The sequence below is a fragment of the Ningiella ruwaisensis genome (assembly GCF_004798935.1).
GTDB classification, from domain to species: domain Bacteria; phylum Pseudomonadota; class Gammaproteobacteria; order Enterobacterales; family Alteromonadaceae; genus Glaciecola; species Glaciecola ruwaisensis.
Window position 1 is genome coordinate 57672 of sequence record NZ_RAHT01000008.1, and the last position, 113301, is coordinate 170972.

Annotated in this window: 89 protein-coding genes, 1 tRNA gene and 3 pseudogenes (1 of these 93 cut by a window edge); 43 read left to right on the plus strand and 50 right to left on the minus strand. The window is 43.7% G+C overall.

The genetic code is table 11. The features are described from left to right. The 4 genes in view from D6V41_RS15385 to D6V41_RS15395 are tightly spaced (at most 48 nt apart) and all read right to left on the minus strand, a layout consistent with a single transcriptional unit that may run on beyond the window. Positions 1-938, minus strand: the beginning of a protein-coding gene (locus D6V41_RS15385) for an alpha-amylase family protein (protein WP_136252434.1). Its footprint begins 1129 nt before the window's first position; the window shows 938 of its 2067 coding nt (coding positions 1-938); its start codon is at positions 936-938; its stop codon lies beyond the left edge, outside the window. Positions 939-986: 48 nt separating this feature from the next. After that, positions 987-1139 (minus strand): DUF5989 family protein, encoded by a 153-nt coding sequence (locus D6V41_RS18205; protein ID WP_168711058.1) that lies wholly within the window; start codon positions 1137-1139, stop codon positions 987-989. 1 nt (position 1140) lies between these two features. After that, positions 1141-1587, minus strand: a complete 447-nt coding sequence (locus tag D6V41_RS15390; protein WP_136252435.1) for an SxtJ family membrane protein — start codon at positions 1585-1587, stop codon at positions 1141-1143. Positions 1588-1593: 6 nt separating this feature from the next. Beyond that, positions 1594-3558 carry a carbamoyltransferase family protein gene (locus tag D6V41_RS15395; RefSeq protein ID WP_136252436.1) on the minus strand — a complete coding sequence of 655 codons (1965 nt, stop codon included), beginning with the start codon at positions 3556-3558 and terminating at the stop codon, positions 1594-1596. Between the two features lie 415 nt (positions 3559-3973). On the opposite strand from D6V41_RS15395, the gene D6V41_RS15400 reads away from it, so the two are divergent. Beyond that, positions 3974-5908, plus strand: coding sequence for a tetratricopeptide repeat protein (locus D6V41_RS15400; protein WP_136252437.1), 1935 nt, complete (start codon positions 3974-3976; stop codon positions 5906-5908). Positions 5909-5981: 73 nt separating this feature from the next. Further along, positions 5982-7826 (plus strand): SGNH/GDSL hydrolase family protein, encoded by a 1845-nt coding sequence (locus D6V41_RS15405; protein ID WP_136252438.1) that lies wholly within the window; start codon positions 5982-5984, stop codon positions 7824-7826. Positions 7827-7890: 64 nt separating this feature from the next. On the opposite strand, the gene D6V41_RS15410 is transcribed toward D6V41_RS15405, so the two are convergent. From D6V41_RS15410 to sdhC, 15 genes are all read right to left on the minus strand, one after another. Then, positions 7891-9102: an RICIN domain-containing protein gene (locus D6V41_RS15410; RefSeq protein WP_136252439.1), complete on the minus strand. Its 1212-nt coding sequence runs from the start codon at positions 9100-9102 to the stop codon at positions 7891-7893. Between the two features lie 252 nt (positions 9103-9354). Beyond that, positions 9355-10875 (minus strand): M20/M25/M40 family metallo-hydrolase, encoded by a 1521-nt coding sequence (locus tag D6V41_RS15415; protein ID WP_241664566.1) that lies wholly within the window; start codon positions 10873-10875, stop codon positions 9355-9357. A 165-nt stretch (positions 10876-11040) separates the two neighbouring features. Next, entirely contained in the window at positions 11041-15393 is a 4353-nt protein-coding gene (locus D6V41_RS15420; protein WP_168711062.1) for an alpha-1,6-glucosidase domain-containing protein, read from the minus strand. A 71-nt stretch (positions 15394-15464) separates the two neighbouring features. After that, positions 15465-18488 carry a TonB-dependent receptor gene (locus tag D6V41_RS15425; protein WP_136252440.1) on the minus strand — a complete coding sequence of 1008 codons (3024 nt, stop codon included), beginning with the start codon at positions 18486-18488 and terminating at the stop codon, positions 15465-15467. A gap of 268 nt (positions 18489-18756) precedes the next feature. Then, positions 18757-20220, minus strand: a complete 1464-nt coding sequence (locus D6V41_RS15430; RefSeq protein WP_136252518.1) for a tryptophan halogenase family protein — start codon at positions 20218-20220, stop codon at positions 18757-18759. Positions 20221-20319: 99 nt separating this feature from the next. After that, complete coding sequence (locus D6V41_RS15435; RefSeq protein WP_136252441.1) at positions 20320-21810, minus strand: tryptophan halogenase family protein; 1491 nt, start codon at positions 21808-21810, stop codon at positions 20320-20322. Between the two features lie 131 nt (positions 21811-21941). Continuing rightward, positions 21942-24869 (minus strand): TonB-dependent receptor, encoded by a 2928-nt coding sequence (locus D6V41_RS15440; RefSeq protein ID WP_136252442.1) that lies wholly within the window; start codon positions 24867-24869, stop codon positions 21942-21944. Positions 24870-25398: 529 nt separating this feature from the next. Then, entirely contained in the window at positions 25399-26271 is an 873-nt protein-coding gene (gene sucD, locus D6V41_RS15445) for a succinate--CoA ligase subunit alpha (RefSeq protein ID WP_136252443.1), read from the minus strand. Continuing rightward, complete coding sequence (gene sucC, locus D6V41_RS15450) at positions 26271-27437, minus strand: ADP-forming succinate--CoA ligase subunit beta (RefSeq protein WP_136252444.1); 1167 nt, start codon at positions 27435-27437, stop codon at positions 26271-26273. Before sucC ends, sucD begins: the two co-directional genes overlap by 1 nt. 174 nt (positions 27438-27611) lie before the next feature. Further along, positions 27612-29177 carry a 2-oxoglutarate dehydrogenase complex dihydrolipoyllysine-residue succinyltransferase gene (gene odhB, locus D6V41_RS15455; protein WP_136252445.1) on the minus strand — a complete coding sequence of 522 codons (1566 nt, stop codon included), beginning with the start codon at positions 29175-29177 and terminating at the stop codon, positions 27612-27614. A 9-nt stretch (positions 29178-29186) separates the two neighbouring features. Beyond that, on the minus strand, positions 29187-32012 hold the full coding sequence (locus D6V41_RS15460; RefSeq protein WP_136252446.1) for a 2-oxoglutarate dehydrogenase E1 component: 2826 nt from the start codon (positions 32010-32012) through the stop codon (positions 29187-29189). 218 nt (positions 32013-32230) lie between these two features. Continuing rightward, positions 32231-32941: a succinate dehydrogenase iron-sulfur subunit gene (locus D6V41_RS15465; RefSeq protein WP_136252447.1), complete on the minus strand. Its 711-nt coding sequence runs from the start codon at positions 32939-32941 to the stop codon at positions 32231-32233. A 13-nt stretch (positions 32942-32954) separates the two neighbouring features. Continuing rightward, the gene (sdhA, locus tag D6V41_RS15470; protein WP_136252448.1) at positions 32955-34727 is read right to left on the minus strand and encodes a succinate dehydrogenase flavoprotein subunit; all 1773 of its coding nucleotides are present in this window, start codon (positions 34725-34727) and stop codon (positions 32955-32957) included. A 1-nt stretch (position 34728) separates the two neighbouring features. Then, complete coding sequence (gene sdhD, locus D6V41_RS15475; RefSeq protein WP_136252449.1) at positions 34729-35076, minus strand: succinate dehydrogenase, hydrophobic membrane anchor protein; 348 nt, start codon at positions 35074-35076, stop codon at positions 34729-34731. Continuing rightward, positions 35070-35444 (minus strand): succinate dehydrogenase, cytochrome b556 subunit, encoded by a 375-nt coding sequence (sdhC, locus tag D6V41_RS15480; protein WP_136252450.1) that lies wholly within the window; start codon positions 35442-35444, stop codon positions 35070-35072. Before sdhC ends, sdhD begins: the two co-directional genes overlap by 7 nt. 428 nt (positions 35445-35872) lie before the next feature. On the opposite strand from sdhC, the gene D6V41_RS15485 reads away from it, so the two are divergent. Then, complete coding sequence (locus tag D6V41_RS15485) at positions 35873-37153, plus strand: citrate synthase (RefSeq protein ID WP_136252451.1); 1281 nt, start codon at positions 35873-35875, stop codon at positions 37151-37153. Between the two features lie 126 nt (positions 37154-37279). Next, positions 37280-37696: a DUF3429 domain-containing protein gene (locus D6V41_RS15490; RefSeq protein WP_136252452.1), complete on the plus strand. Its 417-nt coding sequence runs from the start codon at positions 37280-37282 to the stop codon at positions 37694-37696. Between the two features lie 12 nt (positions 37697-37708). Here the strand turns inward: D6V41_RS15490 and D6V41_RS15495 are convergent, their stop codons facing one another. The 3 genes from D6V41_RS15495 to D6V41_RS15505 form a co-directional block, all read right to left on the minus strand. Next, positions 37709-39157, minus strand: a complete 1449-nt coding sequence (locus D6V41_RS15495; protein ID WP_136252453.1) for a phosphohexomutase domain-containing protein — start codon at positions 39155-39157, stop codon at positions 37709-37711. 103 nt (positions 39158-39260) lie between these two features. After that, complete coding sequence (locus tag D6V41_RS15500; protein WP_136252454.1) at positions 39261-40082, minus strand: pirin family protein; 822 nt, start codon at positions 40080-40082, stop codon at positions 39261-39263. A 20-nt stretch (positions 40083-40102) separates the two neighbouring features. Next, positions 40103-41062, minus strand: a complete 960-nt coding sequence (locus D6V41_RS15505; protein ID WP_136252455.1) for a glutathione S-transferase family protein — start codon at positions 41060-41062, stop codon at positions 40103-40105. A 202-nt stretch (positions 41063-41264) separates the two neighbouring features. Here D6V41_RS15505 and tcdA point away from each other — a divergent pair, with 202 nt between their 5' ends. Then, a complete protein-coding gene (gene tcdA, locus D6V41_RS15510) occupies positions 41265-42047 on the plus strand; it encodes a tRNA cyclic N6-threonylcarbamoyladenosine(37) synthase TcdA (protein WP_136252456.1) in 783 nt (260 codons plus the stop codon). Here tcdA and D6V41_RS15515 read toward each other — a convergent pair. Then, the gene (locus tag D6V41_RS15515) at positions 42040-42684 is read right to left on the minus strand and encodes a DedA family protein (protein WP_136252457.1); all 645 of its coding nucleotides are present in this window, start codon (positions 42682-42684) and stop codon (positions 42040-42042) included. The two genes, tcdA and D6V41_RS15515, sit on opposite strands and share 8 nt — an antisense overlap. Before the next feature lie 150 nt (positions 42685-42834). Here D6V41_RS15515 and D6V41_RS15520 point away from each other — a divergent pair, with 150 nt between their 5' ends. Continuing rightward, the gene (locus D6V41_RS15520; RefSeq protein ID WP_136252458.1) at positions 42835-43740 is read left to right on the plus strand and encodes a LysR family transcriptional regulator; all 906 of its coding nucleotides are present in this window, start codon (positions 42835-42837) and stop codon (positions 43738-43740) included. Between the two features lie 28 nt (positions 43741-43768). Then, complete coding sequence (locus D6V41_RS15525; RefSeq protein ID WP_136252459.1) at positions 43769-44176, plus strand: hypothetical protein; 408 nt, start codon at positions 43769-43771, stop codon at positions 44174-44176. Here the strand turns inward: D6V41_RS15525 and D6V41_RS15530 are convergent. Both D6V41_RS15530 and D6V41_RS15535 read right to left on the minus strand, forming a co-directional pair. Beyond that, a complete protein-coding gene (locus tag D6V41_RS15530; RefSeq protein WP_136252460.1) occupies positions 44169-44639 on the minus strand; it encodes a DUF2919 family protein in 471 nt (156 codons plus the stop codon). The two genes, D6V41_RS15525 and D6V41_RS15530, sit on opposite strands and share 8 nt — an antisense overlap. Before the next feature lie 63 nt (positions 44640-44702). Next, on the minus strand, positions 44703-45635 hold the full coding sequence (locus tag D6V41_RS15535) for a class I SAM-dependent methyltransferase (RefSeq protein WP_241664568.1): 933 nt from the start codon (positions 45633-45635) through the stop codon (positions 44703-44705). Between the two features lie 210 nt (positions 45636-45845). Between D6V41_RS15535 and rimO the strand changes: the two genes are divergently transcribed. Continuing rightward, a complete protein-coding gene (gene rimO, locus D6V41_RS15540) occupies positions 45846-47276 on the plus strand; it encodes a 30S ribosomal protein S12 methylthiotransferase RimO (RefSeq protein WP_136252461.1) in 1431 nt (476 codons plus the stop codon). Positions 47277-47505: 229 nt separating this feature from the next. On the opposite strand, the gene kdsB is transcribed toward rimO, so the two are convergent. The 5 genes from kdsB to D6V41_RS15565 form a co-directional block, all read right to left on the minus strand. Continuing rightward, positions 47506-48303, minus strand: coding sequence for a 3-deoxy-manno-octulosonate cytidylyltransferase (gene kdsB, locus D6V41_RS15545; protein ID WP_136252462.1), 798 nt, complete (start codon positions 48301-48303; stop codon positions 47506-47508). After that, positions 48296-48505, minus strand: a complete 210-nt coding sequence (locus tag D6V41_RS15550) for a Trm112 family protein (protein WP_136252463.1) — start codon at positions 48503-48505, stop codon at positions 48296-48298. Before D6V41_RS15550 ends, kdsB begins: the two co-directional genes overlap by 8 nt. 29 nt (positions 48506-48534) lie before the next feature. Continuing rightward, positions 48535-49608, minus strand: a complete 1074-nt coding sequence (gene lpxK / locus D6V41_RS15555) for a tetraacyldisaccharide 4'-kinase (RefSeq protein ID WP_136252464.1) — start codon at positions 49606-49608, stop codon at positions 48535-48537. 3 nt (positions 49609-49611) lie between these two features. Then, the gene (gene msbA, locus D6V41_RS15560) at positions 49612-51366 is read right to left on the minus strand and encodes a lipid A export permease/ATP-binding protein MsbA (protein WP_136252465.1); all 1755 of its coding nucleotides are present in this window, start codon (positions 51364-51366) and stop codon (positions 49612-49614) included. A 75-nt stretch (positions 51367-51441) separates the two neighbouring features. Beyond that, a complete protein-coding gene (locus D6V41_RS15565; protein WP_136252466.1) occupies positions 51442-53958 on the minus strand; it encodes a ComEC/Rec2 family competence protein in 2517 nt (838 codons plus the stop codon). Positions 53959-54142: 184 nt separating this feature from the next. Here D6V41_RS15565 and D6V41_RS15570 point away from each other — a divergent pair, with 184 nt between their 5' ends. Further along, a complete protein-coding gene (locus D6V41_RS15570) occupies positions 54143-54655 on the plus strand; it encodes a DUF2062 domain-containing protein (RefSeq protein WP_136252467.1) in 513 nt (170 codons plus the stop codon). A 25-nt stretch (positions 54656-54680) separates the two neighbouring features. On the opposite strand, the gene ligA is transcribed toward D6V41_RS15570, so the two are convergent. The 3 genes from ligA to smc all read right to left on the minus strand — a co-directional run bounded on the left by ligA (position 54681) and on the right by smc (position 61902). Then, positions 54681-56705 carry an NAD-dependent DNA ligase LigA gene (gene ligA / locus D6V41_RS15575; RefSeq protein WP_136252468.1) on the minus strand — a complete coding sequence of 675 codons (2025 nt, stop codon included), beginning with the start codon at positions 56703-56705 and terminating at the stop codon, positions 54681-54683. A gap of 47 nt (positions 56706-56752) precedes the next feature. Further along, entirely contained in the window at positions 56753-58318 is a 1566-nt protein-coding gene (zipA, locus tag D6V41_RS15580) for a cell division protein ZipA (protein ID WP_241664569.1), read from the minus strand. Between the two features lie 71 nt (positions 58319-58389). After that, on the minus strand, positions 58390-61902 hold the full coding sequence (smc, locus tag D6V41_RS15585; RefSeq protein ID WP_136252469.1) for a chromosome segregation protein SMC: 3513 nt from the start codon (positions 61900-61902) through the stop codon (positions 58390-58392). A gap of 197 nt (positions 61903-62099) precedes the next feature. Between smc and cysZ the strand changes: the two genes are divergently transcribed. Continuing rightward, complete coding sequence (gene cysZ, locus D6V41_RS15590; protein ID WP_136252470.1) at positions 62100-62909, plus strand: sulfate transporter CysZ; 810 nt, start codon at positions 62100-62102, stop codon at positions 62907-62909. Here the strand turns inward: cysZ and D6V41_RS15595 are convergent. The 3 genes from D6V41_RS15595 to pnp form a co-directional block, all read right to left on the minus strand. Next, positions 62824-64482 carry an SEL1-like repeat protein gene (locus tag D6V41_RS15595; protein WP_136252471.1) on the minus strand — a complete coding sequence of 553 codons (1659 nt, stop codon included), beginning with the start codon at positions 64480-64482 and terminating at the stop codon, positions 62824-62826. The two genes, cysZ and D6V41_RS15595, sit on opposite strands and share 86 nt — an antisense overlap. A gap of 6 nt (positions 64483-64488) precedes the next feature. Then, positions 64489-65403, minus strand: a complete 915-nt coding sequence (gene nlpI, locus D6V41_RS15600; RefSeq protein ID WP_277750982.1) for a lipoprotein NlpI — start codon at positions 65401-65403, stop codon at positions 64489-64491. A 219-nt stretch (positions 65404-65622) separates the two neighbouring features. Continuing rightward, positions 65623-67746: a polyribonucleotide nucleotidyltransferase gene (pnp, locus tag D6V41_RS15605; protein WP_136252472.1), complete on the minus strand. Its 2124-nt coding sequence runs from the start codon at positions 67744-67746 to the stop codon at positions 65623-65625. A 315-nt stretch (positions 67747-68061) separates the two neighbouring features. Here pnp and D6V41_RS15610 point away from each other — a divergent pair, with 315 nt between their 5' ends. Beyond that, positions 68062-68448, plus strand: a complete 387-nt coding sequence (locus tag D6V41_RS15610) for a hypothetical protein (RefSeq protein ID WP_136252473.1) — start codon at positions 68062-68064, stop codon at positions 68446-68448. Between the two features lie 65 nt (positions 68449-68513). Here D6V41_RS15610 and nhaR read toward each other — a convergent pair whose 3' ends face one another. Further along, positions 68514-69416 (minus strand): transcriptional activator NhaR, encoded by a 903-nt coding sequence (nhaR, locus tag D6V41_RS15615; protein WP_136252474.1) that lies wholly within the window; start codon positions 69414-69416, stop codon positions 68514-68516. 267 nt (positions 69417-69683) lie between these two features. On the opposite strand from nhaR, the gene D6V41_RS15620 reads away from it, so the two are divergent. Then, positions 69684-70022, plus strand: a complete 339-nt coding sequence (locus D6V41_RS15620) for a hypothetical protein (protein WP_136252475.1) — start codon at positions 69684-69686, stop codon at positions 70020-70022. A gap of 49 nt (positions 70023-70071) precedes the next feature. Here D6V41_RS15620 and D6V41_RS15625 read toward each other — a convergent pair. The 7 genes and pseudogenes from D6V41_RS15625 to D6V41_RS18550 all read right to left on the minus strand — a co-directional run. Then, positions 70072-70157 (minus strand) — tRNA-Leu (locus D6V41_RS15625). A gap of 21 nt (positions 70158-70178) precedes the next feature. Then, complete coding sequence (secG, locus tag D6V41_RS15630) at positions 70179-70568, minus strand: preprotein translocase subunit SecG (RefSeq protein ID WP_136252476.1); 390 nt, start codon at positions 70566-70568, stop codon at positions 70179-70181. A gap of 12 nt (positions 70569-70580) precedes the next feature. Next, entirely contained in the window at positions 70581-71318 is a 738-nt protein-coding gene (gene tpiA / locus D6V41_RS15635; RefSeq protein WP_421907856.1) for a triose-phosphate isomerase, read from the minus strand. Between the two features lie 124 nt (positions 71319-71442). After that, positions 71443-72783, minus strand: coding sequence for a phosphoglucosamine mutase (glmM, locus tag D6V41_RS15640; RefSeq protein ID WP_136252478.1), 1341 nt, complete (start codon positions 72781-72783; stop codon positions 71443-71445). A gap of 9 nt (positions 72784-72792) precedes the next feature. Then, entirely contained in the window at positions 72793-73635 is an 843-nt protein-coding gene (folP, locus tag D6V41_RS15645) for a dihydropteroate synthase (protein ID WP_338324273.1), read from the minus strand. Between the two features lie 169 nt (positions 73636-73804). Continuing rightward, the gene (gene ftsH, locus D6V41_RS15650) at positions 73805-75745 is read right to left on the minus strand and encodes an ATP-dependent zinc metalloprotease FtsH (RefSeq protein WP_136252479.1); all 1941 of its coding nucleotides are present in this window, start codon (positions 75743-75745) and stop codon (positions 73805-73807) included. 82 nt (positions 75746-75827) lie between these two features. Beyond that, positions 75828-75902, minus strand: a pseudogene (locus D6V41_RS18550) (23S rRNA (uridine(2552)-2'-O)-methyltransferase); the annotation flags it as partial. A gap of 334 nt (positions 75903-76236) precedes the next feature. Here D6V41_RS18550 and yhbY point away from each other — a divergent pair. Both yhbY and D6V41_RS15665 read left to right on the plus strand, forming a co-directional pair. Next, on the plus strand, positions 76237-76533 hold the full coding sequence (yhbY, locus tag D6V41_RS15660; RefSeq protein WP_136252480.1) for a ribosome assembly RNA-binding protein YhbY: 297 nt from the start codon (positions 76237-76239) through the stop codon (positions 76531-76533). 37 nt (positions 76534-76570) lie between these two features. Further along, positions 76571-77350: an SDR family NAD(P)-dependent oxidoreductase gene (locus D6V41_RS15665; RefSeq protein WP_136252481.1), complete on the plus strand. Its 780-nt coding sequence runs from the start codon at positions 76571-76573 to the stop codon at positions 77348-77350. 42 nt (positions 77351-77392) lie between these two features. Here the strand turns inward: D6V41_RS15665 and D6V41_RS15670 are convergent, their stop codons facing one another. Then, positions 77393-79756, minus strand: a complete 2364-nt coding sequence (locus D6V41_RS15670) for a Lon protease family protein (RefSeq protein ID WP_241664574.1) — start codon at positions 79754-79756, stop codon at positions 77393-77395. Positions 79757-80111: 355 nt separating this feature from the next. Between D6V41_RS15670 and leuS the strand changes: the two genes are divergently transcribed. The 19 genes from leuS to pckA all read left to right on the plus strand — a co-directional run bounded on the left by leuS (position 80112) and on the right by pckA (position 100857). Continuing rightward, positions 80112-82760 (plus strand): leucine--tRNA ligase, encoded by a 2649-nt coding sequence (gene leuS, locus D6V41_RS15675; protein ID WP_136252483.1) that lies wholly within the window; start codon positions 80112-80114, stop codon positions 82758-82760. A 25-nt stretch (positions 82761-82785) separates the two neighbouring features. Beyond that, entirely contained in the window at positions 82786-83364 is a 579-nt protein-coding gene (locus D6V41_RS15680; protein WP_136252484.1) for an LPS-assembly lipoprotein LptE, read from the plus strand. Continuing rightward, complete coding sequence (gene holA / locus D6V41_RS15685; RefSeq protein WP_136252485.1) at positions 83364-84395, plus strand: DNA polymerase III subunit delta; 1032 nt, start codon at positions 83364-83366, stop codon at positions 84393-84395. The genes D6V41_RS15680 and holA overlap by 1 nt, the downstream gene beginning before the upstream one ends. A 14-nt stretch (positions 84396-84409) precedes the next feature. Then, positions 84410-85372, plus strand: coding sequence for a nicotinate-nicotinamide nucleotide adenylyltransferase (locus tag D6V41_RS15690; RefSeq protein ID WP_168711059.1), 963 nt, complete (start codon positions 84410-84412; stop codon positions 85370-85372). Between the two features lie 44 nt (positions 85373-85416). Next, positions 85417-85734, plus strand: a complete 318-nt coding sequence (gene rsfS, locus D6V41_RS15695; RefSeq protein WP_136252487.1) for a ribosome silencing factor — start codon at positions 85417-85419, stop codon at positions 85732-85734. 10 nt (positions 85735-85744) lie between these two features. After that, entirely contained in the window at positions 85745-86215 is a 471-nt protein-coding gene (gene rlmH, locus D6V41_RS15700) for a 23S rRNA (pseudouridine(1915)-N(3))-methyltransferase RlmH (protein WP_136252488.1), read from the plus strand. Between the two features lie 33 nt (positions 86216-86248). Then, positions 86249-88147 (plus strand): penicillin-binding protein 2, encoded by a 1899-nt coding sequence (gene mrdA, locus D6V41_RS15705; protein ID WP_136252489.1) that lies wholly within the window; start codon positions 86249-86251, stop codon positions 88145-88147. Next, a complete protein-coding gene (rodA, locus tag D6V41_RS15710) occupies positions 88140-89252 on the plus strand; it encodes a rod shape-determining protein RodA (RefSeq protein ID WP_136252490.1) in 1113 nt (370 codons plus the stop codon). Before mrdA ends, rodA begins: the two co-directional genes overlap by 8 nt. Positions 89253-89361: 109 nt before the next feature. Next, positions 89362-90102 carry a cupredoxin domain-containing protein gene (locus D6V41_RS15715; RefSeq protein ID WP_136252491.1) on the plus strand — a complete coding sequence of 247 codons (741 nt, stop codon included), beginning with the start codon at positions 89362-89364 and terminating at the stop codon, positions 90100-90102. Continuing rightward, positions 90099-92417 carry a bifunctional diguanylate cyclase/phosphodiesterase gene (locus D6V41_RS15720; protein ID WP_136252492.1) on the plus strand — a complete coding sequence of 773 codons (2319 nt, stop codon included), beginning with the start codon at positions 90099-90101 and terminating at the stop codon, positions 92415-92417. Before D6V41_RS15715 ends, D6V41_RS15720 begins: the two co-directional genes overlap by 4 nt. Positions 92418-92493: 76 nt before the next feature. Next, positions 92494-93324 carry a DUF3034 family protein gene (locus D6V41_RS15725; RefSeq protein ID WP_241664570.1) on the plus strand — a complete coding sequence of 277 codons (831 nt, stop codon included), beginning with the start codon at positions 92494-92496 and terminating at the stop codon, positions 93322-93324. Continuing rightward, the gene (locus D6V41_RS15730) at positions 93321-93767 is read left to right on the plus strand and encodes a group I truncated hemoglobin (RefSeq protein ID WP_241664571.1); all 447 of its coding nucleotides are present in this window, start codon (positions 93321-93323) and stop codon (positions 93765-93767) included. The genes D6V41_RS15725 and D6V41_RS15730 overlap by 4 nt, the downstream gene beginning before the upstream one ends. Before the next feature lie 136 nt (positions 93768-93903). After that, positions 93904-94308 (plus strand): PEP-CTERM sorting domain-containing protein, encoded by a 405-nt coding sequence (locus D6V41_RS15735; protein ID WP_136252494.1) that lies wholly within the window; start codon positions 93904-93906, stop codon positions 94306-94308. 303 nt (positions 94309-94611) lie between these two features. Beyond that, a complete protein-coding gene (locus D6V41_RS15740; RefSeq protein WP_136252495.1) occupies positions 94612-95604 on the plus strand; it encodes a septal ring lytic transglycosylase RlpA family protein in 993 nt (330 codons plus the stop codon). Positions 95605-95806: 202 nt separating this feature from the next. Next, on the plus strand, positions 95807-96973 hold the full coding sequence (locus tag D6V41_RS15745) for a D-alanyl-D-alanine carboxypeptidase family protein (protein WP_136252496.1): 1167 nt from the start codon (positions 95807-95809) through the stop codon (positions 96971-96973). A gap of 5 nt (positions 96974-96978) precedes the next feature. Then, positions 96979-97242 carry a DUF493 family protein YbeD gene (ybeD, locus tag D6V41_RS15750; RefSeq protein ID WP_136252497.1) on the plus strand — a complete coding sequence of 88 codons (264 nt, stop codon included), beginning with the start codon at positions 96979-96981 and terminating at the stop codon, positions 97240-97242. A gap of 104 nt (positions 97243-97346) precedes the next feature. Continuing rightward, a complete protein-coding gene (lipB, locus tag D6V41_RS15755) occupies positions 97347-97931 on the plus strand; it encodes a lipoyl(octanoyl) transferase LipB (RefSeq protein WP_241664576.1) in 585 nt (194 codons plus the stop codon). After that, positions 97924-98886 (plus strand): lipoyl synthase, encoded by a 963-nt coding sequence (gene lipA / locus D6V41_RS15760; protein ID WP_136252499.1) that lies wholly within the window; start codon positions 97924-97926, stop codon positions 98884-98886. The genes lipB and lipA overlap by 8 nt, the downstream gene beginning before the upstream one ends. Positions 98887-99243: 357 nt before the next feature. Beyond that, positions 99244-100857, plus strand: coding sequence for a phosphoenolpyruvate carboxykinase (ATP) (gene pckA, locus D6V41_RS15765; RefSeq protein ID WP_136252500.1), 1614 nt, complete (start codon positions 99244-99246; stop codon positions 100855-100857). A 62-nt stretch (positions 100858-100919) separates the two neighbouring features. Here pckA and D6V41_RS15770 read toward each other — a convergent pair whose 3' ends face one another. From D6V41_RS15770 to rimK, 3 genes are read right to left on the minus strand one after another with little or no spacing between them, the layout of a single operon-like run. Then, entirely contained in the window at positions 100920-101396 is a 477-nt protein-coding gene (locus D6V41_RS15770) for an ATP-dependent zinc protease family protein (protein ID WP_136252501.1), read from the minus strand. A 38-nt stretch (positions 101397-101434) separates the two neighbouring features. Beyond that, positions 101435-102472, minus strand: a complete 1038-nt coding sequence (locus tag D6V41_RS15775) for a succinylglutamate desuccinylase/aspartoacylase family protein (protein ID WP_136252502.1) — start codon at positions 102470-102472, stop codon at positions 101435-101437. A 1-nt stretch (position 102473) separates the two neighbouring features. Further along, positions 102474-103379: a 30S ribosomal protein S6--L-glutamate ligase gene (gene rimK, locus D6V41_RS15780; RefSeq protein WP_136252503.1), complete on the minus strand. Its 906-nt coding sequence runs from the start codon at positions 103377-103379 to the stop codon at positions 102474-102476. Positions 103380-103651: 272 nt separating this feature from the next. On the opposite strand from rimK, the gene D6V41_RS15785 reads away from it, so the two are divergent. From D6V41_RS15785 to trhA, 4 genes and pseudogenes are all read left to right on the plus strand, one after another. Then, a complete protein-coding gene (locus D6V41_RS15785; RefSeq protein WP_136252504.1) occupies positions 103652-104620 on the plus strand; it encodes a mechanosensitive ion channel family protein in 969 nt (322 codons plus the stop codon). Then, complete coding sequence (locus D6V41_RS15790) at positions 104613-105587, plus strand: zinc transporter ZntB (RefSeq protein ID WP_136252505.1); 975 nt, start codon at positions 104613-104615, stop codon at positions 105585-105587. Before D6V41_RS15785 ends, D6V41_RS15790 begins: the two co-directional genes overlap by 8 nt. A gap of 21 nt (positions 105588-105608) precedes the next feature. After that, positions 105609-106945: pseudogene (locus D6V41_RS15795) on the plus strand (magnesium transporter). A gap of 12 nt (positions 106946-106957) precedes the next feature. After that, positions 106958-107608, plus strand: coding sequence for a PAQR family membrane homeostasis protein TrhA (gene trhA, locus D6V41_RS15800; protein ID WP_136252506.1), 651 nt, complete (start codon positions 106958-106960; stop codon positions 107606-107608). On the opposite strand, the gene D6V41_RS15805 is transcribed toward trhA, so the two are convergent. Further along, positions 107602-108198, minus strand: coding sequence for a DUF4136 domain-containing protein (locus D6V41_RS15805; protein ID WP_168711060.1), 597 nt, complete (start codon positions 108196-108198; stop codon positions 107602-107604). The genes trhA and D6V41_RS15805 overlap by 7 nt on opposite strands. 288 nt (positions 108199-108486) lie before the next feature. On the opposite strand from D6V41_RS15805, the gene D6V41_RS15810 reads away from it, so the two are divergent. Next, positions 108487-108909 (plus strand): hypothetical protein, encoded by a 423-nt coding sequence (locus D6V41_RS15810; RefSeq protein WP_136252508.1) that lies wholly within the window; start codon positions 108487-108489, stop codon positions 108907-108909. Between the two features lie 14 nt (positions 108910-108923). Next, the gene (locus tag D6V41_RS15815) at positions 108924-109139 is read left to right on the plus strand and encodes a helix-turn-helix transcriptional regulator (protein WP_136252509.1); all 216 of its coding nucleotides are present in this window, start codon (positions 108924-108926) and stop codon (positions 109137-109139) included. A gap of 46 nt (positions 109140-109185) precedes the next feature. Here the strand turns inward: D6V41_RS15815 and D6V41_RS15820 are convergent, their stop codons facing one another. Further along, positions 109186-110262, minus strand: coding sequence for an AraC family transcriptional regulator (locus D6V41_RS15820; protein ID WP_168711061.1), 1077 nt, complete (start codon positions 110260-110262; stop codon positions 109186-109188). 211 nt (positions 110263-110473) lie between these two features. On the opposite strand from D6V41_RS15820, the gene D6V41_RS15825 reads away from it, so the two are divergent. The 4 genes and pseudogenes from D6V41_RS15825 to D6V41_RS15840 form a co-directional block, all read left to right on the plus strand. After that, positions 110474-111292: a DUF2306 domain-containing protein gene (locus tag D6V41_RS15825; RefSeq protein WP_136252511.1), complete on the plus strand. Its 819-nt coding sequence runs from the start codon at positions 110474-110476 to the stop codon at positions 111290-111292. Between the two features lie 109 nt (positions 111293-111401). Beyond that, positions 111402-112127 (plus strand): DUF6088 family protein, encoded by a 726-nt coding sequence (locus D6V41_RS15830; RefSeq protein ID WP_136252512.1) that lies wholly within the window; start codon positions 111402-111404, stop codon positions 112125-112127. Then, a complete protein-coding gene (locus D6V41_RS15835; protein ID WP_136252513.1) occupies positions 112127-113089 on the plus strand; it encodes a nucleotidyl transferase AbiEii/AbiGii toxin family protein in 963 nt (320 codons plus the stop codon). The genes D6V41_RS15830 and D6V41_RS15835 overlap by 1 nt, the downstream gene beginning before the upstream one ends. Before the next feature lie 24 nt (positions 113090-113113). Next, positions 113114-113254 (plus strand): annotated as a pseudogene (locus D6V41_RS15840) (transposase); the annotation flags it as partial. Between the last annotated feature and the right edge of the window lie 47 nt (positions 113255-113301).

Sequence of the window (113301 nt, forward strand, 5' to 3'; positions counted from 1 at the left end):
ACACCGTAATTTACCTTAACCGTCTCATACCAGTCATTAATATCAGGTTGCGCCAGTCGAGAGCCATTCCCCGTCCACTTTGCAGGGTCTTCATCAAACTTCCCATCAGATAAAGGATGTGGCTCGCCGCCAAGTGGCTGGTAGCCTTGTGATTGCGGTACTTTAAAAGTTTTGTCCACTATGTAGTAAAAATTATTGTCACGCGCATATTCGACGCTGGTGTCATCATTTGCACCAAAATCTTCGACTCCCTCAGGCGCGCTTAATGATTGATAATCCCGTGCGACATGATTTGGCACAATATCGATAATCACTTTCATACCGTGTTTGTGGGTGCGCTTAATTAGTGCTTCAAATTCTTGAAGTCGATTATTTACATCGATAGCAAGGTCAGGGTTGACGTTGTAATAATCTTTAACCGCATAAGGCGAACCCGCACGGCCTTTCACTACATCAGGGTCGTCCAGTGAAATTCCATACTGCTGATAATCGCGAATCACGGCATGATGCGGCACGCCGGTATACCAAATATAAGAGGTCCCCAGTTCTTTAATACCTAAGAGCGCTTCATCGGTAAAATCATCAAATTTGCCAACGCCATTTTCCTCTATTGTGCCCCACGGTTTATTTGTCGTATTGGTATTACCAAACAATCGAGTGAAAACCTGGTAGATAACGGGCTTACCCTCTCCTTGTGCTAAATGACCGAGTGCATTGCTGTGCTGCATTTTGTTATCCATGCTTTGCTCTTGTGTTGATTCACTGACACCTTTACTTACCGCATTTTCGCTCCTTAATTCAGCTTGAGAAGCCGTTTGAGCTTCGGCTACAGATTCAGCTTGATTTGAGGGAGTGCACCCAAATAAGGCAATACTTGCAATTAAAGCAATACTTAAGCTTTTGCTATAGCGAGTAAACAAACAGGAAGGAATACGCATCCTTAAAGTCCCTTGTGGTTAGTGTAAGTAGAGCGTGTAACTACTGGCCTAAAACAACGTGTAAATAAAGGTGGCTAATGCGCTTTGTTGCGTCGCAACTACGATGGCACCTAACAGTGCAAGCACTACCACAATAGGTAGTAGCCATATTTTTTTCCGTACCCGCAAAAAAGACCACAAGTCTTCTAAAAATTCGAACATATTAAAACGGTTCCTTTAGGTTTTTTGCAGTCGGTGGCGTTTCTCGCTTCACCCATGTTGATTTTTTGTTAACACGTTTTTGATATTGGAGCTTACCTAATAACTGCATCACAATACCAGTCGGAACAATTAAGAATACGTATGCAATACCCAAAATCACTTTTGTATTTAGCCATCCAAGCACTGAGGCAATAAACATCCAAAGCACATAAATAGGATAAAGCGCGCCAGGACGCACAATATGCAAGAGCATCAGCACCAGCGTAAGCAATGCTGGCCACAATGGCACGCTTAAGGAAAACAACCAGGGGATGAGTCCCATGAATACAAATGGAAATGCGATTGCCATGGTTAGTGCAAATGATTGTAGCGCGTCCGTATCACTTTTATTCACCATAGGTAGCATGATTGAAGAGAATATCTTAGCTATTGATTTTGTTATTTGCATGGGCACTTAGTCCTTTTCAAAGCTCACTAATTTGGCTCGCCTGATTGCGTCGAGGGGCTGATCCTTTTTGCGAAGCAAGATATTACCCATCACGAGAATATCCATGTCACAAGCTAAAAAACAGCGAATAGCGTCATTTGGGTTGCGTACAGGCGGCTCGCCTCTTACGTTAAATGAGGTATTAATTAACATGCCAATGCCAGTTTTTGCCTTAAAGGCCTCAATAAGTGCATAAAATCGCGGATTCGTTTGTTTATGAACACTTTGCACACGTGCCGAATAATCAACATGGGTAATAGCCGGTACACTGCTTCGTATCTCGTTCACTCGCTTAAGTTCAGAGCCTGTATTTGCCCTATGCCCCTTAGTTGGCGACTCGGGAGGTAAACAATGTTCTTGTTTAAGGGAGGCTACCATTAACATATAAGGACTTGCGCTGTGCATATCGAACCAAAGCGTAACATCCTCTGTTAAAACCGCTGGCGCAAAGGGGCGAAACGATTCCCTTTGTTTGATTTTTAGATTCATTTGCGACTGCATACTTGGACTACGAGGATCGCCGAGTATCGAACGATTTCCTAATGCTCTCGGTCCAAACTCCATGCGCCCCTGGAACCAGCCAACCACCATTTCTTGTGTCAGTAACTCAGCTACTGTGTTGAATAAGGTTTCATCATCCAGTGATTCAGTAACGAGCGCCTGTTCACTGCATGCCTGCAATATTTCTTCGTCACTAAAAGCGTCTCCTAAATAGGCACCGCACATGGCATCATTTTTAAAATCGTGTTGCTCAGCACTTGCCAGACTTTCTGTTTGCTTTGCCCCTTTGTAGGCTTGACGCGGACCCTTAAGGGCCTGATGATACACCTGCAAAACGGCACCAACGGCACTTCCTGCATCACCTGCCGCGGGCTGTATCCAGATATCTTTAAACAAGCCGCTTAAGCGCAGTTTTCCGTTGGCAACGCAATTAAGTGCAACGCCGCCTGCCATACAAAGATGTTCACAGCCTGTGAGCAATTTTGCGCGTTTCGCAATATTGAGTACAATTTCTTCTGTCACCACTTGAATACTGCGAGCAATGTCCATTTGTTGTTGGGTGATCTCAGCATCGAAAGGATGCGCTTTAGCACCAAATAGTTTTTCAAATTTGCGATTGATCATGCGCTTGCCAACCGGATAAGCAAAATATTCCATGTTAAGTGCAAAGCTACCGTCTTCAAAAATCTCGACAATATGTTTTTTAATCGTATCTACATAAACGGGATGACCATAAGGAGCCAGTCCCATTAGTTTGTACTCGCCAGAATTCACTTTGAATCCGCAGTAGTAAGTAAATGCGGAATACAGTAAGCCTAATGAATGGGGAAACTGTATTTCTTCCAGGGGAGTGATTTGATTACCATCACCCAACCATATTGACGAGCTCGCCCACTCTCCCACACCATCCAGGCAAACTATCGCCGCTTTTTGATAGGGACTCGGATAAAAAGCGGCCGCAGCATGAGATTGATGGTGCTCAGTAAAATACAAAGGCGCGATGCGCAACTTGGTTTTTTTAATTATTTTTCGCGCTTGAGCCAATTCAATACCATCGATTTTTGCTTTTTGGATACTGGCTATCTCGCGCATTTCGCGACGGATCAAACTTTTCAAATACAGCTTTTCTTTTAACCAAATAGGCATGGCCCGTGAAAATGCTAAAAAGCCTCGCGGCGCATGCGCCAAAAAGGTTTCCAAGAGGCGCTCAAATTTTAATAGCGGTTTGTCATAAAAAACAATCGCGTCTAAAGCCTCAAGATCAATCTGCGCTTCTTTGAGGCAATATTGGATGGCATCTTTCGGAAATCGTGGATAATGCTTTAATCGAGAGTAACGCTCTTGCTGAGCAGCAGCGACAATTTTTCCATTCACGATAATGGCAGCAGCGCTATCGTGATAAAAAGCTGAAATTCCTAATATTGCGCTCATCTTGTTTTTAGGTGTGCTCTGAGGTTTTCAGGCAAGTGTACTGAAACAATAAATTAAATGTTACTGCTTTTTACGTATACATCTCCTAGAACACGGTGGGATTACACAATGATACGCTTTTTGCATCAATCTAATTCGTAGCGCTGTGCATCAAAATAAAGTGTCGAAAAACATGGATGTTTTTCGTCAAGCACCTCATGGACGAGCTCGCAGCGTCTTTATTTTGATGCACAGCGCTACGAATTATCTCTTTCAAAAAGCGTATCATCGTCCAATTCCGCCGTCGCAAAATGTACTTAGGCAAAAGGGTCAAGACCAAACGAAATTGGTTGAATCGCGTACATAAGCAAAGCTATGATGTTCTCTCTTAACACATAGTTTACATAATTTCAGATTAACAAAAGAGTCATTCTTATTGAAACCCTCAAGTAACGAACGCCCAAACAGTACGAAAATACGCAAAACTTCGAAAGTATCGGGCGGCTTTCGAAAGCCTATATTTTATATTATCGCCTTTTTTCTTCCCGTTCTCATTTTAGTTTGCGCCGAATTCTTATTAAGAGCTTTTGGATTTGGGCAGTCTTATCCCCTATTCGTTGAGTCAAAACAGTTTGAGGGATATTTGCAGCCTAATCCCGATATTATCCAACGCTTTTTTTATCCCGCCTCTAAGGCACCTCAAGTTGCACCAGACACCTATTTGTTCAAAAAAGAAAAAGCATCAGATAGCTTACGTATCGTCGCAATGGGCGGCTCGACCATGGCAGGTTTTCCGTATGGAAGGGTTGGCTCACCCATCGACATGCTCAAACAACGCGTTAACGCAACTCACCCTCAGATGGATCTTGAAATTATTTCTGTGGCAATGTCGAGTATCAATAGCTTTAGCTTGCTGGATTTTGTAGACGAAGTCATTGAAATTGATCCCGATGCCATTTTGATTTATGCCGGACACAATGAATATTTAGGCGTTATGGGCGTCGGCTCCAGTTTTGCTGGGAAAGGCAGCTACTCGGCCAATTTGGCGTTTTTAAAATTAAAAGAGTTACGTCTTTATCAGTTAATGCAAATGGCATATTCCGTTATTTTTCAGGATGAAATAGTTACGCATAACCATGAAGCGCTTAGTAAGACAGAAAATCAGCCTGATTCATTATCAGGCCGCACGCTCATGGCGCAGGTGGCAAAAGAAAAAGAAATTATATATAAAAGTCCTTTGTATGACGCAGGACTGACTCAATTTCGAGACAACTTATCATTAATCTTAAATGCTATAGCCAAGCACAATATTCCGCTTTTTGTTTCAAGTATTGCGGCGAATGAACAAGACCTCGCTCCTTTTGCTTCTTTGTCACATCCTCGCTTAAATGAAGCAAGCAATGATCTTATTCATGCTACAAACTATGATAAAAACTTTATTCCTTATGAGCTGTTAGACGCTGAATTTGAATCGACTTATCACGCGGATTTTCAATTTGCGCTAGGGCATGCACTTTTACATGAAGGCGATATTCAAAAAGCAAAATCCCATTTTGTGCTCGCTCAAGACTATGACTTACTTCGCTTTAGAGCGCCTAGTGCATTTAATGCAATCATAAAAGAACTCGCCTCAACGCCGAACGACAGTGTATATTTTGTCGACGCTTACAAACAAATTGAGCAGGATACGCCAAATGGCATTATTGGCAATGCGTATATGTTGGAACACTTACATCCTAATGCGCGGGGATATTTTCTGATAGCCGAAAGTTTTTACCAGGCTCTGTTGTCGTCAAAGCTTTTACCGCCGCCACAAAATCCGGTTTCACAAAAACAAGCCTATGCCTGGCAACCTTTAAGTAAGGTAGATTTGGGTTACGGCCAATTTAAAGTAAACCAGTTAATGTCGGACTATCCCTTTACCGACAAGCCTGACCCACGCGGTGTAAAGCTTTCAAGTTTAAATTTGGACGTATCGGATACGGAGCTTGCCTTAATTGAGCAGCGAATAAACAATGCAAGTTTTATCGAAGTACAGCAAAATCTGATAGAGCAATTACAAATACAAAGAAGGCGCTTGGAGGCAGGTATAGCTGCGGGTAAGTTGTTTGATGCCATCCCACAACAGCCACAGCTTGCCAGGGTGGCCTCACTTTTATTGTTGCAGGAAAATGCCCTGCCGCTTGCAGAATATTATGCACAACAGGCCGTGAAGCTCGCACCAGACGAAAGCAATTTTAAACTTAGTTTGGCAGAGATAATTTATAAACAAGGGCGCAAAGCGGAAGCTGTCCGTTTGCTTGACAAGGTAATCGCTAAGGCGCCTGATAATATGAAAGCAAAACAAATTCGTGAGGCAGTCTCAAGATAAGCTGCGCCCTGAAGATATGCAGGCATGAACCGCTAAAAGTAACCAGCAGAACAAATGGAAAAAGACCAGTTGTATGAATAAACCCCATTTAAAATCAGGCAAGCTATCAAAACAGCTTCTTTTTTATATCATTGCGCTGTTCATTCCTGTTTTGTTTTTTGTCTTACTGGAATTTACGCTGAGATTATTCGATTATGGCAAATCTACACCGCTTTTTATCGACAATCCTGCAAACTCTCACTACATCCTTCCCCGACCAGACATCATGTCTCGCTATTTTCCCGATCCAGCCAGTCAACCACAGGTCACCCTCGAGGCTAATTTTTTATTAAAGGACAAACCTGAAAACGGACTGCGTATTTTTGTGCAAGGTGGAAGCACCGCCGCCGGCTTTCCCTATGGATTGGGTGCATCTCTCGCTTCAACTTTAGATCACCGCTTGAAACAGGCGCTTCCCGGCAGGCATGTAGAGGTGGTTAGCACCGCGCTTTCGGCGGTTAACAGCTACACTATGCTCGATTTAGCCGATGAAATCATTGCTCAAAGTCCAGATGCGGTTTTAATTTACGCAGGTCATAATGAGTTTTTGGGTATTTTAGGAGTTGGCAGTCATTACAGTATTGCAGAGGCGGCTAACACTACGCTTTGGTTTATCCGCTTAAAACACTTACGCACCTTTCAACTCATTCAGAACCTTTTTTTGAATATACAAACACCGCCTGGTACGCAAGATACTGTCATAGAGGTCGCGCCCGGTAGTGAGATTAAAAAACGAACCTTTATGGCGAAAGTGGCCAAACAAACTAACATTCCAAAATCGGGCACTACTTTCAATGCAGGCATATCTCAATTTAAGCGCAACATGACTTTATTGCTCGAAAAGTATAAAGAAGCAGGAATACCGGTATTTATTGGCACCGTGGCAAGCAACCAGTCTGACCAAGCGCCATTTGCCAGCAAGAGCGCCTCGAAGGCTCACGCTTCGCTTTTACAAAGCGTGCTTCCTTCGCTTTCACTACCAGCAAACAAGCTCACTGCCGCTCAACGCAATGAGGCGCGACGTGAATTAGTAAAAGTAAGTGAAAGCGTAATGGATTCAGATTCAGCAGATTTGCACTTTAAACTGGCGACATACTTAAATGCCTATGACTTGCATACACATGCAAAGGCACACTACCTGAATGCGATTGAACATGATCTACTGCGATTTCGAGCTCCTCAGGCAATTAACGATGCAATTGAAGCATTTGCAAAAGAAGAACATGTGTATCTGGTAGAAACGCTAAAGGCCTTTGAAGCTCGAAGCCCGCAAAGGATTATTGGGAATAATCTCATGCTTGAACATCTGCATCCCAATCTGCAAGGTTACTTCGTATTGTCTGAAAGTTTTTATCAGGCAATAAAGTCCTCCGGGCTTTTCGCACCCTTTGTCGATGTTCCAATTGATCAAGCCTGGAATGAACGATTAATATTACCTGCTGAGGAGTATTTTGGCTTTGCCACTATTTTGCATTTAAAATCAGACTATCCGTTTGTAGCACTCAAGGAGCATGACAACTCGCCTTTAAAGCTCCCTGCTCCACAAGACTGGCAGCAAGAACTCGGATTACGCTGGTATGAAAAAAAGCTCAGCTGGATGCAGGTGATGGAGCGAAGCCTTGTGCAATATCGCGCTCAGAATAACCAGCAAATGAGTCTTAAAACCTTGCAAATACTGGCAGATGCTCTGCCCCATAATGGCCTGTATAATCTGCAGCTTGCCGAGCACAAGTTTGCGCAAAACAGACTCAACGAAGCTTTGCATTATTATCGGCGTGCACAACTTGCCGGAGCAGTGAATGATGAAGTAGACACAACTGTCCGTATAATCACCGAGCGACTTCGTCAAGAGTATGGCTTGGAGACAAAAGAGGAATAAAAGCAAATGCCGCTAAACAGCGGCATGTGAGTTAAATACGATCTTAATTCCTATTTTTACATGATTAATACGCCTGAAGTGACCATTTTTGAGAACTCCAAGCTGTATTTAAAGGCGCCTGCACCAGGTTATCTCCATTGTTGCCATTCTCATGAAGATACAAATTTGACCATTGATTTTTAATACGGTATTGATTCCCTACCTTCTCAAACTTCCACTTTTGTGAGCTCCAGGACGTATTAAGATCAGCGAGTTTAACAATATCCCATTGGTCGGTAGAGCCTGCACTTAAGTAACGACCTGTCCACTGGTTTTTAATGCGATATATCCCCTCAGATACCTTTTCCAGCTTCCATTTTTGCGAACTCCAATCGGTATTCAGGTTCAACACCTGAGTATCGGCCCAGTTGAAATTGCCGCCTGCATGAATGTAGCGGCCTTTCCATCCCCCTTTGATACGTTTGTTACCGACGATTGCATCGGTATTACTGTTTTTACAGGCGTCATCAGTAAAGCTGGAAGGAAGGCATTTACGGGTGATTGTAAAATCGCGATAGTTTTGTCCGTGTGTTTCGACATTAAATTTAATGCCATCTACCTTTTTGTTAGGTAATCCATGATTGCGCCATTTGTTTAAGATAGGTTTGATAGACGTTGTACCACTGTTTCGATATGTCTGTCTTACCGCCCAAAACTGTACCCATGAGTTAAAATAAAACTTATAGTGTTTATAGCTTGCACCGTCATGATTTGTCTCGCCAAGATACTCATTTTGCGGATTATTGGGGTCCCAGTCATTGAGCAACCAGTCATGCATCTGCTGCGGGTTTCTTTTCGCTGTGTCAACGATATAGTTTTCATACCATCCGGCATTCCCATTCGGATTGCCAGAGATCCAGTTTACGGATATCTTGGGTCCATACCACCACTGCCCACTGCCGCTGCCAGTTTGAGAAAAAGACGCATTAACCGCAAAATCGTTTGATACATTATCGACTTTGTCGATGCTGAATGTGCCCGCAAAACTAGCGTCAAAGCCACCATTTTCATGATCAACGCTTATTGTGACGCGATCCGTATTGAGATCTCTGAACTTGCTTCCATCGAATTTATCGCTTTGCCAGGCAGTTGATGCATAATTACCTGCATAAATTCGCTCCAATCCAGATGAGGACGCTGCGTGAACTACGAGGGAAATGCTGACGCAACTTGCAAAGGCTAAAAGTCCCACGACTGACTTTTTCGATAGAGCACTACTTTTTGTATCAGTAAACATAGTAGAAATTCCTAATTGATTGTAAGAATGGTTGTGTGCGTGTGTCTTGCGAGTGTCTGTTCAGCAAATGAACAAACATAGATTAGGTAGGAAAGCCAAGAGAGTAAACCCCTGGCAGAGGTAAATGTTATGAAAATTAATTGTTAATTTTTGTTTAAATGTTATGTTTTTTAGTGTTATGTTTTTTATTTATTATTTTTATTAACTAAATATCATAACTAGATTTATGAACCTGGTAGAAATTTAAGCCGCTTATTCAAGCGGCTCAGCAGGTCGAGGATCAAAATTTGTATTTGCCATATAAGCCGTTACCATTGCCCAAACACTCTGATTTTGTTGAATATCCTCTATTTTGATTTTATCGAGCGTGTCGTTGGCAGTATGATGATAATCAAAATAATAAGTCCCGTCCTGCCTTAAGGATATTACTGGTACGCCTTGCGCGGGCAACATGGAAACATCCGGTCCGCCTCGTGCATCGTTCGAACCAAGTGTTATCCCCATTTCGGCAAGTGCTGCATATAAATCCTCAGCGTTATTTCGCACTGCGGAATTAAAGCGAGTATCTAATTGATAAATTTGCCCTGCGCCAAAATCGGACTCTGCGGCCATAATAATATTTGGTAAGTCATCCTTATTTGCTCGCGTATACTGATAAGCGCCCACAAGACCAATTTCTTCAGCGGCATACAGAACGACTCGAATCGTGCGTTTAGGTTGACCAAGCGTTTCTTTAACCAGCTTGGCCGCGGCAGTGACAATGCCTACCCCTGCGCCATCATCAAGGGCACCGGTTCCCTCATCCCAAGAATCTAAATGTGCAGAAATAAGAACCACCTCTTCGGGGCGCTCGCTTCCTGTGAATTCACCAATCACGTTATAAGACGTTTGCCATCCTGCGTCTTTCGCTTGCATGTTAAGACTTAACACTATTTCCTGGTCACTCCCCTGGAGCGTTTCAAACATGGCTTCTAAGATATCTGCATCGGCTGTAGAAATGGCGCCGGCTGGTATCTTCTTGACTTCATCGTTGTAGCGCATGATACCGGTGTGGGCAAAGCGCGAATTATCGGTACCCACCGAACGAATAATCACTGCTTTAGCACCGAGTTTTGCCGCCTCCACTGCGCCGTTTACGCGATTAGGCACAACTTGACCGTAAAATTTCCCTGCTCTATCTCGCTGCATTTTTGTATTGAGAAAAACGATATTGCCTTCTACCTCACCGTTGCTTGCCAATTGTAAATCGTTGAGAGAATCGAACATCAACACCTTGGCCTGCAAGCCCTCTTCAGGGGTAGCAATACTTCCGCCAAGCGCAGTAATCACTAAGTTTTGTTCAAAAGGCGCAAGCACGCGAGCATCAGCAAAACCCCTTTCCCAGTTTCGTACCCTCACAGGCTGTTTATATACTTTGTCAAAACCAAGTGATTGTAGTTTATCTTCTGCCCAGGCGACTGCGGCCTTATCTCCCTTTGAGCCGGGAATACGCGGGCCAACTTCTACGGTAAGCGACTTCACAATGTCATACGACAATAGTGAGTTTTCGCTGGCACGCCTAACCGCAAGCATATCTTTTCCGATATCGCTATTTGACCACTGAGGGGTAAAGCTTCTATCCATCAAATGATTCGACGTACTGAAATCTGAGGTCTCGGTAAAGTTGTTGTCAGTGGTTTGTGAGCAGGCCTGTATTAATAAAAACGTGCAAGCCACTAGACTTAACTTTAATGTAGAACGAATTTGGATAGGAGTTTGACTAGCGTTTATCATAGCTTATTGTTAATTGTTTTTAGGATTTAAAACTAAGAATAAACAAAGCCAGTGGAAGAATAAAGATAATTAACCTCACATATGAGGTTAGAGTAAAAAGCCGCTGGCAATTTCTGCTCAGCGGCTTAAGGGCACAAAATCTTATTTTGTCAGTTTATTTAGGTTTTAGTCGTTTTTTATCACCTTCACATCACGACCAATGACCTCGAAGCGATAGTTGCCTGCCTCTGGAGGCGTTAATGTCAAGTTGCCGCTGTTGCCATCTTGGTTAAGGTGTTTAAGCTCACCCACTGACACCGCAGCTTCTGCTTCATTAAAGGCGCCTAAGTTAACTGTCGACCAGTCACTCGTTGCTACTTTAAAGGCTTCATCAGCGCCGCTAAGGTCAATATCAACAGAGTAAACGCCATCGCCCTCATACACGAGTGGATCTGTTTCACCCCAGCCGTTCATGGAGCCACGCACATAAACTGTGTTACCTCCAAAGAATTCTTCAGCGAATACGCGAACCTTAGGTGCATCTAAATCAACGGTGTCAAATACGAAGATGTATCTTCCAGCATCGCTAATAGTAAGCTTGAGGTTTTCACCACCCTCAAATACCGGCATGTTTTCAGCTAAAGTCAGCACCACATCTTCATCGGCAGCGGTCGCGCCACCTAAATTAGGCATACTCCAACCATCATTTGCCACTTTAAATTGATGCTCTTCAGCAGCGAGTTCGATTGTTGTGCGATAAATACGACCACCGTCATACTCTAACTCATTACCTGTTCCCCAACCGTTCATGCTGCCGCGGATAAAGATAGGATTACCCACATATGGCTCTTCATTGGTTACGGTAAGTACTGGTGACTCTGCTTCAAACGCATCGAGACTGAAGATATAGGTTGCCGTGACACTTGGTGTGATGCTCAAGTTCCCCTGACCGCGCACGAGTGTTTTTTCCATATCTTCTTCTACAACTGCATCATCATTTCCAAAGTCAACTGTACTCCAATTAGCAGAGGCAACTTTGAACGCGTACGTTGTGCCACCTGTTAGCTCAACAGTTGCTTCATACACGCCTTCACCTCTGTAGGTCATAGGATTGGTCTCACCCCAGCCATTCATTTCACCGCGAATGAAAATAGTGGTATCGCCATATGGCACGATATCAGGTGCGCCAGCAGTAGCAAAAGCAGATAGTCCATAACCACGTTCCGTTCCCTGATTTTTCACGAAGACCGCCATTGTAAGCGCTGGAACAGTAAAGGTGCCTTTTATCTCTTCGCCTTCACTGGTATCGCTAAAGCTAGCACCACGTACCGTTGGGTCAACTGAGTTTGCATGAATGGTATGGAGTTCGAAACCCGCAGCGGTTGCGACCTCAATTGACTTTTCTTCATACCCAGAGTTCATCACAACGACAACAGCATCGTACTGCGGATCTAAATCAGCAGGTTGCTCCTCAGCTCCTTCGACAATACCGTCATCAAGGCTCATCACAATTAAGCCCTGTTGCTGTCTGTCACCTAAGTTATGGAAACCAACTCGCGCTTTAATAGCGTCTGCCGTAGTTAATCTAAACAATGGACTGTCTGAACGAATGCTCAAAAACTCCTGAAAGACTTCAGCGGCAAATTCAATGTCAGTCATCGTAGCAGCGCGTTCAGGTGAATACATAAACTGCGCTATTTCTTCCCACCGCCCTTGATTATCTTCGGCCAATGGAAGCCCGACATTCCAGTTATTCGTTGCCAGCGTAAAGTCAGTATAAGTAAACCAGTCGCCTGCATCGTAGGTGTTTCTGTCCATCGACTTGGAGCGAAGGAAATCACCGCCGATTTGCAAAAACGGAATACCTTGCGACATAAGCGGTAAGGTAATACCGATATTTTGCGCACGCACTCTCTCCTGAAGCGTGATATCGCTTGGCAGCGTATAATTGAATTGATCCCACAAGGTTTCATTATCATGTTTTGACACATAGTTGATAATGTCCGCGGGGTCTTTCGCATAGCCGCCTAGCGCTGAGGTATTGGCATCAGAGCCACCCGATGTTTTTAAGACAAAGTCTGTCAATGTACCTGCCATGCTCATTTTTACACGGTCCTGAGCGGATAAGGCAGCGTCGCTGGCTTCAGCAGCAAAAATATGTCCCTGGCGAATGGCTTCTCGAATGCGGTCGTTAAAAGTACCTATTTCTGTCCCTGCCATGTTTTGCTGATTGGCCGTTTCAAAATCGCCATATGGCCCGGTATTTTTACCCCAGCCCTCACCATAAAAGTAGGTGTCAGGATCAACGGCTTTAACAGCTTCAAAGAGATTGACCATGGTCGTTTTAGACGCTTGAGACATGATATCGAATCTAAAGCTGTCAAACTTATATTGCTGAGCCCAAAGCAGAAGTGAATCTTCCATGAACTTTTCCATCATGCGATTGCGTGGCTCGGTATCGTCACAGCATGTCTCACGTACGATATCACCCGTTTCAATAGTGTAGCGGTGATAGTATCCCGGAACCACTTTGTCAAACACAGAGTTCTGGAACAAGCCTGACGCATTGGTATGGTTGTAAACCACATCGAGCGCAACTCTCAGGCCCACTTCGTGCAGACCTTGCACCATAGCTCGCATTTCCTTAATGCGAACTTCACTGTCGGCATCTGAAGCATAGCTTCCTTCTGGTGCATTGAAGTGCTTAGGATCGTAACCCCAATTAAATTGATCAAAGCCTCTAAGCTGTTGCGCTAGCGCCTGGGCAGCACCCGGCTCTGTTAACACATCATACGACTCATAGACTTCAGCAATGCTTAGATTACGGTTGGTTCCGTCGTTACATACATCTGAAGCAGGCGCAAGTGCGCAAAATTGCTGAATGGTGCTCGTCCAGTCAACCGTACGAGCTGGATCTTCATTAATAGTTGCAATATCGTTGGCCGGAAGCACATGGAAATGCGTCATACCTTTTTCAGCCAATGTTGCTAAATGCTGCATGGGTGCTGAATCTAGCTCGGTAAAAGCCAAATATTTGCCTCGGTTAGCCTCGCTAGTGCTTTCATCTCGTGCACTAAATTCGCGAATATGCCCTTCATAAATGACAATATCCTCAAAGTTCTCAACCGTGGGGATTTCATGGGTATCCCATCCTTCTGGTTTTAAATCCTCATCATCAAGATTTACAAACTGAGAAAAGCGGCCATTGAGCGATAAGCTAACTGAATAGGGGTCGGTTACATCCAAAATTTCGATTTGATCGCTCGCTGGATGATACACCGTGACTTCATAGCGATAGAGAGCGCGGTCAAGGTCCATAGAGCCCTCAAAGGTCCAAATACCGCTTGAAGCGTCGTAGCTCATGTCATTTTCAGAAGCGAGCGTTTTATCATCATTGTAAAGTTTTAAACGAACATTTTGTGCAGTAGGCGCCCAAACCCGCGCAGTGATGCCGTTATCGCTGTAGATTGGTCCAAGCATGGCTTCATCCGCATCGTTTTCTCCGCTTGTATAAAGCTCATCCAGAACATTGGGAATTTGCAGGCGTGTAGCAGCAACCAATTTATCTTCGCTATCATAAGCACCTAAAATAGCTTGCGTTTTTAGTACGGCTTTTGCATCGTCATCGCTCCAGTTTCCGGCAAAAGCCGGCAAGTCAGCTAAATGCGGCGCAATGGCTCGTTGCTCGTCCGTCAAATCAAGCTCAGTTAATTCCACCGTTGTGCTATTAAGCACACCATCTTCCAAAGTTATCTCAATATTTGCATCGGGTGAATAATGAAGTTTAACCGTATCCACAACTGCAAAATCCACATTCCATAACACGGTTTGCGCATCCAACCAATGAGCTTGCGCGCCCTCAACGGATACTGGCTGCTCACCTAGTGACATGATTGGAAATTCAAATACTTCCGCAACACCAGATAAGGTAAAGTTCATGCGGGCAAAGTCTGGGTCATCTTGTGAGAGGTTCCCTTTAAAGTCACCGCCTCCCATTTCTTTTCCTGAATCTTCAGTGCCAATGTGGATGATAAAATTATGGCAAGCGCCGGGCGTGCCTGCATAACCTGGTTTAAGATCCAGAATCCAATAAGCACCATAATTTGGGTCAATGCCGTCATGTACACGACCATCTGCCCATGCCGTATCAGGATCTGCATATGCATCACAGGCATCATTGCTCCAAGTGTGTAGTCTCCATCCTTCGTAAGCTGGATCGTTGGCAGAATTATCTGCATCAACGTCGCCACGATTGTAATACAGCACGGCTTGGTCTTCTCCGGGGAAAAACACAGGATCCGGCAAGCTTGGATCGGCCGCCACCACGCATGCGTCATTGGTTTCGTTTGGCACAGTAGGCGGTGTACATGCTATAGGAGGTGGAGGCACACATTGCGTGCCTTCAGCATTTGGTACGTTAGGTACATTACAGGTTAGGGCAACCTCTCCTGGCTCAACACTTGAGCCACCGCAACCTGAGAGTATAAATACACTCAGGATGAGGAAAGCTGCACCGATGGCTTTTCTTAAGTTAATCATGCTTGATAACTCCAATGTCTCGCGCCGCATTGGCAACGCTTGTTGACTATCTTTAAATGATGCTAAAAATTTCATAATGAATACGTTACCCCGAGGAAGTACTGAGTACCGAAGTACTGAATGGTGCCCGTGCGAGCTTCGCTTCCAAAGTAGCTTTTTGTGGGTTCGTCAGTTAAATTATTAACCTGAAATAAAACCCCTAAATTCTCATTGATTTCGTATGACGCCTGAAAATCAAGCACTAGCTCTGAATCAAAGTTAACTACCTGGGAATTTACCGCCACCTGTTGCGAAACAAAGGGGTCGCGGTAGCGCGCATTAATCCGCGTTTCAAACCCTTCGTACTCCCAGAATAAAGTACCACTAAATACATTTGGTGAAAGTCCCGGCAAATCAGACGAGAATACGCCTCTATTTGGATCCGCTATGCGAATAATTTCCGTTTCAGTGTGCGAGAAACTTGCACTGACACCAAGCCCTGACCATAAGTCTGGCAGGAAGGAAAAGACCTGGGTATAAGCCACTTCGACACCGCGAATATAACCGCCCTCAGAATTATTTACCGCTGTAGTGTAGGCGCCATTTTCAACAGGTACAGTGACCGTCAGCGGAAGACCATTTGCATCTAATACAGGGACAAGTGTTCCATCTCCGCTGTCTTCCTGAACTATTAAGTCAACTTCCTCAGGCACATTGAAGCCATTCGCTCTGAAGTCATAAGGGTCGGTAGTATTTCTGTCTACGAACGATTGAATATCTTTGTAAAATAGAGCGACTACTATCGCGCCGTCAGTTTCAGTGAAATAGTGTTCAAATGAAAGGTCATACTGGTTTGCGTAAAAAGGTCGCAGGTAAGGGCTGTTGTCAGCCTGTCCTGAAACTGTTGCCTCACCGCGTACTGTGATGATACCTGTATCAATATCGCGCTCTGCGATAGGTCTGAAAACATCCACTCGGGAGTTTGCAAACATTTCGTTAATTGGCGCTCTTCCCATTACTTTTGCAGCAGCAAAACGAACATAGCTACTGTCGGTAATTTGAAAGTTGAGGTTGAGTGAAGGTAAATAATCAGTATAGGTGTCTTCTAAAATGACTGAGCGGAATTGATCAGTCGCTAAACCTGTTTCATCGCGAATGATTTCTGCACCGGCATTTACATCTCCACCAACATCTTGCAAGAATGTCGATGCTTGCTTTGAGTCCACCATACGAACACCTAAATTACCGGTGACGGCAATATCGCCAACATAAGTATCAATATTCGCCATCAAATAGGCTGCCGTCACTTCTTCATAGACTTCGCCGCTTTGCAACACAGACCATGAGGTATCTGCGCCTAACAATACGCCCTCAGGTGCATTAATGACCCCGTCATACCCCCCAAAAGTTTGACGAGGCTGTGGAATGCCACCTGGGAACCATGCATTTAAAGCAGCATCTAAATCAATCGACAAATAGCTGGGGAAATAGCCAAAATCGCCTTCCCAATTGACAACTTCAACCATATCTTGTGTTAAACGCAAAGGTGGCTGCGTGGTAGAGAAATCTGAATCACTTCCGTATTCAAACACGCTTCGGTCATTGGTATAGGTTCTATCTGAATATCGAGCTCCAAATTCTATGCTGGAGAGAAAGTCATTGCTCAACTCGTAGCGAAAATCAACGCGATAGGCGTCAAGTTCGTCTGAGTTTTGAAAGGGATAAATACCATATTTGGATACCAATACTCGGTTAATATCTGAAAATGCATCCGCTTGACTAAAGCCCAGATCAGGCAAATCCAGACCATTTAAGCGATAGCTGATGGATACATTAGTATCGAGTTCCGGGTCTTCTGCATTTGCATCCTCAGACACCAAAGACCATAACAATCCATTTCTAAAGTCACTCTCGGCAGAAGAATGAGAAATATCAAAATTCATTGACCAGCGATCAGTTATTTGCCAGTCACCATTAAGGCCCAGGTTTTTGATCCTGTCGAAGTCCTGATTATCATCGTTAACCAACTCCACGCGTGTAAATCCAGAGCCTGAGCGATTAAATGTGCCACCGATAACATGGTTATCCACCACAACTGGATTGGCAATAGCAACATTTGGCGCCTCTAACTTAACCCTGAAGCCCCTCGCAAATTCTTCTGAATCAAACTCAGAATAAAAAGCATCTGCTTTGAGAGTAAAATTATCGACCGGAGCCCACTCTAAAGAGGCAACATAGCCATTGCGCGTTTCTGCCCCACCCTTGTGCTGCATTTCAAAGCCTTCACCTACGCGTTCACAGGCAACGCATTGATCTGCTTCGGCAACATTTGGATTAAAGTTTTCTCTATCGCCTGCTACCCCATCAACGTCAACTTCACGGTTGTAGGCCAAGCCGATAAACTGCGTAGACACACTCGGTTGGTACAAGCGCGCATATCCAAGCGCTAAACCTAAGGTGCGATCTAAAAACTGTCCTTGATAAGAAAAACTGATACGGTGACCAAACTCATCTGCATCTGCTACCTCGCCTGCTCTGTCATTAAACATGCCGCGAACGTTAGCGTTAAACTTATGTTCTTCAGTATTGGATAGCGGGTTTGCCGTTTGTAATTCAACCGTGCCTGCCACACCACCTTCAATTAATGAGGCTTTAGGTGATTTATATACGGCACCAGATGTGATGAGCTCAGAGGGATATTGGTCAAATTCTATGGCTCGACTTCCGCTTGTAGATACTTGTTCCCTGCCGTTAAGCGTAGAAAATACAAAATCTCCGGATAAACCGCGAATGTTGATTTCTGCTGCCTGACCGCCAGTTCTTACCGCAGAAATACCGGGCAAGCGCGTGAGCGCATCGGCAATAGATACGTCTGGTAAACCGCCTAAATCGTCGGCAGATAATTGTTCAGTAACGGTATCGCTAAAGCGCTTTGCGTTTAAAGACTTAATAAGACTGGTCCCAAAACTGCGTACCTCGATGACTTCAACATCTTCTTCTGCAGGCGTGGTGGGCGCTGTTGGCGCTTCTTCCTGTGCATACAGGGGTAGGCTTCCCATTAGCAAACCACTGGCGACAAAAGCGCTGGTGATAAGGTTGGGCTTAAATTTTTTCATAAGTGTGTCCCGTAACTCTAAATAAGTGCGTATGGTTGAGGCAGGCAGCTTTTGACTAAAAACAATATTGTTTTTTGACGCGAGTAAAGCGCACTGCTACTCCAATTATGAAATGTTACATTTAAGTAAATTTTTTAACATCTGCGTGCATACGTATTCATAAGCGAGAATCTGAGATGCATACGTATTCATCAGATGTATGTTGGATGGGGATTATCTAACTGAAACGATTAAGAAATTTTACGGGATAATGGTCAGGCAACATGCCCTAAACGATTGTATTAAAATTTAACATGCAGCCGGAAAAGTACCGTTTTAAATCGTAATCTTTGTAAAGATCTCCGGTACCAGGTTGATTTGGTGCCAAATTCGGAAATACACCATATCCGGCAAGCAGGCAATGCCAGGAAGCATTGCCAAAATGGGAGTGAAGATTCTGTCTTTTAATTTCCTTTGCCAGGTCGCCTTTGTTGTACCAAACATGAAGCAAGGCTTTCAATGAATCCGAAATGGCTGAGTTGTTGCGATTGTCTTTCCAATAATCGCTATCATCGCGTGAATTTAACTTATAATGTGCAACAATGTAGTTTCGAACCGCATCAAAATTAACACGGATTTTTTGATTATATCCAGCTCGATGCTTCGCGCTGAAATTGCCTTGTGAAAACGCATCGATAAATTCTTCGATGCTGGTCTGAACCAGATGCAAAGCAGTGGCCTCAAGCGGTTCAATAAAGCCCTGAGCCAAACCCAAGCCCAGGCAGTTTTTTGCCCAGTGCTCGCTAACCTGTCCTACTTTCATTTTAAGGTGTTTTGCAGGAGTGTCTGAATCCAGCAAGCCAAGATGCTGCCTTAGTTCTTGCTCTGCCTTGTCTGCACTGATGTATCGACTCGAATAAACATATCCATTGCCGGTTCGATTGGTAAGCGGAATTTGCCAGGCCCATCCGTGAGAAAGCGCTGTCGCCTGAGTTTGATTCTCAAGAGGATTAAGCGCTTCAGAAGGAATAGCAACGGCGGCGTCGTTGAATAAGTTATCTGCAAATGATTCAAACTCAACGTTCAGTGCTTGCTGTAATAGTAAACTTTCAAAGCCAGTGCAGTCGATGAAAAAATCTCCGCGGATTTCTTCACCACTTTCTAAATGCAGAGATTTGATTTCTCCCTGTTCATTTTGAGCAACAGAGGCAATATCCCCTTGAATATGATTAACCCCTAGGGACTTTGCCCGTTTTGCTAGAAATTGACCGAGCAATGCAGAGTCGAAGTGGTATCCGTATTCAATCTCAAATGGAAAATTAGGCGGTGTAATAGGCGATTTTCGTTGTGCGGCTAGCCAGCCATTAATTAAAAACTTTTCAGGGCGAGTTTCTACGTCCAGTCCCAAACGTCGGGTGTAACAATTAACGTAAAACCTTCGCTCGGTAAAAGCATCTAATTGCGAAATGAATGGATGAGCATAAGTGTTAAAGGCAGCCTTTGGACTCCAGCCATTAAACTGAATGCTGACTTTGTGCGTGGCATTACATGCGGGCATCCATTCGCTTTCCGGGATCTCAAGCTTCTCAAAAAAACGTTTTAGTGACGGCGTTGAACCCTCGCCCACTCCAATAATACCGATACTTGGTGACTCGACTAAATCGATAGATATATGTTTATCCTTCCAGGCATGCTGTAAAAGGCTGGCTGCCATCCAACCAGCCGTGCCGCCGCCGGCAATAACAATCTTCATTCGTTTGCCGTTATTTTTGTGCTGACTGTTGTTGTGTTCAACTTTGATGGACTGATTATGCTTATTCATTTTAGTGTAAATTCTGCTGCGCTTGCGGCGTTAAGCATTCAGATACTGCTTAATAAAATCATCATGTGGCAACATCTTGCTCAAAGGCTGATGTTTAGCATGCCGTATTTTATCTAAGGTATCTTTCAATTGCGCTTGCGGTAAAACGTTTGCTGCAGGATGATAATCTTCAGGTTCAATTCCCTGGCCCAACATCACTTGTAGCCAGGAGGCATCTTTAAATATATCATGCTGGTCGTTAAAAATGGCACCTACTTCCTTAAACGCAGCTATTTTTTGTTCGAGCCGATGCGGTAGCTTCAATCTGCGCATATCATTCCAAAAATCACTGTCGTCTCGCTCGTTAACCACATAATGCAATACGATGAAGTCTCGTATTGTTTCATACTCGGTAACAGATTCCTCGTTGTATAAATCAATAGCAGCCTGGCGAATACCATCATGAGGAAAGAGCTTTAGCAGGCGCACAATCGCGGACTGGATCAGATGAATACTTGTACTTTCTAAAGGCTCCAGGAAGCCACTGGACAGCCCCACAGCAACAACATTTTTATGCCACTGTCTTGCTGTGCGACCGGTTTTGAAGTGTATTTTTCTAACATCGTTTACCGGCGTAGACTCTAAATGACTCAAAAGCGTTCGTTCAGCATCCTCATCTGACAAATAATCTGAGCAGTAAACGATTCCATTGCCATTCCGATGCGTTAGCGGAATACGCCACTGCCAAGCAGCTTCATGGGCAATACTGCGCGTGTAGGGGAGCGTCTTTTCAAAACGCTCTGTTTGTACTGCCAGAGCAGTATTGGCCGGTAATAAATTCGACCAGTCTAAATATTCAACACCCAGCGTTTTTTGAATAAGCAGCGCACGAATACCTGTGCAATCTACAAAGAGGTCACCCTCTATTTGATGTCCATCCTTGAGCTGTAGACCAGTGATAAACCCTGTATTCTCATCCGTTTTAACATGCTCAATGATCCCTTCTGTTCGTTTAACACCGCCTTTTTCGGCCCGTTTTCTTAAAAAACGGCCATATAGCGCTGAATCAAAATGATAGGCATAAGGTACTTGGTATACTGGATTTGGTGTATTGATTTTATTGAAAATTTCTTTTTCACAGCACAAATAATTAAGGTCGTAATGCCACAGTGATTCACGTACGCCCTCTTTTTTTGCTCTTAACCAATAGTGCTGAAAATTACAAAAACCCAAGTTGGCGCCAGGTGCACCGAAGGTATGAAAATAGCTTTCACCTTTTTTCTTCCAGTTGTCGAATTTGATCGCTAACTTAATTGTACCGTTGGTTTCTCGTAAGAACTCTTTTTCATCTAAACCTAAATATTCATTGAAAATTTGTATGGGGGGGATCGTGGCTTCACCCACGCCAACAATGCCGATATCTTCTGACTCAACCAGCTCTATCTCGACTTGTTTATGCAGAACACGTTGCATGAGTGCCGCTGTCATCCATCCAGCCGTTCCGCCGCCGGCGATCACTACTTTTTTTATGGGCTTTTGCATTTACATCATCCCTTTGAATTTTTATATCTAAGTTCGGCATTAGGGTTATACCAAAACTCATCAAACTTAGACATAAAAAGTCAAAAAAAAGCCCCTAGCCAATTGGCTAGAGGCTTTTACAGTTTCATTTATTAATAAAAATCGTAGTTGAAGTTCAGCATGTAACGAGGGCCGAATGTACGACGAACACGAACAATTCCATTTTCGTCAATACTTTCTTCCTCAACATCTGTCAGGTTCTGACCTTGCAGAGATACACGCAAACCTTCTAACATTTCGATATCGCTGTAGTCAAAGTCATAGGAGATTTGAGCATCTACGATACTCACACCGCTACGAGTGGCCTCAGCTATCTTGTTAGAACCACCACGCTCGTAAGTTGCGAAATCAGAACGTTTAGTGCCTGCTACACGGAACTCCCAACCTTCCATCTCGTAGTAGACTGTTAACGAGTAAGATTCGTCAGACTGACCCGGAATTGGATTTCCGTTATCAAGCTCTGCATCAATGAAAGTCATTGAGCCTGCGATACCAAAGCCATCAAGCGCTTCAACATACACATTCAGCGGAATGTTTGCAGTTAACTCAATACCTTCTACTTTACCGGTTAGACCGTCTTGGAAGTTCTCAAAGAAACCAAACTTTGGTGGCGCCAAATAATCACCAGCGTTTAAAGGTACTTCTGCCGGACCGTAAATGCCGTCTTCAGGAACAATACGGTCATGGAAACCCGGTATGAAGTAGTTTGCACCATCGTTTGTTTCATCGTTAAAGAAGTTGATCAATTGGCGTCCATCGTCCGTCCAGTTGATCAAATCTTTCATAAAGTAAGCGATTGCAACGTAACCGTCTGGTGCAAAGTAATTCTCGTAAGAAATATCATAGTTATTTGATTCAAGCGGTCTTAGCGTTGGCGTACCCTGAACTTTTGACCAAGGCGAACCAAATTCTCTTACCGCTTCTTCACTATCCGGAATCGCAATGAATTCGATATTTTGATCGAATTTAACAAAACCTGATGCACGCATTTGGTCGATACGGGCTCGGCTGATAGTTTTAGACGCAGCAAATCTAACAAACGCTTCGTCATTTACCTGAAGATTTAAATTTAGGCTAGGAAGTACATGTGTATACTCAGCACCATCTTCAATGACACAAGACTGGTCTATACCGCCATTCCCATCCTGACAAACAGAGAAGCTTGAATCAACAATTCCGATGAAACCCGTTGACGATTGGTCAGTATCAATGACTTGTACGCCCGTGTTACCGAATAAAACCATATCGCCAATTTCAGTTTCAAAGTCAACTCGACCGAATAAAGTGAATATTTCTTCACTAACCGTAAAGGTATCCCCTAAACGATCTGGCTCAAGGGTTTCAGCCTGTACGCGTAAATATGTGCCGTCGTTGTAAGGAGCAAATCCATCATAAGCAACAACCTGGCCTAAACCTGCCCAGCTCAAATCTGCTAAACCGTAGCGATATTCCTCTGGAATTGGACCATCGACAGGACCAGTGGCATTACCGAATGGATAGGTAGGTGCGGTCGCAAAGTCACCATTGTTATCTTTGCTCTTAGTACGGTCACTGTAATAACCACCGAAAGTTAATTTGGTAATTGGACCCCAATCAACCAAACCTTCAAAAGACAACTTGGCAGTGGTTAGTTCTTCTTCAAAATCAGCGTAGTTAATAAAACCATCTTGCGCATTGAGGAAGCTATAATTACCAACACCGTCAGCACGCGGAAGTGAGGATGTAAAGCGATCGGCTTCTGATGCTAAACCACCGCCCCACTCTTGTGGTCCAGTCAAACGAGTGCTTTCAAAAGAGCTGAAGTCCATGCCGGAAATGCCGGTGAAGAAAATACCGTCAGAGCTCATACGGAATGAACGTTGACCTAAATCTTCATTTAACAATGAACCTGAACGACCGATACCAGCATAAGACTCGGCACGAATATACTCTTTGGTTGATTCATTGTGCGCAATATCAACCGTCGCAGTCCAGTTATCGCTTAGTGCGTACTCTAAGTTTAAACCATAAACTTCAAGGTCACCCTCAATAACTTCAGGGTCGGTACGAAGTACAGGGTTTGCATTGATTTGCGTACCTTCCGTATTTATTCCTGAACCTGAGGTGACAACACCTGCGAAAGGTTCAATGAATCCGCGTAGAACGCCCGAATCTTCAAAGTCAATGTTCAGATAATCAACAACAATATCCAAATCATCGGTAGGCTGCCATTGCACTATCGTTGAGATTGTATCGCGTTTTAATTCTTTAGATATTGCGAAGGTATCCAGACCGCTTGGTAAGAAATCGCCATCGCTGTTTTCACCATAACCCCATACACCATATTTACGCTGGTTAGTAGGAGATTCCATTGAAGCAACTGCTACGGCTATACCTAGTGTGTCGTCCATAAATTTATCGACCCACGAACCTGCTACACGATACCCACTGTCGTCAAACTCTGGGTTATCCGACTTTTCAGTTAAATCGTAAGCAGCGTTAATGGTTAAGGTCTCTTGCGCTTGCAAGGGACGAACGGTTTGCAAATCAACCGTACCACCGATACCGGTCACCATTAAAGTCGCATCTGATGTCTTATAAATAGTAGCGCCAGTCATGATTTCAGCTGGGTAAAGGTCATACTCTACACCACGGTTATCACCAATACCTATTAGCTCTCTGCCATTTAAGGTGGTGCCTGTGAAATCTTCTTTGAAACCACGAACAGAAATGCCCGAGGTTCTACCGCCGCTACGCTCACCAGCAAGACCTGGCAAACGTGATAATGATTCAGCAATTGAAGAATCGGGTAGTTTACCGATGTCTTCTGCTGAAATTGCTTCAACAATTGAAGAGTTATCTTGCTTCACTGCCTGCGCACGAATAAGTGAACCTCTAATACCGGTAACGGCAATGACTTCAGTATTTTCGTCTTGTAATTCAGAAGTAGCGTCCGTTTGTGCTACAACTGCCCCTGTATATAGTGCACTTGAGACCGCAATAGACAAAAGTGCTGGCTTGAATAGTTGTTTTTTTATCATCTGTGTGCCCTGAGTTTGTTGGTGTCATTGTTAAGTTTCTTTTTCACGAAATGCGCACTTGTGAAGCTACTTTACAATTTAACACCGGTTTTTTAACATCACGCATCATACTCACATGCGAGTTTTCTTGCTAACCTTTACATACGTATTCAAAAAGAATAATTATGTAAACATTAACTTAAAGCATCTCTCAGACAGAAAAACCTGACCCAAACATGACATTCGAAGCCGATTTTATTCCATCTAGCTCTTAAAAAATTACGTATTTTTGCGTGGCAAAAATATAATTTTTACAATTGCGGTTTTTAATGTCTCAGATTTTTAATATTTTTGCAACAATTTCCTTAAACGTTTAAGCCTTTATATAAAAAGGCTTTGCATTTTTAACTGAGCATCATTTTTTAAGATAAATTTAAGAAAGATTATGTTTTGTTAACAAATTGAGAACAAGATTTTTATTTTAAACGCAATAAAAAAAAATCCGCGTTCTCACGCGGATTTTTACGATAGATAATTTAGCTAAAAGCGATCACCAACCAGTAATTTCTCTTAGTCCTTTTCCAATTTCGGCTAATGAACGCACCGTTTTAACACCGGCATCTTCAAGTGCTTTAAACTTATCGTCAGCAGTTCCTTTACCACCAGAGATGATTGCACCAGCGTGCCCCATTCTCTTTCCTGGAGGCGCCGTCACACCTGCTATATATGATACGACCGGCTTAGATACATTCGCTTTAATATAGGCAGCAGCTTCTTCTTCAGCTGTTCCGCCTATTTCGCCAATCATCACAATGGCTTCTGTCTCTGGGTCTTTTTCGAACATCTCTAGTATATCGATGAAGTTCGAACCTGGAATTGGGTCGCCACCTATACCAACGCATGTGGATTGACCAAAGCCTTCATCTGTGGTTTGCTTCACCGCTTCGTAAGTCAAGGTGCCAGAGCGTGAAACGATCCCGACTTTACCTTTCTTATGAATGTGGCCTGGCATTATACCAATCTTACACTCATCTGGCGTGATCACACCCGGACAGTTTGGACCTATCATACGAACGCCTTTTCTGTCCACGTACTCTTTGACATACAACATGTCAATAGTAGGAATACCCTCTGTAATACAAACAATTAATTCGATGCCTGCATCAGCGGCTTCAATAATTGAGTCTTTACAAAATGGTGCAGGAACATAAATTACGGTAGCGGTAGCGCCCGTTGCTTCAACTGCGTCTTTTACCGTATTGAACACCGGCAGACCTAAATGCGTTGTTCCACCTTTTCCAGGCGTTACACCGCCCACCATTTGAGTGCCATATGCGATTGCTTGTTCAGAGTGGAAAGTTCCCTGTCCACCTGTAAAACCCTGACAGATAACTTTGGTATCTTTGTTAATTAATACAGACATTATTTGCCCTCCGCTGCTGCAACCACTTTTTGTGCTGCATCGGTAAGTGATTCTGCTGCGATGATGTCTAAACCAGAGTTAGCCAAGACTTCACGCCCCAAGTCAGCGTTTGTTCCTTCCAAGCGAACCACAACAGGTACTTCTACGCCTACTTCCTTAACTGCGCCGATGATGCCCTCTGCGATCATATCGCAACGCACAATGCCGCCAAAGATATTAACCAATACTGCCTTAACGTTATCGTCAGAAAGGATAATTTTAAAGGCTTCTGCAACACGCTCTTTGGTCGCGCCGCCACCTACATCGAGAAAGTTAGCAGGTTTGCCACCATGTAGATTTACGATGTCCATTGTACCCATTGCCAAGCCAGCACCGTTAACCATACAACCAACGTTTCCATCGAGCGCTACGTAGTTAAGTTCCCATTGCGCTGCATGTGCTTCACGAGCATCTTCCTGCGAAGGATCATGCATGTCGCGAACTTTTGACTGACGATATAGCGCATTGCTGTCGACCCCTACTTTTGCGTCAAGGCAGTGCAGGTTTCCATCAGTTTTTATTACAAGCGGGTTCACTTCAATAAGTGCAATGTCCAAGTCTTCAAACATTTTTGCCAAACCAAGGAAAATGCCTACAAACTGTTTGACTTGAACGCCTGACAAACCTAAATCAAACGCAATCTGGCGCGCCTGATAAGGTTGCGCACCAACTAGCGGATCGATTTCAGCTTTCAGAATTTTTTCAGGTGTCTCTTCAGCAACCTTTTCAATTTCTACACCGCCTTCAGTAGACGCCATAAAAACGATTTTGCGAGACGTTCTATCTACGACTGCACCAAGATAAAGTTCTTGGTCAATGTCAGTGCACGACTCAACAAGAATGCGGCTGACAGGCTGACCGTTTTCGTCTGTTTGATAAGTGACTAGGTTTTTACCCAACCAATTTTGAGCAAAAGCTTTAATTTCATCTTTAGTTTTAACAAGCTTTACACCGCCTGCTTTTCCGCGGCCGCCTGCGTGTACCTGACACTTAACTACCCATTCAGAACCGCCAATTCGGTCCGCAGCTTCAACCGCCGCCTGGGGAGTATCAGCAGCATATCCTTCAGACACGGGCAAGCCGTATTCTTTGAATAACTGTTTACCCTGATATTCATGCAAATTCATGGTGATTTATCCGATTTTGTTGAGTGATGAGCCAAACGATTAGCTCGGTTAAACAGCGCAGGATTCTAACATGAATCCTGCGTAATTACAGATGATACATGAAGCATCACCTAAAGTTTTGCCTATAGACCAAAGTATCAAGTGCAGGTCTATAGTCCTTCATGAAGCTGATGCTTACACATCGAGCAATAGTCGGGTTGGATCTTCCAACATCTCTTTGACAGTTACCAGGAAACCAACCGATTCTTTACCATCGATAATCCGATGATCATAAGAAAGCGCAAGGTACATCATTGGCAATATTTCCACCTTACCATTTACCGCCATTGGTCTATCCTGGATTTTGTGCATTCCCAAAATTGCACTTTGCGGAGGATTGATAATCGGTGTCGACATCAATGAGCCAAACACACCACCGTTGGTAATGGTGAAATTACCACCCTGCAAATCATCCATAGACAACTTTCCATCTCGCCCCTTAATAGCCAGGTCCTTTATCCCTTTTTCAATGCCAGCCATACCTAAGGTATCGGTATCCTTGAGCACCGGTGTGACCAATCCACGCGGTGTAGATACCGCAATAGAGATGTCAAAATAATTGTGATAACAAATATCATCACCATCAATTGATGCGTTAACTTCAGGAAAGCGCTTAAGTGCTTCAGTTACGGCTTTTACGTAAAAAGACATGAAGCCGAGGCGAATACCATGACGTTTTTCAAAGCTTTCTTGATACTGCTTGCGCAAGTCCATAATAGGCTTCATGTTAACTTCGTTGAAAGTCGTTAGCATGGCAGTTGAGTTTTTAGCTTCCAATAAGCGATTTGCAATGGTTTTACGCAAACGCGTCATAGGTACGCGTTTTTCAGTACGATTTCCAGCAGCCACACTTGGAGCACTGGATTCAGCGGTGCCAGGCTGTTTGGCTGATTTATCGGCACCGCCCGTTTTCAAGTGTTTTTCCACATCTTCTTTCGTGATGCGTCCGCCTTTGCCCGTTCCTTTGACTTTGCTTGGATCGATGTCTTTTTCTGCCAGCAATCGGCGCACTGAGGGGGAGAGTGCATCGCTGTCTGAGTCACCGCTTTCGCTACTTTCATCGTCGGAGGATGACTTATCTGACGCACTGGCGCTACCTGATGCGCCTGCAACAAATTTGGCAATCACTTCTTCTGCCGATACCGTAGTACCTTCTTCTGCAATGATTTCTTTGATAGAACCATCAGCAGGTGCAACCACTTCCAAAACGACTTTATCGGTTTCAATATCGACAAGATTCTGATCGCGACTCACTGACTCGCCAGGCTGGACATGCCAGGTGGCGATTGTGGCGTCGGCAACCGATTCTGGTAAAACAGGAACCTTGATATCAGTTTCGCTTCCACCTGAACTGCCTGTATCCGCTTTGGCAGGCTTTTCTTCTTTATCTTTTTTGTCTGTTTTAGCGGTGTCTGCTTTCTTGTCGCTCGACTTTTCAGCTTTTTTGTCAGAACCCGCTGCATCGCCTTCTTCTAAGGTACCGATAACTTGTTCTCCAAGCACGGTTGCGCCCTCTTCTGCTGAAATATCTGCAATCACGCCGTCTGCAGGAGCAACCACTTCTAATACGACTTTGTCGGTTTCGATGTCGACCAAGTTTTGATCGCGAGTAACTTTATCGCCCGCTTTAACATGCCAAGTGGCGATAGTGGCGTCCGCGACAGATTCCGGAAGGACGGGAACTTTTATTTCATGTGCCATTGGGGTTCCTTATTTGATTGTGAGTGCGTCTTCAATCAACGCTTTTTGTTGCTGATTGTGAACAGATACATAGCCAACTGCTGGCGAGGCAGAAGCTTGACGACCTGCATAAGTTAATTTTGCGCCATCAGGAATTGATTGCCAAAAATGATGCTGGCTACAATACCAAGCGCCTTGGTTTTGTGGCTCTTCTTGACACCAAACCCAGTCTTGTACGTGTTTGTATTTTTCAACGACCTTCTTCATCTCTTCCTGAGGGAACGGATATAATTGTTCAATTCGAACAATGGCGATGTCGTCTTGTTCATTTTTGCGACGCTGTTCCAACAAATCATAATACACTTTGCCAGCGCACATCACGACGCGCTTTACTTTTTTCGCATCAATTTCGTCAATTTCATCTATCACATTATGAAAAACACCTGACGCCAATTCGTCCAGACTGCTAACCGCAAGTGGGTGGCGAAGCAAAGACTTCGGTGACATGACGATAAGCGGCCTGCGCATTGGGCGAACCGATTGACGACGTAACATATTATAAACTTGTGCGGGTGTTGACGGTACGCACACCTGCCAGTTGTGATCTGCACACATTTGTAAAAATCTTTCCAAACGTGCTGAGCTATGCTCAGGCCCTTGGCCTTCGTAACCATGTGGCAATAATACCGTTAATCCGCATAAGCGTCCCCACTTTGCCTCACCTGAGGATAGGAACTGGTCGAAAACAACCTGAGCGCCGTTGGCAAAATCACCGAACTGTGCTTCCCATATGGTTAAGGTAGAAGGCTCAGCGGTTGCGTAACCATATTCGAAGGCCATAACCGCCTCTTCTGATAATACCGAGTCATAAATTTCGATTCGACCCTGATCATCGCTTAAGTGTTGCAAAGGCATATACTCAGACGCATCGTCTTGTCCATGCAACACGGCGTGACGATGGAAAAAGGTACCGCGGCCGCTATCTTGACCAGTTATACGAATATTGGTTTTTTCGCTTAGTATTGTTGCATAAGCGAGATTTTCTGCCATCCCCCAATCAAGTAAACGTTCACCTTCTATCATCGCAACGCGATCTTTATATAGTTTATTGACTCGAGACTGAAGTCTGTGACTGTCTGGAATATGCGTTATCGCTTTACCTAACTCAACGAGTTTATCTTTAGCTAAACTTGCGTCATATTCTACATCCCAATCGTGGCCAAGATATGGTGTCCAATCAACTGAATGTTCAGTCATCGGACGCCATTCTTCAACTACACATGCGCCGTGATCCAGAGCTGCCCGGTATTCAGCAACCAGTTTCTCAACTTCATGTTCATCTATAGTGCCTTCAGCAATAAGTTGCTCTGCATAAATTGCACGCGGGACGGGATGCTTTTTGATTTTTTGATACATCAAAGGCTGTGTTGCGTTAGGCTCATCAGCCTCGTTGTGACCATGGCGGCGATAACACACTAAGTCAATCACCACGTCTTTTTTAAATTTGTTACGATAGTCAAGCGCCAATTTTGTAACAAACATAACCGCTTCCGGGTCATCAGCATTCACGTGGAAAATTGGTGCCTGAACCATTTTGGCAATATCAGTACAATACTGTGTGGAGCGCGTATCTTCGGTTTTTGAGGTTGTAAAACCGACTTGGTTGTTTACCACAATGCGAACTGTACCGCCAACCGAGAAACCACGGGTTTGCGACATATTAAAGGTTTCTTGCACCACACCCTGACCAGCAATTGCAGAGTCGCCGTGAATAGTAATGGGAAGGACTGCTGAGCCATCTTTGCAGTTACGACGCATTAATCGAGCGCGAACAGACCCCATTACAACGGGATTGACGATCTCAAGGTGCGAAGGATTAAACGCCAGTGCTAAGTGCACATTACCGCCTGGCGTAGCAAAATCAGATGAATAACCAGCGTGATATTTAACGTCACCTGCACCAAGTGATTCGTCGTGTTTGCCAGCAAATTCGTCAAACAATACAGAAGGGTTTTTACCTAGTACGTTTACCAACACGTTCAAGCGACCACGGTGAGCCATGCCCATTACGACTTCTTTTGCACCAGCAGCGCCTGCTTCAGTAATTAAGCCTTTTAACATGGGGATGAGCGCATCACCGCCTTCTAGAGAGAATCGTTTTGCGCCAGTAAACTTGGAGCCTAAATATTTTTCCATGCCGTCTGCGGCAATTAATCCTTTGAGGATCTTAATTTTTTCATCGCGTTCAATACGCGGTTTTGCTTCAACTGACTCATAGCGTTGCTGGATCCAGCGCTTTTGTTCAGTATCGGTAATATGCATATACTCGGCGCCAATCGAACCACAATAGGTGCGATTGAGAGATTTAAACAAATCACCCAGTTTCATTTTCTCAGCATCAACTGCATAAGAGCCCAAATTAAACATGGTGTCAAAATCGGCTTCACTCAGATTATGATGAGAAAGTTCTAAATCACGGACACGAGGTTGTTGCCAAAGCCCTAGCGGATCAAGATTGGCATGCTGATGACCACGGAAGCGAAACGCATTAATTAATTGTAATACCTTAACTTGTCGTTCGTCGCTTGGGGCTTCAGTTTGTACTGCTGAGGATGAACCTACCCTGGCAGCAGGCCCGAGTGCGGCCATTTTCCTGAATTCATCTCGAATTGAAGAGTGATTGGATTCAACCGATACTCCCTCTACTTTTGGAAGTTCATCAAATATACTTTTCCACGTCTCAGGGACGCTTTGAGGATTTTCGAGGTATGCCTCGTAGAGTTCTTCTACATAAGCAGCGTTGCCACCTGCCATATGAGAGGAATCCCACCATGCTTGCATCACGCTATTTTGCATTATTACGCCTTGACTTGTGTTGATAACCGTATTGTATTCTAAGTAAATTTCTTTTTAAATCGCCTAACACTATAGTGGTAAGGAAATTTGCAAAAAATTGCATTTATTTTCCAAAATTTTGTATTTCATTTGGATAAAGCTTAAAAAAACAAAAAAATAGCCACCTATTGCTAGGTGGCTATTGTATATCGTCAGAATGTACTTACAACTTCAATCAATTATACCGCTCGCTGTAACAACATCGATTTTATATGGCCGATTGCCTTGGTAGGGTTAAGCCCTTTTGGACATACGCTCACACAATTCATTATCCCGTGACATCTAAATACGCTGAATGCATCGTCTAAATCATTCAATCGTTCTTCAGTGGCTGTGTCGCGACTGTCGATCAGGAATCGATATGCGTGGAGCAAGCCAGCCGGACCAATGAACTTGTCAGGGTTCCACCAGAATGACGGACAAGATGTCGAACAACATGCGCAAAGTATACATTCATACAAGCCGTCCAGCTTTGCTCGCTCTTCAGGACTCTGAAGATGTTCGCGCGCTGGCGGTTGCTTGCTGTCGTTTATCAGGAAGGGTTTAATCTTCTCATACTGCGTGTAGAACTGCGTCATATCTACAACCAGGTCGCGCACTACTGGAAGTCCAGGCAGAGGACGTATGGTAATTTTTCCTTTGCCCAAGGCCGAAAGCGGAGTAATACACGCTAGTCCATTTTTGCCATTCATATTCATGCCGTCAGAGCCACACACCCCTTCACGGCAAGAGCGTCGAAACGACAAAGACGGATCTTTTTCCTTGAGCGCAATCAATGCGTCAAGCACCATCATATCCTGGCCTTCTTCAACCTCGAGCTTGTAATCTTCCATGCGAGGCGCATCGTCCACTTCTGGGTTGTAACGATAAATCGAAAAAGTAAGTTGCATCGATAAGCTCCTATTAGTAAGAACGCACTTTCGGAGGGAAGGCTTCCCTCAACTTAGGTGCCATGTTTACATCACGTTTGCGCATCTCCTCCGACTCAGGAAGGTAGATAGAGTGACATAACCAGTTCTCATCATCACGTTCAGTGAAGTCAAAGCGGCTGTGTGCACCGCGACTTTCTGTTCTAAAGTTTGCGGCAACTGCTGTGCTATATGCAGTTTCCATCAAATTATCTAACTCTAAGCATTCAATACGCTGAGTGTTAAAGTCACTGCTCTTGTCATCAAGACGTGCGTGCTGTAAGCGCTCGCGAATTTCTCTAAGTTGCTTAAGGCCATCAGCCATTGCGTCACCTTCACGGAACACAGAGAAATTAAGCTGCATACACTGCTGCATATCTTTCTTAATTTGTACCGGGTCTTCGCCTTTACCCTTTTCGGAAGATTCCCAACGATTAAATCGTGCCATCGCACCTTCTATGTCAGATTCAGAGGCATCTGATTTAACATCAATCTGATCGATGCTCTTACCAAGATGTAGACCTGTAGCGCGACCGAAAACAACCAAGTCAAGCAGAGAGTTACCTCCCAGGCGATTAGCACCGTGCACAGATACGCATGCAATTTCACCACATGCGAACAATCCGTCCATCGGACGTTCGTTGCCATCAGAATCTACTCTTATCACCTGGCCGTCAACATTGGTTGGAATTCCACCCATCATGTAGTGGCAAGTTGGAATAACAGGTATAGGTTCTTTCACTGGATCAACATGGGCGAATGTGCGAGATAATTCAAGAATACCTGGCAAACGGGATTCCAAAACGTCTTTGCCAAGGTGATCAAGTTTCAGTTTGATGTGCGTGCCCCATGGACCTTCACAACCCCGACCTTCGCGAATTTCAGTCATCATTGAGCGAGCAACGACATCACGACCTGCCAAATCTTTTGCGTTTGGCGCGTAACGCTCCATAAATCGCTCGCCGTCTTTGTTTAGCAGATAACCACCTTCACCACGACACCCTTCGGTAACGAGCGTTCCCGCACCGGCAATGCCGGTTGGGTGAAACTGCCACATTTCCATATCCTGCGCTGGCGCGCCAGCTCTTAAGGCCATGCCAATGCCGTCGCCGGTATTAATATGCGCGTTTGTGGTGGAGGCATATATACGACCTGCACCGCCAGTTGCAAGCACCACTGCACGTGACTTGAAATAAACCACTTCGCCAGTTTCGATGTCAATCGCGGTACAACCCACGACTTGGTCATGCTGATTTTTTACCAAATCGAGTGCATACCATTCGCTGAAGACTTTTGTTTTGTTTTTAACATTTTGCTGGTAAAGCAAATGCAATAAAGCGTGGCCCGTGCGATCAGCTGCTGCCGCTGTTCTTGCGGCTTGTTCACCACCAAAATTTTTAGACTGGCCACCAAATGGACGTTGATACACCTTTCCATTTTCAAAACGAGAAAAAGGCAGGCCCATATTTTCCATTTCGATAATCGCTTCAGGGCCAGTTTTGCACATATATTCGATGGCTTCCTGATCACCAATATAATCAGAGCCTTTTACTGTATCGTACATGTGCCATTCCCAGTTGTCTTCGTGGGAATTGCCTAAAGCAACTGTGATACCGCCTTGCGCAGACACCGTGTGCGAACGCGTAGGGAAAACTTTAGATAACAAGGCGCATGAGCGACCTGATTGCGAAATTTGCAAGGCCGCGCGCATGCCTGCGCCACCTGCACCAATAACGACTGCGTCAAATTCATGAACTGGTAAGGTCATCTTAAACACCCCATAAAACGAACAAACCGACCGCAACATAAGCAAAAGCAATCAGGTTTAGAATAAAATTAAGTACGGCGCGTAATCGCGTGGCTTTAACGTAGTCTGTCAAAACCTGCCACAATCCTACACGGGTGTGAAGCATTACCGCGACCAGTGCCGCAAGCGTGAATGCTTTCATGTATATAGAGGAAAAGACACCTTGCCAGATCTCAAAGGTCATAACGGGTGTGGAAACAAAAACGTACAGCATGTAAAGCGCAAAGGCGAAAATCACGGCTGCAGACGCGCGAAGCGTAACATAATCCTGAATTCCGTCACGTTTCATAGAGGCTTGATTAATTACCATAATGCAACTCCAATTACGATTGTTATAACGACCCATAACCCAATGGCGATATTCGCGCTCAAGTTACCAGAGTTGAGTTCTTCCCAATGTCCCATATCCATTACCAGGTGACGCAAACCACCAATAATGTGATATGAAAAAGCAGACAGTGTTCCAATAGCGATAATCTTGCCGATTACACCATTCATGACTTCCTGAACAAACGCAAAGTTTTCCGCAGAAGTAAGTGAGGTTGCCCATGCCCAAATTACGAATAAAAGAGCAAAGAACATTGCCACGCCAGTCACACGGTGCAAAATAGATGCGCGTGCAGACGGTGGGAATTTCATCGTAGAAAGGTCTAAATTTACTGGTCTTTGTTTTTTCACAATAAAACGCCTGTTGTTGTTTCCCGTATTGATACCATAGGTTGTAAGCCTGTGAATATGCAACTTTGGTTGTGTGTGTAAATGCGATTTAACGCCCGACTTTGTTAACCAATTGTGAATCAGATTTTATAAAGTTATTGCTAAATAACCCTTTAAATTCAGTGGGTTTGAAATATAGCAATCCGCTTGTCTAATAGCAATTAAATGTTGCGCCTTAGGACATTAGTCGTAAACAAATCTTTATACCCCTTTATCGACGTAAACTATTTAGAATATATATTGAGCAGATATGCATTTAAATTGACTTAAATCTTCATACGGTTAAGATTATCGCCACTTTTCGCACAGATATGAGCATTTTGTCGCATTTTGTGAACGATTTGCGCATTTTGTCCGTTTAAGCGGAACCCCAACTTAGGAGAGTATTCATGTCAGATAAAACAGCCACTTTAAAAGCCGGCGATGTTGAAGTCGAATTACCCATATTAGAAGGCACCGAAGGACATCCCGTCATTGACGTTCGTTCTTTAGGAAGCCACGGATATTTTACTTTTGACCCGGGCTTTATGGCGACTGGCTCATGCGAATCTTCAATTACTTTCATCGATGGCGCAAAAGGTGTTTTGCTACACCGCGGCTTCTCAATTGAAGACTTAGCTCGCGATTCAGACTATTTAGAAGTCTGTCACATGCTGCTTCACGGCGACAAGCCAAGTGAAGAGGAGTATGAAGAATTCAAGCACACGATTACCCGTCACACCATGGTTCACGAACAATTAAATATGTTCTTCCACGGGTTTAGAAATGACGCTCATCCCATGGCAATGTTATGCGGTACGGTGGGTGCTTTATCTTCTTTTTACCACAGTGATTTGGATGTATCCGACCCAGAGCAACGCAAGCGTTCGGCTCATCGTCTGATTGCCAAAATGCCGACACTTGTCGCTATGTGCTACAAGTATAATGTTGGACAACCTTTTGTGTATCCACGCAACGATTTAAGCTACGCAGCGAACTTCTTGAACATGATGTTCTCTGTGCCCGCCGAAGACTATAAGATCAGTCCCGCGGTTGAGCGTGCAATGGACAGAATATTTATTCTTCATGCTGACCATGAGCAAAACGCGTCTACTTCAACGGTTCGTTTGGCAGGTTCATCCGGTGCAAATCCATATGCCTGTATTGCTGCTGGCGTTGCTTCCCTGTGGGGGCCCGCGCACGGTGGCGCGAATGAGGCATGTTTGCAAATGCTTGAGGAGATTGGCACGGTCGATCGCATTCCTGAGTTTATTGAGCGCGCCAAAGATAAAAACGACCCCTTCCGCTTAATGGGCTTTGGTCACCGCGTTTACAAAAACTACGATCCTCGTGCAACAGTCATGCGAGAGAGTTGTCATGAAGTTCTCGAAGAGCTTAATGTCGATAATCCTCTTTTAGATGTCGCGATGGAACTTGAGCGGATCGCATTAAGCGACCCTTATTTTGCTGAGAAAAAGCTGTTCCCGAATGTGGATTTTTATTCAGGCATTGTGCTTAGCGCCATTGGTATTCCTACCAACATGTTTACCTGTATCTTTGCACTGGCAAGAACCGTTGGCTGGATTTCACACTGGCACGAAATGATGAGCCAGCCAGGACAGAAAATTGGCCGTCCTCGTCAATTATATACCGGACATAGCAAGCGCGATTATACGCCACTGAAGAAGTAATAAAGTAAAAACTATGATAAGCACATTCTTTGGAATGTGCTTTTTTTTGCCCTTACATTGGGGCAAACTCTCAGTCAGGCGGTCTCGTTCTATACAAACAGGTTTTAAACAATCATAAGGATAAACATGCACAGCGCTGCAAAAATATTGGGTTATCTCGGCTTACTTCCATTTATTGGTATTCCCGTACTCATTTTAACAGGGCAAATTCACTATTTTGAAGGCTATACCTACTTCACACAGTATTCCGCCATTATTCTATCTTTTTTTGGCGGTATCCATTGGCTGGATGCCTTGCAGAATCGACGAAAAGATCACCAGCTTTACATTGCAATGTTACCCAGTATTACTGGCTTTTTAGCGCTTATTTTTTTAGAGGGACACTGGCTGTTCAGCACCCTTTCCATTGCCTATATCGGTATTTTGATGTACGACAAATACGTACTGGCGCTAGAGAAAGATATCTTAATCGACTACACATTTATGCGAGTCGTACTAACGACCATTGTAGTGATTTGTCATTTATTGATGGCCTCAATTTAAAGAGGCCTGTTTTTAAGACTCAATAAGCGATTCCAATAAGGCGGTTTTTTCACGCATCAGCGCAATGTCGCCCTTAGATTCTACATTTAAGCGGATAACCGGTTCGGTATTGGACTTTCGCAAATTGAAGCGCCAATTTCCAAACTCCATTCCAATTCCGTCAGTTTTATCAATAAACAGTGCATCGGCCTCAAAATGTTGAATGATCGATTTAATGGTGCTCCCTGCATTCTCAACGCGATAGTTGATTTCGCCAGAAGACGGAAATGCTGCAATCCGCTCCTCTACCAGCGAAGATAAGGTCTTGCCACTTGTGGATAAAAGTTCGGCGACTAAAAGCCATGGGATCATTCCGGAATCGCAATAGGCAAAGTCACGGAAATAATGATGTGCGCTCATTTCGCCGCCATAAATTGCGTCTTCTTTGCGCATCCGCTCTTTGATAAACGCATGCCCGGTTTTTGATTTAACCGGTTTTCCACCCGCGTTTTTTACAATATCTTCGGTATTCCAGTAAACTCGAGGGTCATAGATTATCTTCGCGCCTTTTTCTTTGCTTAAAAACGCTTGCGCCAAAAGGCCAACAATATAGTAGCCTTCGATAAACTCGCCTCTTTCGTCAAACAAAAAGCAGCGGTCAAAGTCACCATCCCAGGCGATACCCATATCGGCTTTGTGCGCTTTTACGGCCTCGGCTGTGTCTGCACGATTATCTACAAGCAGTGGGTTGGGAATGCCGTTAGGAAAGTCACCATCGGGTAAATGGTGCACTTTTATAAACTCAATTTTTACACCTTGATGAGCAAATAATAGCTCTAAAGCATCAATAATATGCCCTGCGGCGCCATTGCCTGCATTTACGACAAGTTTTAAAGGTCTGAGTTTACTGGTATCGATATATTCGCAAAGGTGCAAGATGTAATCGTTCACGCAACTTACACGCTCGTAGGCTTTTGTATTTAATAAGCTTAAATCTTTAACGCTTGCTTCACCTTTTAAGAAAGCCTTATCATCCACAATCGTTCCATAATGGGCTAAACGCGCTTGCACAAGTTCATCATCAAAATCTTGTGCAATATCTCGAATGGCGTTGAGTCCGCTGTCTCCACTGATGGGCACTGAACCGGCTTTTACCAGCTTCATTCCGTTATAGTTAATTGGGTTGTGACTGGCGGTCACTTCAATTCCACCGTCAACACCAAGATGCTTCGTAGCAAAATAAATTTCTTCCGTACCCGCCATTCCCAAGTCGAAAACTTTCGCTCCACCATCAATTAAGCCCGCGCTAAGTGCGAGCTTTAATGGGCGGGCGGTATGGCGTACATCGGAACCCACAACGACTGATTTAGCCTTAAGATAAGATGCGAAGGCACGCCCAATTCGGTAGGCGATGTTTTCATCTAATTGCGTTAATAATTCCCCACGAATATCGTAAGCTTTAAAGCAAGTAATTGTTCTCATTGAAATCCTTTTAAAGGGCGCTTCTTAAAGAAGAACGGTCTTGTAAGCAGCGCCATAAATCATACTCGATATAGTATGTAATCCCTCAGGAACAATCAACGACTTAGGCGAGTACGCCACTTTGATAATCTTTTAAGGCCTGGTGAATTTCAGCTTCGCTATTCATCACGAAAGGACCGTATTGCACAATGGGTTCATTGATAGGCATAGCGCTGACAAAAATAGCTTTTGAGTCTTGTTCGGCCCGCAGATGCATCAGCTCACTAAACGCGAGTACGCCAAGTTGGCCTTTATGAAGTGAATCTTGTTCAAGCATCAATTCTCCTTCATACACATACAAAAAACCATTGTGTTCACTAAGCGTATCAATCTCCAGACTTGCACCAGCTGATAGGTGCAAATCCAGAAATTGCGGCTGAACGGCTTGTGTCTTCACTGGCCCCGTCACTTCTTTAAACTGACCTGCCAAAATGCGCACTTTGCCACCATCAAACTCGTGCTCAGGAATTAGCGCACTGGGAATATCCTGATACCCTGGCGCAGACATTTTTTCGCTGGCTGGCAAATTCACCCAAAGCTGAAAACCTCGCATTCGTCCTTCTGTTTGCTGAGGCATCTCCTCGTGAATAATTCCTTTGCCTGCGTTCATCCACTGCAGGCCACCATCTTCAATCACGCCACTATTACCTACTGAATCTTTATGGCCCATCTTGCCTTCTAGCATATAGGTGACCGTTTGAAAGCCACGATGTGGATGTTGCGGAAAGCCTGCAATATAATCCTGCGCCTCATCCGATCCAAATTCATCTAACATTAGAAACGGATCCAGGCGCTTTAAACTCGCCTGACCAATAATGCGCTTAAGTTTGACGCCAGCGCCGTCTGATGCGGCCATACCAACGACTTTTTGAGTGATACGTGTCATGTCATTCTCCTAGGGCACGCCTAAAATCGGTCTCGGTCGTGCGCACTTAAAAGGTCCTGAATTGGGCCCTTTGGCACAACCTGAGTGGGGTTTATCATGTTATGGCTGTAATAGTAATGCTGCTTGATATGATCAAAATTGGTGGTATCAGCCACGCCTGCTATTTGATACAACTCTTTAGTGTAATTGTACAAATTTGGGTAATCTGCAATGCGTTTTAAATTACATTTAAAATGCCCAACGTATACCGGATCAAAACGAATAAGCGTTGTAAATAAACGCCAGTCTGCCTCAGTTAATTGCTTGCCCGTCAGGTAACGCTGCTTTGACAATATGCCTTCTACCTTATCAAGCGCTTCAAACAAACTGCTTACAGCTTCTTCGTAAGCGCGTTGCTTAGTCGCAAAGCCTGCTTTATAAACGCCATTGTTAATATTGTCGTAAACAAAGCTATTGATAAGTTCAATTTGTTCACGATGTGACGCCGGATAATAGTCGCTTGTATTACCCGTAATATCGTTAAAAGCAGTATTTAGCATACGAATAATCTCTGCCGACTCATTATTCACAATTTGATTGCTTTGTTTGTCAAATAAGATGGGAACCGTCACTCTTGTTGTGATATCCGCTTTCACCTTGGTATAGACTTGGTGTAGATATTTAAAGCCAAATAAATGGTCTTCGGTTGCGCCTTCGTAATCAGCGAACTCCCATCCGTTTTCAAGCATATTCGGACTGACAACACTGACTGAAATATGCGACTCCAATTCTTTCAGTTTTCTGAATATTAAGGCTCTATGTGCCCACGGACAGGCGAGTGATACATACAAATGATAGCGACCAGATTCTGCCGGAAACTTTGCATCTGCGCTCGCTTCTATTTTGTCCCGAAATTTAGAGGCTTGACGAACAAATTTGCCATCATTGCTTTCTGTATCGTACCATTGGTCTTTCCACTGGCCGTCTACTAATAATCCCATAACTGGTCTCCTATTTTGTTGATAGCGCCATTAAAACATTAATTTAAACGAATAAATATTGGTATAAATTGCACAATTCTTTCTAATTTTTAGAACTTTTGTACACATAAATCTCTACACCTTATAAAAGGATTGTGCTATTTCCATCGCTCACCGATAAACGAAAAAAAGCGATAAACGATAAAAGGAAATCATCTACTGTATGTCTTACGAACAAAGATTCTCTGGATTGCTACGCCTTTATGGCAAAGATGGCCTACAAACACTTAAAAGTGCTCACGTTGCAATTGCAGGAATTGGTGGTGTCGGTGTGTGGGCGGCAGAAGCATTAGCACGCTCGGGTATTAATCGGATTGAATTAATCGACCTTGATGATATTGCAGAATCTAATATAAACCGGCAGCTTCACGCACTCGATAGCACACTTGCGCAGAGTAAAGTTGAGGTAATGAAAGCGCGAATTCTGGATATAAACCCGGATTGCGAAGTACACGCTATTGAAGATTTTGTGACAAAAGACAATCTGAGCCTCCTTTTTGAGGGCGCGCCTGATGTTATTATTGATGCCATCGACAGTGTTAGCGCAAAAGCAGCCATGATTGCCTATGCGAAAAGAAATAAAATTAAAATTATCACCGTTGGTGGGGCTGGCGGACAAATTGATCCTTTGCAAATTACCGTTGGCGATCTGGCTAAAACCACTCAAGACCCGCTTTTAGCGAAAGTGCGAAGCGAATTAAGACGAAACTATCATTTTTCAAATAATCCCAAACGACGATTTTCTGTTGAAGCGATTTACTCCACTGAACAACTTAGATACCCGGATAGTGAGGGTGGCGTCTCGTTTGCTAAAAATGCCGCTCAAGGTGCTGGAAAAATGGATTGCAGCACAGGATTTGGCGCTTTTGTTGGAGTGACTGCCACGTTTGGAATGCTCGCAGCAACGCGTGCAATCGATGCGATTCTTCGACGCGCATCTATCTAACGGTAGCACTGTCTTTTTTATGTTGGCGAACATCATAAGCAAGTGCGATAAAAAGCCAGATCGCAATTAAAGTGAATAGCAATACTGTATTTTCAGCCATGGCCATGACTTGCTCACTTAGCACGGCGGTACCTGCGATAAGAAGCAAATAATAGGGCAAATTGAGCAAGCCCGCTAACCAGACGACTTTGAAAGACTTGTTATTTGCACCTTGAGAAAACATGAAAAATGCTAAGGAATTAATATGGATCATGGCAAGCAACAGATGTTTAAGCTTGGTTTCTGATTCTTTATCATCTTTATCTTTTGTGCTTTTACCAAGAAAGTAATTGATGACAGAGCCAAGGGTCGCGGCAGCAACCATTGCCAGGGTTAAATAAACCACATCCATTGCGCTGGGTTTGGCCCCGACAACAAGCAATACAGCAAAAAATTGTCCCGGAAAATAAAAACCAACGTAAATAATCGACTCTAACAGTATGATCAGGAAAATAACCATGTAAAAGCCTTCATCAAGCGCCCCTTGCAAAGATTCAAGAATTTGCATACCAGGCGGAATGACTTGATAGTAAACCAAAGCATTGATTAAGCTTAATGCGATAAGTGCAGATAGCGGTAAAAAGGAAGCGTATTTCATAAAGTTATTTGTAGATTAAGTGCTAACAAAGGATACACCAAAGCACCAAGAAAAGATTATATTAAAAAATTACGAATTATTAACCTAGGTTCGCGGTCTACTATTTTACTCGCTTGTTTTTTTGACAGGCTTGAGTTGGAGGAATTTCTTTTGTACAGACCCAAAACAACGCTTGAGCAGTGGCGCATTTTACAGGCGGTAGTTGATTTTGGTGGCTATGCTCAGGCTGCAGATGCGTTAAATAAGTCTCAGTCTTCGCTTAATCACGCGGTATCAAAATTACAAAATATGCTCGGCGTTCAGTTGCTTGAAGTTATTGGTCGAAAAGCAGTATTGACAGAAGCAGGTGAAGTCATGCTGAGGCGTTCACGAGACTTAACGCAAAACGTGGAGTCTTTAGAGCTGCTCGCAACAAACATTCGCCAGGATTGGGAACCAGAAATAATTTTAGCTGTTGACCTGGCCTACCCTCGTGAAGCTCTTTTTCCGGTATTGAAGGCATTTTTGCCTGAATGCAGGGGTAGCCGCTTAAAGATTAAAGATACCGTTCTTACTGGCACAGACGATGCCATCATTAAACATCAGGCAGATTTAGCCATTCATATGTCGATACCGAGGGGCTTCTTGGGTGAACCCTTATGCCACGTAGAATTTGTGTTGGTCGCCCATCCGCAGCATGAACTGGCTCAAATGCCGAACAACATCGATCCAGGAACACTCGCTCAACACCTCCAAATCGTTATTGCAGATACCTCTGACAAGCCAGAGGAAAAGCAAGGCTGGCTTAAATCCGAAAATCGTTGGACGGTTTCCCAGTTTGATACCGCCATCGACTTGATGTTGAACAACATCGGTTTTTGCTGGCTTCCTTTGCATAAAGTATCACCATTACTTGAGGAAGGTCGCCTAACGCTTTTAACGGTTAAAGGCAGTCAGTATAAACAAATGACAGCTTATTTAATCTGTCCAACACCAGATGATAAAGGGCCCGGCACTGCAATGCTGGAAAATCTTATTTTACAACATCGTCAAATTGATTTACCGTCAAACTTTTAAGCCTTACAAAAAGAAACGATTAGACGCCATGACACAAATTGAGCTCGACACCCTTATGAAAGAAACCGCCAGGGATGCGGTACAGGCAGCAAAAGAAGAATTTAATATTGAACTGGATTTCAGCGCAGATAGCATTGCAAATGTCGATTCAACCATAATGGGCTTTGTGAAAAATTTTCCAAGTCAGTCACTTGAAGATAAAGCAGTCTTTACCATATGTAATATGTACGGTGCTTACCTTGGTGAAGTATTTCGTTCACTAGCGGGTGGAACATGGCATTACGATACGAGCACACCTGAAGCGCCCACCATACTATTGGTGGTCGACGATAAGTCTTATGCCTTTGCTGGGATATGTTATGAAAAGCTTGTCAAAAACCCAGACGTCAGTGTAAGCAGCTATTTTTCGCAAGCATTGGGAAATCACACTAATTAGGGGCTTGCCAGTCTCGCGGTAAATCGCGCATATGACGGCTCTTAGTAAGATATAAAAGCCCGCTAATTGCAAGTATCAGCGATACGCCGTGCGTAGCCGAAAATGTAAAACCGATACGGGCCAAAATGCTTAGCTGCACTGCTATGTCGCCTAACAGGGCGATCGCAAACAAGGCTGGAATAAAGCGAAACAAAGCATGTTTTTCTTTTGACCACAAACTATTACGTCTAGCCAAGAGAATGAATATCAGTACTGCAGGTATCATCGGTACTAAGGACAGGTAAAAATCCCATTTGTTTGGATAAAACAAGGCCATCATTCGACTACTGTCTTCTCGAAACGACAAAGAAACAATCAACAATACGAGTCCACGACACAAAAACAGCAGAAAACAATACAATAAGAGGGGCGGCTTTAAGCGCCCCGCTTCATCGTAGTGATGTAAAGGAAATTTCAAAGGCATGCTTTATCTACTGCTACGCATTTACGGATATCAGGGCCAAGTTAAACTATCCTGAAGGCAGATTTAATGAGAATGTACACTCACCTCTGCGCCCTGCTTTTTAAATAAGAGTGTCATCCGATCGCTTTCACCTATTGCTTCCATAGCTTTGCGCTTTTGAGGATCATCTTGAGCGCCATTCAAACTCGGTGGCAAACGCCAAACCATGTCATCTTTTGTTGGTTTGTCTTTTTCATTCGCATTAATTTCGCTCGATGCGACTAACTCAAAACCGGCCTTTTCAAATGCCTTGATCACGTCATCCTGTTTTAAATAGCCTGCAGAACCATCGGCCCAGGTATCATCAGCATCAGCAGGTGCACGATGTTGAACAACGCCAACCAAACCATCTTCTTTCAAAAGTGAATTTGCCAGATTTAAGGCTTCGCTCAGGGTGCCTGCCTGTTCCTCAAATCGCGCTAGATTATGCAGGGCACGTATAAACAAAACTCTATCCAGGCTTCCATGCAAGTCGTCAGGCGCAGTTGCAAAGGTGAAGCCCCCTGCTGTGATCCCTGTATCGCTTAGCTCAGCTACCAGAGTCGGAAAAGCTGCTGTACGAGCCGACATTTGCTCAATGCGCTCAGGAGTGAAAAATCCGAAAAGTGGCCACATGCTGTCATTATAATTAATTCCGTAAAGCGCGCCTTCTTTCCCTAAATAGTTGGCTAGGATCTCAGAGTACCAGCCACCACCGGGCAAGGCTTCGGCGACGCGCATTCCAGGCTCTACCTGAAAAAACGACAGGGTTTGAACCGGCCTGCGCTGAGTATCTCTGGCGCGTTTCTCTGCGCTTCTGTCAAGAACGACGCCTGCTAATGCTTGATTACCATCGTGTGCAAAAGCGTTTGTGCTCAACGACGCATGTAATCCTGCAGCTAATGCGATGGATGCAAACACAGCGCTCAAAACTGACTTTGTAAAAATCGAATGCTTGTTTTTGTTTTTTATCAACATGGCTTGTCCTGAATATTGTCGTATCTGATGACCGTATGTTTTTATTATGGCGCTTGGCAAGAATTAAACAAGTGAAAGAATTAGAGCCTTGAATACAAGTACGATATAATCTCGTTTGTTTTTGCCACGTGAAAGAACAAGGCAGTAACAAATGGAAGAGCGCGTGAAGTAAATTGATCACGCAAAATTTTAAAACGACAGAGTCTGTAAATGAGCGTAGAGCAATACAACCCCAAACAGAATGCGATGCTTAAAACATCCACTACCTTGGAAACACCGGTTAAGCAATTAAACGAACAGAAAATAATGAATCAGGGTAGCGGTGCAAAGATTGGCTTTGTTTCGCTTGGCTGTCCGAAAAACCTGGTAGATTCTGAACGTATTTTGACGCAGCTTCGAACAGAGGGATACGATGTCGTTTCAACATATAAAGATGCTGAACTGGTTATTGTCAATACGTGTGGATTTATTGACTCTGCGGTGCAAGAATCGCTGGATACTATCGGCGAAGCTTTAGCTGAAAATGGCAAAGTCATTGTTACCGGTTGCCTGGGCGTGAAAGAAGATGAGATTAGAGAAGTGCATCCTAATGTTCTGTCAATCACGGGGCCGCATGCATACGAGGCTGTAGTAGAGCAAGTTCACGATCATTTACCCAAACCGAGTCACAACCCATTTATTGATTTAGTGCCGGATCATGGCGTTAAGCTGACTCCTAAACACTTTGCTTATTTAAAAATTTCGGAGGGTTGTAACCACCGCTGCACCTTTTGCATCATTCCTTCCATGCGTGGAGATTTAGTAAGCCGTCCTGTAGGCGAAGTCTTAAGTGAAGCGAAACGTTTAAAGGCAGCCGGTGTAAACGAGCTTTTAGTTATTTCACAAGACACCAGTGCCTACGGTGTCGATGTTAAGTATAAAACAGATTTTTGGGACGGCATGCCCCTTAAAACGCATATGCAGCAACTTTGCGAAAAACTCGGAAGTATGGATATATGGGTACGCCTGCATTATGTTTATCCTTATCCGCATGTTGACGATTTAATTCCTTTAATGGCTGAAGGAAAAATACTGCCTTATTTGGATATTCCCTTTCAACACGCCAACAAACGTATTCTGCGGCTTATGAAGCGTCCGGGAAGCGCAGAAAGAACGGTTGAACGCATTCGTAGGTGGCGTGAGATGTGTCCAGACTTAGTCATTCGCTCAACTTTCATTGTAGGCTTTCCCGGTGAAACGGAAGAAGAATTTGAAGAGCTTCTTGACTTTTTAAAAGAAGCGCAACTTGACCGAGTCGGTTGCTTTAAATATTCGCCCGTAGAAGGCGCTCGCGCGAATGACTTACCCGATCCCGTTCCGGAAGATATCAAGGAATCGCGCTTACAACGGTTCATGAAAGTACAATCAAAAATCAGCTACTCACGCCTGCAGGCGAAAATTGGCAATGAATACAATGTGGTCATCGACAGCGTTGACAGCGAAGGAGCGATTGCCCGAAGCTTTGGGGAAGCGCCTGAAATTGACGGCGTCATCCATTTAAACGGTGTGCACGATGTTGAAATCGGTCAGAGACTTTGGGTTGAAATCATCCATACGGATGAACACGACATGTGGGCAGTACCAAGCGAAGAGCAAGATTAAGATTAGGATTCAGCTTCGCGGTATTGCTAAAAAACCAAGTGAGCACATATGTCGAATAAGAATATGAGTAGAGCTATGCCGCAAAATAAAGTGTCGAAAAACATGGATGTTTTTCGTCAAGCGCCTCAAGGATGAGCTCGCAGCGTCTTTATTTTGCGGCATAGCTCTGCTCAGAAAACGTTTCGACATATGTGCTCACTTGGCGTCTTGCTAAATACCCTAACCCTTATCAAGAAAATTTGCGCAAATCTTCAGGCGTATCTACGCCATGAGGTGGTAGCTTTTTGGCAATCTCGATATGGATATCAAAGCCCCTGTCCAACACTCGCAATTGCTCCAATGATTCGATGTGCTCTAACGCACTATCAGGCATATTTGCATAAGCTTTAATAAAACTGGCTCGATAACCGTAAATTCCAATATGGCGAAAATACTTAAACTGCGACTCTGCTTGCCCGTTGTTTAACTGCATTTTAAGCGCAAGATTCGCTGCTTCCAATTGTCCCTGCTCATTTAAAATAATCTGCCCGCGGGTAAATGGTATGGGTGCTCGGGAAAAATATAAGGCTTTACCTTTTTCGCTTTTAACCACCTTTACGACGTTGGGATTTAGCACGTCTTCTGCGTCATCAATGGGATAGCAGAGCGTTGACATGGGATAGTTTGTGTTTGTCGCAAGATTATCTGCACACTGTCGAATATTTTCGGGTGGGATAAAAGGCTCATCCCCCTGCACATTGACCACAATTTCGCTTTTTTCAATGCCGCGAATACTGATTACTTCGCTGATCCGCGTCGTGCCCGATTGATGCTCACTAGACGTCATACAGACGTCTGCACCAAATGCCCTTGCGGCTTTTTCAATACGCGGATCATCGGTTGCTACAATAATCGAGCTTGCGCCTGCCTCAAGTGCTCTCTCATGCACATGTTGGAGCATAGGCTTGCCTTTGATCAATGCGAGTGGCTTTCCTTCGAAGCGTGTCGATGCGTAGCGAGCCGGAATAACCACGGTGAACTTAGTCATGTTTTTTAACCTGCTCCAACTGCTCGGCGCTTAACTCTTTTGCTTCCGATTCAAGCAAAACGGGAATGTTATCAACAATTGGATAGGCGAGTCTGTCGAAGCGACATACCAGACTTTGCGTTTCACCCTCTTCATGTAACACCAGCTTACCTTTACAAGCCGGGCAAGCTACAACGTTCAGCAATTTTTTATTAAAACTCATAGATTTCTCTTTTATTAGAGCGCAAGCTTTTAATCTTCGCTGTCATTATCAATTTTTAAATGAAGTTTTTGCATTACGCTATCAAAAAACTCATTTGAAATATCTGCGTCTACCGCCAGATACCACCAGTTATCATTGGCAAATTCGCTACATTTTATAGCGTCTTTTTCTGTCATCAAGACAATAGGTGCTTGCGGTATATCCGACTGCACAAATTTATGATGATCATCAAATCTTAAAGATTGCTTTGGTGTCAAACCAAGCTCGCGAAGCGTATTAAAAAAGCGTTGCGGAGCGCCTATGCCTGCAAGCGCAATTACTTCTTGATGCAAAAAGCGCTCGACTCCCTCATTCACTGCCAAGCTTTGCCCGCTTTTTACATTTATCCACGATGCAGGTCTTAACTGCATGTCAAAGCATCTAGTCGCGCGGGCGGATTTTATATCACTATCACCCGTTATTTGCCTGCCTGGTTTTGCTTGATCATCGAGCTTTTGTGAGCGATTGCTTATGATGATATCAACATCGTTCAGTCGTGAGCGGGTTTCCCTAAGTGGTCCCATCGGCATGACAAATCCGTTACCGAGTCCCCGCCCATCGACAACACAAATTTCCACGTCGCGTGCGAGGGCATAATGCTGCATGCCGTCATCACAGAGGATGACTTGAGCTTGCGTATTCGCTTCAATAAACTGTGCGCCACGCGCCCGCACAGGATCGATTACGACATCCACTCCCAAGCGTTTAAAAATCAGGGCGGGTTCGTCTCCCACCTGCTTTGGTGAACTACAAGTATCCAATAAATGCGGGAACGCTTTTTGAGTGCCCCCATAGCCGCGAGAAAGCACCGCACACTTTACTCCCTGCGAAATAAAATGCGACGCTAAGGCAAGTACAACAGGTGTTTTGCCATTCCCGCCAACACTGATATTACCTACCACTACAACAGGCAGCTGAGGCCGATACACCTTTAGTATTCCAAATTGATAGGCAAGGCGTCGCAATATGCTAAGCAGAAAGAATACAAGAGCCAGTGGCCACAGAAGAACAAGCCACCAATTTTTAACATGACGTAAATCTGAATACCACGCTTGGCTTAACACTAGTTAGCCTGCAAATTGCATTTTATGAAGCTGGGCATACATACCATCAGCATTTAACAAATCGTGATGAGAGCCAGACTCAATAATCTGCCCATCTTCCACCACTAAAATCAAATCCGCCGATTCGATAGTTGATAAACGATGCGCAACCACAATACTGGTGCGTGATTTTTGTAGCTCGTCCAAGGCATTCTGAATGAATTTTTCAGACTCGGTATCAAGCGCAGAAGTGGCCTCATCAAGAATCAGGATAGGCGCATCGGCCAATATTGCCCGAGCTATTGCAATACGCTGTCGCTGCCCGCCAGAAAGCATCAGACCATTTTCCCCAATGAGGGTATCAAAACCTTGTGACTGCTTTGCAACAAAGTCGGTGACATGCGCGATGTCAGATGCACGTTCAATTTGCTCGCGAGTCACCTGCTCCTGTTTTCCATACGCAATATTATTGGCAATCGTATCGTTAAACAATGTCACTTGTTGAGAGACCAGCGCAAATTGTTTGCGTAAGCTGCGTAGTTTTATGTCTTGAATGTTGTGTCCATCTAACTCTATTACACCGCTGCTTGGCGCGTAAAAACGAGTAAGCAGGTTAGACATGGTTGATTTGCCACTTCCTGAGCGCCCTACCAATGCAATAGTCTGACCAGGTTTGACTTCAAAGCTGACATTTTTAAGGGCTGGTTCGTTTTTAGTAGGATAGGTAAAGCTTACGTCTTTAAACGCCAGTGCGCCGCTTGCCCGCGCAATTTCTATTTCACCTTTGTCCTCTTCATCCTCGTTATCCAATATTTCAAAAATACTCGCACAGGCAGCCATGCCTTTTTGAAATTCGGTATTGACGGTAGTAAGCATTTTCAAAGGTTTCAGCAACATGATCATGCAAACCAGCACATTCATGAACACGCCAATGGTTAGTTTTTCGACCATGGTAGGCGTGCTGGCAACAAACAAGACCACCGCAAGCGCAATTGACGCGATGATTTGAATGCTTGAAACACTTAATATTTGTGAAGTAACAAGCTTCATGGTTTGCTGACGGTTTTGATTGTTTCGCTGTGAAAATCGCTTCGACTCAAGCGCCTGGCCGTCGTGCATCAATACAACTTTGTGCCCTTTTACGGCCTGCTCTATTGATGAAGTCAAAGAGCCCATTGCCGCTTGAATGGCTTTACTTACCTTGCGAAAACGTTTGCTCACATAAGTCACAATAAGCGCGACAATAGGCCCAATAAACAAGAAGATGAGCGAAAGTTGCCAAGAGTAGTAAAACATTACGGCTAATAAGCCAATAACAAGCGCGCCTTCGCGCACCAGAGTTAACAATGCCTTTCCGGCCGCATTTCTTATTTGTTCTGTGTCATAAATTATTTTTGAAATAAGTGCGCCACTAGAAGTGTGGTCATGAAATTCAGTAGGTAAATGAATATATTTATCAAAAAGCTCCTGACGCATCGTCATGACAATTTTGGTCCCCACATACTCCAAAGTATAGGTACCCATAAAATTAAAGACACCACGCAGTAAAAATAGGGGCACCACAAAATAAGCGGCTAATTTCAAATAATTATAGTTACCCGTATTTAGACTGTTATCGATAAGAGGCTGTAGCTGCATAAACACAAAAGTATCGACAGCTGAGTAGCCAATCATGCCGATAATTGCCACCAGAAATAACACTTTATAAGGGCGCAAATAGGTCAGAAAACGACGAATGATTTTTTTGGTGACAGGCTTTTTTGTTACAGGGATATTCATCAATACAGATTGGGATCTTATTTAATTTATTTCGCAAGTATACCAGATAGTTAGAGCAAGACCTAAACATCAGCGTCACTTAACTTTAAAATACCAGCGCGAGTATTCATCATCCCGATAGCTACTTATTTTATATAAATCATCAGTAGATGCTTTCGCATGCAGCGAAACGGAAAAACGAATGCGTATCGCGCCATTTCTCCCCGTTTCATAAAGCGCCTGAGCTGTGTCTTGATAGCGCTCTACAACCTTTTGATGCGGAAAGTTCCAGCGATTATACAAACCGGATTGAAAAATCACCGTCTGTGCTGAAACAGCGTTGACAAAGGCTGGAGTGGATGAGCTTTCACTTCCGTGATGAGGAGCAAGAAGAATATCAGCGTTAAGCGCGTCAAGATCTCCATCTTGCGACGAATAATAACTCAGCATTGCCGTTTCAGCTTCATGCTCAATGTCACCCGCAAACAATACTTTTGTTCCGTTAACATTGAGCATCAGCACACAACTGTCATTATTGTTATCTCCCGATGTTTGCTCAAGGGGCCAAAGCGCTTGAACACTGACAAACTTATTCATCTGCCAGCGCTGACCAGCAATACAATCATCGCGCACACTGTGCGTTGACAGGATCTCAATGTGAGACTGTAAAAAAGCCAAACCACCCGCGTGATCGTTGTCAAAATGACTAATAAAGACGCGGGAAAGTCGCTCAACTCTCTGTCCTTTCAAGTAAGGATAAATCACAGATTCAGCCATGGAAAATCCCGACGGCGAAGCGCTGCCGGTATCAAACAACCATGCGTTTTCGTCCTGGTGGCTATTTGCCGCTGGCAAATTCATTGCTAAGGCCTCTGACATACGAGGTCTTGATGATGTTTGTTGATTGATTAATAAAGCCGCACTGCTTTGCCCAACGTCAAATACAATTAACTCAATTTCGGCATTTTTATTTATTTTACTGGTAACATTTTTATCCATAATTTTTTTATCCACGCCAAGCGCTAATTGAGAAAGGCTTTCACTTACGTGCATGTTATCCGGAATTGTCTTACTGACGATTAGCAAACACCCAAACGCGACCATCCTTTTGCGCCATTTCATAAAAGGAAGTAACAAGAGTAAGATGACTATCGCAATCGTTATCAAAACAGAAAGATCGGGAGATTGAACCACAAAGCCCGAGGCTATATGTTGAGCGCTCAAATACTTCATGATGTCGATGCAAACACCCATAATCTTATCTGCCCAAATAAATAATGTGGGCATATCTAAACCAAAAAGCATAGATGCGCTTGCAATAAGCGTTAAAGGCACCAGTACCATGCTCACTATTGGCACAAGCAGAAGATTTGCGATAATTCCGAACATTGGAATGTGCCCAAATGCATACCAACTAAGCGGTAAAGTGACAGCAGATAACCAAAATTGCAGTTTTATCATTAGCCAAAAATTAGAGCAAAAACGAAAGAATGCTGATTTTACCCTTGTATAGCCTTGCTCATAGCTATCGTTTTTGCTGTCGTTTAATGTCTGTTTTGTTGCGTATCCTTGCGCTTTAAAACGCCATAAAAATAACCAAATGCTGACAACGGCTAAAAAACTAAACCAAAAACTTAAACCTAATATACTCAATGGGAAAAATAAGAATATGAGGCAGCACAAATGTAAAAAGATGCTGATTAAACGCCAGTGCTGATTAAACACGAGCAGGTAAACGCCAAGCGCCATCGCAATGAGAGCTCGAACAACGGGGATCTCAAAGCCTGCAAGATAGCCATAAATAATACAAATACCGGCTGCAAGCACAAAATAGACTGGATTAAGCTGTAGCTGCCTGTGAAAAAATAGACTTAGCAAATAAGCAAGCGGTCGCTTAAAAAGCAATACACAGAAACTGAATACGACACCTACATGCAGTCCCGATATTGCAAATAAGTGCGCGGTTCCGCTTATTTGCAAGAGTTCCCAATCATCGTCGCTAAAATCTCCCCGATAACCAAAACTCAGTGCACTTAGCCACGAAGTCGTTTTTAGAGAATGCCTGGCAAGCTCGTTAATTGCCCGCTGTCGCAATGAAGAACTCGCATTAAGTATTTCGTTTGAAGGACTATTTATCACATAGCCACTTGCAACTATATTTTTACCTGCCAACCATTTTTGGTAATTGAAGCTATGCGGATTAGCAAGGCTTGAAGGTGGTTTGAGTTTTACCAGGAGCTTAAGCTTTTGACCTTGCTGAATATGAAATGACGGTTTATACCACGAGAGTCTAACTTCAGGTTCTGTATAGAGCCTGTACTTGCCTGCGCGGGCTAACTCAACATTAAAGCGAAGCGAAGAGATTCCCTCAAGTGAATCTTGTTGTTCCGATTTGTTAAGTGACGGCGAAATTACCGATGTGACGCGCGCTTCAATGATGATATTTTGATGAAATATTGCATCATTGAGTTGCCATTGACTATACCAATGCCCCATACTTGAGGCCCATGCAAAAGCCAGTAAAGCGCCCACGCAGCAGGCCGATAAGGTAGGTAATGACTTAACTGGCGTTAAATGTACGAATATAACGAGCAATAAACTGCAGACTATCAATGAAACGCCTGGCAATTTAGGCCATAATATAGAACTTAAGAATACGGCAATAAACACACAAAGTGTCTTGTCAGTAACGCTCAATTTCAACCTCAATGCGAATAGTAAACAAATTAGCGCTCGTACCAGTCAGTTGGCTAAACACAATGTTTAAAAGAAGTTTTAACAAATATGCTTAGAAAATATGCCTAGAAAATTTATTAAGCGATATTTACCTGATCACAAAACCGTGATTGCCAATAAATCACTCAAGATTTTTGGTAGCTTGCTGCACGATCCTAATCTCTGGCATCTAAACAGGCGCTCGGCAAAAGGCGCCTTTGGCCTGGGACTCTTTTTTGCATTTTGGCCTGTTCCTTTTCAAATGGTATTGTCTGCTGCAATGGCAATTCCGCTGCGTGTTAACCTGCCCTTATCCATTGCAACCGTCTGGATCACTAACCCACTTACCATGCCACCTATATTTTATTGCGCTTATCTTGTAGGGAGTACTGTACTTGGGACTGAAATGTCGCAGTTTCATTTTGAATTGAGCTGGGCATGGGTAGCTGAATCACTGACTACCTTCGGACCTGCCTTTTTGTTGGGCTGTTTAATATGTTCAATTATTGCTGGCGCAATTGGCTATTTTGGAATGGACTGGGTTTGGAGATGGTCGGTCAATCGTGCATGGCGCAAGCGCTTTGACAAGGTCTAAACGGTATTTATCAAAGCGCGAAAACTTACAAACTGTTTAAGTAATCAACAAGCTTCTGTTCGTCCCAAATTTCAATACCGAGTTCATTTGCTTTACTCAGCTTTGAGCCCGCTTTTTCGCCTGCGATAAGCAAATCTGTTTTTGCGGATACACTTCCAGACACTTTCGCACCAAGCTCTTGCAGCTTCGCCTTTGCTTCGCTTCTTCCCATTTGAGAAAGCGTCCCAGTGAGTACCAAGGTTTTGCCTGCCAGAGGCTGTTGCTCAGCAGAGGCTACTTCTATGTCAGGCCAATTTACGCCGGCTTCCTGTAGCTGACGAATAATGTCCAAATTCGCAGGCTCTCGCATGAATTCATAAATATGATGGGCAACAACCTCACCTACATCCGCTACTTCAGTTAGCTCATCCAAATTCGCACTGATCACTTTATCCAGACTTAAAAAATGAAGTGCTAAATTACGCGCGGTTGCCTCTCCTACTTCGCGAATTCCCAAGGCATACAGAAATTTTGCCAGTGTGGTATTTTTCGCGGTCTCAAGTGCGCGCAGTAAATTCACAGCGGATTTATCACCAAAGCGTTCCAGGGAGGTAAGCTGAGGTATGGTTAAATTAAATAAATCAGCAGGATTGTTAATCAATCCCTGTTCAACCAATTGCTCAACCAGTTTATCCCCTAAACCATCAATATCGAGCGCCTTTCTGGATGCGAAATGCTTTATCGCTTCTTTGCGCTGTGCACCGCACACCAAGCCGCCGGTGCAGCGAGCAACAGCTTCTGATGCAACTTTTTCAATATGGCTGTCGCAAATGGGGCAGCGGCTTGGAAACACGATATCCTGTGCGTCTTCGGGTCGCTTAGCTTCAACCACTGACACAAGCTGAGGGATCACATCACCTGCACGGCGAATTATGACTGTGTCGCCAATCTTGACTCCCAAACGCTTAATTTCGTCCTGATTATGTAAAGTGGCGTTTGACACAGTCACGCCACCTACAAATACAGGCTCCAATCTGGCCACAGGTGTGATTGCACCTGTCCTTCCCACCTGAAATTCAACGGCTCGCAAGATTGTCATTTCTTCCTGAGCAGGAAACTTCTGTGCGAGAGCCCATCTCGGTGCCTTTGAAATAAAGCCCAAGCGCTGTTGTAAGTTGAGAGAATTGACTTTAAAAACGACTCCGTCAATGTCATAGCTCAAATCACTGCGCATTTCACCAATCTTATTAAAGTAGTGAATACAGGCTTTGGCTCCAACGGCTACGTCACTCTCGCGGCATAGCGGCAGGCCCATGTCTGAAAGTTTCGCCAAGCGAGCACTGTGAGTTTCAAGCGCTGCAATTTCGCCGCCCTCCAATACACCGACAGAATAAGCATAAAAACGAAGCGGGCGGCTGGCGGTAATTTTCGAATCCAGCTGACGCAGACTGCCTGCCGCTGCATTTCGAGGATTAGCAAACACTTTAGCGCCCTTTTCTTTTTGTACTTGGTTAAGGTTTTCAAAACCCTCTTTCGGCATAAACACTTCGCCTCGCACTTCTAAACGAGAGGGAAGATTTTCACCTAAAAGTTTCAGGGGAACATTGGCGATCGTTTTCACATTTTCAGTGATATTTTCACCTGTTTGGCCATCGCCACGTGTCGCCGCTCTGACTAAAATACCCTTTTCATACAAAATCGAAACCGCTAAACCGTCCAGTTTGGGTTCACAAGCAAATTCGATATCTTCAGACATATTTAGTCTGTCATGAATGCGATGTTCAAAGGCGACGAGATCATCGTCTTCAAAGCCATTGTCTAAGCTAAGCATTGGAATTTCGTGCTCAACACTTTCAAACTTGCTTAAAACAGCACCGCCAACTTTTTGAGAGGGAGAATCTGCGGTTCTTAATTGTGGCGCCTCTTTTTCTATTGCAATCAGCGATTGCATAAGGCGATCGTATTCAGCATCAGGCACGGTAGGCGCATCGAGTACATAGTATTCGTGTGCGAATTGTTCTAATTGCTGTTTAATTTGCGCATGTTGCTGTGCTAAAGAGAGTGTCGACATCTCGGTGATTATCTCGTTAGATTATTAGGTTAGTGCCTGGACGCGCGCTATCGCGAGTATCGGCTGCGTTCAAATACACGAATCCGCTCACTGTATTGCTGTAAGCTTTGTTTTGATAAAGGCACTTTATTTCCATCGAGTATCTTACAGCCGAATTCTTCAGATATTTTACGCGCAGCATTATGCATCATATTAAATACTTGCTGCGCTTCCCCATCAATTGGCAGCATCATAAAAAGCGAAACACCGTAGGTGGAAAAGTTTTCAATATTATCTATATCAAACACTCCCGGCTTAAACATATTCGTTAGGCTAAATAAAATAGGGCCCTTTCCATTTGTGTTCACATGACGATGGAAGATATCGTGCTCACCAAATTTAAAGCCTAAGGTCAGCAACATTGGCAGAAGTGCCGCCCCACTAATTGGATTATCGTCGCTCGCACGCACATTAAGCACTAACACATCTGACTCTGGTGGATGCTCCTGACGAGATTGCTCGTTTGTACCTTCGCTGCTTTTAATTTGTGTATCTGCCTGATTATCGATGCTGGCATCAGTGCCACGGGATGGTTCATTTTCTGCACTTTGTGAAGATTCAAAATCGATACGCATTTGATCTTCAGCTTTTTTACTTGCGGCATCAAGCTTGGGTTCCTTTCGAATTTTTTCGGCAAGTGTTTTGCGTTTACCGCGCATAAGACGTTTCGTTTTTTCAGCAAAACTTAACTCTTTTTCTACGCCTTCAACCGGCTTGATTTTTTCCTTGTCATCATCGCCAGTAGCTTCTGAATTTGTTGATGCGATTGGCTCCTTTACAGCAGCACTTGGTTTATCATTATCTTTTAAAGAAGCAGCATTAGAAACAGGGCCTTGCTGGACATCAAGTGAAAAGTCAGGTGCAGATTCAAAAGGCTGTTTTTCTGATGAAGATGCATCTTTATTTGTGTTTGTCAGTTCTTGGGCATGCGTGGTGCTTTTATTCTGATTAGCATCAGTCTCACGCTCCGCCTGATCTTTTGTCTTTTTTAACAAAAATCCTGGAGGTTCAGGAATGGGACCAAAATCGCTCGATTTCGCGGGATCGTCGCTTCGTTTTTCTTTTTGTTCTGGTTTCTTAAATCCTGGCTTGGGTTGCGTTACCACTCCCGCATAAACGGGACCGTCAGGCTTGGCGCGTTTGCTGTCCGCTCCCATTTCTTCAGAAAAATGTTCTGCAACGTCATCATCGGTGATCACAACACGCTCAGGAGCATTACGCGTAATAGGCGTTGAAAATTGTGACGGTGCCAAGTCTTCCTCATCTTCGTCTTCATGGGCGCCCGGGCCATTATGAGCTTGAGATACATTGCCTTTGGCAGTTTGACTATTTGAACTGATAATGCGCGCTTCACTCACACCGACATCGTCGTAATCATCATCAGAGAAATCGTCCAGTTCAACATCTTCGGCTAGATCGTCGTTTGAAAATCTGGGCTCATAGCCTCTTGGTTGAAAACTGTTGGGGCGGCTTTGTTGTTTGTTTTTTCTGACCGTCCACCAGCCATGCGCCAAGATGCCCACGATGAACACGATCCCAATCACAAAAAAAGCAATTCGTAATTCTTCTTGCATTACAGTCCTTTATTTTTGTTATACCGCAATTTTGTTAATAACACTTGCTCTTAATTTTATTCTTATCTCGTTTATTCTGCGATGGCGAGTGCTTCTTCCATATCTACTGAGACCATGCGTGATACGCCAGGTTCAGCCATAGTAACCCCGGTAAGGTGAGTCGCCATTTCCATCGCCACTTTATTGTGCGTAATGTATATAAACTGCACCGTCTTTGACATTTCAGAGACTAGTTTACAGAATCGACCCACATTTGCATCATCTAAGGGCGCATCCACTTCATCCAACAAGCAAAACGGTGCCGGATTAAGCCTGAATATCGCAAATACTAATGATAATGCGGTTAACGCTTTTTCACCACCGGATAATAGATGGATTGTACTATTTTTCTTGCCCGGTGGCCTTGCCATTATCGTTACACCAGTCTCAAGCAAATCATCGTCCGTCAATGCCAGGTAAGCAGAACCACCCCCAAACACTTTTGGAAAAAGCGTTTTCAAATCCTCATTCACTTGGTCAAAGGTGTGTTTAAATTTTGCGCGTGTTTCTTTGTCGATCTTGCGCATTGCATTTTCAAGTGTTTCAAGCGCTTGGGTCAAATCGGTGTTTTGATCGTCCAGATGCTGTTTTCGAACCGCCTGTTCTTCATACTCTTCTACTGCCGCTAAGTTCACTGCACCTAAACGGGACAAACTTGCACTGACAGAATCGAGCTGCGACTGATACTCTTTTTCGTTGGCGTCATCGGGAAGGTTTTCAAGGACTTCCTTAACGTTCTGCTTCATTTCTGCCAGTTGTTCAATAAACGACTGCGCTTTTACTTTTGCAGTTTGTGCACTTAACCGTTCGCTTTCGATTTTTTGTTTAATTTCGTCAATTTTCGCATTAATGCCTATTTGACCTTTTTCAATTGTCGCAATTTTCTCTTCGATATGTTCAAGTTCAACTTGTTTAGCCTGCTGTTGCTCGCTTAAGGCTTCTTTACTTGCTAACATATCCTGCAACTTAGCCTGCTGATCTTCACTTGGTAAAAGCAGTGTCTCTGCTTCTTCTTGTAACAAGAGTATCTTTTCTTCATTCTCCTGAATTTGCAGATCTTTATTTTTGCGCTGTTCTTTGAGCAATTGGTAACTGTTTTGCAAACGTTGATTAAGTAGCATTTGCTCGTGCAAACGGCTTTGCAAGGACTGAAACTGGCCTTGTACAGCCTGAAGTTGAATTTGCAGACTTTGTTTATCAGACTCAAGGATAAGTTTTTGCGACTCAAGTTCGGCAGCATCAATACTCGCCTGCTCAATTTCTTCGGTTAAGCTCTCTGAGCTCATCTGCTCCTGAACAAGCATTTCTTCCTGCTTGGCAATATCGTCTAACAAACGACTGAGTCTTGCTTCAAATTGCGCTTTAACTTGCTTCGCATTTTCTACGTCGCGATTTAATAGCGCATGTGCATTTTGCGTTTCACGAAAATCTTGTTGCGCTTGCGAAACGTCACTGCGTTTAAGTTCGAACGCTTGTTCCTTAACGGAAACGATACCCATCTGCTTTTCTTTGTGCGCCGCTAATTGGCTTAACTGCTTTGTAAGCTCCGCAAGCCTTGCTTCCCGGATCACTTTCCCGTCTTCGTGCTTGGCCTTTGAAGCAAAAATAGCATGATTGATCAGATAGCCCTCGCGCGTAACGATGTATTCATTTTGGGCCAGTGAATCAAGCTTCTGATGTGCATCAATCAGTGTTTCTGCTAAAACATATTGGTTAAAAATATCGGGTACATGACTTTGCTTTACTTTTTGTGCAAGCGTTCCGGGGGTTTTCTTCTCGCTGAAGTTGTCTTGAAATAGCAGAGTAGTTGCAAGCGCTTCGGCGTCTGTGCCTGCCGACTCTCGTCTTGAGCCTTCTTTCAACATATCCACTAGTTTTCTGCTTGTTATCCCCTCTATAACAAGCGTATCAGACTGCATCAGACTTATGGCATTGAGCGCAGTTTCAAGCGCTTTTTCATAACCCTCTTCGATACTAAATGCCTGCCAGGCAGGAAGGGTTTTAAAAGCATCGATAAAAGATGACGGGCTTTGCTGTTCACTTTGTTGGAGCGCACTTAAGGCATCAAAGTTTGCTTGAAGCTGAATCGCTTGCGTTTCTATCTGCTGCAGTACGCGTTGTTCATTTTCAAGGCTCTGCTTAAGATCGGATAATTCAGACTCAAGCTGACTGGTATGCGTTGCCTGTTCATGCAATTTCTGGCTTAAATCTGAAAGATTTTCTTCAAGCCTCTGTATCTGGTCATCTGACTGAGACTGATGCTGCTCAAGTTCGTCTTTAAGCTCGTGAATACGAGATTCTGTTCGCTGCTGTAAGCTTAAGGTTTGTTGAAGCTGACCGTGCTTTTGCTGCAAAGTCTGCTTTTGAGCGTGATAGGCGTCCTCTGCCTGCTTTAATTGGTGATTTGCCTCATCAAGTTTGTCCTGAAATTCGTATTGCTTTGCCTGAACCTCGTCTAACTGCGCCTGCAGGCTTTCTTTTTCCGGCTCACTTTCCATGATTTGCGCTTCTTGTTGCGCTAACTCATCAGTCATCCCGGTAAGCGCATGTTTTATTTGTTGCGTGGATTGTTTGAGCTGGTCAATTTCCGCCTGAATCTGACTACCGCGCTTGCGCGCAAACAACTGGGACTGTTCAAGTTTCGTTATATCGTTTCCAAGCTGATAAATTTGCTGTTGCAGATCGCTGATGGCTTGTTTGCTAATAGACTGATCGTTCTTCAAAGCTTGCAATCCCGACTCATCACCTTGTTTGCCTGAAATAATTTCCTCTAGTTCCTGTTGATAGTCGGCAATGATATCGTCGGATTGCTTGAGTAATTCAGATTGAACGAGCCAGCGCATGGTAGCGAGCTGCGCTTTTAATAATCGCTCTTGCGCTTTAAGTTCTTTATAGCGAGTGGCAGCAGCGGCTTGACGCTTTAATTTAGCTAACTGATCGCCCAATTCCTGGCGTACATCCTCCAGTCTGTCGAGATTATCTTTGGTATGACTGATTCGGTTTAGCGTTTCTTTACGTCGTTCTTTATATTTGGAAATGCCAGCGGCTTCTTCTATAAAAATACGCAATTCTTGAGGCTTTGATTCGATAAGTTTCGAAATCATGCCCTGCTCGATGATCGCATAGCTTCGCGGGCCTAATCCCGTCCCCAGAAATAAATCCGTAATATCTCTGCGTCGGCATTTTGCGCTGTTTAATTGATAGCTGGATATCGCGTCTTTGGTAACGATGCGTTTTACCGATAGCTCGTTATACTTTGCGTACTCTCCGCCTATACGCCCTGAACTATTGTCAAATACCAGTTCAACTGAACACTGTGAAACAGGCTTTCGTGCGCTAGAACCATTGAAAATCACGTCTGTCATGGCGTCACCACGCAAATTTTTTGCAGAGCTCTCACCCAAGACCCAACGTACGGCATCAATCACGTTGGATTTTCCGCATCCATTTGGCCCTACTACCGCAGTCATATCACCGGGAAAGGGAATATTGGTTGGGTCTACAAAGGATTTAAATCCTGCCAGACGAATTCGTTTTAAGCGCATTTATTTATTATAAGGTCCGCCACACATACTACATTACTACGATTATCGCGTAAGCTATGCATGATAGAAAAACTTCGTAACAATTGAAAATATCTTTTTGCTATGAGCACACTGCAAACACCTTTTTTATTAGGTACACTTCTATCATGTAACTGCGAATGAACGCTAATTTATCTCTTTAAAGGAAAAAGGTCGATATGCAAACACCAGCGGCAAATGGCAATGCTGACCCAAACAAAAGTGGCTACAACTATTTTTTCCAGGGTTTTGAACTTATCCGTACCAAAGGACTGAAGCGTTTCGTATTTGTCCCTCTTTTTATCAATATAATTCTGTTTGCTACGGCTTTTTATTTCATTCTGGATTATATCCAGCTAGGCGTAGACTGGGTGATTAGCTTTATCCCGGACTTTTTAGGCTGGCTTAAGGATGCGCTGGTTTACCTTTTATGGCCCGTCGCTGTTATCACCGTGCTTTTAGTATTTGCCTTGCTATTTGGAACACTTGCCAATTGGATCGCAGCGCCTTTTAACGGCCTCTTAAGTGAAAAGGTAGAGCGCCATTTGCTAAATCTTCCCATGGGCGATGAAGGTTTACTGGATGTTGTTAAGGACATTCCCCGGACCCTGGGGCGGGAGCTTTCAAAGCTGCTGTATTTCATCCCGAGAGCGCTTGGCTTTTTGATCCTCTTTTTTATATTGCCTGTTATCGGTCAAATTATCTGGTTTTTATTCAACGCATGGATGATGGCTATCCAATACTGCGATTATCCGTTTGATAATCACAAAATTGGCTTTAAACCGATGCGCGAGCAATTACTCCAGCATAAAAGTAATTGCTTTAGCTTTGGTTTGATGGTGAACATATTCTCGCTCATACCGGTTGTAAATTTTTTAGTGATGCCAGTTGCCATATGCGGCGCTACGGCGATGTGGACTGAACGCCTTCGTGATGATGCCCTAGCGATGCGTGACGCTCAAGCACCCCTTGCCAATGCTCAAGGCTAGTACTTTGTTCAATTGACCCATCTGCATGTGCATGTAAATGATGGAGAAACGCATAGATAAACGGCATTTGTGAGCGGTATTTATCAAGTTGATGGCGCCACAAACTAATGTAAATATCGGGTATATATTGCGTATCATGATGCTCCAAAAAGGTGATATCCGCGCTTGGTTTATAGCTTTGTACGTTTGCATTGCTGCATGTGCGACTTGGTGCAAGTGACAAACTCCCTTCAAGTTCTTGCCACAACTGATGCTTGCTATGCGCCATCAATGAAGTCGACATATTCACGTTTTCTTGAGAAAACGCTTGTACCAACAAATTAGGCGCATCGGAATTAGTACAGTGCATTTCGGCCAATTGAGTGCTAAGCGCATATTCATCTACAAAACCGGCAAAGTGGGCTAACTCATGAATAAACACTGAATATTCATCAGCTTGGTCGAGATACATTACACCTCGTTGCACGTAGGCCTTGCCCTGCGGCGCAAAAACAACCAAATGAGTGAAGTCGGGGTACTTTTTTATTTTTGTCAAGGCATCTAAATTACAGCTAATGCGATTATTCGCTTCGTGCGTGATGCAATTTAATACATCTGGCGCTAACCAAGCAATATCATTAATACAAATGGGCAGTTCGGAAAACCGTGCGTCTTCGAGAAAGCGTTGTTTGAAGGCTTTGGCTTGCACCATAGAATGCAAACTTGTGCTTACAAACTGCAGTGTTTGCGCGCAATCGCGATTGACAGAAGCTGAAACAGGCTCATCTGAAAAGAGCGTGTGCGCGGGTTGAATCTGGTAGTGAGTTAACACATGTAAATAGTTTTCAGCTGGCGCAAAACCATTGTGAACGGCCTGCTTCAACCAGCGCTTTGCCTTATCAAGCTGATGCTCTGCATAATATATATTCGCCAGGTAGTACGCACTCTGACCATCGTAATTTGCAGCTTTTTCTAACCAGTATTTTGCATGAAGTTGCTGCTCAAATTGTGCATCCAGCTGATTTATATTCATGTCTGGTAATTGACTGTGTATTGATTGTAAATGCTGCCTTAAATCACTTTGCGCATCATCAGGGTGCTGATAAAAATAACGTGCTATCGTAATTACCGCAGGCGCATAGTCTTTTTGTGCAGAGGCATAGAGATGAGCAAAGCGTTGCGAAGCTTTCGTTGAAATAAGCGACATTTCGAAGTGGCTTTGCGAATGCCCTAATTCAGCGGCTTTGCGAAACCATTTTTTTTGCTGCGTTTGAGCATCTTTTAAAAGTGCCAGTTGATAAGCTGCCTCAGCGTATTCGTGTTTAGCCAATGCTTCTAACCAATAGCTGTTTTTTGTATTGACGCTTTTTAAAATTAAAGCGTCCAGTGCATTTTCATTGCCCAAAATGGCACTCTGATAAAGTAAGCCAGAGCGACTTGAATCATCTAAATTGATATTTTGAGCCTGAGAATAAAGCAGCGCCGGAGAATAATTATCACTCCCCTTTAACAAAAATAGTATAAAGCAAGTGAATAAAAGCGCGGCTACTGGTATTAATTTGGGCCGATACTTACGAGCAGATGTTAGCAGCATGAATGCTTATTGATTCTCAAAGGCGGCTTCGCGAGATTCTTGCGCTTTAATATTTTCGGCGCGTAAATTAGCCAACTCCATTCGCGCGTACTTGTGCTCAACATATTCGTGCACATTGGTACTTAAAGAAAGTTTGAAGTAATTTGCAGCGGTACTTCGATTATTGTTTGCTGCATGGTATTTGCCCAAATAAAAATAGGCTTCACATAATCGGTTATTTAGCTGTGCCTGAGACTGCACGTCACCAATTAGTTTGGCAACCACGCCTGCCTCATCAATTTTACCTAAGTAAAAATCAACCAAACTGACTGACCATAGACTTTCATCAAGCTTGTTGCGGGCATTTAACAGTACCTGTTGTGCTGCAAGCTCATCGACCTTTCGTGTCGCGATATAATGCCAAAGCACCCGGATTGGATCGCTCTCATCCTGATTTAAAAACGCTTTTGTGTCTTTTGTGGCCAACTCACTGCGACCACCATAGTACAGCGCGATGCCTCTGTTTAATCGGGCAAAGTGGTAATCCGGATTAATTTCAAGGGTTGAATCAAAAGCTTCATAGGCTTGCAAAAATTGACGCTCTTGCGCGTAATGTACACCAACAGAATTATATGCTTCGGCCATATCAGGCTTTAAGCGAAGCGCTTCGGTAAAATCAAGCTTTGCCAGGCTGCTTAAGCCAATTGAATCGTAGGCGATACCTCTTTGGAACAGAAGTTCTGCGCGCTCTTCATCACTTAAAGGCGCTTGATAAAGAATATGCGTGTAGCGGGCAATCACCATTTGAGAACGCTGACTGGTGGGCTCAGGTTCAGCAAGCAATAAAGAATTAACGCTCACGCCACGGGGCTGAGACGCGCAACCGCCAAGTGCCAAACTCATAGAAACGAAAACGATAGGGAGAAATCGATAATAGCTCAAGATCGCCACATATGTAGATCAATCATATTGCTAGTGTAATAAAAAAAGATGGCGATGCATAGTCATCAAGCATGAGTCCTGCGCTGATTGTAGTAAAAACACCCCTTACTTCAATGAAGAGCGCAGCATTAGCGAGCGCCAGAACAAGAGAATTCAAAAACAACAAAGCCAGGCAACTGCCTGGCTTTGTATCACTAGTTTATAATTGCTATTGAAAGACTAGTCGTCGCTTTGCTGAGTATCGGGCTGCGGAGCTTGCGGTTTTTCAATGAGCTCTTTCATGCTAAGACGCACGCGCCCCTGACGATCAATCTCCATAACTTTCACATCAACCATCTGTCCTTCAGATAAATGATCAGTCACTTTGTTCACGCGTTCATGAGCAATCTGTGAAATGTGCACCAAACCTTCTTTACCGGGTAAGACTTCAACAAACGCACCAAAATCAACAATACGCATTACTTTACCGTTATAGGTTGCACCTACTTCTATTTCAGCTGTAACTTGTTTGATCTTGTCAATCGCGATATCAGCTTTCGCTTTTTCTGTTGCAAAAATCTTGATCGTTCCATCGTCTTCAATTTCGATATTTGTATCCGATGCCTCAGTAATTGAACGGATAGTCGCACCGCCTTTACCAATCACATCGCGGATCTTGTCCTGGTCGACCTTCATTGTGTAAATACGAGGAGCATATTCACTCATCTCTTCACGATGGCCGCCGATCGCCTTATCCATTACGCCGAGTATGTGCAAACGTGCTTCTTTGGCTTGTTTTAGCGCTATTTGCATGATCTCTTTTGTTATTCCTTCAATCTTGATATCCATTTGAAGCGCAGTAACCCCGTCGGTAGTTCCTGCTACTTTAAAGTCCATGTCACCAAGATGATCTTCGTCGCCAAGAATGTCTGAAAGTACAACAAAGTTATCGTCAGATTTGACAAGTCCCATTGCAATACCTGCAACAGACGCCTTAATCGGTACACCGGCATCCATAAGCGCTAGAGAAGTACCACAAACAGAAGCCATTGATGATGATCCGTTTGATTCAGTAATTTCAGATACAACGCGCACAACGTAAGGGAATTCTTCTGCTGATGGCATCACTGCCTGAATACCGCGTTTTGCCAATCGGCCGTGACCAATTTCACGACGCTTGGGCGAGCCAATCATACCGGTTTCACCCACGCAGTATGGAGGGAAATTGTAGTGCAGCATAAAGCGGCTATTAGAAGTTCCGCTTAACTCATCAATCATCTGCGCATCTCGCTCAGTACCTAGCGTTGCAATAACGATTGCCTGAGTCTCACCGCGAGTGAAAAGTGCTGAACCGTGCGTACGAGGCAAAATACCCGTTGCAACGTCAAGTGCGCGAATGGTTTCAGGGTCGCGACCGTCAATTCGTTTTTCGCCAGCCAAGATACGTGAACGCACAACATCACTTTCCAATTCATGACATAGTTCACTGATCTCTTTTGGATCAAGGCTTTCATCTTCTGCCACTAAATCCGCTACTGTTTTTTCTGTCACTGCTGTAACTGCGTCTTTTCTCTCAAGTTTGTCAGAGATTTGATAAGCTGCAAGCATACCTTCACGGGCTGCGGAATCTACTTTTTCTTTTAGTGAGGTGTTTTCGGCCGGAGGTGTCCACTCCCACTTAGGCGTATTGACTTCAGCGGCAAATTCACTTACCGCTTTGACTACCGCCTGTGACTGTTCGTGACCGTGCATTACCGCACCAAGCATCACGTCTTCAGACAATACCTTAGCTTCAGATTCAACCATCAAAACAGCACTTTCAGTACCTGCAACCACCAAATCTAGTGCGCTTTTCTCTTGCTCGGAACTACGCGTATTTAAAACGAATTCATCATTGATATAACCAACGCGGGCAGCGCCAACCGGACCATTAAATGGAATACCGGAAATCGCCAAAGCAGCAGAAGTACCAATTAGGGAGATAATATCAGTTGGAATTTCAGGGTTGGCTGAGACAACAGTGATTACAACCTGTACTTCGTTTTTAAAGCCTTCCGGGAATAGCGGACGAATTGGTCGGTCAATCAAACGCGCTATTAGCGTTTCATTCTCAGACGGTCTACCCTCTCGTTTGAAAAAGCCACCGGGAATTTTGCCGGCCGCGTAGGTTTTTTCCTGATAATTCACGGTAAGCGGGAAAAAGTCCTGGCCTTCTTTTGCTTCTTTTTTCCCAACAACGGTTACTAAAACCGCGGTATCGTCCATACTTGCCATTACAGCGGCAGTGGCTTGTCTGGCAATAACGCCAGTTTCTAATGTTACAGTATGCTGTCCATACTGAAATGTTTTTGTAATAGGAGTCACACTCTATCCTTTCATTAATCTATTTTATTTTCGCTTTTTATCGCGCGCATAGTATAGCGGTTGTTGTTTGCTAATACCATGTTCTGCGGCATAAAAGCTCTTAAAAGACAAAGATAAACACTCGCTGAAAACAAATCATCATATTCTCGCCCTTACCCTCCTGAATAATACCTAGGTATTTTAAAACCGATAAACGCAAATGGACCTCTGCCGATAGCATTATTAATACGCTATTTAAAACGCACAGTCGGACGCAGGATCAGCCTGTGAAAGCCGTGATTGAATACCTTGGAGTTTATAGGAGCCCTGGCAAGCATGAGACGTTTTATGACCATTGAAGATTTCAAATCCCGTCCCTGTCCTTTTGAATATTTAACGCTGTATTTTTCTTTTTCAATCTCTCTTATAACCGGGACAGCCTGCGTATTCGGACAGATTCAATCATCGTGGGCCATTTTAATTTTGTTTTTACTGATTGGAAGCGGGTCTTTTCTTCTTCGCTGCAAGTACAAGCGACAATCCTTGGCCGAAGGCTTTTACCGTGAATGGCTTGAAAATCTGCCGCCTGCGCAAGTAAAGGAGTTGGCTTATTGTTTAAAATCAGATAGCAGAGAATATGCAATGCTAATGTGCTCAACATATCGCTATAGTTTGGCGCTTGAGCCAGAGAAGCGAGGCTTTAAGCCTGCTTCGCTTGCCTGAAAAGCGGACAAAAACCAAACAACAAGGTCATCAGTTTGCTTGTCCGCACCTGTATAAGGCTTAAACTATTTAAAAATAATATCTCTGGCCGTACTACAAACAGCAGCTACAGCGGGATGTGTAACCTTTCGTTCGGCAGAAATGGCGTAGAACTTTTGTTTGATATCTTTCAGGTGACCAATCACTTCAAGACCAAAACCCTCTTGCACTTCTTGTTCAATGATACTTGGCATAAAAAACACACCAAAACCGGCTTTTCCAAAAGACTTCATTAAGGCGCTATCGTCATACTGCCCTCGTATGATCGGGTAAATGTTTGCATCATGGCACCACTTATCAAACAGTTGCCTGATAGCATATTGTTTTGTCGGCAACAAAATAGGCGCCTCGTTTAAACAGCCGGGAAAGGGTCCTTTTAACTTTTTAGCAAGCTCTGGCGAGGCAAAAAACGAAAGCTCAGACTGCCCAAGATAGTGATTGTATGCTTTGATGCTAAAAGCACTACTAAGCGGTGTATCCGTGAGCACCATATCAACCTCATGCACAGCAAGCTCACCTAAAATTGCCTCTACTGGCCCTTCTTTGCACATAAGGCTCACTTCTTGCGAAAGTGATAATGCAGGCTCCAGTATTTTATAAACAATGGTTTTGGGAAGGGCGCTGGCAGCACTTACTATAAATTCTGAGGTTCCGACTAGTGGCGCGCCACGAAGTACGTCAGTCAATTCCTTTCCTAACTCAAAAATGTCGTCCGCGTAGCGTAATACCAGTCTTCCGGTTTCCGTTAAGCGTAATCGTCTACCCACCCTATCAAAAAGCGGCTGGCCAATTCGCTCTTCAAGCATGCTTAATTGCCCGCTGATTGTTTGAGGTGTGATAAATAGCTTGTCTGCCGCTCGAGCAATACTGCCTTCTGTGGCCACGACCCAAAAGTAATGAAGGTGTTTATAATTAATGTTATCCGCCATTTTGTCCGCCGCGTAATATACTTATTGTCCATTCGAGTCTTTTTTAACAGAACGCAAGTATAGAATTAAAATTTGATGTGAAGTTTCAAAGCTTAGTAAAGATTGCTTTCCAAACTACAGCTCACTTTTTTCGATTATGTCTTATACATATATTCGAATTTATTCGTTCACTTTTACTTGATAGTGTTGCACGGCTAGTAAAAATAAACTGATGATTGACGTGCAGTTTACCCATCACGCCATATCACCATAACTGAGGCGGACTACATGGATTATTCTTTAGATGTAAACAATATGGCTGTAAGTGACGACGAAAGTCACTTGATTGACACGCGCATAGGACTGACGCTTTCTCGCTACGCAAATTTAATTGAACAGTGTCACATTTGTTTATTAAGACAGGAATCAAACGAAGACTCACTGCCCGTGGAATGCAAAATCAATCTTCTTTTACATGCAGGACATGAAATACAAATTCGTGACAGAGCCAGAAATACCGAATATGCCTGTACACAAGCACTTCAGCGCTGTAAACGCGCTATTGAAAGACACCTGAAACATCATAGAGGTGTGCGGTTAGGTTCAAGCATTACCAGTCGTACTTGAATAAATCGTTAATAATAAAAAACGACGCAATACAGCGTCGTTTTTTGTTTGGTGCGGAAAGCGGGACTTGAACCCGCACGAGCATAGCTCACCACCCCCTCAAGATGGCGTGTCTACCAATTCCACCACTTCCGCATATTCTTTCAAATTGCTTACTTAATTAGGTAACTGTGGTTCGTCTTCAGACGACTCAGGCGTTTGCTCGACTTCAATCGGGTCAACTGGTGTACCCGGGGCTTCATCGGGAAGCGTAAACTCTTCAACTTCCTGAACTGGCGTGTCGATGACTTCAAACTCACTCACGTCTTTGTCTTTGTTTGCTGTAATACTACCAATCATAAGACTGATAAAGAAAAACAAGGTGGCAAGAATAGCGGTGGTGCGCGTCATAAAATTACCTGAACCACTTGAGCCAAACACCGTGTTAGAGCCGCCAGCACCAAAAGAAGCGCCCATATCTGCGCCTTTCCCCTGCTGTATCAAAACGAAGCCTACCAACAAAATAGCCACGATCAAATAGGCGACTAACAAAACCTCATATAACATCATTTTTCCTTATTAACTCGCCGCTTGGCAAATTACATTAAAATCATCAACTTTTAAGCTGGCGCCACCAATTAATCCGCCATCGATATCGTCTTGGGCAAACAATTGCTTCGCATTGTCTGCATTTACACTGCCGCCATATAAAATTTGTAAGCGCTGTGCTTTCTCATTCGTTTTTGCTAGATGCTGTCGAATAAATTGATGCACCTCTTGCGCCTGACTCGGGGATGCGGTCTTTCCGGTTCCAATGGCCCAGATTGGCTCGTATGCAATAACGGCTTTATCGAAAAAATCTTCACTGCACAAACTGACAACTGCATCGATTTGTTTTTGCACGTAGGCAAAAACATCCCCGTTCTCACGAACGTCTAAAGGCTCACCCACACAAAGTATAGGCTTTAAACCATTTATCAAGGCGTGCTTGACCTTTTGTGCCACTAATTCGTTACTTTCGTTATGATCCTGTCTGCGTTCAGAGTGACCCAATATCACGAATTCAGCGCCGAGTTCTTTGAGCATGTGTGCTGAAATATCCCCGGTGTGAGCGCCCTTTTCATGCTCACTCATGTTCTGGGCACCTAGAGCAAAGGGCTGGCTGTCAAACTGCGCCAGATACACAAACGGAGGACATACAATCACATCCACATTTTCCGGCGCGTTTATTTCAAGCATAAATTGTTTCACTAAGTCAGCGTTACCGTTCATTTTCCAATTACCGGCGACCATTTTCTTTCGTTCAAACCGCATTATGCTCTCCTTTCGCGCCCTAGCTTTTGCGTCAGATGTATACCTAAAACAAGGCTACTCAAAAGCGGCGCTGATATTAACCAAGTGCGTACTATTATACAAGTACGTAATTTAAAAATTTTCGTTCTTATCCAGCGGCTTTTACTTCATCAGCAATACGATTTGCCCACTTGGTGGCGATTTCACTTTCCTGTGCCTCAACCATCACGCGAATCAGTGGTTCCGTTCCGCTTTTACGTAACAAAACGCGCCCCGTATCGCCCATTTCTTTTTCTGCTTGGGCAACGACAGCCAATACTCGCTCATCGTCAATCGGACTCTTCTGAGACTCGCTGTATTTTACATTGACCAATTTTTGAGGGAATTTTTTAAATCCTTTCGTAATCTCACTTAAACGCATATTGGCTCGCAGCATAGCGGCAATAACCTGAAGTCCTGCCACAATCCCATCTCCAGTAGGAGCATAATTCAGGTTTAAGACGTGCCCCGAATTTTCACCGCCAATACTCCAGCCGCGACGGCTAAGTAGTTCAAACACATAGCGATCGCCCACATCTGCGCGCTCAAAAGGAATGCCCAACTGCTCCAAAGCCAGTTCCATTCCCAAATTAGACATTTTTGTTCCCACTACGCCGCCATGCAGGTTACCAGACTTAAGCGAGTCTCTGGCAATGATAAAAATAATTTGGTCACCGTCAACGACGTTACCGTTTTCATCCACCATCATGATTCTGTCACCGTCGCCATCCAGGGCAAATCCAAAATCAGCCTGATGCTCCTTAACAGCATCGATCGTGGCACGCAATGATGTCGCGCCTACCTGGTGGTTAATGTTCAAACCGTTAGGATCGGTTCCAATCTCGACCACTTCAGCGCCTAATTCGATTAAAACGTTAGGTGCAATGTGATATGTTGCGCCATGCGCACAGTCGACAACAATTTTTAGTCCTTTTAAGGAAAGTTCGGAAGGAAAAGTTCCCTTACAGTATTCAATGTAACGCCCCGCCGCATCATTAACTCGACTTGCTTTTCCAAGTTTGTCACTTTCAACGCAGGTCATCGGCTTTTGCATTTGCTGCTCAATGGCAAGTTCAATGTCATCGTCTAATTTTTGTCCATTAGACGAGAAAAACTTAATACCGTTGTCGAAGTAAGGATTATGAGAAGCGCTGATAACAATACCCGCTTCGGAACGAAAAGTTTTGGTCAAATATGCGATAGCTGGTGTGGGCATTGGTCCTAGCAGGCCAATATTGATACCGGCGGCAGACAACCCTGCTTCCAGTGCTGATTCGAGCATATAGCCACTTATACGCGTATCTTTACCGATTAACACTTTGTTAGTACCGCTGCTTGCAAGCACTTTACCGGCTGCCCAACCCAGTTTGGTCACAAATTCGGGGTTAATAACACTCATCCCCACTCTACCGCGGATCCCATCCGTTCCAAAAAACTGTCGTTGTGACATGCTTCTACCTTATACGTTAATTTGATTGAGTTTTTCGATTATTTTCGACACGTCTGCCGCTTCTCCAACATCGTGGACACGCAATATGCTTGCCCCTGCCAAACTTGCAACGGTATTTACGCAAATGTCGCCAGCTAAACGCTCTGTGATACCTTTATTAAGCAAATTTCCAATCATTGATTTGCGAGACATCCCAGCGAGAACGGGCAGATCAAATTGAGTAAACTCATCAAAGCGCTTTAAGATCTCATAATTATGATCCAGCGTCTTACCAAAGCCAAATCCTGGATCTAACATAATTTGCTTATACTCGAATCCATTCGCGGTGAGACGCTCTATCTGGGCGCGAAAAAATTCGATGACTTCGTCGACAACCGAGTTGTAACGAGGTAAGTCTTGCATCGTTTCAGGCGTTCCCTGCATATGCATAATACAAGTAGGGATATTATGCTCTTGTGCCAGGCGACTTGCCGTTTCCAAAGCCCCGGGTTGTGACAAGGCTCTAACATCATTAATTAATGATGCGCCATGGTTGGCGGCCTCTAGCATGACTTCGCTTTTGCTGGTGTCAATCGATACAATAGTGTCGAAACGTTCTGTTATAGCATCAATAACGGGGATGACTCTATCAAGCTCTTCTTCAAGCGTAACTGGCGTCGCACCAGGTCGCGTTGATTCACCCCCAATGTCAATGAATGTTGCACCAGATGCAATCATTTTCTCTGTTTGTTTAAGCGCATCATCCAGCTTGTTAAATTGCCCACCATCAGAAAATGAATCCGGCGTAACGTTTAATATGCCCATTACTTTTGGAGCATTAAATACCACCGTTTTATCTCTGAAGGTCATCATATAAGCAATTTCCTCAAAATTTTTGCTGTAAACGCTGAAATAAATAAAAGCGATATGATACAGCAAATGTCAGGATAATTGACACTATTGCTCACAAAAAATAGTTGGGACTAAGCATCAACGTAAATAAAAACACCGGCCTAAGCCGGTGTTTTAAATATGATTATTTTTAACTGGAAGACGGGTTTGTTTCACCTTCGCCATCATCTTCTTTCGGCTTGTCTTCACGTCCTACGTCAAGTTTCGCGCCACCAGATGGAGTGTCGTCTTTTGGCGTATTATCCTTGTCCCAATCCGCAGGAGGACGAACTTCACGACGTTCCATCAAGTCGTCAATTTGCTTGGCATCAATAGTTTCATATTTCATAAGCGCGTCTTTCATCGCATGAAGAATATCCATATTTTCACGAAGAATTTTCTCTGCTCGCTGATAATTACGGTCGATTATTGCTTTGATTTCAGCATCAATCGCACGCGCAGTTTCATCAGACACGCTTGCAGATTTGCTCACAGAACGACCCAAGAAAACCTCACCTTCTTCTTCTGCATAAAGCTGAGCACCCATCTTGGTCGATAAGCCCCACTGAGTTACCATTTTCTTGGCTATATCTGTAGCGCGCTCGATGTCGTTTGAGGCTCCTGTGGTGACCATGTCTTCACCATAGATTATTTCCTCAGCCAAACGACCACCATATAAACTGGAAATCATACTTTCAAGATGGCGTTTTGTGTAGCTCACGCGATCTTGTTCTGGTAAGTACATTGTTACACCCAGTGCTCGGCCTCTGGGAATAATGGACACTTTATAAACCGGATCATGCTCTGGTACTAAACGACCTACTATCGCATGTCCTGCTTCGTGATACGCGGTCATGGTTTTTTCTTCTTCCGTCATCACCATGGACTTGCGCTCTGCGCCCATCATTATTTTATCTTTGGCTTTATCAAATTCTTCCATTGATACAACGCGGCGATTAGAACGCGCGGCAAATAAAGCGGCTTCGTTTACCAGGTTAGCCAAATCAGCGCCTGAAAAACCAGGTGTACCACGCGCAATGACTGATGCTACCACGTCATCTGCAATAGGTACTTTGCGCATATGAACTTTTAAAATTTGTTCACGGCCGCGAATATCAGGTAAGCCAACAACAACCTGACGGTCAAATCGACCTGGACGTAAAAGTGCAGGGTCTAAAACATCTGGACGGTTTGTTGCTGCAATAACAATAATGCCTTCATGCCCTTCAAAGCCATCCATTTCAACCAGCATTTGGTTAAGGGTTTGTTCGCGCTCATCGTGACCGCCGCCTAAACCTGCTCCACGTTGACGACCCACAGCATCAATTTCATCGATAAATATGATACAGGGAGAGGATTTTTTAGCCTGTTCGAACATATCACGAACCCGTGATGCACCTACACCCACAAACATCTCAACAAAGTCGGACCCTGAAATAGTAAAAAACGGCACTTTCGCTTCGCCTGCAATGGCTTTCGCAAGAAGCGTTTTACCCGTACCTGGAGGGCCTACCATTAAAACGCCTTTAGGAATTTTTCCGCCCAACTTCTGGAACTTGCTAGGGTCGCGTAGAAAGTCAACAAGCTCAGCAACATCTTCTTTCGCTTCGTCACAGCCTGCTACATCAGCAAAAGTCGTCTTGATTTGATCTTCACTTAAAAGCCGTGCTTTGCTCTTGCCAAAAGACATTGCCCCACGGCCACCGCCGCCTTGCATTTGACGCATGAAAAATATCCATACACCAATAAGCAGAAGCATTGGGAACCAGGAAATAAAAATTTGCGCCAGCATATTTGGCGACTCAGGCTCCTGGCCAAATGTTTTTACGTTGTTTTTTATTAAGTCGTCAATGAGATTATCATCACGATATGGGATATAAGTTACAAAGGGCTCGCCGTTTGAGCGAACGCCTTTAATTTCGTTTTGACTAATGGTTACTTCACGGATGTCACCGCGCTGCACCTGCTCAACGAATGTGCTGTAATCGGTTTGCGCTCTGACGGATTCCTGACCTGAAAAGTTCTTGAATACCATCATCAGCACTACCGCTATGAATAACCACAAAATGAGATTTTTTGCCATGTCGCTCAACGCTACTTACCTCTAATAAATAAGCTTTTAAAAATTTTTAAAATGCAGGCTGTCATTCCCCTAACGACCTACCTTAAGACTACTACACTTTATACCCTTTAGCCACCAAGTAGACCTCATGCGATCTCGCTTTTGATGAATCAGGCTTTCTGGTCTTACGCCCGGATATGCGTTTTTGACGTCTGTGAAAAACTGATTGGACCTTATCCGTGGAAAAATTTTCTTACAAAATTAATTTTCAGCACTAAAAAGATGAATTAATGTTAGCGCATTATCGATGCCTTTTCAGGCAACACATTCAGACAACATAATAGCTACGTTGTTCCCGCCAATTTTGGTCAATCATGCATTTAATGCGCTTTCTTTTTTGTTATTTAAAACCTGCTTGGTGTCGCATTAGCTAATAAGTGAAGGTAGAATACAGAAATTCAAGGTGCTTTAAACGGATAATATCTGTCTACACCGTTTTTTAACTTAATGATTAGAGCTTCATGCATTTATCTACAAAACAAAAGCAATATTTAAAAGGCCTTGCGCATCCCCTTAAACCCGTTGTTCAATTAGGTGCAAACGGACTGACAGAAGGTGTTGTCGCAGAAATCGAAAACGCGCTTAAATATCACGAACTGATTAAAGTCAAAGTTCCGTCGGACGACCGTGACGAAAAAGCATTGATTATGGATGCCATTGTTGGCGAAACGCAATCTCACAAAGTACAGACAATCGGGCATGTACTGGTTCTATATAAGCCAAGTGAGGAACAGAAAATAACGCTTCCTCGCAAGTAGTTTATCGACTCGCGTTTGAATTAAAAAAGGATACAATATGACGAAGTCTTCTAACTTGACAGCCATTGTGACAGGTGCTTGCTCAGGTTTAGGTCATGCCAGCACCTTAAAGCTAATCGACGCAGGTTTTCATGTTGTGATGTTCGACATGAATGAGGAAGCGGCTCAATCGCACATCGCAGAGCACTCGGAGCAATCACTTTCTTTTATTCGAGTGGATGTAACCGATGCTGCTGCGGTAGAAGCTGCAGTTGAACAAGCTTTTAATGAGCGCCCCAATATTCGATTGTGCGTAAACTGCGCAGGTGTTGCCCCCGCCAAACGTACTTTGGATAGAGACGGTAACCCAATGACATTGAACGACTTTTCAAAAGTCATCAATATCAATCTCATTGGTTCGTTTAACGTTGCGCGTGTGGTTGCAAGCCATTTCAGTAAGCTAGCACCTGATGGCGAAGCGCAGGAGCGCGGGCTTATAATTAACACAGCTTCAGTAGCCGGGTACGAAGGACAAATTGGTCAAACTGCTTATGCAGCAAGTAAAGGCGGTATTATCGCTTTAGGTTTGCCTATGGCAAGAGATCTGGCGCCGCTGGGAATACGAGTAAATACCATTGCGCCTGGTGTGATGGGAACACCTATGTTGCTAGCAATGCCTGAGAAGGTACAAGATGCATTAACAGCTAACGTGCAATTTCCAAAACGCTTGGGCTTGCCCGAAGAATTTGCAAAGCTTGTGTTGCATATCTTTGAAAATAAATATCTTAACGGTGAAACCATTCGTCTAGACGGCGGCTTGAGGATGCCTCCTAAATAATTTGAGCGTGTTTATCTTTTTTCAAAACCCTTGAGGCGCGCCTCAATCATCATGCGCGCCATTAACCGTTGCAAATATTGAGTAGAGCCGATTGACCGCCCGCTCATGCACGCTATGTTTAGGGAATCTTCCCCGTGTATTCATCTTTCCTGCTACCTTACCGGTCATCAGGCTAAGCGCCTGGTCGACATCTTCTACTGCATAAACATGAAATTGGCCTTGTTCAACAGCTGTTGTCACTTCCTGATTTAACATCAAATTGACGTAATTGGAGCGTGGAATAATAACCCCCTGATCCGAGGTCAAGCCCCGGGTTTTGCAAAGTTCAAAGTACCCTTCAATTTTTTCATTGATACCACCGACCGCTTGCACTTCGCCTAATTGATTGATGGAGCCGGTCACCGCGATACTTTGCTTGAGTGGAATATCGGTCAATGCAGAGATAAGCGCCAGTAGCTCTGCTAAAGATGCGCTGTCACCGTCTATATAGCCGTAAGACTGCTCAAGGGCAATATTTGCCGATAAGGTAAGTGGAAAATCTTGTGCGTACTTGTTCCCTAGATAACCAGTTAGTAACAACACGCCTTTTGAGTGTATCGGCTGACCCAATTCAACTTCTCGCTCTATATCGACAACGCCATTACTGCCTGCATAAACAGTAGCAGTTACTCGCGCGGGTGTGCCGAATGTTGTATCACCAATCTCTAAAACTGTTAAGCCATTTAATGTGCCGACTGCATCACCGCTTGTACTAATTAACACATGGCCTTCTTGTATATCTTGCAAAAAGGCATCTGAGACGCGGCCAGTTCGCATTTTTTTTGCACTTAATGCCGCCCTGATATCTTCCACAAGCACCTCATTTCGAGAGGATAACTCGCAAAAATATTTAGCTTCGTGCAATAGCTCAAGTATGTCGGCAAAACGCGCGCTCAGTTTTTGCTGATGTTCGGCTATCCTCAGACTTTGCTCAATGAGTTTTTCCATCGCATCATCTGCGATGTCGGCTAGTCCCTGTGCGCTCACTTCCTTTTTTACCCGGTTGATAAAATGCTGGAGATTGTGTGCGTTAAGCTCAATCTCATTTTCAAAGTCAACGAGTACTCGAAAAAGCTCCGGGAATTCATGGTCGTAGTCTTGCAGGGTATAGTAAAGGTCTCTTGAACCGAGCAGGATAAGTTTACACTTTAAAGGAATTGGCTCAGGGCTTTGCGTGATGGAATTTACCATGCCCACGTCCTGCTGAGGCAATTCCATCTTGATACGCTCAAATTTAAGCGCGAGTTTTAATGCTTCCCAAATATGAGCATGAGACAAAAGTTTATCAGCATCCAGAACAAGATAGCCTCCGTTCGCTTTGTGCAAGGCGCCTGCTGTAATCATGCGATAATTGGTATAAACCGAACCTTGTACACTGGTATATTCAATTTTACCAAAGAGGTTCTGATAAGTCGGATTGGACTCGTAAATTAAAGGCGCATTGCTATCTTGCTTATTGTTGACCAAGGTATTGGGTAAATACATCTCAACCATCATGGCTTTACGATCAAATTCTTCCTGTTTATCATGTTTACTTTCCTCGCTGAGCGCTTCAACGATAGTTTCAACCATATGAGACTTGAGCTGACGCAAATATTTGAGGATTGGGATATTGCTGGAGTACTTTTGCTCCAGCTCCTTTATAAGCGGTTTAACCCCCTGCTCTGCCAACTGCGTTTTAAGACTTTTTTGTTGCTCGTTTGCCTCTCTTTGCCATGAGGGTAATTCGAGCAAAGCTTCCGTAAGGGTAATCTCTAATTCATCTACGAGTGCATAATAGTATTCTCGTGTTTCGTCAGATTGTTGTGAAAATTCAGCGTCACTTACCGGGCGCCCTTCTACAATTGGTGCAAAACTAATGCTGTTACCCTCCTCAATCAGGGCAACACCTTTTTGAATTGCGAGCTTTTCAACGTCGTCAATGGCTTTGTCATACTTTTGCTCAAAATGGCGTGTTATCGCAGCCTTGCGTCTTTGATAACCCGGGTTCTCGTAGCTGGCTGGAAAGGTCGCTAACACTTCATCAATGAGGTTTTCAATATCTTTGACAAACTCCTTACTCTCTCCAGCGGGAAGCTTAAGCATTTTAGGCTCTCGCTCATTTTCGAGATTATTTATGTACAACCAATCATAAATCTCACCTGAACGCGGCTTTTTTGCCTGAATGTATTCTCTGATTAGCGTAAAACGCCCCGTGGCCTGTTCGCCCATCACGTACATGTTATAGCCTGGAGAACTTACACCTAAGCCAAATTCAACCGCACGCTTTGCTCGCTCTTGACCAATGAGCTGGTCGCTTGGCAGGGATTTATCGGCTGGCGATACGAGGTCAAGCTCCAATGCCTGATGTTCTCGATTGGCGCTGATTTTATCGTCAACAAGCTGACCTACTTGCCCTTCAACATGCGCCTCAACATTTTTTGTGCCACCTTCTACTCCCGGGACACTCGGTTTTGCAAGGCGGATACTTGCGCGTAGTGCACTGGCAGGCAAACGCAATTTGGTTTGCAACTGCGATGCAATGTCATGCTGTGTCATAAATTGAACTAGCTCTTTGTTATTCTTATTCATTAATAAAGACGAGTGTATAACAATCGCCGCTTAAGCTGAAATGAAGTTTGATAAGCACACAATTATCGCATTTTTACCTTGTGATATTGCGCCTTGCCAAGTTATTCTATAGGGCTTTAATCAACCAACGATAACGAGAATCGCAAAATCAATGTCTAGCACTGATGTAAATGCGGCGCAAGCGCACCAATACAATCCACAAACCATTGAAAAACAAGCTCAAACTCACTGGACTCAAAATAAAGTTTTTGAGGCTAATCTCGATCTGGGCAAAGAGAAATTTTACTGTATGTCAATGTTCCCGTATCCAAGCGGAAGACTACATATGGGCCATGTTCGCAACTATACCATAGGTGATGTGGTTAGCCGCTTTCATCGAATGCAGGGGAAAAACGTACTGCAACCGATGGGATGGGATGCCTTTGGTTTACCGGCAGAGAACGCAGCGATTCAAAACAAAACCGCGCCTGCCAAGTGGACCATGCAAAACATTGACTACATGAAGTCGCAGCTTAACGCACTGGGGTTTGGTTACGATTGGCGACGTGAAGTCACTACATGCAAAAGCGATTATTATCGATGGGAACAGTGGTTTTTTACGCGTTTATTTGAAAAGGGCCTGGTCTACAAAAAGCACGCCACCGTCAACTGGGATCCAGTAGATCAAACCGTGTTAGCGAATGAACAAGTGATTGATGGGCGCGGATGGCGCTCTGGCGCGCTCGTTGAACAAAAAGAAATACCTCAGTGGTTTATCAAAATTACCGACTACGCAGAGCAACTATTGGCTGATTTGGAACAGCTCGATGATTGGCCAAGCCAGGTTAAGTTAGCGCAAAAAAACTGGATAGGACGCTCAGAGGGCGTGGAAATCCAATTCGATTTACAAAGCGAATGTGCAGGACTCAGCAATATTGAAGTCTATACCACGCGCCCGGATACTCTTTTTGGTGCGACATATCTAGCGATAGCCGCACAACACCCCATTGCGCTTGAAATGGCAAAAGACAATGCAGAAATGACTGCGTTTATCGAAAAATGCAAAAATACTAAAACTGCCGAAGCAGAACTGGCTACTATGGAAAAGTTGGGAATGCCAACGGGAGTTTATGCAATACACCCCCTAACAGGTGAAAAACTGCCCGTCTGGATTGCCAATTTTGTGTTAATGGGCTATGGCTCGGGGGCTGTGATGTCGGTTCCCGCTCATGACCAACGCGATTGGGAATTTGCCAGCAAATATGATTTACCAATAAAGCAAGTGGTTGAAATTGCACCTGAGCACACTGATGCTGATATCGCTAAAGCGGCTTATCTTGAAAAAAATACCCTTATCAATTCTGCTGAGTATTCAGGTCTTTCTTTTAACGATGGATTCAATGCCATTGCAACTAAACTTGAAAGCATGGGTAAAGGTAAAAAAACCGTCAATTACCGTTTGCGCGATTGGGGCGTATCTCGTCAGCGCTACTGGGGCGCACCTATTCCTATCGTTAATGATGAGCAAGGAAATTCCTTCGCGGTGAATGCAGAAGATTTACCGGTAGAGTTGCCCACCGACGTTGTGATGGATGGTGTGACATCGCCGATCAAGTCTGACCCTGAATGGGCAAAAACGACGCATAACGGCAAAGACATGTTGCGTGAAACTGACACTTTTGACACCTTCATGGAGTCCAGTTGGTATTACGCACGCTACGCTTCCGCACCAGATAATGCAATGGTCGACCCGACTGAGGCCAATTACTGGCTGCCGGTTGACCAATACATCGGCGGCATCGAGCACGCTATTTTACACCTCTTATACGCGCGTTTTTTTCATAAGTTGCTTCGAGATGAAGGTCTAGTCTCATCTGATGAACCATTTAAGCGCTTATTGTGTCAGGGCATGGTACTAGCCAACGCATTTTATTCAAAAGCGGACAATGGAAAAGAAGTGTGGCACGCTCCCGATACCATTACTGTTGAGCGCGATGATAAAGGACGTATAACAGGCGGTTATGTGACTGAAACGGGTGAAAAAGTGCACTATGCGGGCATGATCAAAATGTCCAAATCGAAAAATAACGGCATAGACCCACAAAAAGTGATAGACGTATACGGTGCAGATACCATTCGTTTATATACAATGTTTGCCGCGCCACCCGAGCAGGATTTGGAGTGGATTGAATCAGGCGTGGAAGGCGCTAACCGCTTTCTACGCAGATTATGGCGTTTGGCCAATGAATTTGTCGAAAGCGAGCATATATATAATGATTTACATGGTCTCAAACTCGATATTGCCAGCTTAAATAAAGATCAAAAGGCATTAAGAAAAGAAATTCATAGCAAAATCGAGTCTGTCACCGATGATATCGCGCGCCGTCAAAGCTTTAATACGGCCGTTGCAAAGATGATGGAATTACTCAATGCTTTGCAAAAATATACCGTAAGTAACAAACAAGACGCTGCGCTCTATTTCGAAGGGCTTGTAGCGCTTGTTAAAATGCTTAACCCCTTTACGCCGCACATTTGTGAAGCGCTTTGGGATTTGCTTGAACAAAAATCATTGCAAGGCGAGTTGCAAACGGTTGACTGGCCGAGTTTTGACAAGTCTGCGCTTGTTGAAGATGAAAAGCTGATTATCGTGCAGGTGAATGGCAAGGTACGCGCAAAGTTAACGGTACCAGCAGATATCGATAAAGCCACATTGGAAAATGAGGCACTTAATCACGAAAATGTATCAGCCTTTACCGATGGCAAAACCATTAGGAAGGTTATTGTGGTGCCGGGTAAACTTGTTAACATTGTGGCCAGTTAGTGCGATGAAAGGTAAAAAGGCGAATATGTACAGGCTCAAGGTAATACTCGTATGTTCAGCCATACTCTGTTTAAGTGCTTGCGGATTTAAGCTAAGAGGTTCGCAGACACTACCAGAAACAATTGATACAGTAATTATCAATTCTCCAGTACAATATTCGCCTTTATCTCGCGCGTTAAATGAGCGGCTACCGGTCTATCAGCTTCAAGGGCTAAGCGCGACAGCGGCGAAAGATTTAGCATTTGAAGCAGAACAGACAGTTCTTTTAACACTGCGTCCTGAAACACTGGAAAGGCGTTTGTTGTCGGTTTTCTCCAGTGGTCAGGTAGCGGAGTACGAGCTGATTTACTCCGTAAGCTATCAAGTTGTCTTTCCCGGTAGCGAACCACTAAACAACACGATGTCTGTATCGCGGGAATATCAGGATGACCCCCAACAGATATTGGCCAAATCCCGTGAACTGGATTTAATCACTGAAGAAATGAGAGACGAAGCAGCAGATAGAATAATTCGTTTGTTGTCTAATCAGTATCAAATTGCGCAAACTCGTCCGCTAAGCCCATCCACAAAAACAAAGCAACAAAAAAAAGCTGAATCAAAATAATGCAAGTCAGAGCCAATCAGTTTATTCATCAACTTGCTCAGGCAAATTTGCCAAACCTGATCTTGCTCTTTGGCGATGAACCACAGCAAAAAATGGACATTATTGATGCAATCCGAGCGCGGGCAAAAAAAGAGGGCTTTGATGAGCGGCAGTCTTTAGTGGCTGAAAGCGGATTTGAATGGCAGCAGTTAATAGACGCGACTCAGGCAATGTCATTGTTTTCTGATAAACAGTTTATCGAATTGACTCTTCCAAGCGGTAAACCGGGCGCGCAGGGTGCCGCCACGCTGACAGAGCTTGCAAAGACCATTTCAGACGACACATTGTTGCTTATTCAAGGGCCAAAAATCGGTAAGGATGTACAAAATGCCAAATGGTTTAAACAAGTGGCTGAGCGAGCGTGGTTTTGTCACTGTTACGAGCTGCAAGGCTCCCAGCTTAATCAATGGATTAAAGAAAGGGCGAATGAACGTAAACTGGCGCTGACGAGTCAGGCAATTACTACGATTGCTGAGATGAGCGAAGGCAACTTACTGGCAGCTAATCAAGAAATAGAAAAACTCAGACTCATTTTCAACGAAGGACAAACGCTCGACCATGAGCAGGTAGCAGCAACTATTGTTGATCAATCACGTTTTACTGTATTTCAGTTCACTGACGAAGTATTAGCGGGCAATATGCAAAAGGCGGTCAAGATCTTATATCGGCTAGAAAGCGAGGGCTTGGAGCCGAACATTATTTTGTGGTCATTAGTGAAAGAAGCGCAATTGCTTGAGCAGTTAAGCGCCTTTAGAGCTCGAAATGAAACGCTTCCTTATCAGAAGTTACGAATTTGGCAAAGTAAGCAAAGTTTATACAATAGCGCGCTTATGCGTCTTAACCCCGCTAATATTCGTGTCTTGATAGCGCACCTTCAGCAAGCAGATGCCTTGTTTAAATCGACGAGCGTACAAAAACCTTACGTCACACTAAGTCATTTAGCGCTATTATTTTTGCCCGCCCCCTTAGAACAGTTTCCGCTTATTGCCTAATGATTGATTATGAAATGCGAAAATCAACATCAAACAAGCAGGTGGAAACTCACTTCGAACCACTCGCGCTATTTGGTGGCACTTTCGATCCACCTCATTTTGGCCATTTATTGCCGCTGCAGGAGCTATTAGGACATTTTGCAAAATTAGAGTGTGAGCTTATTCCAGCGCATATTCCCGTTCACAAAAAAACCGTTACTTGTGCAAAACACAGAAAGGCAATGACAGAGTTATTTGTTCAGTGCGATACTCGACTTCGCCTGAACGACATAGAGCTTCGTAAGGACGAGGCCAGCTACACCCTTCATACAATTACTGCCTTAAAATCCCGGTACCCGGAGCGCAGTTTATTGTTTGTTATAGGTTTGGACAGTTTTATCCAGCTTTGCGCCTGGTACAAACCCACCGAAATTTTGAAATTCTGTCATCTTCTTGTGTTAATGCGTGGAAGCGAGGGGCTTAAATCACAGGATGAGAAGGCCCTTGCGAACATGCTTTGTACTTGCATTGCTCAATTAAAAACAGGACCTGTTTCGCTAGCTCAGTTAGGTTTAAAAGATAGTAAATCGAAACATGCTCTATCGCTTTATGAGTTGCTAGCGACGTGTGAAAATACGATCAAAGACCACTCAGAAGAAGTGAACTTATGTTACGCCCTCCAATCCAAAAAAGGCTTACAAGACAATTTAGCGCCTGTTTTAGATGATAGTCATCCTGATTACCCGACACGCAATTATGCAATCACTACACAAGAAGAGATAATAAGCGGTATACTATCTGCATATGATGTTGGCAGAGTGATATTTTTCAATAACTCACCCGTTAATATGTCGTCGACTGACATACGTAAACTCGTCAGGACGATATGGGAGAGCGAAAACCGACAAGACATCAAACTTGCCAAACAGAAACTGTTGACGTGTATGCCAAGCTCTGTACTTGACTACATTTTGCAACATAATTTGTATAGGCTTTAAGCATCATAAGCTATGCACCACAGTTAAAAACTAAAGGTCAAATATTGAATCAAAGTAATTTTACGCAATTTGTCATCGATAAAATTGAAGATATGAAAGCCCGTGATGTCATCGTGATTGATGTTACCGGCAAAAGTACGGTAACCGATACATTGGTGATTTGCTCGGGAAATTCTAAGCGACATGTTTCTTCCATCGCCGAAAACCTGATCACTGAAGCAAAACATGCCGGACATCCGCCTTTAAGTGTTGAAGGTAAAGATGTTGGCGAATGGGTGTTAGTCGATTTAGGCGATGTCGTCGCGCATGTGATGCAAGATGAAACACGAGACTTTTACCAATTAGAAAAGCTCTGGCAATAATCCGTTCATTATGCAGATTCAAGTGCTTGCAGTAGGGAACAAAATGCCTGCCTGGGTAGTCGAAGGCGTCAATGAATACACAAGGCGCTTCCCTCCTGACTGTAAATTGCATTTTGTTGAAATTGCGCCTTTAAAACGCGGTAAAACCAGCAACATTGAAAAAGTGACCTTCGAGGAAGGTCAGAAAGTACTTGCCGCTATTCCGAAAGGAAATCGCATCATTGCTTTAGAGGTGGATGGAAAGCCCTGGGATACGCCCGCGCTGGCAAAACAGCTAGAGAGCTGGAAAATGGATGGACGTGATGTCAGCTTAATGATTGGCGGACCTGAGGGACTATCTTCTGAATGCAAGGCAGCGGCGCAGCAGAAGTGGTCGCTATCTGCACTTACGCTTCCTCATCCAATGGTGCGAATAATTGTTGCCGAGGCGCTTTACCGCGCCTGGACAGTAACTCAGAATCATCCTTACCATCGCGAATGACATGACAATTAAAGAGTAAAGTACTTCAGACTTATGGCTAAAAAAAGGCAAACAATTCGCGACCATTCTGCTGAGGCAAACCTATTTGCCAGACGCGCGTTTATCTCATCTGTCATTGTTATCGCGTTTTTAAGCCTGATTGTTGTCAATCTCTATCACCTGCAAGTCAAGCAATACGAAGACTATCAAACACGTTCAAACGGCAATCGCATAAAAGTATTGCCTGTTGCGCCTAATCGTGGGCTTATTTACGACAGAAACGGCGTAATATTGGCCGAAAATCGCCCGGTTTTTAGCTTGGAAATCATTCCAGAACAAGTTGAAGACCTGGAAGCCACCATTGAAGCGCTAAGTCACTTAATGGACCTGACGCCAGATGAGATTGAGGATTTTCATCAAGAACGAAAACGACAAAGACGCTTTAAGCCGGTTGTTTTACGCAATCAGTTGACACAAACTGAAGTTGCGCTGTTTTCAGCGAATCAACATAAGTTCGAAGGCGTTAATATTGAAGCACGCCTATCTCGCTATTATCCCTTTAAAGATACGCTTACGCACATGCTCGGCTATGTTGCGCGAATCAACAAGCGGGACGTAGAAAAGTTGCGTGAAAATGGAGAAGAAGCCAACTATGCGGCAACGCATGATATTGGTAAGCAAGGCGTTGAGAAATATCACGAGCGTTTATTACATGGTGAAGTTGGCTATCAACAGGTTGAGGTCAATAATCAGGGCCGGATAATAAGGGTTCTGGATTTTGAACCGCCCAAGCCTGGCAAAGACATAGTGCTGAATATAGATATTGAACTGCAGAAAAAGGCACAAGAGAAGTTAGCCGGCAGACGCGGCTCGGTAGTAATTACCGACACCCAGACAGGCGGGATCCTCGCACTTTATTCAAGTCCAAGCTACGATCCTAATTTATTTGTGCACGGCATTAGTCAAAAAGAATATTCAAAGCTTTTAAACTCTCGATATAGCCCGCTTCTCAATCGGGCCACACAAGGCCGCTATCCGCCGGCTTCTACCATAAAACCACATTTGGCCTTAGTTGGCCTGGAGGATGGCGTAATCGATCGCGACACAACCATCAAAGACACGGGCACCTATCGCTTAAGAAATGTCTCACATGTTTGGCGCGATTGGAAAAAATGGGGGCACGGCGAAGTTGACGTTACCAAGTCTGTAGAAGTGTCGTGCGATACATTCTACTATGATTTGGCCTATAAGCTTGGCATCGATCGCATTCACGAAACCATGAGCGATTTTGGATTTGGTCAATTTACCGGTGTTGACCTATATGAAGAGTCAGATGCTATCTTACCTTCCCGTGGCTGGAAGCGGGCGCGCTTTAACGAAGCCTGGTACATTGGCGACACTATCTCAGTTGGAATTGGCCAAGGTTATTGGAACGCAACGCCACTGCAGCTTGCGAACTCACTTAACATTTTGGTGAACAAAGGTCGGCGCTTGGTACCGCGCTTATTGCAAGGATATATGGTAGAGGGTGAAGTTGACTTATTGCCTACTGAAGAACTCCCGCCTATTGCCATGAAAAACGAAGAAAATTGGAATCTTGTGCTTGATTCGCTTTACGGTACAGTCAATCGCGAGCATGGAACCGCACGCACTGCGTTTTTAAATACTGAGTACATCTCGGCGGGTAAAACCGGAACTGCTCAACTGTTTACTGTCGCGCAAGACGAAGAGTACGATGAAGACGAAATTTCGGAGTATTTGCGCGATAACGCAATGTATATTGGGTATGCGCCTTACGACAATCCTGAAATCAGCATTGCCGTTACTATCGAGAATGCTGGAGGGGGTGGTTCAAACGCTGCGCCATTGGCTCGTGAAGTGATGGATTTTTATTTCGAGAAAACAGGGTATAAAAAAATCGCGCAAGCTGCAGAGGCTTCAGTAAATGAATAAAGCGTTTACACCTGCCCGCCGCACTCTGCTTGAGCGAATTCACATAGACGGATTTCTGCTGTTTTCTTTATTATCTTTAATGCTGGTTGGTCTGCTTACCATCTACTCCTCAGGTGGTCAGGACATGGAATTGGTTCAGCGGCAGTTGGTTCGACTCGGTCTGGCGCTTTTTGTAATGTTTTTTTTGGCCCAGATCCCTGTTCGGTTTTTGCAGCGAATTGCAATTTATGCTTATGCTGGCGGTGTCCTTATGCTAATTGGGGTTCTGCTATTTGGTGATATTGGTAAGGGTGCCCAGCGCTGGCTGGATTTTGGTTTTATTCGCTTTCAGCCATCTGAAATTATGAAATTAGCCGTTCCGCTGATGATCGCCTGGTATATTGCTCGCGGTGACTTGCCGCCAAGATATCGAGACATTTTTGTTGGCTTCATTTTAGTTGTCGCTCCTACCATTTTAATTGCCAAACAGCCAGATTTAGGGACCTCCTTATTGATCGCAAGTTCAGGCATTTTCGTTCTATTTTTATCGGGAATGGCATGGAAGCTGATTAGTTTTATCGCATTATTGGGCGGCGCCTTTGCTCCCATCATGTGGTTTTTTCTCATGGAGGAATATCAAAAACAGCGCGTACTGACGTTTTTAAACCCCGAAAGTGACCCTTTAGGCTCTGGCTATCACATTATCCAATCTAAAATTGCAATTGGTTCAGGCGGGGTTGAAGGCAAAGGATGGCTACAGGGTACTCAGTCTCAATTAGAATTTTTACCTGAAAGGCATACTGATTTTATTTTTGCAGTTTACAGTGAAGAGTTTGGCTTAATTGGGGTAATCGGACTGCTCATTTTATATTTGTGCATTATCCTACGCGGCCTCTACATTGCAAACCGCGCACAGGATGCGTTTAGTAAATTGCTGGCAGGCAGCATCACCCTCACCTTTTTTGTTTATGTATTTGTGAATATGGGCATGGTATCGGGACTACTTCCGGTAGTTGGAGTACCTCTGCCTCTGATCAGTTACGGGGGAACATCGATGGTTACCTTGCTGGCAGGCTTTGGCATCTTAATGTCCATTGGTACACAAAAGCGCCTCTTATCAAGATAGCGAAGTCTTGCACGTGTTTTAGCCTATTTTTTGAACACGCATGCACAAAGCTTAAAGTTTTCCCTGCCACGACCGACTACATGTACTGAATTCATGTTTGAAGGTTGTCATGCATTTATCATATCTGCCTGGACGCACAATCCGCGTATCGCTTTGTTGCCTTTTGCTTGTTGTTAGCATTTTTATGCCGTTGCAAGCTCAAGCCTCTATTAACGTTCGTTTAGTCAATCAACATGGAGAGCCCTTGTCAGATGCAGTAGTGACCTTACAAGAGATGTCGTCCATCGATTCATCTTTTCCAGGCAATCAGAAGTATACCGACCTTCCCGTGGCGATTATGGATCAGATTAACGAAGAGTTTGTCCCGCATGTTTTAATTGTGCAAAAAAATCAGGCGGTAAGTTTTCCAAATAGTGATGATACCCGCCATCATGTTTATAGCTTCAGCAAACCAAAGGTCTTTGAATTAAAGCTTTTTAAAGACACGCAAACTGAGCCAGTCATTATGGATACGGCAGGCATTGTTGAACTTGGATGTAATATACATGACAACATGCTCGCTTTTATATATGTGGATAGCAGTTCCAGCGCAAAAAAGTCGGACTCTGAGGGAAACGTCAGTTTTAACGGCACATATCCGATTGACCTGACTATTTGGCATCCTGAACAAGTTGGCGCAAAAGCCTCACTAGCCTCAGTAAGCTTGCATGCCGACTCCGACCACACCATTGTTATTGAAACAACTGAACGAAAGACAAGCAATCATGCTGAGCATGGTGAAAATACAAAATTTAAGTCGACGGGGTTTAAGCGAAGATTTGGTGACACTCAGTCTGGAGTGACTCAGTGAGACAGCCTACTCTGCAACGTTACGTTTTGACCATGGTGATTGGCCTTTTGGCCTTTTCGTCCGTGGCGATAATGACGAACGTTTGGATTTCTTCTTCAAAAAGCGGAAAATCGCAAATTTTGGATGCACTGAGTGTTGGTGAAAACGTGCTCTTAAGTAGCTTTCAAAATCGAGAAGACTTATTGATCAATTCTGCGCAGGTATTAACCGATGACTTTGGCTTTAAGCAAGCTGTCGCGACAGGCGACCAGAGAACAATCGAAAGCACGCTTGAAAATCATGGAGCGAGGATCCAAGCTGACGTAATGGCCCTGATAAGCCTTGAAGGAAGCCTTATTGCAAGCACACAGACGACCACAAGTGACAAAACCAGGACGCTCATTTCAAACTCGCACATTCAAGAGGCTTTGACCTTTGGTGGCACCACTCTTTGGCTATTGACAGAAAGTGGGCTATATCAAAGTATCTTATTGACAGTTGACGCCCCAACACCGATAGCATTGGCTTTAGTGGGTTTTAAAGTTGATCAGAGCTTACTGAGCAGTTTTGATGAAGTCACTCAGCTTCATACAAGCATTAATATTCAAACGATGGGTAATGGCCCTTTTGTACTTTCCACACTGCCGCAAGCGCATATTGAAGATGCCCTATCCAGTGATTCACATTCGCTAACGTGGCTTTCTTTAAATCGCGCGAAGTATCGCTATATTTCAAATTCTATCCAACTAGGCAGTATTGATGATTCGCCAGTAATAATCACACTAAGCGCAGATGTAAATAAAGTATTTAAGGAATTTAAGCGCCTTCAGACCAGCATTTTTACCATCGGTGTCGCAACCGTGTTTTTGGCACTGCTGTTTGGCTTGTTAATGTCTAAACGACTCAGCACACCTATCGCACAACTGGTTCAAATGGCTCAAAAAATTGCCAGCGGGTCTTATGAAGCCTTTTCTCTTAATGCCAAGGGAGTTAAAGAGGTCAACATTCTGGCGAAATCCTTTGACACCATGCAGCGCAATATTCAGTCGCGCGAGCAAAAAATTCGTTATCAGGCACAGCATGATCTCGTGACCGGTTTATACAACCGGGTTTACTTGAGTGAACACGTACAAAGTTTGGTAAAAGCACAAACTTTTCAGGTTATTGGAATGAGCTTACGCGGCTTTAGGCAGCTAAACGATACTTTTGGTCACGAAAACGGGGATTTATGTTTAAAACAAATTGCTGAGCGTTGCCAATTGGAGAATGCCTTATGTGCACGTATTTCGGGTAATGAATTTATGCTCGTGCTCCGAAAGCCGCTATCTCAAACGGGTTTAGAAGAGTTTCAGGCGCATCTTCAGGCACCGATTTCTTCAAATGATATTAGCATTTTACCCAAAGTCACCTTGGTCACCTTGAGCGTACCCGAGGATGCTGCGAGCGTTGAACAGATTTTCAGACGAGTCAATATTACCCTTGATCAGGCCAACTCACTTAATTTGCCCAATCTTGCCTTCAATCGCGAGTTTGAAGAAAAATATGATAGACGTCTGGCCATCATTAGAGAGCTGAAGCAGGCACTCAATCATAACAATGATGAGCTCTCCATGGTTTATCAACCTAAAATGTGCCTTAAAAAAAATGGCATTTCCAAAGTTGAAGCGCTGATCAGGTGGAATAGCGAAAAGCTTGGCTTTGTTCCGCCCGATGAATTTATTGAAATCGCCGAACAGGCAAATTTGATTTACGCCCTTACGCGATATGTTATACAACGCGTAATTTTTGATGTGTCAGACATGCGCGCAAAAGGCCACGAGTTGTGTGCTGCAATCAATCTCTCTGCAAAAGATATTATGCATGCAGAGTTATTGCCATGGATTCTAATGCAGCTTGATAAAGCCAATCTGAATCATGATGCCCTGTCATTTGAAATTACAGAAAGCGATATTGTTACTGATCCTCAAAAAGCAGCATCTCAGCTGCTCGAATACAGACGCTGCGGATTTGATATTGCAATTGACGACTTTGGCACCGGTTACTCTTCGCTGGCTTATTTACAAACGCTGCCAGTCAGTAGTTTGAAAATTGATAAAAGCTTTGTATTAAAACTGGCTAGCAATAACAATGATAAGAAGATTGTGCAAAGTATTATTGCGCTTGCTAAAAGCTTTGATTTAAAAGTTGTTGCAGAAGGCATAGAGGATGAAACCTCACTTGCCTTATTAAAACAATATGAGTGTGACTGGGCGCAAGGTTATTTTATTTGTCGGCCTGTGCCGCCAGACGCCCTTATTTCCTTTTTAACTGAACACACAAGCAGTGAATATGCTTGAATCTTGAATTATTAATCCAGAGAGATCACTAAGCAAAATGATGCATAACATCACCCAAGTTATATTTAGGCTTTCAATGTTAAGCTTGTTTCTTATATTCACCTTGCTTGACTCAGGCAAAACCTTTGCAGCAGACGGAAAACTAATTGGCACTGCGGGGCTGATGCAATTAGAGGGCAGCGGTGGCGGCGGCATTGTTCCCTGGGCAACACTTGCCGGATACGATAGTAGAGAGCAAGTCGCGTTCAATGCTGTGTATACTCGCGTCAGTGTAGATGATTATGAATTGGACGTGCTCGGCGCGTCAGTATCCATTTATGACAGAGTCGAGCTTTCTGTCGCTCAACAACGCTTTGATGTAGAGGCGCTTAATACTCGAATTGAGCAAAACATCTATGGCGCTAAAGTCAGGCTTTATGGTGATGTAGTGTATAGCACACTCCCTCAGCTTAGTTTCGGTTGGCAGCATAAAGTGCTAAACGATGGTGCGATTGCAAATGCACTTGGCGCTGACAATGCCAAATCAGGCAACGACTTTTATCTTGCGGCAACGAAAGTACATCTTGGTGCCTTAGCGGGCTACAACGCCGTTTGGAATGTGACCTTAAGAGCTACAAAGGCAAACCAAATGGGGCTGTTAGGCTTCGGTCACGCAAATCAGGACAATTATCAACTCATGCTGGAAGCATCGGCCGGTGTTTTATTATCTCGTCATGTCGCAATTGGATTTGAATATCGGCAAAAGCCCGACAACCTGGGATTGGGTGAAGAAGACTTTAAAGATATTTTTATTAGCTATATTCCCTCCAAATTTTTTAATTTCACGCTTGCTTGGGCAGATTTAGGCAGTATTGCCGGTGCCGATGATCAGCAAGGCTTATACTTATCCATGCAAGGAAGTTTATGATGCTTTATCGAAGCTTTTACCGTTTTATATTGGTCTTGGGTTCTTGCGTATTGCTCCAGGCATGCCAGAGCACAACAACATCTTCTGAGCAAAGTCTCTATCTCACACTTGGAGGTCAAAGCAAAGTAGAAGAAATCGTTGACAATTTCATTTACGAAATTGAATTTAATCCGCAAATCTTCCCCTATTTCACAAACACAAATGTAGAGCGATTTAGAGAAAAACTGATTGAGCATTTATGTATGCTAACTCAAGGTCCTTGTGAGTACACCGGTGATACGATGGTTCAGGTCCATACCGGAATGAATATCACCGAACACGATTTTAACCTCGGCGTAGATTTATTCATTAAGGCAATGGAGAAAGCTGACATTCCTCATCGGGTACAAAACCGTGTGTTACAAACAATGGCACCAACTAGAAAAGACATCATTTATCTTTAAATTAACCACAAGCTCCAGCCTAATGTCCTTTTTACAACAGAATAGGGTATGTTGATCTTAAAGAGCGAGACTATTTTTAAAAGCTCGTTTAGAACAATTCTTTACCATACCTACCGTCACAGAATTTGGTGGACCCGTGTCTGGATTGAAGGTCAACTTCGACTTTTTAGGTAATTTTGGCGAAGCGGGAAATCCAGATCCCTTTGGTGTTGATCCAGCGAGTTTCTTCATTGCAGATATGCATATCAGTATAGGTGAATCAGGAAGCTTTTGGGATAATCACACTTACAAGAAAATCCTGAAGACCAATCAAAGTACTGGCTGGACAAATGTTGATTTAACCTTTTTCTTTGACGGTTATACACCTGCAGTTCGCTCGCCTAACGCACGGATTCGCTTCACGTTTAATGAAAAGCAAGACTGGCTATCAAACGTGCGATTGGACAACGTTTCTGTCACGGCAGTCAACGCGCCTGCAACAATCTTATTGATGGGGCTAGCAGCGTTTGGTATTGCAGTTAGAAGCCGAACGAAGTCTTAAGCAAGTTCTTAATTACAAGTTCTTAATTAAGAATAAAGGCGAGCGTTTTGTTCGCCTTATTTTTTCGCCCTTGCAGATCACTTCCTGCATTTTGACGCAGAGGCAGATTCAGACTTTCCTCCTCATCGAAATCACATAAATCACCGATAAACTAAAAAGAATCTATCTGCAGCGAAACAGATAAATCTAGTCAGATAATTTTCTCCTATTGTGTTATTCCCAATTTAAGTGAATAATTATTGAGCGTTACTATTTAATAATATGAACGCTCTAATAACAAAAATATAAATTGGAAATCGCGCTATGTTGAAAATCGCATCATTGGGGAATGTGCGACCTAAGCTTGTGTTTGCTTGTGTGAGCCTATTGGTTTTGCAAGCATGCTCGACTCAACCTTCAGGACGCTATTCTCAAAAACAAGATTCTGCCCCCCAGTTTAATTACGGGGATATTGAGTATATTGAACCTGTTCCGGCGTACGAGCCTTATAATGTTTGGAATTCACGTCCATATGAGGTTTTGGGCGGGTACTACACACCGCTGCTAACGGGCAAAGGATACGCTGAAGAGGGTTATGCCTCTTGGTATGGACAAAAGTTTCACGGTCATACAACGGCAAACGGCGAAACCTTTGATATGTTTTCGCTTACAGCTGCGCATAAAACCCTGCCTCTTCCCTCTTTTGTGCAGGTCACTAACTTGGAAAATAACAAAAGCGCTGTTATTCGTGTAAATGACCGAGGTCCTTTTCATGATGATCGCATCATCGATTTATCTTACGCGGCTGCCAAAAAATTAGGCTTTCACAACAAAGGCGTGACAAAAGTGAAAGTTGAAGTCATTCATGTATCACAAGATGGCTTGGTAACCGTAGGTAAAGGTGAAACGCAATCAACGCTATATGCAAGCAATCAGTCGACTCAAAACAAAACTGTGTCTGTTGAGGCTGCCAAGCCTATTGGCTTTTCAAGCAACGTTGCACGCAGTTCGGTTAACGAGCAAGCTACAACGACTGAAATTAGAAGTATGCAAGAACAAGCGGGCGGCATCGAAGCGTCATTAAGCGATCCGCTGATGTTTGTGCAAGTTGCTGCAACATCTGATGGCGTAAAAGCAAGAGATTTAGCGACAGGCTTATCTAATATGCTACAAGTCCCAAATAGTATTCCTAAGGTTAATAATATCTATCGCCTGCATTTAGGTCCGCTTGAAAATGAACAAAAAGCAGAAAAGCTTATCCAAGAACTGAAAAAGATTGGTTTTGATAGTGCTTTTACCGTAGAGTTCACGCCTTAAACGCTGTGGCAATTTGAGGCTAAAGCGCTGTGATTCAATTCCTCAATCAGTTAAAATCACGACTAATAAATCGACATGTTGATAAATGAGGGTGTTAGACTCATTTATCCGTCTTTGTTTCGCTTGATATAAATCGAAACAAATCGTCCACCGTATGAATAATAAGAAATCACATTAAAGATTAAATAGGTTATGGAATAAGATGCGCCGACTGACTTTTATATTTACACTTGTTTTTGCCCTTTTGTTGCCCTTTTCGCCTTCTGCGTTAAGCGCGGTCGTTATCCCTCCCCCACCATCCGTTGCTGCAGGCGGATTTTTACTGATGGATCATCAAACCGGTGACATTATTGCTGAGAAAAACATTGACCAGCGTTTGCATCCTGCTAGCTTGACAAAAATCATGACTGTTTATGTAGTCGGAAAAGAGCTCAAAGCGGGTAATATCAGCATGAGCGACGAAGTCACTATTTCTGAAAACGCATGGGCAAAGAACTTTCCCGACTCGTCAAAAATGTTCATTGAAGTTGGCACGAAAGTGACTGTTGAAGAGTTACTGCAAGGAATTATGGTTCAATCAGGTAACGATGCCTGTGTCGCCATTGCCGAGCATGTAGCAGGGTCAGAATCGGCATTTGCATCGATGATGAATGCTCACGCGCAAAGTCTGGGCATGACAAATTCAAACTTCGTGAATAGTCACGGCTTGCATGATCCTGACCACTATACTTCGCCTCGCGATATGGCAGTATTATCGTCGGCCTTAATCAGAGAACTACCAGAAGTATACGCATTTTACAGTCAGCGCGAATATACTTATAACGGCATCAAACAATTTAACCGCAACAGCCTGTTATGGGATAAAAGTTTAAATGTTGATGGTATCAAAACTGGTCACACTTCTGACTCTGGTTACTCGTTAATTACATCGGCTACACAGGGGGACATGCGCTTAATATCAGTAGTGATGGGAACGGAAAGTGAACGTGCCCGAAAAGCTGAAAATAAAAAACTGCTGCGTTACGGCTTCCGCTTTTTTGAATCCATCACGCCTTATCAAGCTGGACAAAGCTTTGTTGCGCATCGCATCTACATGGGTGACAAAGATACGGTAGAGCTTGGAATCAATCAAAGTACCCCCATTACTATTCCTCGCGGCCAATCTGCGCAACTAAAAGCGCATTTTGAACTCAATCAACAACTCGAGGCCCCTATTGCAAAAGGACAGGAAGTAGGCGAGCTTCATTTAAAGCTGGAAGACGAAACCATCGCTACCTATCCTTTGGTTACACTTGAAGAAGTAAAAGAGGGCGGCATTTTTGACCGCGCGATGGATTGGATTAGTCTACAGCTTGGTCTGGAGGATTAATTTCTATGGATACACGTTTTGATGAATTGCTGGACTTTCCGTGTATGCAAACGTTTAAAGTCATGGGCATAGCAGACCCTACTCTGCCGGAGCAGGTCGTTGAATGTTTGCAGGAACATGCACCGGGTGACTACAGCCCAAGGGTAAAGCCTAGCAGCAAGGGAAATTACCATGCTGTTTCTATTGGCGTTCGTGTTACCAGTAAAGAGCACATGGAAACCATTTACACCGAGCTCGCGAAAATCGATATTGTCCGTGTAGTGCTGTAATAGTGGGTGCAGAATTAAACTCCGACAGGCAGGATAGCAATCATGCTAAAACGGTAATTGTTCGTCGCTTAGGGCAGCAAGATTACCGGCCTATTTGGCAACGCATGCAGCACTTTACCGATACGCGAACGGCAGAAACTGTCGACGAAATCTGGTTTACAGAGCATACGCCTGTGTTTACACAAGGTCAGGCAGGCAAAGCTGAACATATTCTGATGCCGGGTAATATCCCTGTGGTGGAAGTCGACCGTGGCGGTCAAGTTACGTATCATGGCCCCGGCCAATTGATGATGTATATTTTATTGGACATCAGGCGTGCAAAGTGGGGCGTGAGGGATTTGGTTTCTGCCCTTGAAAACTGTATTGTTGCGACATTAGAAGACTATGGCACCCACGCATATGCTAAAAAAGACGCGCCAGGTGTCTATGTTGATGAGAAAAAAATCTGTTCGGTAGGGCTTCGCATCAGAAAGGGATCTTCATTTCACGGTTTGGCGTTTAACGTAGATATGGATCTGTCACCCTTTGAGCGCATAAATCCTTGCGGATATGCAGGCTTGAAAATGATAGACTGTCAGGAAATTGCTGGTCCATCTAACTTGGCAGAAGCCGAACAAAAAGTACTAATGCATTTTTGCAAAGCATTAAATATTCAACATCAGGAATTTAGAGAAGGCTTTAATGAGTAATTCACGAGCACAAGCTGGAGTAAAACTTCGCGACGGCGAAAAGGTTAAACACATTCCGATTACGATTGTACCAACTGAAAAAGAAGAAATGCTTCGTAAGCCAGAATGGATAAAAATAAAGCTTCCTCGTTCAACCGACCGCATTGATCACATCAAAAAAACCTTGCGCAAGAATAAACTGCACTCGGTTTGTGAAGAAGCAAGCTGCCCCAACCTTGCGGAATGCTTTAATCACGGTACTGCGACTTTTATGATTTTGGGGGATATTTGTACTCGACGTTGTCCGTTTTGTGATGTAGCCCATGGAAAACCTTTACCTCCCAGTGCGGAAGAACCCGAGAAACTGGCGAAAACTATTGCTGAAATGGGTTTGAACTATGTTGTAATCACTTCTGTTGATAGAGATGATTTACGCGACGGTGGGGCGCAACACTTTGTTGACTGCATTAATGCCATCCGTGAGCACAGTCCCAAAACCAAGATTGAAGTACTCGTGCCCGATTTTAGAGGCCGTATGGATCGCGCCTTAGACATTCTTAAAAATGGCGTACCTGATGTCTTCAACCATAACCTTGAAACCATACCTCGTTTGTATCGTGAGTGTCGTCCCGGCGCCAATTATAAATGGTCTCTTGAACTTCTTCGTAAATTTAAAGAGCAACATCCTGACATTCCAACTAAGTCTGGTCTTATGATGGGGATGGGCGAAACGGGCGAAGAAATGCAGCAAGTGCTCGATGATTTACGGGCTCATAATGTTGATATGCTTACCCTTGGACAGTATCTACAGCCGAGCCGACACCACTACCCTGTCAAACGCTATGTGCCACCCGCAGAGTTTGATGCTTTAGGTGATTATGCTAAAAGCATTGGTTTCACGCATGCTGCCTGTGGCCCGATGGTTCGCTCGTCCTATCATGCTGATAAACAGGCAATGGGAGAAGAAGTCAAATAAGCCTCATCTTATCGCTTAAAAAAGCTCGCACTGATGCTTAAGGTATTTTAAGCACTGCGAGCTTTTTCATTTAAGTCAATAAACTATCTTATTAGCCTATCGGTTTAACAAGCATACCGAAAATCTTCTTACGCCGTCGCAATTCGCTATAATTATTTCTGTAAATTAATTACAATTTTATGTAATTATTCATCTTCAAGTCATTTTTATTACACTTTTAGGTTTTAAATAAGCTTATTATGAAATTTTGTATACGCTATTAGTAGTATTTACAATCCTCGCTATAGATTGTTTTGCATAGATTGTCTAAGATTAGCTTAATGGAAATATAAAACAATTCGACTTAAGAGACTGCGCGTGAAACTGATCAATTCACTGAAAACTTACGGAATAAATACCAAATCTGAAATTCTTCATAATCCATCATACGAGCAACTTTTTACAGAAACGACTAAAAGCGACCTAGAGGGTTACGAAAAAGGTCAAGTCACCGAATCGGGGGCAGTTTGTGTAAAGACCGGTAAATTTACCGGACGCTCTCCAAAAGACAAATACATTGTTAAAGATGATGTGACAAAAGATACAATTTGGTGGTCTGATCAAGGAAAAAACGACAACAAACCAATCGATAAAGCGACTTGGGACCACCTCAAGCAACTGGTTACACAGCAGTTAAGCCACAAACGCCTATTTGTGGTTGATGCATACTGCGGCGCCAATAAAAATACTCGCCTGTGCGTGCGATTTATCACGGAAGTGGCCTGGCAGGCGCATTTTGTCACAAATATGTTTATTCGGCCTGCTAAAGAAGAGCTAAATGATTTCACGCCAGATTTCATCGTTATGAATGGGGCTAAGACAAGCAATCCGGACTTTAAAAAGCAGGGCTTAAATTCCGAGAACTTTGTTGCATTTAACTTAAGCGAGCGAATTCAACTTATCGGCGGCACTTGGTACGGTGGGGAGATGAAAAAGGGAATGTTCTCGATTATGAACTACTACCTGCCGTTACAAGGAATAGCATCAATGCATTGCAGTGCCAATGTTGGCGAAAAAGGTGATGTGGCGATCTTTTTCGGATTGTCTGGCACAGGCAAAACCACGCTTTCAACCGACCCTAAACGTAAGCTGATTGGCGATGATGAACATGGCTGGGATGATCATGGCGTTTTTAATTTTGAAGGTGGTTGTTATGCCAAAACCATCAATTTAAGCAAAGAAAATGAGCCCGATATCTACCACGCTATAAAACGAGATGCCTTGTTGGAGAATGTTGCCGTTAATGCAAACGGCAAAATTGACTACACCGACTCATCCTTAACCGAAAACACGCGCGTGTCTTATCCAATCTATCACATAGATAATATTGTAAAACCCGTCTCTAAAGCCGGTCACGCTAACAAAGTGATATTTTTGACAGCTGATGCATTTGGTGTGCTTCCGGCAGTCGCCAGCTTAAGCCCTGAACAAGCGCAATATTATTTGCTCTCAGGTTTTACTGCCAAGCTTGCAGGGACGGAACGCGGTATTACCGAACCCACGCCAACGTTTTCCAGTTGTTTTGGCGCAGCCTTCCTTACCTTGCATCCAACTCAATATGCGAACGTTCTTGAAAAGCGCATGCAACAGTCAAATGCCAAAGCGTATTTGGTCAATACAGGTTGGAATGGGACGGGCAAACGGATTTCTATAAAGGCCACGCGAGCGATAATCGACGCAATATTGGACGATAGTATTGATATTGCACCGTCCAAGCGCCTGCCAATATTTAATCTCAAGGTGCCCACAGAGCTAAATGGCTTAGCTAGCGAACTGCTTGATCCTCGCCGTACTTATGAAGACGAATCAGATTGGTATGAAAAGGCTGAAGACTTGGCAGGTCGTTTTATCGATAACTTTGAAAAATTTACAGACACAGAGCATGGAAAAATGCTTGTTACAGCAGGTCCTTCACTGGAAGTTATCTTGTAGAGCGCATCTAAAGCGTTGGTGTAGAAACCGGGCAGGAATTTTCTGCCCGGTTTCTACACAATTTATTTGCTTGTATTGACCTCAGTTGAGGCAACAAAGTCTGAACCTGGATCAACGACAAACTGGCCAGCCAGTGCTTCTCGTCCCAACAGCATAAGATGTGTCATGGTCGAGCGGTCGGTTAAGGTAAGCTCGATATCCCACTCTATGGCGTTCATCACTGCTTGCGTTTTGATAACATAGCGTCGTTCTCGCTCACCATTTGACGATTTTACCCATCGCCTCGCGTGGATTTCAGCCTTACAGCGAATGGTTTTGTCTATGTCATGAAAATCAGGATGAAACTCAAAGCTTAGATGCTTTTTGTCTTCATGCACTACAATATGATCAACATGTAAAGCTGAGGTTTGGGCGCCAGTATCGATACGCGTGTTTATGTTCGTAAGGCCTAGCACTGGCAAATCAATGCTCTCCACCGCTCCAACCAGGGTTTTATTGTCAATTTCTATGTTAGGTATCGATTGCGTTTCAGTTGTCATGCAAAACTCTTATTCTTCGTTAAAGTGTAATGAATTTTCTAGCGCATCATGGTTTCTATTCTGTCTTCTGCCGGCACTAAATTATCCTGCAGTTGTTCTATATGTTCGGCCACCTCGTCTGGCTCCTCAAAATTGGCAATGTGGTACATCGCATCCCCCTCCTGCACCAAAGGAATATTTTGCTTGCCTATAATAACCCCCGACTTTGGTGCCTTGAGCTTTTCGACAAAACTGCCCGTGGGTGAACAAATCTCTGCAAGATTCTCGCCTTTTCTCACAAAATCGCCCAATCGCTTCAGGTCGCGAACCGTACCGCTTGAGCTCGCTCGCACCCAACTGGAATGATTAGCAATAAATGGCTCTACCAATTTTGATTTTGAACGCTTTTTGCGCACCATTCCCAAGTGTGTAAGCACATTCATAATGCCTCGTACTCCAGCTCGTATCGATAGCTCATCAAAGCGCAAGGCTTGCCCTGCCTCATATAGCAATACTTTTGTGCCAAGTTCAGAGGCTGCTTCTCTTAAAGAGCCATCACGCAAGCTTGAATTCAGCAGAACGGGAACGCCAAATATACGTGCCATGTTTTGCGTTTCTTCGTCCGCAAGGTTTGCACGTACCTGTGGAAAATTAGAACGATGAATGGCCCCTGTGTGTAAATCAATGCCGTAGTCGCACTTGCTAACAATTTCATCCAAAAATAAATGCGCCAAACGCCCGGCAAGTGAGCCTTTTGGCGAGCCCGGGAAGCAACGATTAAGGTCTCTTCTATCTGGCATGTAGCGCGACTGATTCAACATACCATATACATTTACAATAGGAACTGCGATAACTGTTCCCATCGATAAACGAAAGGTTTTTTGCGCCAAAAGTCTGCGAATGATTTCAATGCCATTTAACTCATCACCATGAATTGCCGCACTGATAAACAAAGTAGGGCCACTTTTTTTCGCCCTAATAACCTCTACAGGCATCGATACCTCTGTATCGGTATACAAGCTTGCAACAGGCAACTGAAGCTTAACTCGACTTCCTGGCTTTATTTGCGTATCACCAATGGTGAGGATCTGACTCATTTCATCCTTTTCCTTTAGTACGCGTGTTGAATGGACGCATGTTCTTTTCAATAAACTGGAAAATAATTCCGGCGATATCTTTGCCGGTTGCGGTTTCTATGCCTTCAAGCCCGGGAGAAGAATTTACTTCCATAACCACTGGTCCTCGGTTACTGCGCAGCAAGTCAACGCCGCATACGTTCAGGCCCATCGCTTTAGCAGCTGCCACTGCGGTTGCCCGTTCTTGAGCTGAAATTTTTGTAATTTGCGCTGAACCGCCTCTATGCAGGTTTGAGCGAAACTCACCTTCCTGACCTTGACGTTTCATAGCGGCAACGACTTTTCCGCCAACAACCAAACAGCGAATATCTGCACCACCTGCTTCTTTAATAAATTCCTGCACCAAAATATTGGTATTAATTCCCATAAATGCCTCGATAACACTTTGCGCCGCTTTACCGGTTTCAGCAAGTACCACCCCTACTCCCTGTGTCCCTTCAAGCAATTTAATTACTAAGGGCGCACCGCCCACATTGCGAATGAGGTCTTTAATATTATCAGGACTGTGAGCAAAACCCGTTCGAGGCAAACCAATGCCTTTTCTGGATAAAAGCTGCATTGAGCGTAATTTATCGCGAGAGCGAGATATGGCCACCGATTCGTTAACGCTAAAGGCACCTGTCATCTCAAACTGGCGAACAACGGCTGTGCCGTAAAACGAAATCGATGCACCAATGCGGGGAATAATAGCATCATACTGCGGCAAAGCTTCGCCTTTAAAGCGAACCATTGGTTTTGCGCTAGTGATATCCATGTAGCAATGCAAGGTGTCGATAACGTCTACTTCGTGCCCACGCTGTTCGCCCGCTTCTTTAAGGCGACGCGTGGAATAAAGACGTTTATTACGTGACAAAATAGCAATTTTCATAATTGCGTCCTTTTACAAAATGTAATTTTAAGCGCTACCGTATCAGACGCTGGCTGTCTTCGCGACCTATGCAAGAATATTTGGACGAGCGGTATCATAAGTGGATGATTACCTATAAGTTAATTTGCCTGCTTTTTACTGTAAAATGCAAAGAAGATAAACAAATACTTTCATTCTAAGTTAAATTAATTTCAGCTATTATTGCGTTAAGGCATTATCTCTTCATGCGGCATATCGCTAGTTTCTAACCTTCAATAAAATAAAAGGCTTGTATGAAAGACGAGATTATTTCGTTCATTGACAAAATTCACGCTACCTTAAATTGGGTTCTGTTTACCTATGGTGACTATGAAGTTACGCTCGGTGAAATCCTGATTGTGCCAACTTATCTAATTGTTAGTATCCTGCTTATTCGCTGGATTGGACGATTTATTGGACGACGCTTAACGGCACAAAAAGTTGAGCCTGATGTCGTTCATTTGGTCAAGCGCATTTTTTACATCATCGCCTTAATCGCCGTATTTATCACAACGCTTGATTTGATCAATGTACCGCTTACCGCCTTTGCCTTTGTATCAGGTGCCATTGCGATTGGTGTGGGTTTTGGCGCGCAAAACATCATTAACAACTTTATTAGTGGTTGGATACTCATGTGGGAGCGTCCAATCAGAATTAATGATTTTTTAGAAATTGATAATGTTGCGCGAGGCAAAGTAGAAGCTATTAACACACGCTCTACCCGCATAAGACGAGTTGATGGCGTGCATATGCTTATTCCAAACAGTAAACTGCTTGAAAACACCGTCGTTAACTGGACACTTGTAGATAATTTAATTCGTACGTCAGTGCGTGTAGGCGTAGCTTACGGCTCTCCTGCTCGAAAAGTCTCGGAGTTAATTGAACAAGCGACCAAAGAAAACCCAGATATTATGAGCGACCCAGCCCCTTTGGTGATTTTTGACGATTTTGGCGACAATGCCTTGATGTTTGAGGTCTACTTTTGGGTTAATGCCACGGTAGAGCGAGATTTGCGTGTTATTCGCTCAAATGTGCGCTTTGCCATTGACAAGCTCTTTGCACAAAACAGTATTGTAATAGCCTTCCCTCAGCGAGACGTGCATTTAGATGGTTCTATTGTTATTAGACAAGAAGATAGAGCCAGCGGCCCTCACAATCTGCTTAACGACAATCAACAAAAGCATAGTGACGCAAGCGCATTGAAAGGTAAGCAAGATGAATAAGGCGCTTAATCAATATCAGTCCTTACTCTGGGCGCTTGAACTGAATGGTCAGGGCGGTATCAGCAACGATAAAGTCGAGCGCTTAAATCCTGATGCCATGACTTGGCTGCACCTTCATTGCGACGGCGAAGACGCAAGCGAACTTTTGTATTCTCTTGATGCGCCTGAGAAGGTTATAGAGGCATTACTTGCTAACGAGACACGCCCACGAACTCTTGCAGTTCAGCAAGGCTTAGTTATGTTTTTACGCGGTATAAACAAAAACGAGAACGCTGCCTTAGAGGATATGGTATCACTGAGAATGTGGTTACACGGGAATTTAATCATTACTGCGCGCAAACGCGACAAGGCGCTAATGTCTGCACTTAACGTAAAGCGATTTTTAGAGAGCGGAGAAGGTCCTCATACACCTCAATGGTTAGCGTGTAGCTTGGTAGAACAGATAACCTTTATCGTCAGCGAAACCGTTGACAGTATTGAAGAGATAATTGAACATTTTGAAGCAGGCATCACCGATTATCAACGCTCAATAGACCGTCAGCACTTAGGACTCGTTCGTCGACAAGCGAGTGCTATACGCCGATATTTAGCCCCACAGCGAGAGGCTCTGGAACAATTTGCCCGAAGCCAGGGATTGTTAAACGAAGCACAGTCACACGATGTGCGAGAGCATAGTGATAGAATAACGCGTTACGTTGAAGATTTGGATTTAGTAAGAGAGCGTGCTTTATTGTTGCAAGAAGAAATCAGAAGCCAAATTGCTGAAGCCCAAAACATGCGCATGTACGTACTATCTTTGGTAACGGCAATATTTTTGCCATTGTCGTTTTTGACCGGCGTGTTTGGTATGAATGTCGCTGGTTTGCCAGGTACACAAAGTCCCAGCGCATTTTTGTATCTGACAGGCACGATGGGCATTATTGCCTTGTTAATATTTGCTTTTATGCTGTGGCGCAAATGGTTGTAGCTTTAACATTTAGGAGCGTTTGTGTCTGAACAAATTCCCGACCTCATTGATGAGATAGTATCTGCACCAGATTTACAGCGTGTAGAAGAAATTACCAACGTCATCATCTCCCAAGATGAAGACGACATCGCCCATTTACTCGAATCTTTCCATATGAGCAGCGCTTAACGGTTTGGCGTGATATCCCGCGTCAGAAAAAACTCGATGTTTTGGTGGAGATGCGCGGTGATGCGCGTGAAACCTTAATAAATGATATCGACGCACAAGAATGGGATGCATTGTTCGCCGATGTTGACGCTGAGCAGTTACTCGAATTAGCCGACACCCTTCCAAGTAAACTGGTTGATCGCGCAATTACTGCGATGGACAAGCAGCAGCGTCAGTATTTTAAAGATGCAAGTCAGTACTCTGATAATCAAATTGGTCATTGGCTAAGCCATGAATTATTAGTGCTTCCTTTAAATGCCAAGGTAAGAGATGCCTTAAGACTAATCAGACGCGAAGTCCCAGATTATGCAGACACGATATTTTTGTTAAATCGAGCCGGACAGTTTTCAGAAGCAGTCAGACTAACCAAAATATTCGGTGCCCCTGAGCATTTGCCACTGGTTGATTTGTCTGAGGATGATATTGACGTTATCAAGGCCGATGACGACTGTACAGCCGCTGCTCGCAGGGTACAAAAGTCTGGCTTTGCTTCACTACCGGTGATTGACGACGGCAGACAGTTATTGGGTCGCGTGGATATGCTCATCGCCAGCGAACTGGTGAATGAATATTATGAGCGACAAGTCATGGCAAGCGCTGGTATGGACGAGGAAGAAGATTTATTCTCGCCGGTTCGAAAAAGTGCGAAGAATCGAGCAGTATGGCTTGGTATTAATTTGATCACCGCATTTTTGGCATCATGGTTTATCGGTCTTTTTGAAGCCACCTTGCAGCAGGTTGTTGCGTTAGCGGTATTGATGCCAGTGGTTGCTAGCATGGGAGGCATCGCAGGCAGTCAAACCTTAACGCTTATAGTGCGTGGCCTTGCGCTTAAACAAGTCACTAGTGCTAACCGAAAAGCCTTGCTTCAAAAAGAACTGCGTGTTGGCGGACTCAATGGTGCCGTTTGGGCTGTTGTTATCGGAATTGTGGCCTATTTCTGGTTTTCAAACCCGATGCTAGGCGTTGTGATTGCGCTTGCTATATTATTTAATATTGTCGCGGCAGCAATTGCAGGCGTTACCTTGCCTGTGATTTTACATAAGCTCAAAATTGATCCTGCGTTGGCTGGCTCCGTTATTTTAACAACCGTCACCGACATTGTTGGCTTTGTGGCCTTTTTGGGATTAGGAACACTATTCTTACTTTAACGATATACACATATGCTTCCTAAAAAATCGAAGGACAGCGATTTAAATGCCTATCTTCGAAGTGAAGAGTGGATCAACTCTCTCACTCATGCGTTAGGTGCACTGTTAGGTGTTGCAGGCCTGATTTTACTCTTACTTGCATCAAACGACGTCGTCGCCAGCCTTACTGCTGTTGTGTATGGACTAAGTTTGGTTGCCATGTTCACTGCTTCAGCGCTTTACCACATCTCTATCGATGAAAAGAAACGGCGATTTTTGCGCAAAGTCGACCATATTTCGATTTATCTGCTGATTGCAGGTTCATATACACCATTTTTGGTACTAGCGGTTAAAGGATTCTGGGGCTGGCTTGGGCTTGGCGTGATATGGTCGGTCGCAATCGCCGGTATTACTTTTAAACTGTTATTTGGCTACAAGTATCCTAAGATTAGCGTTTATACCTATGCGATTATGGGGTGGTTAGCGTTATTTTTGATATATCCAATATATCAGGCGCTTGATTTAACTGGTTTTATTTTATTACTGGCTGGAGGCTTGAGTTACAGCGCAGGAATACCTCTTTATATGCTAAAAAGCCGCCATTATTCACACGCGCTGTGGCATCTTTGTGTAGTGGCAGGCGCCGCCTGCCACTTCTTCGCTATTTATGTTTACGTTTATTGAACAGCACTTTTTAAAGCCTGCCCCTGATTTGGAAAGTCAGCTAAAGTGCTGGCTACTGCCAAATTGACAAATTCCTCTTTTCCGGCTTTTTCTTCACTAGATAAGTTTTTTGATGAGACACCATGCCAAACAGGCTGTTTGCGCGCATTATCAAATACATCAATCGCTAAACTACCTTCGTTATAAATGCGAGTAGATTCCTGATAAAGTGGCATGTTTAAGCCCCAGTATTGGCCGCCCCATCGCCATCCATTTGTTACCATAAATGTTGGCTCCTGCATGACACGCATTTTTTCGCGAGAACCTACTGTAAAGGATAAGGCAATATCCGCTTGGTCTAAAGACTCTACAAATGTGTAGCCTTTGGTCTCCATCGTCGCTTTCACCGCATCAATGATTCGATTTTGCACCAAGGGGCTGATGATAGCATCGCTTTGCATTTTAAGTGGTTCATCGCTTGTCCAGGTAAAGGTGCGATACTGGGTAAAATCCTGTTCAGGATCATAATCTGTATAGACTCTTGGACCGCTGGCACAAGCCGTCAAAATAATAGCTGCCACAGCGCATATTAGTAAACGTACAGTTTGCATTCTAAGTTCCTTACACTCTAAATAGGTATTGATTGCGAGCTTATTTGCTTTTTTAGGTTCCATTATCTTATGTAAATATAAGAGTTTTAACCAGTTAATAAGTTCGAAAGAAATAAGAAGTTAGCGAAAATCTGTATATATTGCTTAATCTGTCGAATACAGGCGATGTTAAAAATATTTGACATAACATTAAAACACAGCTATTTTGAATGTTAAGTATTTTTAACATCAAACATTTGCAACGGGCAGTAATTAGTGCTGTGTTGTTTTTTAAGTGTAGGAGAGCTTATGTCATTTAAAGAAAAATCTGCGTGGGTGATGCTTATATCACTTCTTGTGACCGGAATTTTGTTTTCACGTGCGGTGCTAACAAATATAGAGATGGGTAGCATAATTGCGCCATCGGTTCCTTTATTTATTGGCTTTACAATCGTATTAACGCTTTTATCTATTGTTGGCCATATCGTTATTGCAGCGCTGAGCCCAAAGGATGCAAATGGAAAAACAGATGAAAGAGAAAGTCGGGTGATAGAAAAGGCAGGAAATACATCTGGCGTCATTTTTGACGTCGGTGTGGTTGCCGCTTTACTGCTCTATTTGCTTATCGGTAACGGCGACGCATTATTTTATCTTGTTTTTTCGAGCCTGCTGCTTGCATCGATTGCAGAGTATGCCATACAAATTTACCTTTTCAGAAGGCCAATGTTTTAGAGCGTGTATATCTTATGTCTAAGCAATTTCCTATTGCGAATCAGGTCCGCGCCTTGCGAGAAGCAAATGGACAGATTTCGCAATCAGAATTAGGTGATGCGGTTGGCGTAACCCGCCAAACTATTGCGGCCATTGAACAGCGACGGTATTCGCCATCTCTTGAGGTGGCGTTTAAAATTGCGAAGCATTTCAACGTAGGTATTGAAAATGTGTTTTATTGGGATGAGTAGAAAAGCACAGCGAGGCTGCTTATCTAATAGAACATCGCAAAGCTTCTTAAATCAGCCTATGTTTTTTATACTCGCTTGGTAACAAACCGACGCTTGATTTAAATGCGCGATTAAAGGTTACTAACGATGAAAAACCACTCTCCAGACTTATCACCAGCATGCTCCAAGCTTTGGTATTATCTGAGCTTAGTAAATGTTTTGCATGTTCTATACGATGGTAGTTAATAAAGGCATTAAAATTTTGCGATTTGAAATGATGCCTGATGGCGCGGCTTACTTTGTATTCAGGCTCATTAATGGCCTGCGCAATATCAATGATTTTTAGATTCGGCTTTAAAAAGATCTGCTCATCTGAAATCAGTTTTTCAATCGCAATAATAGTGCTGGGTTCAATCGAATGAAAACTCATACTACTAATCGGGTTCAAAGACTGACGTTCAGTACCTTCATGTAAATTTTCCTCTGGTTTAGTACGAGATTGATGAGCCTGAAGCATCAGAATAATTTGAATACTCAGCATAATTGCAAATGCTGAACACGCCATCAAATAAGGCATGATAAGTTCAAGTTTTACACTATTTTGAACCATGGCTGGATACACCATACACGCCGACAATCCAAAAATAAATGCACCTGCAAAAACTAATCGCTGGAGTTTTTCCTGCTTTGACTTGCATGAAAACTGCCTTAACGCTTCCCAAAAGGTCAAGGCTAGCACCGTAGATGACAAAAGATTGAGCACTTCGCTCAACCCGCCCTTAAGTGGTGTGAGGTATGGCGCGTGAATATCAATTCCAGCCAAAAAAGCATTCGTTTGGTTAAGCATTATCATTATTGCGATAACGCCCGCAACCGCAATATGTTCAATGGCAATTGCATTCCTGTCGCGAAATAATGAACGGGAGATGAGCCATACCATATTACAAGTGGCGCAAGCGCCAAGACCTATAAGATGCTGATAAGCGCCTAATGCTGGAGCGCTGAGGTTTTGTAAAGAAACCATCACCATTGAACCGCAAAATATAGCGAATAAATAATGCTTTGTTTCTTTATTTTTTTGAACTGCCTGCAAAAGCATCAGGGAACAGCTTGCGATAAGAAGAAATAGATTTGGCCAGTCCATTTTTTTCTCGATGGTATTTATTTTGATATTATCTGAGTCTATTGAGTTAAATGACGGGTCGCAAATTACGTTTGTAAGGAAATATGTAAAATTGGTGGTAGTAAAAAGTAAGCCATTTCGCATTTTTATATAGTCGAATTCGAAATTTGAAAAGAATTACGTAATAAACGGCCTACTATCTGATGCATGTAATCAGAAACATCAGGTAAGTATGTCAGCTCAATTTTCAACCACTCCTTCGCTTTCGGAAAAGACGCTCATTATTGGCACTCGCCTTTGGCTGTCGTGTTTAATTCTGGCACAAATAATCTTTATTACCTATCTCATGCTAGGTTATGGACTTGCCTCCATTGAAAACCGAATTGAAGACTGGAACAAATTTAACAATACGGCCTACGTGTCAAACGATACTCTTGGCAATTTCTTTTATGGGCTACATGTACTCTTGGCGATTGTGATGATTGCGGGAGGAAGCTTGCAGCTAATTCCTTCTATTCGCAATCGTTTCATCAGTTTTCATCGCCTTAATGGAAGATTGTATCTTAGTTTGGCATGCGTGATATCAATTGCCGGCATGTACTTGATTCTGGTTCGAGGAACGGTCGGTGACCTTTTTCTTCACAGCATGACATTTTTTAGTGGGCTTGTTGTTTTAAGCAGTAGTTTTTTCGCCATTAAAGCTATCCGCGGGAAAGATATCAAGCGCCATCAAACATGGGCAATCCGATTATTTTTAGCTGCAAATGGTGTACTGTTTTTTCGCCTATTCATATTTGGCTGGTTTCTACTATTCGGTCCTTTAGGGGTAAATACCAGCGATTTTACCGGACCTACTGTATACGCCGTGAGTATCTGCTCTTATGTGCTTCCGCTACTGATATTTGAATGGTATCGATATGCAATCCGCAATAATTCCAGAAAATCGAAAGTGTCTCTAGGTTTGGTGTTGTCGCTTATTTCACTGATATTCTTAACCGGGCTTATTGGCATAACCATGGGAAATTGGTACCCAAGTTTGTTTGAAGAGTGAATTGGGCTCATTTCAGATTTATCCTGCAATCTAAATGAGGCATGTTTATAACATTAAAAACTTGCCTACCAATGCATAATTGCTTATGATGCAACAAGGAGGTTTTATAATGAGTATTGCTCAAACCGTTCAAAAAAGCATTGAAACAATCCCTGCTGGCACGCTGTTTAGCTACCAGGAGTTGCCAAGTTATGCTCGTTCGCCTAATGCAGTAATAAAAGCTGTAAAACGAATGGTTGATGATAAACGTGTTAAGCGTCTATCAAAAGGCAAATTTTATGTACCAAAAAAAGGGTTACTTGGTACACGCAAACCTTCTGATCAGGAGCTTGTTCGCTCTGTGCTGTACAAAGGTGGTAAATTACGCGGTTACATCACAGGTTTATCGCTGTTCAATCAACTTGGCCTAACGACGCAGATGCCTCGTACTATTACGGTCGCAGTAAATGGAGCGCGTCAAAGAAAAGATTTTGGTACTATCAGTATCAAAACTCAGTCAACGCGCGTGCCCATTGAGCAAAAAGAAGTTATTTTGTTGCAATATTTAGATGTACTAAAAGACATCAAATCCATACCCGACGCTGATGTCGATTTCTCTCTTGTAATCATGCGTAAAAAGGTCTCTGAATTAAGCAAGGCACAACAATCTCGGCTGGTTGCTTTAGCAGAGGAGTTTTATAGCCCACAAACCAAGGCTTTGGTTGGTTTGTTGTATTCCAACTTGCGGCTACCCTTATCAAAAACATTGGCTTGTTCTCTTAACCCAACAACAAGCTATAATCTGAATCTTGACGAAAAGAACTGGCCTGAAGCTAAGGATTGGAATATACGCTAATGCGATTACACGAAGACAAGGACGCTTTCTCTGAATTAATTGAAAAAACCGCTGAGTACATTGGATTGCCTCAAGTTTACATTGAAAAAGACTATTGGGTAACAAAATCACTCAAACAACTATCCCAATCTAACTACGTAGAAGATGTCGTATTCAAAGGCGGCACGTCTTTATCAAAAGCCTATCAGCTCGTTGAACGATTCTCAGAAGACATTGATCTCGCTATCTTTGCTGCTAACAAAACAGATGCAGCTCGCAAGAAATTGTTAAAATCAGCAGAGGCGACTGTAAGTGCAGGTTTGGTTGCTGTAATAGATGATCCTCGCATTTCGAAAGGCTCTACATATCGTAAAACAGTTTACCAATATCCACGCCATGTAGATGGCACTCAATTTGGACAAGCTTCACCCGAGTTACTCATTGAAGTCAACGCGTTCACGCACCCTGAACCCTGTGAGCTTAAAAGTATTGAAACCATTATTGCCCAAACACTTCCCAGCCTGAACGGTACAGAACTTATCAGCAACTTTGACTTAGAAAGCTTTCAAATCAAAGTGTTGTCCGTCAAGCGAACGCTGGTAGAAAAAATGCTCGGTGTCATAAAAGATAGTTATTGTGATGATCCTGTTGCCCAGCTATCAAAGCGTATCCGACATCTCTATGATATTTGTCTCATTCTTCAACAGACCGAAAACGCTGTATTTGTTGAAAGCGATGAATTTTTAACGTTGTGCAAAATCTGTATTGATGAAGAATCGTCAGGTAACTTTTTTAGCGCAAAATGTTTTAATAATTCATTAGCAGACGCACCATTGTTTAACCAATTTTCTGACTGGCATGAAAGGCTACTCACAACGTATAACGGTGTATTTGCCGACCTTGTGTATGGGGAGCGTCCCGATATTGAGGAGATAGCAAATTCGTTAAAATTCCTTCAATTCCATTTACAAAGGCTCGGTTAGTGTCCATTTGGCGCTCTAGGAATAAATGATGGAATAACAGAAGGCTTTCACAATAAAATGGAAATGATATCGAGAAGAGCGTATGGTTTCAGAAACTTTGAAAATTATCGTATAAGAGTGATGACCCATTGTGCTTGGAATGGGATTATTAATATAACAAGATGAACGCTGATCCCCCGTTTATGGGGTAGAGCCCATTATTTTTAGAGGGG

Excerpts from the sequence above, each read along its gene's own strand:
- D6V41_RS18205 (WP_168711058.1), bottom strand. The coding sequence starts at position 1,139 with ATGTTCGAATTTTTAGAAGACTTGTGGTCTTTTTTGCGGGTACGGAAA.
- D6V41_RS15390 (WP_136252435.1), bottom strand. The coding sequence starts at position 1,587 with ATGCAAATAACAAAATCAATAGCTAAGATATTCTCTTCAATCATGCTA.
- D6V41_RS15395 (WP_136252436.1), bottom strand. The coding sequence starts at position 3,558 with ATGAGCGCAATATTAGGAATTTCAGCTTTTTATCACGATAGCGCTGCT.
- D6V41_RS15405 (WP_136252438.1), top strand. The coding sequence starts at position 5,982 with ATGAATAAACCCCATTTAAAATCAGGCAAGCTATCAAAACAGCTTCTT.
- D6V41_RS15410 (WP_136252439.1), bottom strand. The coding sequence starts at position 9,102 with ATGTTTACTGATACAAAAAGTAGTGCTCTATCGAAAAAGTCAGTCGTG.
- D6V41_RS15415 (WP_241664566.1), bottom strand. The coding sequence starts at position 10,875 with ATGATAAACGCTAGTCAAACTCCTATCCAAATTCGTTCTACATTAAAG.
- D6V41_RS15420 (WP_168711062.1), bottom strand. The coding sequence starts at position 15,393 with ATGATTAACTTAAGAAAAGCCATCGGTGCAGCTTTCCTCATCCTGAGT.
- D6V41_RS15425 (WP_136252440.1), bottom strand. The coding sequence starts at position 18,488 with ATGAAAAAATTTAAGCCCAACCTTATCACCAGCGCTTTTGTCGCCAGT.
- D6V41_RS15430 (WP_136252518.1), bottom strand. The coding sequence starts at position 20,220 with ATGAAGATTGTTATTGCCGGCGGCGGCACGGCTGGTTGGATGGCAGCC.
- D6V41_RS15435 (WP_136252441.1), bottom strand. The coding sequence starts at position 21,810 with ATGCAAAAGCCCATAAAAAAAGTAGTGATCGCCGGCGGCGGAACGGCT.
- D6V41_RS15440 (WP_136252442.1), bottom strand. The coding sequence starts at position 24,869 with ATGATAAAAAAACAACTATTCAAGCCAGCACTTTTGTCTATTGCGGTC.
- sucD (WP_136252443.1), bottom strand. The coding sequence starts at position 26,271 with ATGTCTGTATTAATTAACAAAGATACCAAAGTTATCTGTCAGGGTTTT.
- sucC (WP_136252444.1), bottom strand. The coding sequence starts at position 27,437 with ATGAATTTGCATGAATATCAGGGTAAACAGTTATTCAAAGAATACGGC.
- odhB (WP_136252445.1), bottom strand. The coding sequence starts at position 29,177 with ATGGCACATGAAATAAAAGTTCCCGTCCTTCCGGAATCTGTCGCGGAC.
- D6V41_RS15460 (WP_136252446.1), bottom strand. The coding sequence starts at position 32,012 with ATGCAAAATAGCGTGATGCAAGCATGGTGGGATTCCTCTCATATGGCA.
- D6V41_RS15465 (WP_136252447.1), bottom strand. The coding sequence starts at position 32,941 with ATGCAACTTACTTTTTCGATTTATCGTTACAACCCAGAAGTGGACGAT.
- sdhA (WP_136252448.1), bottom strand. The coding sequence starts at position 34,727 with ATGACCTTACCAGTTCATGAATTTGACGCAGTCGTTATTGGTGCAGGT.
- sdhD (WP_136252449.1), bottom strand. The coding sequence starts at position 35,076 with ATGGTAATTAATCAAGCCTCTATGAAACGTGACGGAATTCAGGATTAT.
- D6V41_RS15485 (WP_136252451.1), top strand. The coding sequence starts at position 35,873 with ATGTCAGATAAAACAGCCACTTTAAAAGCCGGCGATGTTGAAGTCGAA.
- D6V41_RS15490 (WP_136252452.1), top strand. The coding sequence starts at position 37,280 with ATGCACAGCGCTGCAAAAATATTGGGTTATCTCGGCTTACTTCCATTT.
- D6V41_RS15495 (WP_136252453.1), bottom strand. The coding sequence starts at position 39,157 with ATGAGAACAATTACTTGCTTTAAAGCTTACGATATTCGTGGGGAATTA.
- D6V41_RS15500 (WP_136252454.1), bottom strand. The coding sequence starts at position 40,082 with ATGACACGTATCACTCAAAAAGTCGTTGGTATGGCCGCATCAGACGGC.
- D6V41_RS15505 (WP_136252455.1), bottom strand. The coding sequence starts at position 41,062 with ATGGGATTATTAGTAGACGGCCAGTGGAAAGACCAATGGTACGATACA.
- tcdA (WP_136252456.1), top strand. The coding sequence starts at position 41,265 with ATGTCTTACGAACAAAGATTCTCTGGATTGCTACGCCTTTATGGCAAA.
- D6V41_RS15515 (WP_136252457.1), bottom strand. The coding sequence starts at position 42,684 with ATGAAATACGCTTCCTTTTTACCGCTATCTGCACTTATCGCATTAAGC.
- D6V41_RS15525 (WP_136252459.1), top strand. The coding sequence starts at position 43,769 with ATGACACAAATTGAGCTCGACACCCTTATGAAAGAAACCGCCAGGGAT.
- D6V41_RS15530 (WP_136252460.1), bottom strand. The coding sequence starts at position 44,639 with ATGCCTTTGAAATTTCCTTTACATCACTACGATGAAGCGGGGCGCTTA.
- D6V41_RS15535 (WP_241664568.1), bottom strand. The coding sequence starts at position 45,635 with ATGTTGATAAAAAACAAAAACAAGCATTCGATTTTTACAAAGTCAGTT.
- rimO (WP_136252461.1), top strand. The coding sequence starts at position 45,846 with ATGAGCGTAGAGCAATACAACCCCAAACAGAATGCGATGCTTAAAACA.
- kdsB (WP_136252462.1), bottom strand. The coding sequence starts at position 48,303 with ATGACTAAGTTCACCGTGGTTATTCCGGCTCGCTACGCATCGACACGC.
- D6V41_RS15550 (WP_136252463.1), bottom strand. The coding sequence starts at position 48,505 with ATGAGTTTTAATAAAAAATTGCTGAACGTTGTAGCTTGCCCGGCTTGT.
- msbA (WP_136252465.1), bottom strand. The coding sequence starts at position 51,366 with ATGAATATCCCTGTAACAAAAAAGCCTGTCACCAAAAAAATCATTCGT.
- D6V41_RS15570 (WP_136252467.1), top strand. The coding sequence starts at position 54,143 with ATGCCTAGAAAATTTATTAAGCGATATTTACCTGATCACAAAACCGTG.
- ligA (WP_136252468.1), bottom strand. The coding sequence starts at position 56,705 with ATGTCGACACTCTCTTTAGCACAGCAACATGCGCAAATTAAACAGCAA.
- zipA (WP_241664569.1), bottom strand. The coding sequence starts at position 58,318 with ATGCAAGAAGAATTACGAATTGCTTTTTTTGTGATTGGGATCGTGTTC.
- smc (WP_136252469.1), bottom strand. The coding sequence starts at position 61,902 with ATGCGCTTAAAACGAATTCGTCTGGCAGGATTTAAATCCTTTGTAGAC.
- cysZ (WP_136252470.1), top strand. The coding sequence starts at position 62,100 with ATGCAAACACCAGCGGCAAATGGCAATGCTGACCCAAACAAAAGTGGC.
- D6V41_RS15595 (WP_136252471.1), bottom strand. The coding sequence starts at position 64,482 with ATGCTGCTAACATCTGCTCGTAAGTATCGGCCCAAATTAATACCAGTA.
- D6V41_RS15610 (WP_136252473.1), top strand. The coding sequence starts at position 68,062 with ATGAGACGTTTTATGACCATTGAAGATTTCAAATCCCGTCCCTGTCCT.
- nhaR (WP_136252474.1), bottom strand. The coding sequence starts at position 69,416 with ATGGCGGATAACATTAATTATAAACACCTTCATTACTTTTGGGTCGTG.
- D6V41_RS15620 (WP_136252475.1), top strand. The coding sequence starts at position 69,684 with ATGGATTATTCTTTAGATGTAAACAATATGGCTGTAAGTGACGACGAA.
- secG (WP_136252476.1), bottom strand. The coding sequence starts at position 70,568 with ATGTTATATGAGGTTTTGTTAGTCGCCTATTTGATCGTGGCTATTTTG.
- glmM (WP_136252478.1), bottom strand. The coding sequence starts at position 72,783 with ATGTCACAACGACAGTTTTTTGGAACGGATGGGATCCGCGGTAGAGTG.
- folP (WP_338324273.1), bottom strand. The coding sequence starts at position 73,635 with ATGATGACCTTCAGAGATAAAACGGTGGTATTTAATGCTCCAAAAGTA.
- yhbY (WP_136252480.1), top strand. The coding sequence starts at position 76,237 with ATGCATTTATCTACAAAACAAAAGCAATATTTAAAAGGCCTTGCGCAT.
- D6V41_RS15665 (WP_136252481.1), top strand. The coding sequence starts at position 76,571 with ATGACGAAGTCTTCTAACTTGACAGCCATTGTGACAGGTGCTTGCTCA.
- leuS (WP_136252483.1), top strand. The coding sequence starts at position 80,112 with ATGTCTAGCACTGATGTAAATGCGGCGCAAGCGCACCAATACAATCCA.
- D6V41_RS15680 (WP_136252484.1), top strand. The coding sequence starts at position 82,786 with ATGTACAGGCTCAAGGTAATACTCGTATGTTCAGCCATACTCTGTTTA.
- holA (WP_136252485.1), top strand. The coding sequence starts at position 83,364 with ATGCAAGTCAGAGCCAATCAGTTTATTCATCAACTTGCTCAGGCAAAT.
- D6V41_RS15690 (WP_168711059.1), top strand. The coding sequence starts at position 84,410 with ATGCGAAAATCAACATCAAACAAGCAGGTGGAAACTCACTTCGAACCA.
- rlmH (WP_136252488.1), top strand. The coding sequence starts at position 85,745 with ATGCAGATTCAAGTGCTTGCAGTAGGGAACAAAATGCCTGCCTGGGTA.
- mrdA (WP_136252489.1), top strand. The coding sequence starts at position 86,249 with ATGGCTAAAAAAAGGCAAACAATTCGCGACCATTCTGCTGAGGCAAAC.
- rodA (WP_136252490.1), top strand. The coding sequence starts at position 88,140 with ATGAATAAAGCGTTTACACCTGCCCGCCGCACTCTGCTTGAGCGAATT.
- D6V41_RS15715 (WP_136252491.1), top strand. The coding sequence starts at position 89,362 with ATGCATTTATCATATCTGCCTGGACGCACAATCCGCGTATCGCTTTGT.
- D6V41_RS15725 (WP_241664570.1), top strand. The coding sequence starts at position 92,494 with ATGTTAAGCTTGTTTCTTATATTCACCTTGCTTGACTCAGGCAAAACC.
- D6V41_RS15730 (WP_241664571.1), top strand. The coding sequence starts at position 93,321 with ATGATGCTTTATCGAAGCTTTTACCGTTTTATATTGGTCTTGGGTTCT.
- D6V41_RS15740 (WP_136252495.1), top strand. The coding sequence starts at position 94,612 with ATGTTGAAAATCGCATCATTGGGGAATGTGCGACCTAAGCTTGTGTTT.
- D6V41_RS15745 (WP_136252496.1), top strand. The coding sequence starts at position 95,807 with ATGCGCCGACTGACTTTTATATTTACACTTGTTTTTGCCCTTTTGTTG.
- ybeD (WP_136252497.1), top strand. The coding sequence starts at position 96,979 with ATGGATACACGTTTTGATGAATTGCTGGACTTTCCGTGTATGCAAACG.
- lipB (WP_241664576.1), top strand. The coding sequence starts at position 97,347 with ATGCAGCACTTTACCGATACGCGAACGGCAGAAACTGTCGACGAAATC.
- lipA (WP_136252499.1), top strand. The coding sequence starts at position 97,924 with ATGAGTAATTCACGAGCACAAGCTGGAGTAAAACTTCGCGACGGCGAA.
- D6V41_RS15770 (WP_136252501.1), bottom strand. The coding sequence starts at position 101,396 with ATGACAACTGAAACGCAATCGATACCTAACATAGAAATTGACAATAAA.
- D6V41_RS15775 (WP_136252502.1), bottom strand. The coding sequence starts at position 102,472 with ATGAGTCAGATCCTCACCATTGGTGATACGCAAATAAAGCCAGGAAGT.
- rimK (WP_136252503.1), bottom strand. The coding sequence starts at position 103,379 with ATGAAAATTGCTATTTTGTCACGTAATAAACGTCTTTATTCCACGCGT.
- D6V41_RS15785 (WP_136252504.1), top strand. The coding sequence starts at position 103,652 with ATGAAAGACGAGATTATTTCGTTCATTGACAAAATTCACGCTACCTTA.
- D6V41_RS15790 (WP_136252505.1), top strand. The coding sequence starts at position 104,613 with ATGAATAAGGCGCTTAATCAATATCAGTCCTTACTCTGGGCGCTTGAA.
- trhA (WP_136252506.1), top strand. The coding sequence starts at position 106,958 with ATGCTTCCTAAAAAATCGAAGGACAGCGATTTAAATGCCTATCTTCGA.
- D6V41_RS15805 (WP_168711060.1), bottom strand. The coding sequence starts at position 108,198 with ATGCAAACTGTACGTTTACTAATATGCGCTGTGGCAGCTATTATTTTG.
- D6V41_RS15810 (WP_136252508.1), top strand. The coding sequence starts at position 108,487 with ATGTCATTTAAAGAAAAATCTGCGTGGGTGATGCTTATATCACTTCTT.
- D6V41_RS15815 (WP_136252509.1), top strand. The coding sequence starts at position 108,924 with ATGTCTAAGCAATTTCCTATTGCGAATCAGGTCCGCGCCTTGCGAGAA.
- D6V41_RS15820 (WP_168711061.1), bottom strand. The coding sequence starts at position 110,262 with ATGGACTGGCCAAATCTATTTCTTCTTATCGCAAGCTGTTCCCTGATG.
- D6V41_RS15825 (WP_136252511.1), top strand. The coding sequence starts at position 110,474 with ATGTCAGCTCAATTTTCAACCACTCCTTCGCTTTCGGAAAAGACGCTC.
- D6V41_RS15830 (WP_136252512.1), top strand. The coding sequence starts at position 111,402 with ATGAGTATTGCTCAAACCGTTCAAAAAAGCATTGAAACAATCCCTGCT.
- D6V41_RS15835 (WP_136252513.1), top strand. The coding sequence starts at position 112,127 with ATGCGATTACACGAAGACAAGGACGCTTTCTCTGAATTAATTGAAAAA.